The 114,476-nt window shown below is 74.1% G+C and carries 88 protein-coding genes and 1 riboswitch (2 of these 89 cut by a window edge); of the genes, 31 read left to right on the top strand and 57 right to left on the bottom strand.

All coding sequences use genetic code 11. The features are described 5' to 3' along the window. Together ACFPP6_RS01095 and ACFPP6_RS01090 are read right to left on the bottom strand one after the other, a co-directional pair. A protein-coding gene (locus ACFPP6_RS01095; RefSeq protein ID WP_382035894.1) for a lysine biosynthesis protein LysW crosses the window boundary here: on the bottom strand, nt 1-158 show its 5' portion. The gene continues 28 nt to the left of window position 1, outside the view; only the first 158 of its 186 coding nucleotides appear in the window; its start codon is at nt 156-158; its stop codon lies beyond the left edge, outside the window. An 81-nt stretch (nt 159-239) separates the two neighbouring features. After that, the gene (locus ACFPP6_RS01090; RefSeq protein WP_382035891.1) at nt 240-1,433 is read right to left on the bottom strand and encodes an isopropylmalate synthase; all 1,194 of its coding nucleotides are present in this window, start codon (nt 1,431-1,433) and stop codon (nt 240-242) included. A gap of 393 nt (nt 1,434-1,826) precedes the next feature. Between ACFPP6_RS01090 and ACFPP6_RS01085 the strand changes: the two genes are divergently transcribed. Next, a complete protein-coding gene (locus tag ACFPP6_RS01085) occupies nt 1,827-2,594 on the top strand; it encodes a maleate cis-trans isomerase family protein (protein WP_382035889.1) in 768 nt (255 codons plus the stop codon). A gap of 57 nt (nt 2,595-2,651) precedes the next feature. On the opposite strand, the gene ACFPP6_RS01080 is transcribed toward ACFPP6_RS01085, so the two are convergent. Then, nucleotides 2,652-3,371: a response regulator transcription factor gene (locus ACFPP6_RS01080; protein WP_382035886.1), complete on the bottom strand. Its 720-nt coding sequence runs from the start codon at nt 3,369-3,371 to the stop codon at nt 2,652-2,654. A gap of 326 nt (nt 3,372-3,697) precedes the next feature. Continuing rightward, on the bottom strand, nt 3,698-4,327 hold the full coding sequence (locus ACFPP6_RS01075) for a TetR family transcriptional regulator (RefSeq protein WP_382035885.1): 630 nt from the start codon (nt 4,325-4,327) through the stop codon (nt 3,698-3,700). A 265-nt stretch (nt 4,328-4,592) separates the two neighbouring features. Between ACFPP6_RS01075 and ACFPP6_RS01070 the strand changes: the two genes are divergently transcribed. Both ACFPP6_RS01070 and ACFPP6_RS01065 read left to right on the top strand, forming a co-directional pair. Further along, the gene (locus tag ACFPP6_RS01070) at nt 4,593-5,870 is read left to right on the top strand and encodes an IS701 family transposase (RefSeq protein ID WP_382035883.1); all 1,278 of its coding nucleotides are present in this window, start codon (nt 4,593-4,595) and stop codon (nt 5,868-5,870) included. Nucleotides 5,871-6,010: 140 nt separating this feature from the next. Further along, complete coding sequence (locus ACFPP6_RS01065) at nt 6,011-6,646, top strand: sigma-70 family RNA polymerase sigma factor (RefSeq protein WP_382035880.1); 636 nt, start codon at nt 6,011-6,013, stop codon at nt 6,644-6,646. Nucleotides 6,647-6,713: 67 nt separating this feature from the next. Here the strand turns inward: ACFPP6_RS01065 and ACFPP6_RS01060 are convergent, their stop codons facing one another. The 3 genes from ACFPP6_RS01060 to ACFPP6_RS01050 all read right to left on the bottom strand — a co-directional run bounded on the left by ACFPP6_RS01060 (nt 6,714) and on the right by ACFPP6_RS01050 (nt 9,275). Beyond that, nucleotides 6,714-7,487, bottom strand: coding sequence for an SDR family NAD(P)-dependent oxidoreductase (locus ACFPP6_RS01060; protein ID WP_382035877.1), 774 nt, complete (start codon nt 7,485-7,487; stop codon nt 6,714-6,716). Nucleotides 7,488-7,639: 152 nt separating this feature from the next. Beyond that, the gene (locus tag ACFPP6_RS01055) at nt 7,640-8,656 is read right to left on the bottom strand and encodes an NAD(P)H-binding protein (protein ID WP_382035874.1); all 1,017 of its coding nucleotides are present in this window, start codon (nt 8,654-8,656) and stop codon (nt 7,640-7,642) included. Next, nucleotides 8,616-9,275 carry a ScbR family autoregulator-binding transcription factor gene (locus ACFPP6_RS01050; protein WP_382035871.1) on the bottom strand — a complete coding sequence of 220 codons (660 nt, stop codon included), beginning with the start codon at nt 9,273-9,275 and terminating at the stop codon, nt 8,616-8,618. The genes ACFPP6_RS01055 and ACFPP6_RS01050 overlap by 41 nt, the downstream gene beginning before the upstream one ends. Nucleotides 9,276-9,418: 143 nt before the next feature. Between ACFPP6_RS01050 and ACFPP6_RS01045 the strand changes: the two genes are divergently transcribed. After that, the gene (locus tag ACFPP6_RS01045; protein ID WP_382035869.1) at nt 9,419-10,456 is read left to right on the top strand and encodes a ScbA/BarX family gamma-butyrolactone biosynthesis protein; all 1,038 of its coding nucleotides are present in this window, start codon (nt 9,419-9,421) and stop codon (nt 10,454-10,456) included. A 146-nt stretch (nt 10,457-10,602) separates the two neighbouring features. Beyond that, entirely contained in the window at nt 10,603-11,472 is an 870-nt protein-coding gene (locus ACFPP6_RS01040; protein WP_382035866.1) for a polysaccharide deacetylase family protein, read from the top strand. 60 nt (nt 11,473-11,532) lie between these two features. Here ACFPP6_RS01040 and ACFPP6_RS01035 read toward each other — a convergent pair whose 3' ends face one another. Beyond that, complete coding sequence (locus ACFPP6_RS01035; protein WP_382035864.1) at nt 11,533-11,913, bottom strand: MerR family transcriptional regulator; 381 nt, start codon at nt 11,911-11,913, stop codon at nt 11,533-11,535. Nucleotides 11,914-12,040: 127 nt separating this feature from the next. Continuing rightward, the gene (locus ACFPP6_RS01030) at nt 12,041-13,324 is read right to left on the bottom strand and encodes an MFS transporter (RefSeq protein ID WP_382035861.1); all 1,284 of its coding nucleotides are present in this window, start codon (nt 13,322-13,324) and stop codon (nt 12,041-12,043) included. A gap of 66 nt (nt 13,325-13,390) precedes the next feature. Here ACFPP6_RS01030 and ACFPP6_RS01025 point away from each other — a divergent pair, with 66 nt between their 5' ends. Continuing rightward, the gene (locus ACFPP6_RS01025; RefSeq protein ID WP_382035859.1) at nt 13,391-13,858 is read left to right on the top strand and encodes a MerR family transcriptional regulator; all 468 of its coding nucleotides are present in this window, start codon (nt 13,391-13,393) and stop codon (nt 13,856-13,858) included. A 34-nt stretch (nt 13,859-13,892) separates the two neighbouring features. Here ACFPP6_RS01025 and ACFPP6_RS01020 read toward each other — a convergent pair whose 3' ends face one another. Continuing rightward, nucleotides 13,893-14,783, bottom strand: a complete 891-nt coding sequence (locus tag ACFPP6_RS01020; protein ID WP_382035856.1) for a LysR family transcriptional regulator — start codon at nt 14,781-14,783, stop codon at nt 13,893-13,895. 118 nt (nt 14,784-14,901) lie between these two features. Between ACFPP6_RS01020 and ACFPP6_RS01015 the strand changes: the two genes are divergently transcribed. Together ACFPP6_RS01015 and ACFPP6_RS01010 are read left to right on the top strand one after the other, a co-directional pair. Beyond that, nucleotides 14,902-16,491, top strand: coding sequence for an AMP-binding protein (locus ACFPP6_RS01015; protein WP_382035853.1), 1,590 nt, complete (start codon nt 14,902-14,904; stop codon nt 16,489-16,491). Nucleotides 16,492-16,647: 156 nt separating this feature from the next. Further along, nucleotides 16,648-17,091, top strand: a complete 444-nt coding sequence (locus tag ACFPP6_RS01010; protein ID WP_382035850.1) for an RICIN domain-containing protein — start codon at nt 16,648-16,650, stop codon at nt 17,089-17,091. Nucleotides 17,092-17,152: 61 nt separating this feature from the next. On the opposite strand, the gene ACFPP6_RS01005 is transcribed toward ACFPP6_RS01010, so the two are convergent. The 4 genes from ACFPP6_RS01005 to ACFPP6_RS00990 all read right to left on the bottom strand — a co-directional run bounded on the left by ACFPP6_RS01005 (nt 17,153) and on the right by ACFPP6_RS00990 (nt 20,549). Continuing rightward, nucleotides 17,153-17,335: a hypothetical protein gene (locus ACFPP6_RS01005; RefSeq protein ID WP_382035847.1), complete on the bottom strand. Its 183-nt coding sequence runs from the start codon at nt 17,333-17,335 to the stop codon at nt 17,153-17,155. 21 nt (nt 17,336-17,356) lie between these two features. Further along, nucleotides 17,357-18,376 (bottom strand): questin oxidase family protein, encoded by a 1,020-nt coding sequence (locus tag ACFPP6_RS01000; protein ID WP_382035844.1) that lies wholly within the window; start codon nt 18,374-18,376, stop codon nt 17,357-17,359. Between the two features lie 153 nt (nt 18,377-18,529). Continuing rightward, nucleotides 18,530-19,180 (bottom strand): class I SAM-dependent DNA methyltransferase, encoded by a 651-nt coding sequence (locus ACFPP6_RS00995; protein ID WP_382035842.1) that lies wholly within the window; start codon nt 19,178-19,180, stop codon nt 18,530-18,532. 79 nt (nt 19,181-19,259) lie between these two features. Next, complete coding sequence (locus tag ACFPP6_RS00990) at nt 19,260-20,549, bottom strand: sulfite oxidase (protein WP_382035839.1); 1,290 nt, start codon at nt 20,547-20,549, stop codon at nt 19,260-19,262. Between the two features lie 388 nt (nt 20,550-20,937). On the opposite strand from ACFPP6_RS00990, the gene ACFPP6_RS00985 reads away from it, so the two are divergent. Next, entirely contained in the window at nt 20,938-24,318 is a 3,381-nt protein-coding gene (locus ACFPP6_RS00985) for a hypothetical protein (RefSeq protein ID WP_382035837.1), read from the top strand. 45 nt (nt 24,319-24,363) lie between these two features. Here ACFPP6_RS00985 and ACFPP6_RS00980 read toward each other — a convergent pair whose 3' ends face one another. From ACFPP6_RS00980 to ACFPP6_RS00970, 3 genes are all read right to left on the bottom strand, one after another. Continuing rightward, nucleotides 24,364-24,576: a hypothetical protein gene (locus ACFPP6_RS00980; protein WP_382035835.1), complete on the bottom strand. Its 213-nt coding sequence runs from the start codon at nt 24,574-24,576 to the stop codon at nt 24,364-24,366. Between the two features lie 169 nt (nt 24,577-24,745). Then, complete coding sequence (locus ACFPP6_RS00975; protein WP_382035834.1) at nt 24,746-25,030, bottom strand: hypothetical protein; 285 nt, start codon at nt 25,028-25,030, stop codon at nt 24,746-24,748. An 88-nt stretch (nt 25,031-25,118) separates the two neighbouring features. Further along, a complete protein-coding gene (locus tag ACFPP6_RS00970; protein ID WP_382035832.1) occupies nt 25,119-25,469 on the bottom strand; it encodes a hypothetical protein in 351 nt (116 codons plus the stop codon). 213 nt (nt 25,470-25,682) lie between these two features. On the opposite strand from ACFPP6_RS00970, the gene ACFPP6_RS00965 reads away from it, so the two are divergent. Both ACFPP6_RS00965 and metE read left to right on the top strand, forming a co-directional pair. Next, nucleotides 25,683-26,075 (top strand): hypothetical protein, encoded by a 393-nt coding sequence (locus ACFPP6_RS00965; protein WP_382035830.1) that lies wholly within the window; start codon nt 25,683-25,685, stop codon nt 26,073-26,075. Between the two features lie 80 nt (nt 26,076-26,155). Further along, nucleotides 26,156-26,366, top strand: a riboswitch (cobalamin riboswitch). 177 nt (nt 26,367-26,543) lie between these two features. Continuing rightward, the gene (metE, locus tag ACFPP6_RS00960) at nt 26,544-28,868 is read left to right on the top strand and encodes a 5-methyltetrahydropteroyltriglutamate--homocysteine S-methyltransferase (protein ID WP_382035829.1); all 2,325 of its coding nucleotides are present in this window, start codon (nt 26,544-26,546) and stop codon (nt 28,866-28,868) included. A 63-nt stretch (nt 28,869-28,931) separates the two neighbouring features. On the opposite strand, the gene ACFPP6_RS00955 is transcribed toward metE, so the two are convergent. Further along, nucleotides 28,932-29,690 (bottom strand): TetR/AcrR family transcriptional regulator, encoded by a 759-nt coding sequence (locus ACFPP6_RS00955; protein ID WP_382035827.1) that lies wholly within the window; start codon nt 29,688-29,690, stop codon nt 28,932-28,934. Between the two features lie 107 nt (nt 29,691-29,797). Between ACFPP6_RS00955 and ACFPP6_RS00950 the strand changes: the two genes are divergently transcribed. Continuing rightward, the gene (locus ACFPP6_RS00950) at nt 29,798-30,043 is read left to right on the top strand and encodes a hypothetical protein (RefSeq protein WP_382035824.1); all 246 of its coding nucleotides are present in this window, start codon (nt 29,798-29,800) and stop codon (nt 30,041-30,043) included. A 144-nt stretch (nt 30,044-30,187) separates the two neighbouring features. Further along, on the top strand, nt 30,188-31,834 hold the full coding sequence (gene qcrB / locus ACFPP6_RS00945; RefSeq protein ID WP_382035822.1) for a cytochrome bc1 complex cytochrome b subunit: 1,647 nt from the start codon (nt 30,188-30,190) through the stop codon (nt 31,832-31,834). Nucleotides 31,835-31,852: 18 nt separating this feature from the next. Here the strand turns inward: qcrB and ACFPP6_RS00940 are convergent, their stop codons facing one another. After that, nucleotides 31,853-32,410: a TetR/AcrR family transcriptional regulator gene (locus tag ACFPP6_RS00940; RefSeq protein ID WP_382035819.1), complete on the bottom strand. Its 558-nt coding sequence runs from the start codon at nt 32,408-32,410 to the stop codon at nt 31,853-31,855. 125 nt (nt 32,411-32,535) lie between these two features. Between ACFPP6_RS00940 and ACFPP6_RS00935 the strand changes: the two genes are divergently transcribed. Both ACFPP6_RS00935 and ACFPP6_RS00930 read left to right on the top strand, forming a co-directional pair. Next, on the top strand, nt 32,536-33,474 hold the full coding sequence (locus tag ACFPP6_RS00935; RefSeq protein ID WP_382035816.1) for a hypothetical protein: 939 nt from the start codon (nt 32,536-32,538) through the stop codon (nt 33,472-33,474). Nucleotides 33,475-33,934: 460 nt separating this feature from the next. Further along, nucleotides 33,935-35,041 carry a phosphoenolpyruvate carboxykinase (ATP) gene (locus ACFPP6_RS00930; RefSeq protein WP_382035813.1) on the top strand — a complete coding sequence of 369 codons (1,107 nt, stop codon included), beginning with the start codon at nt 33,935-33,937 and terminating at the stop codon, nt 35,039-35,041. A gap of 61 nt (nt 35,042-35,102) precedes the next feature. Here ACFPP6_RS00930 and ctaF read toward each other — a convergent pair whose 3' ends face one another. The 10 genes from ctaF to gvpO all read right to left on the bottom strand — a co-directional run bounded on the left by ctaF (nt 35,103) and on the right by gvpO (nt 40,745). Beyond that, nucleotides 35,103-35,492 (bottom strand): aa3-type cytochrome oxidase subunit IV, encoded by a 390-nt coding sequence (gene ctaF / locus ACFPP6_RS00925; protein ID WP_382035810.1) that lies wholly within the window; start codon nt 35,490-35,492, stop codon nt 35,103-35,105. After that, nucleotides 35,489-37,171: an aa3-type cytochrome oxidase subunit I gene (gene ctaD, locus ACFPP6_RS00920; protein ID WP_382035808.1), complete on the bottom strand. Its 1,683-nt coding sequence runs from the start codon at nt 37,169-37,171 to the stop codon at nt 35,489-35,491. Before ctaD ends, ctaF begins: the two co-directional genes overlap by 4 nt. A 105-nt stretch (nt 37,172-37,276) precedes the next feature. Continuing rightward, a complete protein-coding gene (locus ACFPP6_RS00915) occupies nt 37,277-37,555 on the bottom strand; it encodes a gas vesicle protein K (protein WP_168091859.1) in 279 nt (92 codons plus the stop codon). Continuing rightward, a complete protein-coding gene (gvpJ, locus tag ACFPP6_RS00910) occupies nt 37,552-37,737 on the bottom strand; it encodes a gas vesicle protein GvpJ (RefSeq protein ID WP_382035803.1) in 186 nt (61 codons plus the stop codon). The genes ACFPP6_RS00915 and gvpJ overlap by 4 nt, the downstream gene beginning before the upstream one ends. Then, nucleotides 37,734-38,600, bottom strand: coding sequence for a GvpL/GvpF family gas vesicle protein (locus ACFPP6_RS00905; protein ID WP_382035801.1), 867 nt, complete (start codon nt 38,598-38,600; stop codon nt 37,734-37,736). The genes gvpJ and ACFPP6_RS00905 overlap by 4 nt, the downstream gene beginning before the upstream one ends. Continuing rightward, nucleotides 38,590-38,979 (bottom strand): gas vesicle protein, encoded by a 390-nt coding sequence (locus ACFPP6_RS00900; RefSeq protein WP_382035798.1) that lies wholly within the window; start codon nt 38,977-38,979, stop codon nt 38,590-38,592. Before ACFPP6_RS00900 ends, ACFPP6_RS00905 begins: the two co-directional genes overlap by 11 nt. After that, on the bottom strand, nt 38,976-39,188 hold the full coding sequence (locus ACFPP6_RS00895; RefSeq protein WP_382035795.1) for a gas vesicle protein GvpG: 213 nt from the start codon (nt 39,186-39,188) through the stop codon (nt 38,976-38,978). The genes ACFPP6_RS00900 and ACFPP6_RS00895 overlap by 4 nt, the downstream gene beginning before the upstream one ends. Further along, the gene (locus ACFPP6_RS00890) at nt 39,185-39,901 is read right to left on the bottom strand and encodes a GvpL/GvpF family gas vesicle protein (protein WP_382035792.1); all 717 of its coding nucleotides are present in this window, start codon (nt 39,899-39,901) and stop codon (nt 39,185-39,187) included. The genes ACFPP6_RS00895 and ACFPP6_RS00890 overlap by 4 nt, the downstream gene beginning before the upstream one ends. Next, on the bottom strand, nt 39,898-40,317 hold the full coding sequence (locus tag ACFPP6_RS00885) for a gas vesicle structural protein GvpA (RefSeq protein WP_058041723.1): 420 nt from the start codon (nt 40,315-40,317) through the stop codon (nt 39,898-39,900). Before ACFPP6_RS00885 ends, ACFPP6_RS00890 begins: the two co-directional genes overlap by 4 nt. 107 nt (nt 40,318-40,424) lie before the next feature. After that, nucleotides 40,425-40,745: a gas vesicle protein GvpO gene (gene gvpO / locus ACFPP6_RS00880; RefSeq protein WP_382035789.1), complete on the bottom strand. Its 321-nt coding sequence runs from the start codon at nt 40,743-40,745 to the stop codon at nt 40,425-40,427. Nucleotides 40,746-40,918: 173 nt separating this feature from the next. Here gvpO and ACFPP6_RS00875 point away from each other — a divergent pair, with 173 nt between their 5' ends. Then, entirely contained in the window at nt 40,919-42,310 is a 1,392-nt protein-coding gene (locus tag ACFPP6_RS00875) for a glutamine synthetase family protein (protein ID WP_382035786.1), read from the top strand. 65 nt (nt 42,311-42,375) lie between these two features. After that, nucleotides 42,376-43,521, top strand: coding sequence for an amidohydrolase family protein (locus ACFPP6_RS00870; RefSeq protein WP_382035783.1), 1,146 nt, complete (start codon nt 42,376-42,378; stop codon nt 43,519-43,521). Between the two features lie 102 nt (nt 43,522-43,623). On the opposite strand, the gene ACFPP6_RS00865 is transcribed toward ACFPP6_RS00870, so the two are convergent. The 3 genes from ACFPP6_RS00865 to ACFPP6_RS00855 all read right to left on the bottom strand — a co-directional run bounded on the left by ACFPP6_RS00865 (nt 43,624) and on the right by ACFPP6_RS00855 (nt 47,052). After that, nucleotides 43,624-44,895 carry a hypothetical protein gene (locus tag ACFPP6_RS00865; protein WP_382035780.1) on the bottom strand — a complete coding sequence of 424 codons (1,272 nt, stop codon included), beginning with the start codon at nt 44,893-44,895 and terminating at the stop codon, nt 43,624-43,626. A gap of 128 nt (nt 44,896-45,023) precedes the next feature. Next, nucleotides 45,024-46,292, bottom strand: a complete 1,269-nt coding sequence (locus tag ACFPP6_RS00860) for a cytochrome P450 (protein WP_382035776.1) — start codon at nt 46,290-46,292, stop codon at nt 45,024-45,026. 97 nt (nt 46,293-46,389) lie between these two features. Further along, nucleotides 46,390-47,052, bottom strand: a complete 663-nt coding sequence (locus ACFPP6_RS00855; protein WP_382035774.1) for a DUF4360 domain-containing protein — start codon at nt 47,050-47,052, stop codon at nt 46,390-46,392. Between the two features lie 177 nt (nt 47,053-47,229). Here ACFPP6_RS00855 and ACFPP6_RS00850 point away from each other — a divergent pair, with 177 nt between their 5' ends. Then, entirely contained in the window at nt 47,230-48,192 is a 963-nt protein-coding gene (locus tag ACFPP6_RS00850; RefSeq protein ID WP_382035771.1) for an FAD-dependent oxidoreductase, read from the top strand. A 46-nt stretch (nt 48,193-48,238) separates the two neighbouring features. Here the strand turns inward: ACFPP6_RS00850 and ACFPP6_RS00845 are convergent, their stop codons facing one another. Continuing rightward, entirely contained in the window at nt 48,239-48,895 is a 657-nt protein-coding gene (locus ACFPP6_RS00845) for an NADPH-dependent FMN reductase (RefSeq protein WP_382035769.1), read from the bottom strand. A gap of 63 nt (nt 48,896-48,958) precedes the next feature. Further along, the gene (locus ACFPP6_RS00840) at nt 48,959-50,722 is read right to left on the bottom strand and encodes a glycosyltransferase family 2 protein (protein ID WP_382035767.1); all 1,764 of its coding nucleotides are present in this window, start codon (nt 50,720-50,722) and stop codon (nt 48,959-48,961) included. 439 nt (nt 50,723-51,161) lie between these two features. Here ACFPP6_RS00840 and ACFPP6_RS00835 point away from each other — a divergent pair, with 439 nt between their 5' ends. Next, nucleotides 51,162-52,016, top strand: a complete 855-nt coding sequence (locus ACFPP6_RS00835) for an ATP nucleotide 3'-pyrophosphokinase (protein ID WP_382035764.1) — start codon at nt 51,162-51,164, stop codon at nt 52,014-52,016. 262 nt (nt 52,017-52,278) lie between these two features. Then, complete coding sequence (locus tag ACFPP6_RS00830) at nt 52,279-52,608, top strand: putative quinol monooxygenase (RefSeq protein ID WP_058041714.1); 330 nt, start codon at nt 52,279-52,281, stop codon at nt 52,606-52,608. Between the two features lie 176 nt (nt 52,609-52,784). Here the strand turns inward: ACFPP6_RS00830 and ACFPP6_RS00825 are convergent, their stop codons facing one another. Continuing rightward, entirely contained in the window at nt 52,785-53,678 is an 894-nt protein-coding gene (locus ACFPP6_RS00825; RefSeq protein WP_382035761.1) for a DMT family transporter, read from the bottom strand. 261 nt (nt 53,679-53,939) lie between these two features. Between ACFPP6_RS00825 and ACFPP6_RS00820 the strand changes: the two genes are divergently transcribed. From ACFPP6_RS00820 to ACFPP6_RS00795, 6 genes are all read left to right on the top strand, one after another. Then, nucleotides 53,940-54,458 (top strand): hypothetical protein, encoded by a 519-nt coding sequence (locus tag ACFPP6_RS00820; RefSeq protein WP_382035758.1) that lies wholly within the window; start codon nt 53,940-53,942, stop codon nt 54,456-54,458. 116 nt (nt 54,459-54,574) lie between these two features. Next, nucleotides 54,575-55,288: a L,D-transpeptidase gene (locus ACFPP6_RS00815; protein WP_382035755.1), complete on the top strand. Its 714-nt coding sequence runs from the start codon at nt 54,575-54,577 to the stop codon at nt 55,286-55,288. A gap of 203 nt (nt 55,289-55,491) precedes the next feature. Next, nucleotides 55,492-56,001, top strand: a complete 510-nt coding sequence (locus ACFPP6_RS00810) for a hypothetical protein (RefSeq protein WP_382035753.1) — start codon at nt 55,492-55,494, stop codon at nt 55,999-56,001. Further along, nucleotides 55,998-57,227 carry a GMC family oxidoreductase N-terminal domain-containing protein gene (locus tag ACFPP6_RS00805; protein ID WP_382035751.1) on the top strand — a complete coding sequence of 410 codons (1,230 nt, stop codon included), beginning with the start codon at nt 55,998-56,000 and terminating at the stop codon, nt 57,225-57,227. The genes ACFPP6_RS00810 and ACFPP6_RS00805 overlap by 4 nt, the downstream gene beginning before the upstream one ends. 48 nt (nt 57,228-57,275) lie before the next feature. Next, the gene (locus tag ACFPP6_RS00800) at nt 57,276-57,923 is read left to right on the top strand and encodes a GMC oxidoreductase (RefSeq protein WP_382035748.1); all 648 of its coding nucleotides are present in this window, start codon (nt 57,276-57,278) and stop codon (nt 57,921-57,923) included. Next, nucleotides 57,920-59,113, top strand: coding sequence for a ferritin-like domain-containing protein (locus ACFPP6_RS00795; RefSeq protein ID WP_382035745.1), 1,194 nt, complete (start codon nt 57,920-57,922; stop codon nt 59,111-59,113). Before ACFPP6_RS00800 ends, ACFPP6_RS00795 begins: the two co-directional genes overlap by 4 nt. A gap of 54 nt (nt 59,114-59,167) precedes the next feature. Here the strand turns inward: ACFPP6_RS00795 and ACFPP6_RS00790 are convergent, their stop codons facing one another. The 12 genes from ACFPP6_RS00790 to ACFPP6_RS00735 all read right to left on the bottom strand — a co-directional run bounded on the left by ACFPP6_RS00790 (nt 59,168) and on the right by ACFPP6_RS00735 (nt 72,759). Next, the gene (locus ACFPP6_RS00790; RefSeq protein ID WP_382035742.1) at nt 59,168-59,929 is read right to left on the bottom strand and encodes an SDR family NAD(P)-dependent oxidoreductase; all 762 of its coding nucleotides are present in this window, start codon (nt 59,927-59,929) and stop codon (nt 59,168-59,170) included. Nucleotides 59,930-60,003: 74 nt separating this feature from the next. Next, complete coding sequence (locus ACFPP6_RS00785; protein WP_382035740.1) at nt 60,004-61,692, bottom strand: FAD-binding oxidoreductase; 1,689 nt, start codon at nt 61,690-61,692, stop codon at nt 60,004-60,006. Nucleotides 61,693-61,726: 34 nt separating this feature from the next. Further along, a complete protein-coding gene (locus ACFPP6_RS00780) occupies nt 61,727-62,245 on the bottom strand; it encodes a cupin domain-containing protein (RefSeq protein WP_382035737.1) in 519 nt (172 codons plus the stop codon). Between the two features lie 223 nt (nt 62,246-62,468). Then, nucleotides 62,469-63,539 (bottom strand): hypothetical protein, encoded by a 1,071-nt coding sequence (locus ACFPP6_RS00775; RefSeq protein WP_382035734.1) that lies wholly within the window; start codon nt 63,537-63,539, stop codon nt 62,469-62,471. 51 nt (nt 63,540-63,590) lie between these two features. After that, on the bottom strand, nt 63,591-65,198 hold the full coding sequence (locus ACFPP6_RS00770; RefSeq protein ID WP_382035731.1) for a M48 family metalloprotease: 1,608 nt from the start codon (nt 65,196-65,198) through the stop codon (nt 63,591-63,593). A gap of 156 nt (nt 65,199-65,354) precedes the next feature. Next, entirely contained in the window at nt 65,355-65,771 is a 417-nt protein-coding gene (locus tag ACFPP6_RS00765) for a hypothetical protein (protein ID WP_336006243.1), read from the bottom strand. A 117-nt stretch (nt 65,772-65,888) separates the two neighbouring features. Continuing rightward, nucleotides 65,889-67,073 (bottom strand): MFS transporter, encoded by a 1,185-nt coding sequence (locus ACFPP6_RS00760; protein ID WP_382036763.1) that lies wholly within the window; start codon nt 67,071-67,073, stop codon nt 65,889-65,891. A 59-nt stretch (nt 67,074-67,132) separates the two neighbouring features. After that, nucleotides 67,133-68,623, bottom strand: a complete 1,491-nt coding sequence (locus ACFPP6_RS00755; protein ID WP_382035728.1) for an FAD-dependent oxidoreductase — start codon at nt 68,621-68,623, stop codon at nt 67,133-67,135. Then, on the bottom strand, nt 68,620-68,988 hold the full coding sequence (locus ACFPP6_RS00750) for a hypothetical protein (protein WP_382035725.1): 369 nt from the start codon (nt 68,986-68,988) through the stop codon (nt 68,620-68,622). Before ACFPP6_RS00750 ends, ACFPP6_RS00755 begins: the two co-directional genes overlap by 4 nt. Then, complete coding sequence (locus tag ACFPP6_RS00745) at nt 68,985-70,400, bottom strand: aspartate aminotransferase family protein (RefSeq protein ID WP_382035722.1); 1,416 nt, start codon at nt 70,398-70,400, stop codon at nt 68,985-68,987. The genes ACFPP6_RS00750 and ACFPP6_RS00745 overlap by 4 nt, the downstream gene beginning before the upstream one ends. Before the next feature lie 14 nt (nt 70,401-70,414). After that, nucleotides 70,415-71,788, bottom strand: coding sequence for an NAD(P)/FAD-dependent oxidoreductase (locus tag ACFPP6_RS00740; RefSeq protein WP_382035719.1), 1,374 nt, complete (start codon nt 71,786-71,788; stop codon nt 70,415-70,417). Next, nucleotides 71,788-72,759 carry a glycosyltransferase family 2 protein gene (locus ACFPP6_RS00735; protein ID WP_382035716.1) on the bottom strand — a complete coding sequence of 324 codons (972 nt, stop codon included), beginning with the start codon at nt 72,757-72,759 and terminating at the stop codon, nt 71,788-71,790. Before ACFPP6_RS00735 ends, ACFPP6_RS00740 begins: the two co-directional genes overlap by 1 nt. A gap of 260 nt (nt 72,760-73,019) precedes the next feature. Here ACFPP6_RS00735 and ACFPP6_RS00730 point away from each other — a divergent pair, with 260 nt between their 5' ends. Then, nucleotides 73,020-74,024 (top strand): hypothetical protein, encoded by a 1,005-nt coding sequence (locus ACFPP6_RS00730; protein WP_382035713.1) that lies wholly within the window; start codon nt 73,020-73,022, stop codon nt 74,022-74,024. A 26-nt stretch (nt 74,025-74,050) separates the two neighbouring features. Continuing rightward, nucleotides 74,051-74,365, top strand: coding sequence for a putative quinol monooxygenase (locus tag ACFPP6_RS00725; protein ID WP_382035710.1), 315 nt, complete (start codon nt 74,051-74,053; stop codon nt 74,363-74,365). Nucleotides 74,366-74,383: 18 nt separating this feature from the next. On the opposite strand, the gene ACFPP6_RS00720 is transcribed toward ACFPP6_RS00725, so the two are convergent. Next, on the bottom strand, nt 74,384-75,730 hold the full coding sequence (locus tag ACFPP6_RS00720) for an LCP family protein (RefSeq protein ID WP_382035708.1): 1,347 nt from the start codon (nt 75,728-75,730) through the stop codon (nt 74,384-74,386). Beyond that, the gene (locus ACFPP6_RS00715) at nt 75,723-76,139 is read right to left on the bottom strand and encodes a DUF6542 domain-containing protein (RefSeq protein ID WP_382035705.1); all 417 of its coding nucleotides are present in this window, start codon (nt 76,137-76,139) and stop codon (nt 75,723-75,725) included. The genes ACFPP6_RS00720 and ACFPP6_RS00715 overlap by 8 nt, the downstream gene beginning before the upstream one ends. A gap of 274 nt (nt 76,140-76,413) precedes the next feature. Between ACFPP6_RS00715 and ACFPP6_RS00710 the strand changes: the two genes are divergently transcribed. Further along, the gene (locus tag ACFPP6_RS00710; protein WP_382035702.1) at nt 76,414-76,833 is read left to right on the top strand and encodes a hypothetical protein; all 420 of its coding nucleotides are present in this window, start codon (nt 76,414-76,416) and stop codon (nt 76,831-76,833) included. A gap of 12 nt (nt 76,834-76,845) precedes the next feature. Here the strand turns inward: ACFPP6_RS00710 and ACFPP6_RS00705 are convergent, their stop codons facing one another. The 4 genes from ACFPP6_RS00705 to ACFPP6_RS00690 form a co-directional block, all read right to left on the bottom strand. Further along, nucleotides 76,846-77,490: a response regulator gene (locus tag ACFPP6_RS00705; protein WP_058041692.1), complete on the bottom strand. Its 645-nt coding sequence runs from the start codon at nt 77,488-77,490 to the stop codon at nt 76,846-76,848. Next, nucleotides 77,454-78,773 (bottom strand): sensor histidine kinase, encoded by a 1,320-nt coding sequence (locus tag ACFPP6_RS00700; RefSeq protein ID WP_382035699.1) that lies wholly within the window; start codon nt 78,771-78,773, stop codon nt 77,454-77,456. The genes ACFPP6_RS00705 and ACFPP6_RS00700 overlap by 37 nt, the downstream gene beginning before the upstream one ends. A 164-nt stretch (nt 78,774-78,937) precedes the next feature. Continuing rightward, on the bottom strand, nt 78,938-81,457 hold the full coding sequence (locus ACFPP6_RS00695) for an FtsX-like permease family protein (RefSeq protein ID WP_382035697.1): 2,520 nt from the start codon (nt 81,455-81,457) through the stop codon (nt 78,938-78,940). Then, on the bottom strand, nt 81,457-82,257 hold the full coding sequence (locus ACFPP6_RS00690; RefSeq protein ID WP_382035694.1) for an ABC transporter ATP-binding protein: 801 nt from the start codon (nt 82,255-82,257) through the stop codon (nt 81,457-81,459). Before ACFPP6_RS00690 ends, ACFPP6_RS00695 begins: the two co-directional genes overlap by 1 nt. Nucleotides 82,258-82,527: 270 nt before the next feature. Between ACFPP6_RS00690 and ACFPP6_RS00685 the strand changes: the two genes are divergently transcribed. Further along, nucleotides 82,528-82,872 carry a PqqD family protein gene (locus ACFPP6_RS00685; protein WP_382035691.1) on the top strand — a complete coding sequence of 115 codons (345 nt, stop codon included), beginning with the start codon at nt 82,528-82,530 and terminating at the stop codon, nt 82,870-82,872. Between the two features lie 76 nt (nt 82,873-82,948). Here the strand turns inward: ACFPP6_RS00685 and ACFPP6_RS00680 are convergent, their stop codons facing one another. The 4 genes from ACFPP6_RS00680 to ACFPP6_RS00665 all read right to left on the bottom strand — a co-directional run bounded on the left by ACFPP6_RS00680 (nt 82,949) and on the right by ACFPP6_RS00665 (nt 112,569). Beyond that, nucleotides 82,949-86,839, bottom strand: a complete 3,891-nt coding sequence (locus ACFPP6_RS00680) for a type I polyketide synthase (RefSeq protein ID WP_382035688.1) — start codon at nt 86,837-86,839, stop codon at nt 82,949-82,951. A gap of 14 nt (nt 86,840-86,853) precedes the next feature. Continuing rightward, nucleotides 86,854-102,327: an SDR family NAD(P)-dependent oxidoreductase gene (locus ACFPP6_RS00675; RefSeq protein ID WP_382035685.1), complete on the bottom strand. Its 15,474-nt coding sequence runs from the start codon at nt 102,325-102,327 to the stop codon at nt 86,854-86,856. A 67-nt stretch (nt 102,328-102,394) separates the two neighbouring features. Further along, entirely contained in the window at nt 102,395-107,128 is a 4,734-nt protein-coding gene (locus tag ACFPP6_RS00670; protein ID WP_465269358.1) for a type I polyketide synthase, read from the bottom strand. Beyond that, the gene (locus ACFPP6_RS00665; protein WP_382035680.1) at nt 107,125-112,569 is read right to left on the bottom strand and encodes a type I polyketide synthase; all 5,445 of its coding nucleotides are present in this window, start codon (nt 112,567-112,569) and stop codon (nt 107,125-107,127) included. The genes ACFPP6_RS00670 and ACFPP6_RS00665 overlap by 4 nt, the downstream gene beginning before the upstream one ends. A gap of 517 nt (nt 112,570-113,086) precedes the next feature. Here ACFPP6_RS00665 and ACFPP6_RS00660 point away from each other — a divergent pair. Beyond that, on the top strand, nt 113,087-114,476 hold the 5' portion of the coding sequence (locus ACFPP6_RS00660) for an ATP-binding protein (RefSeq protein WP_382035677.1). The gene runs 1,388 nt beyond the window's last position; only the first 1,390 of its 2,778 coding nucleotides appear in the window; the start codon lies at nt 113,087-113,089; its stop codon lies off the right edge, out of view.

The raw sequence follows: 114,476 nt of genomic DNA, 5'->3' as shown, positions 1-114,476 counted from the left end.
TCGACCATCTGCAGGGAGAGCTTGTCGTCCCGGACGTCGTCGACGCGGAGCGTGAGCATGCACTCGGGGCACGACAGCGTCTCGCCCTGGATCATGGGCGGGGTGGTCAGGTCGGTCTCGCACTCGGGGCAGGCGCCGGTGAGGGTGGCAGTGGACATGAGGGGTTCTCCTCGGTGTGGGATGGATGCGGTGCGTGATGAACGGCGCTGGGCCGGGGTGCCGGCCGGGGCCGGCCGGCCTCAGCGGGACTGGAACTCCACGGCGGACTTGCGGATCGCGTCGCGGTCGAGCAGGGGGCGTCCCTGCTGCTCCTGGCGCGCCGTCAGCCATGCGGTGAAGGCCGCGACGTCGAGGTCCGCCTCGACGCCGGAGTCGGTGAGCGCCCACGTCACCAGGGCGGTGGTCAGGCGGGTCCGCACGCGCAGCTCGCGGGAGTTGCCGACCGTCTCCGCGGGGAGCGTCTCGTACGCGGCGGGGTTGCTGAGCTGGCCGGGCAGTTCGTAGGCGAAGGCGTGGGGGGTGGTGGGCCCGGACTGGAAGGCCTCGCCGAGGCCCGATCCCTTGAGGGCGGCGGCCGACAGGGCGGTCAGGTGGGAGAGGTCGAAGCGGGTGTCGCCGTGGACGACGCGCAGCGAGGTCAGCAGCTCGGCCAGCGGTGCGTTGCCGCCGCGCTCGCCGATCCCGCCCACCGTGGCCGAGATCCAGTCCGCGCCGGCCCGGTGGGCGGCGAGCGAGTTGGCCACCGCCATGCCGAGCATGTTGTGGGAGTGGATCTCGATCTCGGATCCGTCGATCGCGGTGAGCTCCCCGATCACGTCCTCCATCTGCCAGGGCGACAGGCAGGCCACCGTCTCCGCGAGGCGGAACCGGTCGGCTCCGGCGGCGAAGCCCGCGGTGACGTAGGGGACGAGCCGCTCCTTGGGGGTGCGGGCGCCGTCCTCGCCGCTGAAGGTGACGTGGAGACCGCGCTCCTTCGCCGCCTCGATGGCCGCCCGGGCGACCGAGATCAGGTACTTCGTGCTCGTCGAGGCCAGCTTGAGGCCCGCGTGCTCGTAGGAGGTGGGAATCGAGAACATCACCGACCGCACGCCCAGGCGCACGGCTTCGTCGAGGGCCTTCTCCACCTGCTTGCGGTCCCGGACCACGACCAGGGTCAGGCTGCGCTCGGGGCCCACCGTCTCGTGCGTGGCCAGGATGAGGTCGGCGTCGGCCGGTGCGGGGCCGGAGATCATCCCCACCTCGACCAGCTCCACGCCGGTCCGCACCAGCAGGTCGGAGATCAGTGCCGCGTCCTTGGGGCCGAACTCCACTCCGGCCATGTGGGCGGAGTCCCGCAGGGTCGCGTCCGAGATGTGCGGCAGCTTCACCGGGGGTCCGGCGCCGTCCGCCAGGGGGGCTCCGGGGCCCCCGTCGTGCACGTCCATTACTGCCATCGCAAATCACTCCTTCTTCCAGGGCTTGCGGCAGGGCCGGCCTGTCTGCGGATTTCGGCGGGGATACACCGTGAAGGCCTTTGCGCCGAACCGTGTACGGGGAATTGCTGGCTGCACATCCGGGAGAGTGGATACCGCGGACTGTGCCGTCATCAGCTGGTGCGGTGGAAGCTGTAAATAGCTTGTCCGGCCCGGCGGAGAGCGTCAACCCCCGGCAACTCCGTTCCCGGTCAGGCTCGGTCAGGTAAATGTCAGGCCGGGAAAGGCAGGTAAGCGCACTGTCAGAGAACTACGGATCCGTCTGCATCGGCTGCGGCGGGCGGGAGTTCTGGATTAGGGTTACCGGAACAAGCCTCTCCCTTTCTCTTCCCAGATGGAACGGGTGACGTCACCATGGACATACGCTCTGCACCCCGGCTCGGGCTCGTCGTCCCGCCGGAGAATCCCACCGCCGAGCCCGAATTCAGCCGGTTCCTCGGTTCCGGAATGCATTTCCACACGACCCGCTTCCCGGTCCTTCCGGGCAAGGGCCTGCGGGAAATGCTCGATACGTACAACGAGGTCCTGCCCGGGGTTCTCGCGGGCTTCGGCATGCTGCCGCTGGATGCCGCCGTCGTCGCCTGCAGCGCCTCCCACTACCTGCTCTCCCCCGACGGCGACCGGGCGTTCTGCGCCGGACTCTCCGAGCGCGCGGGCTTCCCCGTGCTCTCCTCCTCGCTCGCGACGCTCGCCGCGTGCGAGGCCCTCGGGGTGACGCGGCTGACCCTCGTCAGCCCGTACGAGCCGTGGCTGACCGGGCTCTCCCGCGACTACTGGGAGAAGGCCGGGCTCACCGTCGACGGGGTCGTGCCCGTCCCGGCCGGTGACCGGTACGACCCCTACCGGGTGACCACCCGCACGCTCCTGGACCGGATCCGCCGGCACGACGTCCCCGAGGACACGACGCTCCTCTTCACCGGCACGGGGATGTTCACGCTCGCCGCGCTCGACGAGCTCGGCGGCCGGCACCCGGACCGGGTGATGCTGACCTCGAACCTCGCGAGCGCCTGGTGGGCCCTGCGGACGGCGGGCGCTGCGCAGGACGGCGGGCCCGGTGGTCATCCGCAGCTGAAGCGGCTGGCGGGCGCGGCGGCCGCGCGGGAGGAACACGCGCACGCGTAGCGGCGGAGCGGCCGGCCGGTGTGCGTGCACACCGGCCGGCCGGTACCGCCCCGCGCGTCAGAGGCCGGTGAACTGCAGGCCGACGCCGCGGACGGTGGTGATCCAGTCGCCGCCCCCCAGCTTCTTGCGCAGACTGCTCACGTGGGTGTCGATGGTCCGGCGGGACCAGGAGTCGCCCCAGACCTGCTGCATGATCCGGTGCCGCGGAATGACCGTCCCCGGATGCGACGCGAGGAGGTGGAGCAGGTCGAACTCCTTGCGGGTCACCTCCACGCGTCTGCCGCGGATGCGCACTTCGCGCGAGGACGCGTCGATCTGCAGCGGCCCGTGCGAGACGGTCCGCCGCGCGGGCTCCTGGAGCCGCATCCGGCGCATGACGGCCTCGATGCGGGCCATCAGCTCACGGAATCCGTAGGGCTTCACCAGATAGTCGTCGGCTCCGGCCTGGAGCCCGAGGACGCGGTCGAGTTCGCTCCCCCGGGCGGTCACGGCGATCACGGGGATGTCGCAGGCCGACCGCACCTCGCGGCAGACCTCCAGGCCGTCCAGGTCCGGGAGTTCGAGATCGAGCAGCATCAGGTCGGCATTCCTGTAGCTCTGCAGCGCGGCGTATCCCGTCTCCGCCCTGTCGACCGTGTGCCCGTGCCGGGTCAGTCCGCGGATCAGCGATTCGGCGTCACCGGTGTCGTTCTCCACGACGAGCAGGCGCCACGCGGCGTCCGTCCTGGCCGGCCCGGCCGAATTCGGTGGTACCTGCCGAAGGCTTGTATCAAGCATGCGCTGTCTCCCCTGAATAGCTGCCGATGAGGGGTCCGCACCTTCGGTGCGTGCGTCTGCGATCGCAGAAATCCCCCGTGCTCTGCTGAAGCCCCTGATCTCGCTGAAGCCCCGTGATCCCGCCGGATTCCCGTACATCGTTTCCCGGCGTCGCCGGGGCCGGGAAAGGGCGAAGGGCGGGGCGGCGGAGGGCACTCGGGCGAGCCGCCCGGCGCGGCCGGAGAACCGTTTTTCTCCGGCCGGATCCGGCTTCCTCGCCCTGCAATCTTGCGCCGGATGCGCCGGGCGGGACATACGGACTTCAATAAGTCACCGGCAGCATGCGATCACGGGCCGGCGGGAGACACCCCGTAGAGGACGAGGTCCCAGACGCGGGCGAGCTGCTCGACGGGACCCGGGTCCCCGCCGCCGGCCGGCTCCTGCGACGCCCGCGCCTCCGGCGCCCCCGCCCGGGCCCGGCGCTGCAGGTGCGCGTCGACGCCCGCGACGAGGTAGGCGGCCAGCAGGGTCACCGTCTTCGGGTCGGCCGCCGCGCGCAACTGCCCCTCGGCGTAGGCCTGGTGCAGCAGGCCGCGCAGTTCCGGCAGCCAGGTCTGCGCCCAGTCGGCGCCACCGGGAAGCTCCCGGGAGAGGCGGGCGGCGGCGCGTACGGCGGTCTCCTTCTCCAGGAGCCGGGCGATCGCGAGGACCAGGGCCCGGGCCCTGCGGAGGGGGGAGGCCGGCACCGCCACGGTCCGCTCGGTCTCGGCGCGGGTCAGCTCGCGCCCCAGCTCCTCCACGGCACGGGCGATCTTGTCCTTCGTCGGGAAGTGGAAGGTCAGGGCGCCGGTGGAGATGCCGGCCGCCCGGCAGATGCGCTGCAGCGACGTGCCGTCGTATCCGCCGCGGTCGAACTCGGCGGCGGCCGCCTGCACCACGGTGCGCCTGGTGCAGGCGGCGCGTTCCTGCTTCACCATCGCAACTCCCCGGTGGTGGCGGTCGCGTGCCGTCGACGGCCCTCGCGCCATCGGGTGCCCTTCAAGGTCCCACACCTCTCGGCCGTTTCGGTCTGTGGGTCCGACACTCCCCCGGCCGCCCACCGGCGGCAACGCCGACTTGGCCAAGTAGGCGCGGGTCGCCTCCTTCCCCGTGAAAGAATAAAAAACGTTCGCTATCTTTTAAGGGTCGGCACCGCCACCGGCGCCGGCGACCGGCCACCGATGCTCCGAGGGGGGACCCACCATGGCCGCTCAGCACCCCGCAGTCCTGCCGCAGGCGCCGCAGGACCCCAGCAGCCTCGTGCCCGACTTCGTGTCCGACTTCGCGGAGGACGTGTTCGGCTACCTGCCGCGCGTCGACCAGCGCCGCTGGGCGGACGCCTACCTGCGCGGACTGCTCACGGTGCGGGGCAAGAAGACCATCCGTCAGATGGCCCGGGCCGTCTCCCCCTCCTCCGGTGCGCCGCAGGCCCTGCAGCAGTTCATCAGCGCCAGCCCCTGGGACTGGGCGGCCGCCCGCGAGGCCCTGGCCCGCAAGGCCGCCGCCCGGCTGCCCTCCCACGCCTGGACGATCGGCATGACCCTGGCGGAGAAGCGCGGCGAGCACTCCGTCGGGGTCCACCGGCGCTTCGTGCCCGACGCGGGCCGCACCCTCAACTGCCAGGTCGGCATCGGCCTCTTCCTCACCTCAGGCTCCGAGAGCATCCCCGTCGACTGGCGCCTGCTGATGGACGAGAGCTGGTGCGGCGACGAGCAGCGCCGCAGGCGCGCCCGCGTCCCCGGCACCCTGCGGGCCCAGCCCGTCTGGGAACACGTGCTGGACCTCACGGACCGCCTCGCCGCCCTCAGGGTCTCCGGCCCGGCACCCCTGGTCGTCGACCGCTGCTGCGCCGCCGACGCCGCCCACCTGGCCGCCCAGCTCAACCTGCGCGAACGGGAGTTCGCCATCGAGATCCGGCCCGACCAGCCCGTGCTGCCCGCCCTGCACGCCGGTCCCGGCGCGGGGCCGCGGCCGTCGGCCGTCCGGCCCATGAGCGCGCTGCAGTTCATGCGCGACGGCGGGTTCCGCCACCCGTACGTGGTCGGCGTCGAGGACCACGGGCACGGCCCCGCGAACGGCAACGGGAACGGAACCGGGAACGTGAACGGGCACGGACAGGACCGGGGCCGCCAGGTGCGGCACCTGAACGTCCACTCCTCCCTCGTCCGCCTCCCGGGCCGCTCCGGCGCCCCCAGCACCCACCGCGTCTACCGGCTGCTGGCCGAACAGGCCCCCGCCCACCGGCGGCCGGCCCGCTTCTGGATCACGACCCTCGTGGACCGGCGGATGGACGAGGTCCTCTCCCTCATCCGGCGCCCCGCGCTCACCCACGCCGCCGTGCAACGGCTCGAGGACGACTTCGGGATGCTCGACTTCGAGGGACGCTCCTTCCCCGGCTGGCACCACCACATGACGATGGCCTCCGCCGCCTACGTCTACAGCCGCCTGCAGCACGGCGCCCGGCAGCTCGCGACCGTCTGACAGCAGCCGCCCGGACCAGCCGCCCCAAGCCCCGGGCGATCCGCCCCGTGCACCCGCCCGGCACCACGCACCGCACCACGCACTCCGTACGAACCGACACGGCACCGTGCAGCACGGCGCCACACGGCAAAGGACGAACGATGGCCGCGCCCCCGACCACCACCGCAGCAGCGGAGACCGACGAAGAGCGCGCGAGGCGCTTCGAACGCGACGCGCTGGCCTACCGCCGCCGGATGCACACGGCGGCGCTGCGCCTGACCCGCAACCCCGAGGACGCGGAGGACCTGGTCCAGGAGACGTACGCCAGGGCCTACAAGTCCTTCCACCAGTTCCGCGCGGGCACCAACCTGTGGGGCTGGCTCCACCGCATCATGACGAACACCTTCATCAACTCGTACCGCAAGAAGCGCGCCGAGCCGCAGTACTCCTACGCGGGCCGGATCGAGGACTGGCAGCTGGCCCACACCTCCGGCCACACCTCCGCCGGCCTGCCGTCCGCCGAGAAGCAGGTCCTCGACCACATCCCCGACCCCGAGGTGCTCGACGCGCTGCAGGCGACGCCCGAGGAGTTCGTCAAGGTGGTCTACCTGGCCGATGTCGAGGGTCTGCACTACCGGGAGATAGCGCAGCTCCTCGGCATTCCCGCGGGGACCGTCACCTCCCGCCTCCACCGCGGGCGCAGGCGGCTGCGGACCCTGCTCGCGGATCACGGCCGGCGCGCCGGCCTCCCCGCTGCCGCAGCGCCCGCCCCGGCGCCGGCGCCGGTCGAGGCCTGACCGGGAGCGGAGCGCGCCCCGGCAGGAGCCCGGGCGGCCGGGAGGCGCTCCCGGCCGCCCGGCGCGGTCAGGCCGCGGTCCAGCCGCCGTCCACCTGCATCGCGGCACCGGTGACGAAGGAGGCCCGGTTGCTGCACAGCCAGGCGGCGGCCTGCGCGATCTCCGTCGGGTCGGCCATGCGCTTCTGGACGGAGCGCTCGACGAAGCTCTTCTCCAGGGCCGGGGTCCCTTCCAGGACCTCTTCCATCAGCTCGGTGCGGGTGCTGCCCACCACCAGGGCGTTGACCCGGACGCCGAGCTCGCCGTACTCGGCGGCGGCCGCCTTGGTCAGGCCGAGGACGGCGTGCTTGGCCGCCACGTACGCGGCCGAGGCGCCGGTGGCCTGGTGGCCGGCGACGCTGGAGGTGTTCACCACCGCCCCGTCCCGGCCGGTGGCGAGGATGGCGGGGATCTGGTGCCGCAGGCAGTTCCACACTCCCCTGAGGTTCACGTCGATGATCCTGTCGAAGACGGCGTTGTCCGTCTCGTGCAGGGGGACGCCCGCCACCGCCCAGCCGGCGTTGTTGAACGCGGCGTCCAGCCGGCCGAAGTCCTCGACCGTCGCCGCGACGGCCCGCTCGACGTCCCGTTCGTCCGCCACGTCCCCGGTCACCATCGCGGCCCGCCCGCCCGCCAGGGAGATCTCGTCGACCAGGTCGCTGAGCCGCTCCTTGCGGCGCGCCAGCAGCATCACGGCGGCTCCCTCGGCGGCGAACAGCCGCGCCGCGGCCGCGCCGATCCCGCTGGAAGCCCCCGTGATCAGTATCGTTCTGCCGTCCAGCATCCGCTGTCCGTCGCTCATGACTCCCCCTAGCAAGCCTCAGGCTCCCGCCTGACAACGTGGTCTTCTGCGGCGACTGCAGCCGCGGAGGGCGACCGGGGCCCATGGCCGGACCCGGTCGCCGTCGGGGGTGCAGTCCTCCCTGCGTGCGGGGTGGGGACGGTGCGGAGGGTTCAGGGGATCGGCGCGGCGCGGAAGGCCGCGGCGTGCCGCGCGGCCCAGGCCCCGTAGGTTCCCGGCGTACGGCCGGTCACCCGTGCGACTCCGTCCGTGAGGCCGGCCTTCGCGCCCTCGTGCTGCCGCCGGGCACTGGCCAGGAGTGCCTGTGCCAGCGGTTCGGGGTGGCGGGCCCGCCATGCGTCGAGCGCCTGCTGCTCGGTGAGTTCCTCGAGGCCGACGGGCTCGTCCAGGAGCGCCGCCAGCTGCCGGGTCTGGTCCCGCGCCGAGAGGGCCTGCGGGCCGGTCAGGGCGTGGACGCGGCCTGCGTGGCCGCCGGGCCGGGACAGGACGCGCGCCGCGGTCCCGGCGACGTCCTGCGGGTCGATGCAGGCGTTGCGGGCGTCGCCGTACAGCGCCCGCACCGTTCCCCGGCTGCGCACCGACGAAGCCCAGGAGAGCGTGTTGGACATGAACGCGCGCGGGCGCAGGAGGGTCCAGTCCAGGCCCGAGGCCCGTACGAGCTCTTCGCCGTCACGCTGCCAGCGCGTGATCAGGTCCTGGGCACCGGTGTCGGTCACCGCGAGCGCGGACAGCTTGACGACGTGCCGGACGCCGCCCGCGCGCGCCGCGGCGAGGAGGTTCGCGTCGTGCGCGGGCCGCAGCGGGTCGAAGGTGACCATCAGGACGGCATCCGCGCCGGTCAATTCCTTTGTCAGCGCCGGGCGGTCGGAGAGGTCCGCCCCGGCGATCCGGCCTGCCAGGCCTGCGCGGGCCGCCCGCGCCGGATCCCTCGTCAGCGAGGTCACCTCGCAGCCGGCCGCCACGAGCAGGCGTGCCACCCGGCTGCCGACCGTGCCGGTCGCTCCCGTGATGACGATCCGCCGCGGCCTGCCACCGGCGGGCCGGGCGGCCGCGTCCGGTCCGGTCCGGGCGGCCGGTGCGAGCGGTGCGCCGTGGGCGCCCTCCGCACCGGCCGTGGCCGGACCGCCGTCAGCCGCCCGTTCCCCCGTCGGCCACTCCCCCGTCGTCATGCCTCTTCCCCCGTTCCCCGTCCAGCTCGATACGGTCCGCCACGTCCGGCACGGCGATGCCCGGCAGCAGCAGTTCCCACATGTGCACCGTACGCTCGGTGAGGTCCTTGCGGCCGTTGAGCAGCTGGGCGTACAGCTGCACGCCCGTGCACGCCCCGACCACGAAGGCGGCCACCCGGTCCGGGTCCGCCTCCGGCCTCAACTCGCCCTTGCGGGCGGCCTCGTGCAGACACTCTCCCATGATCGTGCGCCAGCCCTGGTAGGAGGAGGCGTCCTGCAGGCCGAAGCTGCCCTGCTCCACCGCGAGCCGCACGCCCGCGCGCAGCACCGGATCCACCTGCAACTGCCGTGCCCACACCAGCGTGATGTCCACCAGCCGTTGCAGGCCCTCCGAGCCGATGAGCGGCTCAATCGCCCCCGACTGCGCGTTCATCACCGCACTGGCCAGGCCCTGCTTGGACTGGAAGTGGAAGTACAGCGCTCCCGCCGTGACCCCCGCCCGGTCCACGATCTTGGTGATGGAGGCCCCGGCATATCCCTTCTCGTCGAACTCCTCCGCCGCCGCCTTCAGGATCAACTCTCGGGTCCGCACAGCCCGTTCCTGCGTCGGTCGCGACATCGCGGCTCCCCAAAAGGCACTTGAACTAAAAAAAGAACGACCTCTATTTTATTCCCCGACGGCCTCACCGTCCAGCACCTTCAACAGCGCCACCAGCACACGCACCTGCATCACGGACAACGCCCCCACCGGAGGAGTTCCCCATGCACAGCACCGCTGGCCGCACCACCGCCACGGCATCCCCCGCCTTCGTCCCCGCCGAGCTCGTCCACAAGGCGAACCCCGACGGAGTCCTTCTGACGGGCTGGCACCGCACCGGCGAGGACACCTTCACCGTCGCCGCCCACTGGCCCTACACCCACCGCTTCTACACGACCGGCCCCGGCCGGCTCGACCTCGTCCTGCTCAACGAGACCGTCCGGCAGACCTTCCCGCTGCTCTCCCACGCCGCCTACGACGTGCCCTTCGGGCACCCCCTGCTGTGGGAGCGCTACCGCTACCGGATCACCCCCCACGCCCTGCGGGCCGTCGACCTCTCCGGACCGGTCGAACTCCGCGTCACCTGCACGGAGTCGGTGCGCCGCGGTCCGCGCGTCACCGCCCTCGCCCTGCGGATCGACGTCGTACGGGCGGGGCTGCGCCTGGCGACGGCCGACACCCGCTTCACCATCCAGACGCCGGCGGTCTACCGGCGCCTGCGCGCCGGGCAGTCCGGCACGGAGTCCGGCTCCGGCACCGCGCAGGGGGCGCCCGGCCTGCGCGTCACCGAGCCCGCCCCGCCCGTGCCCCGGCCGTACCCCGGCCGCGGCGCCCTCGACAACCTGGCCCTCACCCCGACCGGGACACCCCACACCTGGCGGCTGCGGGCCGACACCACCCACCCCGTCTTCTTCGACCACGCCGTCGACCACATCCCCGGGCAACTGCTCCTCGAAGCCGCCCGGCAGGCGGCCCGGTCCACCGCCCACGGGCGCGCCGCCGTGGTGGCGGTGGACAGCACGTTCACCCGGTTCGTCGAACTCGGCAGTCCGTGCCGGATCGAGACCCGCCCCCTCCCCCACGACCCGGCCGGGCACGCCCGCGTGGCCGTCACCATGGAGCAGGACGGCGCCGAGACCTTCTCCGCCGCCGTCACCCTGCAGCAGAGCGAGCCCCGCTGCGCGCCAGGGGCGCGCAGACCGGCCGGGGTCCGGGACGTCCGGGCCCTCCGGAACTCCACAACGCGCCTGTGCCGCCCGTGAGTTGAGCATGTCCCGCGTGTGATGTTCCTCATGCCGTGCCGCATTGACCTTCTCATTAATGTGAAGGTCCGAGCATGCACAGCATGCGGAACACACACCACCAGCTGCGCCGCCCGCGCCCGGCACGAACCGCAAGGTGAGGGACGATGGACCACCAGCTCTTCGACTACAGCCCGATCGTCGAACGCGAGCCGATCCACTGGCCCGGCGGCGCCCGCGTGGCCTGTTACGTCGCGGTCAACGTCGAGCACTACCGCATCGACCGGCCCTCGACCAGCATCTTCGCGGGAACCGCAGGCCTCGCGCCGGACCCGCTGAACTACGGCTGGCGCGACTACGGGCCCCGTGTCGGCATCTGGCGGCTCATCGAGAGCCTCGACCGGCACGGGATCCGCGCCAGCGCGATGCTCAACTCCGCCGTCTGCCACCACTATCCCCAAATCGTCCGGGCGGGCAGGGAGCGGGACTGGGCCTGGATCGCCCACGGCAAGGACAACTCCACCTTCCACACCGGCATGACGGCCGAGGAGGAGCGCGCCTACCTCGAGGACGTCGTCGAGACCATCGGGACGGCCACCGGCCGGCGCCCCCGCGGCTGGCTCGGCCCGGCCCTCACCGAAACCTTCCGCACGCCCGCGCTCCTCGCCGAGCTCGGCCTGGACTACGTCCTCGACTGGTGCAACGACGACCAGCCCTACCGGCTGAACGTCCCCGGCATGCTGAGCATGCCGTACTCCATCGAGGTCAACGACGTCACCCTCTTCCTCGGCCGGAACCTCAGCGGGCCGGACTTCGTCCGGATCGTCGAGGACCAGCTCGACCAGCTCCACGCCGACGCCCGCACCGGCGGACGGGTCATGGCGCTGGTCCTGCACCCCTTCATCAGCAGCCAGCCCTTCCGCCACAAGTACGTGGACCAGGCGCTGCGCCACCTCGCCGGCCACCCCGGGGTCTGGCTCGCCACCAGCGACGAGATCGCCGCGCACTACGCGCGCACGACCGCCGGGAGCCCGTGACCGCACGCGCCGGCGACAGCCGAGCCCGCCTCCGGACGTCCGGAGGCGGGCTTTCGGCGGTCAGACGCCCGGGGCGGCGGCGCAGGACGGGACCGCCGCCGCGATGAGCGAGTCCAGCACGTCGCGCGCGGCCAGCAGATCGGCCACGGCGTCGCCGATCCGCCGGCGCTCCCGGCGCAGCCGGTCGAGCACGCCCGGGCCGGCCGGCACCGCCGCCGTCCGGCCGGGGCCGGGCAGCAGGGGGATCAGGCCGGCCACCGTCCGCGTGCTCAGCCCGGCCGCCAGCAGGACCCTGATGAAGCGGACCCTGTGCACGTCCTCCTCGCCGTACTCGCGATAGCCGCTGGACCGCCGGCGGGGCCGGAGCAGGCCCTGCTCCTCGTAGTACCGCAGCAGCCGTTTGCTGACGCCGGTCCGCCGGGACATCGCGGAGATCAGCATCTCCCGCTCACCTCCCCGGCCCGCACTCGCACGTGCGCCCGCGCTTGCCTTCGTGTCCGCAAACGGGGGACGGCCCCGCGAGGACCCGGTCGGGTCTTCGCAGGGCCGCGATGTGCCGCGTGGGCGTTCACGAGTTCGCACTCGCGCGCTTGGCGGGGAAGCCGTGCGCCCGGGCGGCGAGCACGACGGCCAGGACCGGCACCAGCAGCACCAGCACGCTCCAGGGGAAGGAGGAGGTGCCCCACAGGCCGAGGAGGACGCCGCCGACGACCCCGCCGCCGGCCATGGCCACGTTCCACAGGGTGACGAGCATGGCCTGCGCCGCGTCGGCCTGCTCGCCGCCCGCGTCGCCCACGGCGGTCTGCAGGAGCGTCGGAGCGCCGCCCCAGCCCAGGCCCCACAGCGCCGCCGCCACGTAGACCAGCGCGGGGCTGTCGGACAGCACGGCCAGGATGGCCGCCGCGGCGGCGACCAGCAGCGTGCTGAGGACCGTCAGCGAGCGCAGCCGGCGGTGGATCTGTGCGCCGACGATCCAGATGCTGAGCAGGGACGCGACGCCGAAGACCAGCAGCACCAGGTCCGTCGAGCCGCCCATGTCGAGCCGGTCGAGGAAGGTGGCGATGTAGGTGTAGAGGATGGTGTGGGCCAGCACGAAGACGGTCACGACGAAGAGGACGGGCGCCACGCCGGGCACCTTCAGGGCCCCCAGGATCGGCTCGCGCTCACCGCGCTTCTGCCCCGGGTAGTCGGGCACCATCGCCACGATCCACGCGATGACGACGAGCGTGAGACCCGTCATGACCAGGAACGCCACCTGCCAGCTCAGCGCCTTGCCCAGGAACGTGCCCGCGGGCACGCCCAGCGAGAGGGCGACCGGGATGCCGGTCATCACGATCGCGATCGCCTTGCCCTGCAGCGGGACCGGCGCCATGCGGCGCGCGTAGCCGGCCAGCAGCGCCCAGGCCAGACCCGCGGCCACACCGGCCACGAAGCGGGCCACCATGGTCAGGGGGTAGTTCGTCGAGACCGCGGTGACCGTGTTGGCGACGGCGAAGGCGCCCATCGCCGTCAGCAGCAGGCCCTTGCGCCGCCACCCGGCGGTGGCCGCGGTCAGCGGGATCGCCGTGAGGGCCGTGCCGATCGCATAGATCGTGACCGTCTGGCCGGCGGCGGACTCGCTCACCCCCAGGTCACCGCTCATCGCGGGCAGCACGCCCGCGGGCAGCGTCTCCGTCAGGCTCGTGATGAACACGGCCGTGGCCAGCGCCAGCAGCGCCAGCAGCGGGAGCTTCTCCTCCTTGCGCTCCCCCTTGTGCTCCCCGGCTCCTCTCCGGGACTCCTTCCTCTCCTGCTTCTCCTGAACGACACCGGCTACGGGATCAACGGACGGCTCCGTTTTGCTTATTGACATGATGTGAATCCTGGAACCCTCACACATATGTGAAGGTCAAGCCGACAAGAATGTGAGGCCCGTCACATGAGGATCGGAGAGCTGTCGGACCGTACCGGCACGCCTCGCCGGCTACTGCGCTACTACGAGGAGCAGCAACTCATCACCTCGGACCGCACGCCCAACGGCTACCGCGACTACGACGACCACCTCGTCGACCGCGTCCTGCAGATCAGGGCGCTCCTCAACACCGGGCTGCCCACCCGCCTCATCAGGCAGATCCTCCCGCGCTTACCCCAGGCGCACGCCATTCACCCGGTCCACCCCACGCCCGAGCTGATCGCCACCCTGGAGCACGAGCACCGCCAGATCACGAGGCGCATCCAGCACCTCACCGACAACGCGAACGCCATGGCCCACTACCTGGACGCGATCCGCAACTCCCCCACGGCTTCCACCAACCCCATGGCCCCCATAGCCCCTATGGCCCCCACGACCCCCGAGGCGTCCGGCCCTCCGGCTGCGCCCCCGTCCGGCTACGCGGCGCAGGCCTGACCGGTTCAGCGCCTTTCAGCCCTTTCAGCACCTTTCAGCGCCTGCGGGGTGCCGCCGCGAAGTGTCCGACGGCGAAGTCGCCGAAGCGGCGGGCCGCGGCGGTCACATAGGCGTCCTCGTGCCGGGCGAGCCACAGCACCCGGTGGCAGTCGGGCGCGGCGAGCCGCGCCCAGGCGACCGTCCCGCGGCCGCCGGTGTCGCGTGCCATGGCCGGGAGCAGGGCGACCCCCAGCCCCGCGCCGACGAGGTCCAGGATCGCGCCCGGCTCGTTCCCTTCGCAGACGATCGCGGGGCGGACCCCCTCCCGGGCGAACAGCCGGTCGGCGAGGATGCGTTGCCAGTGTCCCGGGCTGGGCGTGATGAACGGCTCCCCGTCCAGCGCGGCGAGGTCGACGCCTTCCTTCCCGGCCAGCCGGTGCCCGGCGGGCACGGCGAGCAGCACGTCCTCCCGGAGGAGTTCGACGGAGGTCAGCGCCGGGCCCGTGAGCGGCTGGGAGACCAGGCCGAAGTCCACTTCGCGCGTGCGGAGCCGTTCCGCCATCGCGCCCGCGGTCGCCTGGTACAGCCGGACGTCCACGCCCGGGTGGGCCGCCCGGAAGCCTGCGAGCAGCCCGGCGAGGGTCAGCAGCGTTTCGGCGGCGACCGTGACGGTGCCGCCTTCGCCTCCGGCGGCGTCGGCCAGTTCGCGGCGCCCGTCCTCGAGTTCGCGGAGCGCCCGGTCGACGCGGCGCAGGAAGGCGGCGCCGTGCTGGTTGAGCCGGATGCGGCGGCCGCGGCGGTCGAAGAGCGGGACGCCCAGCTCCGCTTCCAGCCGTGCGATGGTCCGGCTCACCGAGGGCTGGGCGACGTGCAGCTCCGCGGCGGCCCGGCTGATGTGCTCGTGGCGCGCGACGACCTGGAAGCAGCGCAGCGACAGCAGGTCCATCCGTTCCCCCCCTTATAACTCCCCAGGCATCTTTACATGCCTGTTTTGGTCTTGGACTGCATAAGTCCCGCGCCCGTAGCCTCCGGACATCCCCCTCGCCCCGAAGGAGACACGACCCATGACCGACAACCCGCCCCTCCCGTACGAGAGTTACGCCCTGACCATCCTGAACGTGCTCTCGCGCTCCCCCGGGCAACCCGCGCTGATCACGGCGGAGGGCCGTACCGTCCCGGCCGGGGAGCTGTGCGACGACGTCCGCCGGGCGGCCGCGGAGCTGGCGGCGCGCGGCATCGGCCGCGGCAGCACCGTCGCGCTCCTCACCGGCAACCAGCCCGGGGCACTCCTCGCCCGCTACGCGGCGAACCTCCTGGGCGCCCGCGTGGTCCACCTCACCGAGGGCACGGCCCCGGAGACGCAGGCGCAGATCGTGCACAGCGTCGGGCCCTCGATGCTGCTCGCCGCCCCCACCGCGCGGGAGGCCGCCGAGGCGCTGCTCGCCCGGGCCCCGGTCCCCGCCGTGCTCACCCTCGGCCCCGCCTCCTTCGGCGAGGACCTCCTGGCCCGCGCGTCCCTCCGGGAGCCACGGCCGGTGGCGGGTGCGGCGCGCGCCGGGGACGACTGGTGCATCCGTTTCACCGGAGGCACCACGGGCGTCCCCAAGGGCGTCCGGATGGCCCACGGCCCGTACGGGCGGATGCTGGCCCTGTACGCCGGCAGGATCCCGTCCGGGTCGCGGCCCCGCCTCCTCGCCTGCACCCCGCTCGCACACATGGCCGGGGTCGTCGCCGACATCACGCTCCTCGCAGGCGGCACGGTGGTCCTGCAGCCCGCCTTCGACGCGGGGGCCGTGCTGGCCGCCCTCGCGCGCGAGCGCATCACCGACGTGTGGCTGCTGCCGCCCCTGCTGTACGAACTGCTGGACCACCCGGACCTGCCGGACACCGACGTGTCCGCACTGCGCCGCGTCTTCTACGGCGGAACCGCCGTCTCGGCCCGGCGGCTGCGCAGCGCGGCCGAGGCGTTCGGGCCGGTCCTCCACGGCTGGTACGGGCAGACGGAGGCGGGCAACATCACCGAGGTGCTGCCCCACGAGCACACGGTGACGGGACGCGGCGGCCGGGCCACGGCCGGACGCGCGGCCCCGGGCGCCGAGATCGCGATACGCGACGCGGACGGCAGGCCCGTGGCCCCCGGGGAGGCCGGGGAGGTCCACGTCCGGACCCCGATGATGATGAGCGGCTACTGGCAGCAGCCCGAGCTGACCGCGGAGGTGCTGCGCGACGGCTGGATCCGCACCGGCGACGTCGGCTACCTCGACGCCGGCGGATACCTCTATCTCGTCGACCGGCTCAAGGACATGGTCGTCGTGGTCGGCGGGCACGTCTACCCGGCGGAGCTGGAGGAACTCCTGCACGGACACCCCGCCGTCGCCCAGTGCGCGGCGTTCGGGGTGCGGCGCGCGGACGAGAGCGAGGAGGTCCACGTCGCGATCGTCCCTGCGGCCGGGCACGAGGCGGGGCACGGCGCGGAGGGCGGGGCGTGGCGCGAGCGGATCCGGGGCTTCGTGACGGAGCGCAAGGGGGCGATGTACGCGCCGAGCGCCGTGCACGTCGTGGACCGCATTCCGCTCACCGCCGTCGGGAAACCCGACAAGAAGCTGCTGCGCGCCACCTGGGCGCCAAATCCGCCTTTGGCCGCGGGCATATGAAATATTCAGCGATGTCCGAGAAATTCCCCGGACTTCTCCCGGCCGCCGCCGCACGCGTTGCGGCGGCCCGGCCCCGCATGGAAATACGATCTTGATCGTTGTAGGGTCGGTGGCGGCAACAAGCAGTTTCGATTCACCGCCAACAGGGGGAATTACATGGGGAAGCGCCTGATGGGCAGGCTCGCGGCGGCAGCGGTCATCGCGCCCGCTCTGCTCCTCGCCGGCTCGGGCGACGCCTTCGCCGACGGCAGCGTCACCTGGAAGAACAAGGGCACGAACAAGTGCCTGTCCCACATCGCCGGCATCGCCGCAGTGGGCGACTGCGGTTCCGGGTACACGAACTGGTGGGAGACCAAGAAGAGCGACGGCTCCTTCGTCCTGCGCGCCGGGGGCTACAACGGCGACTGCCTTCAGCATTACAAGGGCGAGCTCCGCACCGTTTCGTGCGACGGCAGCAATTACCAGAAGTGGTACGAGACGAAGTTCTCCAACGGCTGGCGGCTCACCAACAAGGCCACCGGCAAAACCCTGGGCACGAACAGCAGCAACGGCATTTACGCGGGAATCGATGCCGGTGGCAAGCTCCAGCGCTGGGGATAAGACCCCGGGGTTTTACACCCAGAGGTACTGAGAGGCGCCGGTCGGATTCCGCTCTCCTTTGTCATTCCTGGAGGACGATCCGGCCCAGCAGCGTCACCGTCAGGCCGAAGTGGTCGGCGTGCACGAGCCGCCGGCCACCGGGCGTCCACGGCCGCCGACCCGGGATCGTGCCGGTGGCCGTGGGCGGGTCGACGCCGCCCCGCGGCGGGGTCGGCAGGCCGCGCGCCAGGCCGTCCGGCCCCACCCGCCCTGCCGATCTCCGGCGTCAGGAGAGGGGGGCGCTCAGTTCGACGGCACGCAGCGCGGCGGCGAGCGCTTGTTCGTCACCGACGTCCAGTGCGGTGTCGGTGAGCTTGATGACGTGCTCGTCGCCGTGCGCCAGGGCGCGTTCGAGGACCTCTCCCGCGGAGACGGACCCGGGAGACACCGCGGCAACGGGCTGCTCCGGGGCGTACATCGCCGTCACTGCGGCCGACGCCTGCCATGCCGCGTGCAGGCTCGGCACCCACAGGCTGCGCGGGAGGGCGCGGAGGCTGCGCAGTACGGCGTTGGGGGCGGTGGCCGCGTGGACGAGCATGGTCGCCTCGCCGTGGCCGTGGGTGGCGTAGCGGTGGGTCGTGGCGCGCACCAGGTCGGCGAGCCGCTGCCGGGCCTCGTCGGGACCGGTCACGTCAGCGGACCAGACCGGCAGCCGGCCGACCAGGGCCAGCCGGGTCGGGAACCCTCCCTCACGGACGGGGATCGGGGGCACGGCCTCCAGGGCCTCGCCCGCGTCCGCGGCGCCGGGGAGCCACGTGACGCCGGAGAGGGGGTGGTGCCGGGCGGCCCAGTAGCCCAGGGCGTGCGCAAGCTCGGTCAGCCGGGGCTCGCTCTCCTCGTGGTCGAGGAGGGCGCGCACGGCGTGGCCGGTCCGGATGACGGGGTGGGTGGAGCCTCCGAACATCCCGGGCAGGAGGCGCGGCCACCACGTCGCGAGGAGGCTCCTCCAGTCCTGTGCGGAGAGGGCGCGGGTGAAGTAGGCGATCCAGTCGGCGGCCCGGCGCGGGTCCCCCAGCGCGGTGGCCCAGTCGGCGTCGGTGACGGGGGCCACGGGCGTGGGGAAGTCCTCCAGGTGCTCCTCGTAGCGGTCGAGCCAGCGGTGCACCGCGGCCGGCCGGCCGCGCGCCACGAGGGCCTCGGCCACCATCGGGGCGTGGTTGGTGAGCCGCCCGAGCCGCTCCGGGCCGGAGACGTGCAGGCGTTCCAGCGCTTCGTCGAGCACACCGCTCGTGTCGATGGCGTTCATACCGAGCACGGTATGCAGGCCCGCAGGACTCCGCATCGGGCTCGGGGACGGGAGTCCGCGCCGCGGGGCCTGGTTCCCGGGTTGCACGTCGTCAGCCGTAGAGGTTGGTCAGCGCGGCGCGCCCGCCCCGAGCGCCGGCCCCGGGCGGCGGCGTCAGGCAGGCTTCCGGGCCAGCAGGAAGGCCTGCGGGGTCCCTTCCACGCCTTCCTCGGGCTCGCGCACCAGCCGGGCGCGCACGGCCAGTCCGGCCCCGCCGAGCTGCTCGGCGATGCGGTCCGGCTGCCGCCTGTGGAAGTCGAGCGACACCTCGTGGCCGAAGGGCCGGTCGATGTGCAGGGGTTCGTCGCCCACCTGGAAGGCGACCAGCAGGGGGGCGCCCGGGGCCAGCACGCGCTGGAGCTCGGCGAAGACCTCCGGCAGCAGTTCCTGCGGGGTGTGGATGATCGAGTACCAGACCACGGCCCCGGCGAGCGCGCCGTCCGGTATGTCCAGAGACAGCATCGAGCCCACCTCGAACCGCAGCTCAGGGTGCGTCCGCCGGGCCGTGGCGATCATCTGCGGCGACAGGTCGATGCCGTACACGGGCAGGCCGAGGGCGTTCAGGTGTGCCGTCACGCGCCCCTCGCCGCACCCGATGTCGGCGACCGGTCCCTCGGCGGCGCCCCGCACGAGCTCGGCGAAGGCGCCGAGCATTCCCCGCTCCAGCGGCTGGTCGTCCAGTATGTCGCGGTAGCGGTCGGCGTATTCGGTGGCGATGGCGTCGTAGAACGCCCGGGTCGTGCTCAGGAAGCCTGGTTCGGTCATGATCAGGCACCCTACTCGGGCCTCACCACGGCGGGCCGCCGCGGTGAGGCCCGCCGCGGTGAGGCCGCCTGCGGCCGGGTCAGACGACCTCGACGGCGTGGCGGACCACGGCGTCGAAGAAGTAGCCCTGCTCGTTCGGGACCGAGCGGGCGGGCTGGGTGTTGCCCGCGGTGTCCGTGGCCCGGGCCAGCAGGTGGGCGGGGCCGGTGCCGCGCGGGTGCCAGGGCGTGCTCCAGCGCACCCAGCCCCCCGCGCGCGGGGCGTCGTGCAGCCGGGCCGGCCGCCAAGCACCGCCGCCGTCCGTACTCACCTCCACCCGGCGTATCCCTCCCTGCCCCGACCACGACCGGCCCGTCAGCCGGTGCCCGCGGCCCGCGGCGAACACCGCGCCGGGCGCCAGCTCGAAGGCGCTGCGGACCGGCTGGCGGGTCACCGGAGCGCTGCCCCCGGCCGGGTGCGCGGGGCCGAAGAGCCGGTAGAAGACGGTGTTCCACGGCGAGAACAGGGGGCGGTCGGACACCTCGATGTCCCCGACCCATTTCACGGACGCGATGCCCGCCCAGGAGGGCACCACCAGACGTACCGGACTGCCGTGGTCGGGGACGAGCGGGCGGCCGTTCATCTCGTACGCCAGCAGGACGTCGCCCAGGGCCTTCTCCACCGGCATCGGCCGGCGCACCCGCCCGTGGTCGGTCCCTTCGGTGACGAACGCCGCGTCCAGACCGCGCGGCATCACGTCCACCGCCCGCGGCGAGAGCCCCGCCAGGCGCAGGACGTCCGACAGCCGCGCGCCCCGCCAGCGTGCCGCTCCGACGGCGCCCATCGTCCACGGGGTACCGCTGACCGGGTCGCCCTGCTGGGTGGTGAAGTAGCTCCGGCCGTTGCCCGCGCACTCCAGGCACACGCTGGAGGTCACGGCGGGCAGCGCGCGCAGGTCCGCGTACGAGAACTCCACCGCGCGGCCCCGCAGTCCGCTGCCCCACACCGTCAGGCGCCACCGCGCGGGGTCCAGGAGGGGCGTCGCCGTGTGGTTGCGGACGAAGAACCGGTCGACCGGGGTGTGGTAGCCCGTGCCCCGCAGCGCCGCCCAGTTCGTCTCCGCGTTCGTGCCCCGGACCGTCAGCAGTCCGGCGGGCAACGGCTTGACGATCCCCGGAGCGCCCGGCGCCTCCGCGGCCGCCGCGGGCCCGGCGACGGCCGTTCCCGGGAGCGAAGCCACCGCCCCGGAAGCGCCCACCGCTCCCAGGAGGCGCAGCACGCCCCGGCGGGAGATTCCCTCCCCCACCGCCTCTCCCGAGAGGTACCGCCGCAGCCTGTCACGGTCGTACGCGCACTCGTACGCGCCGGATCCGCCTCTCGCCGTTCCCATCCGAGCTCCTCCCCGAAGAGCGGGCCGCAGCGCCCACCACACGCTAGGCGACGCCGGTCCCACAAGTCCCCACTGCAAATCAGCCACCACCGGCTGCGGCGGAGGGCGTGAAACTGCCGTGAGAATGACCTGAGTTGAGCTTTACGCCGACAGTTGCCTTCGCAGCCTCGGCGTTCACCCTCGGGCGGCCGCCACAGCGGAGGATCCACCGCCCGGCAAGGCACTCGTCGAGGTGCTCGTCGAGGTGACCGTCAGCAATTACCTGTACCTGCAGGGCAGCCCAACCGCGCCCAGGAAGCGCGACAGCGACGCCCGCCTCGTCCACCACCTCACCCGGAAGCGGTGCCCCGGCGCCTGACGGAGCAGGACCCTCCGCGAGAATCGCCCGGTGACCGAAACCTCCGCCCCCGCACGTGCCGACGAACTCCTCGCCGCTCTCGACCCCCTCCCCTTCCCGCGGCGCGTGCGCCACGTCGCGCGGTGGGCCCGGGAGCTGGGCGCCCGCGGGGAGCTGGGCGCGGTGGTGGCCGAACTGTCCGGGCGCGGGCGCTACGAGCTGGGTGTCGCCGGGCTGGCTGCGAGCGTCGGCCGTGACGTCGCCTGGCTGCGGACGCGGCTGACCGATCCCGACCCGGCGGTGCGGGTCCACGCCGTCGCGGCCGTGCGCCGGGGCCTCATACCCGACGCCGAGGTGGCGGCGGCGCTGGACGACGTCCCGGTGGCGACCCGCCGCCAACTCGTCCGCGCGGTCGTCGCCGGACGGCGCACCGCGCTCGCGGAGGCCCTCGTCCGGCCGGTCCGCGAGCGCTGGGGCGACGCCGAGGCGGCGAAGCTCCTGCCGGTCTGCGGGCCCGGGACCGTCGCGGAGCTGCTCCCCGTCCTCTTCCACACCACCGTCCCCTGGGCAAGGCTCGCCCGCCGCCACGCGACCGCGATCCTCGACGAGGCGGAACGCCGGCTCACCGCGCTGCCGGAGGACCACCGGCGCCGGTGGTGGCTGTCGTACGGGTCCGTCGTGGCGGCCACCGTGGACGTCGAGCCGCTGCGGGTGCTCGACCTGCTGCAGCGCCTGTGCCACGGGAGGCTGCCCGGGCAGGTGCACCGCCGGCTGGGCCGGCTGGCGGCCGCCGATCCGGCCGGCACGCTCCGGCTCCTCGTGGCGCCCGAGCGCGAGGACGCGGACCTCTCCGGCCTGGGCAGGCCCGTGCTGCGTACGCTCGTCCACCACCGGCCGCCGGGCTTCGACGACCTGGCCCGGGCGCTGGCCCGCCACGAGCCCGCGCTCGCGGGCCTGCTGCGTCTGATGCCGCCGTCGCAGCGCGCCGAGTGCTACGACGCCGCGATGCGCGGGCGGGACACCGGCCGTGCCGTGCTGCCGGACAGGATCCTGGAAGTGCTGCCGCGGGCACGGCGGGAGGCCGAGGCACGGCGCATGGCCGCGCAGGCCCGCGAGCGCGGGGCGGACTGGCGGACGGTCCTGTCGGCGCTGTCGTACCTGCCGGTGGCGGAGGTCCGCGAGGAGTTGCTGGCCGCCACCCGCCGCCCGGTGGCCGAGGACCGGGCGTACGCGTACGGGCTGCTGGTGCGCAACGCCGCCCTCGCCCGCGACCCCGCCGTCGTCACGGAACTCCTCGCCGGCCTGGGCCGGCTGCGCAACGACCAGGAGCCGGTGCGGTCCGCCGCCCTGACCGCGCTCGCCGCCGTCCACCCCTCGCTGTTCGCCCGCGAGGCCGCTCCCCACCTGGACCGCCTCGCCACGTACGCGATCGAGGCACGGGACTTCTCGCGGTCCGAGAAGACCGCCCTGCGCTCCCTGGCCGACGCGCTGCTGCGCGAGCACGGCGACGCCGGGGAGGGCGGCGAGGAGAGCGAGCCGGCCGCCTGGTCGCTGCGCACCCTGGCGCAGCTGCCCGGATCCGCCCGCACCCCCGGGCACCTGCGGCCCGGGCAGGAGCACCGGATCTTCGAGGCCCGCCGCCCGTCGCTCGAAGCAGCCGCCGACCGGGCGGACTTCGCCGGGACGCTCGAACTGGCGGGCTCGCTCGGCGAGCGCGCCCACGGGGTACCGGGGCTGCAGGCCCTGCTGCGGCGGGCGGTCGAGCACGGCGCCCCCGGCGACGCCCGCGGCGCCGCCTCGTACTGGCTCGGCGACCCGCGGACGCGCGAGGCCCGGGTCGCCGAGCTCCTCGCGCTGGACCCGTCGGCCGTCACGCTCCCCGCCGTGGCGGCGGTGCTGGTGCGCCGCCGCACGGACCTGCTGGACACCCTCCTCGGCGGCACCACCCCTCCCTACGGGCGCTTCCTCACCAAGGACAGCCACTGGCTGCCGCCGGTCCGCCGGGAGACCGCGTACTGGCTGCCGCGTCAGCAGGCCGCCGCCGCACGGCTGCTGGAACGTGCGGTCGAGGACGAGACGCTCACGACGCACCAGCGCGTGCACGCGCTCCGGCTGGCAGCGTGCATCCCGGAGTACGGCACCGAGCTGCTGCTGCGTTGGGCCGACGACAGCAGCGTGCCGCTCGCCGAAGCCGCCCTGGCCGCCCTCGCGTGGACGGACGCCCCGGGGAGGCACGTGGGACTCCTGCTCTCGCACGCCGGCGGGGACCGGGCCCGGGTCGCGGTCGCGGCGGCGTCCCGGGCGGCCCGGTTCGTCGCGCCGTCCGCCCTGGCCGGAATGCTGCGCGGGCTGCTGACCGCGCCCACCGGGGTGAAGGTGACCAGCCGGAAGGAGGCCGCACGGCTCGCCGCCACGGCGCTGCCCGCGCCCGGGGCGGTGGCCCTCCTCGCCGAGGCGTGCACGCTCCCGGGCCAGCACCACGACGTGCAGGCAACCTGCGTGGCATTCACGACGGACCTGCTCGCGTACGAGGAGGCCTGGGGACTGCTGGAGACCGCGGCGACCGGGCGGAGCGAGCTGCGCACGGCCGTGCTCTCGACCGTGCCCCGCAGGCTGCCCGCGCGGCACCGGCGCCGCTACGCGACGCTGGTCCGGGCCGTGTGCGACACCGACGACCCCGAGGTCGCGCGCCAGGCGTACGCGGCGCTCGGCCGGTGGTCGCCCTGGGCGCCCGGAGCAGCGGACGTCCTGGTGGCGGCCGTCACCGACCTGGAGAACCGGACGAGCTGGAGCCACGCCGCCGAGGCGCTGTGCGACGTCGTGGTGCTGGCGCCGTCCGGATCACCGGACCTCGCCCCGCTCGTGCGGGCGTTCACGGCTCTGGTGGACACCGACGCCCTGCCGGACGCGCCCGACGCGGAGCCCGGCCGCGACCGGCCCGCCCGCGCGCGCATCCGGCGCCTGGTCACCGGCCTGACCGGCAGGAGCCGGTGGCACACCCGGGCTCTCGGGGAAGCGGCGCCCGTGGTGGCCGAACTCCTCGCGGACTCGGGGGACCACGTCCCCGAGGCGGTCGAGCTGATGCTCCGGGTCCTCGACCCGGCCGCCTCACCGGACGCCCTGACGGCGCAGCTGGAGCGCCTCGCCCGGCTGCACGAGGGCCGGCCCGTGCTCGCGGCGCGGACGGCCGGTTCCCTCGCCGGGAGGTTCGGCAGCCGCGACGGCAGCGACGAGGCGCTCGCCCACGCGGCCCGCTCCCTCGCGGACGACGGGGGCCTGGCCACCGGGCTGTTCGCGCTTGCGCTCACCGTGCTCGGGGGCCGCCGCACCGGCTGGTCCGCCCCCTGGCGCGAGCAACTGCGGTCCCTGCGCCGGCACCCCCACCCGGACGTACGCGACGAGGCGCTGGCCCGGGTGACGGCCACGGAATAGGGGGCCACGGGGGGCTCAGGGGCCGTGCCCCCGAGCCCCCCGTACCTAGGAACGTCCTTCGACGACCCGCCGGGCCGCCTCGCTCTCGGCGGCGGCCGGCGACAGCTCGCTCAGCGTGTCGAGGTCGGTGTCCTCCCGCAGCTCCTTCTCCCAGGCGGCCGCCAGCTTCTCCTGCTGCTCGCGCGGCTGGTGCCGGACCTCCTCGCGGTGGGCCGGGCTCAGGGCCTCCAGGAATCGCGCGACATCGTCGGTCGGCATGGGTTCTCCCTCGTCAGCGTCGACGGGCATCCCTTTCCCGCCGCCGGGAGGCCACCGACGGGCCGGGACCGCCCCTTCACCTGAAAGGGGAACGGGCAGGCGCCGGCAGGCGGAAGCGCGGCCGCCCGCTCCCGGTGCCGGGAGCGGGCGGCCCGCCGGGCGGGCCCTGCTATTCCTGCCGCACGTACAGCAGCAGACGGGCGAAGAGGCCGGGCCGGGTCGGTGGCGCGCCGCGGGGGGCGGCCGGTTCGGCTTCCGCGACGGGGATGCTCGCGCCGGGGCCGGCAGGAGGCTTCTCCTCGGCCAGGGCGGCGGGGTCCGCACCGCGCGAAGGGCTCGTGGTGCCCGGAGGGTGCTCACCGTCGGTCGAGGCGGGCTTGGGGTCTGGACCGTGGGCGCGGTAGACCTGGGCACGCAGATACGCACTCAGGACACGCGCGGGATCGAGGGGCATGACGTCTCTCTGCTCTCGTGCCTGCCGGTGTGAAGGGAGTTCCGCATGTGCGTCCGCCCGGGACGGCCGGGGGCGGGCGCGGTCCTTCTCAGCAGCGCAGGACGTCGTGGCGCGCGGGGCCGGCGGAAGCCGCGGGGGCCTCGGGGGCGGCCGGGGCCGGCAGCGGGCAGGCCGGGGCGGCCCGCGAGACGGACGCCCGGAAGGGCGGGAGGCAGGAGCGCCTGGAGGGCGAGACCGAGGAGCGGGGCGAACGGGGGTCCGCGACGCAGTCGTCGGTGGCGGCGAACTCCACGGAGACGGAGCTCTCCTCCGGGCCGGGGCCCAGGGCGTAGACGGTGCCGCTCCCGCCGGAGAACAGCAGGAGGACGGAGACCAGCACGGCGACCGTGGCCCGCACGGCGGGCCGCCACGGCAGCGGCTCAGGACTCCACAGGTTCATGCACTAAGCGTAATCAGTCAATTACTTTCGGCGCATTCCACCGTTCGGGTGAGGCCGTTGAATCGGACCCTGCATCTTCGTGCGGGGGCCGGGTACCTGGCCCGGATGGTCGCACAGCCCGCGCCAGAGCACCCGGGCGCGCCGTACGGTCGAGGCAGGGCCTCCCGCTCGGCGGCGGAGCCCGGCCACGGCCAGGACGGCGAAGGAGGAGCAGTGACGGATGCCCGGGAGAGTGCGGACCACGTCAGCGTGCATCTGACGGACTGCGGCCACCAGGACGCGGGCGCCGTCTTCGGCGTCCTCGAGGCCGTCTTCCCCGAGGCCGGGCCGCCGCGCGGCGAGACCGGGCCCGGCGCCCCGGGCGCCGGGCCCATGATCTGGTGCATGAGCGTCGACACCCGGACGCGCACCGGCGGCGACGCGGTGCAGCCGGAGGGGACGCCCCTGTCGGGCGCGGTGACCGCCGACCTCTTCGGCGCGGCGGACCCCGTCCGCCAGGTCAAGGAGGAGCTCGAACGGGCCTTCGCCGTCGAGCACCGGGGGCACGTGTCCGGCGAGCACGAGATGGAGCTGCGCCTGCGCCTGGCCACGCGAACGGCCTCCTGAGGAACGTCCGTTCGTGCGTCGCGTGTCCCACACCACAGTCCGGTATCCGAACAGGTCTGTCCGTGGGCCCGCCCGGCACCATATGGTGACGGTGCAGCCGGTTCGCCCTGCTCGCCAGGCAGGCGCGTCGCAAGAGGGAACCCGGTGGGAATCCGGGACTGCCCCGCAGCGGTGAGCGGGAACGACCGCCGTCATACGCACTGGATCCGTACGGATCCGGGAAGCGACGGCCAGTAGGTGCCATGTGGCGTGCCCGCGAGTCCGAAGACCTGCCGACTGCCCGTGCGCTGCCGAGCGCACGGAGATCCCGGTGACCTCGAGGGCGGGTCGGCGCACACATCAGGCGGGCACGGACGGCGGCGCATACGCGACCGCACTCCGGCAGCACCGCCCGGTTCCGTCGTTCCTTCGCGCCTTCCGCCCGTCCCCGGGGTCATGGACGCACGCACGCTCGCGAAGGAGAGTTCCGTGACCAGCAAGTCCGCAGCCGCGGCAGCCCAGGCCACCGTGTACGGCTACCCCCGTCAGGGCCGCAACCGTGAACTGAAGAAGGCGATCGAGGGGTACTGGAAGGACCGCGTCACCGCCGGCGACCTCCGGGACACGGCCGCCGCACTGCGCCGCACCAACTGGCAGCAGCTGGCCGGCGCCGGCGTTCACGAGGTGCCCACGGGCGACTTCTCGCTCTACGACCACGTCCTGGACACCAGCGTCATGGTCGGCGCGATCCCCGCGCGGCACCGCGCGGCCGTCGAAGCCGACTCCCTCGACGGCTACTTCGCCATGGCCCGCGGCACCCAGGACGTGGCGCCGCTGGAGATGACCAAGTGGTTCGACACCAACTACCACTACCTGGTCCCCGAGCTCGGCCCCGACACGGCCTTCGCCGCGGACTCCACCAAGCAGGTCGCCGAGCTGAAGGAGGCCCTCGCCCTCGGCCTGACCCCCCGTCCGGTCCTCGTCGGGCCCGTCACCTACCTACTGCTGGCCAAGGCCGCACCCGGCGTCGCCGCCGACTTCGAACCGCTCACCCTCCTCGACCGGCTGCTGCCGGTGTACGCCGAGGTGCTCGCCGACCTGCGGGCCGCCGGGGCCGCCTGGGTGCAGCTCGACGAGCCCGCCCTGGTCCAGGACCGCACCCCCGCCGAGCTGAACGCCGCCGGCCGCGCCTACCGCGACCTGGGCGGCCTGACCGACCGGCCCCAGCTGCTCGTCGCCTCCTACTTCGACCGGCTCGGCGAGGCCCTGCCCGTCCTCGCCAAGGCCCCCGTCGAGGGCCTCGCCCTGGACTTCACCGGGCCCGCCGCCGCCAACCTCGACGACCTCGCGGCCGTCGGCGGACTGCCCGGCAAGCGCCTCCTGGCCGGCGTCGTCAACGGCCGCAACGTGTGGATCAACGACTTCGAGAAGTCCCTGTCCACGCTCGGCACCCTCCTCGGCCTCGCCGGCCGCGTCGACGTCTCCTCCTCCTGCTCCCTGCTGCACGTCCCGCTGGACGCCGCGGCCGAGCGGGACATCGACCCGCAGATCGTCCGCTGGCTGGCCTTCGCCCGCCAGAAGACCGCCGAGGTCGTCACCCTGGCCCGCGGCCTGGCGCAGGGCACCGACACCATCGCGGCCGAACTGGCCGCCAACCGCGCCGACCTGGCCTCCCGCGCCGGCTCGGCCATCACCCGCGACCCGGCCGTGCGCGCCCGCGCCGCGGCCGTCACCGACGCCGACGGCCGCCGCTCGCAGCCGTACGCCCAGCGGGCGGCCGCGCAGCGGGCCCACCTCGGCCTGCCGCTGCTGCCGACCACCACCATCGGCTCCTTCCCGCAGACGACGGAGCTGCGCACCGCCCGCGCCGACCTGCGCGCCGGGCGGATCGACGAGGCCGCGTACGAGCGGCGCATCGAGGCCGAGATCCGCGAGGTCATCTCCTTCCAGGAGAAGGCCGGCATCGACGTCCTGGTGCACGGCGAGCCCGAGCGCAACGACATGGTGCAGTACTTCGCCGAGCAGCTGACGGGCTATCTGGCCACGCAGCACGGCTGGGTCCAGTCGTACGGCACGCGCTACGTCCGCCCGCCGATCCTCGCCGGCGACATCTCCCGCCCCGAGCCGATGACCGTGCGCTGGACCCGCTTCGCCCAGTCGGTGGCGAGCCGCCCGGTCAAGGGCATGCTGACCGGCCCGGTCACCATGCTCGCCTGGTCGTTCGTCCGCGACGACCAGCCGCTCGGCGAGACCGCCCGCCAGGTGGCCCTCGCCCTGCGCGACGAGGTGAACGACCTGGAGGCCGCCGGGACGTCGGTGATCCAGGTGGACGAGCCCGCCCTGCGCGAGACGCTGCCCCTGCGCGCGGCCGGCCACGCCGGGTACCTGGCGTGGGCGACCGAGTCGTTCCGCCTGTCCACCAGCGGCGTCCGGCCGGACACCCAGATCCACACGCACATGTGCTACGCGGAGTTCGGCGACGTCCTCCAGGCCATCGACGACCTCGACGCCGACGTCATCAGCCTGGAGGCCGCCCGCTCGCACATGCAGGTCGCCGCGGAGCTGGCCGTCGCCGGCTACCCGCGCGAGGTCGGCCCGGGCGTCTACGACATCCACTCGCCGCGCATCCCGGGGGCGGACGAGGCGGCGGCGCTGCTGCGCAAGGGCCTGGAGGCGATCCCCGGCGAGCGCCTGTGGGTCAACCCCGACTGCGGTCTGAAGACCCGTGGCTGGACCGAGGTCCGGGCCTCCCTGGAGAACCTGGTCGCGGCGGCCCGCACGGTCCGGGCCGAGATCCCCGGCCAGGCCTCCTGACGGTCACCTGACGGGAGGGGGCGGCGCCGGACGACCCGGCGTCCGCCCCCTCCTGCCGCGGGGTCAGCGCGCGGGCAGGATCCGGTCGAGGTGGTAGTCCAGCGTCGTCCGGACGTCGGCGAGGGTGCGCCGGCCGTGGAGCACGTCCATGCCCAGCCCCGTCACGCCCGAAACCAGCAGGTCCGCCTCCCGCCCCGGGTCGGTGCCGGGCGCCGCCCCCGCCTGCGCGATCAGACCGGCGACGAGCTGCTCGACGGGCTGGGAGGCGTGCAGGAAGACCTCGGCCAGTGCCGGGTCGGTGAGGCTGCGCACGTAGTACGCGACGAAGACGCGCAAGGCGCTGCGGCGCTGCTCGTCCAGGGGCAGGAACTCGTTCAGGACGGCTCCCAGCACCGCCCGCAGGTCCGCCGGATCGGGCAGCACGGCCATGCGCGCCCGGGCCCGCCGGTCGTTCTCCTCGTGCAGCAGGTGCAGCGCCGAGACGAGGAGGCCGTGCTTGCTCCCGAAGTGGTACTGGACGACGCGCAGCGAGACCCCCGCCTCGGCCGCGACCTCGCGCATGCTGGCCGCCTCCAGGCCCCGCTGCGCCGCGATCCGCCAGACGGCCTCGGCGATCTGACGCCGCCGTCCCTCGCCCGCGCCGCCGGCGGCGGGCTCCCCGGCCGGGGTCACCGCCGCCTCCCGGCCGCCGCGCTCACCGGCCCGCCGCCGGTACGCCCTGGCCTGGCAGCTCCGCGAGCAGTAGAGGGGCGGGCGGCCCCGGGCCGCCACGGCGAGCGGCGCGGCGCAGACGCGGCACCGATCCCGAATTTCGTCACGCACGAATACAGTCTACCGCTCGCCAAAATGCGTGACGAAACCCGACATTCTCCCTCTTTTCGTTGATACAGTCGTATCAACGAAAAGGAACTCCGGCCACAGGAGGCGGAATGAACGAGGGCTGGTACAGGCTCCTGTCCATCGTGGTGCTCGTCGTGGGTGTCCACGAGGGCCCGCTGTCGGTCGTCCACCGGCTCGTCAGCAACGACGAGGGCACGGTCCTGCGAGCGGCGAACTACCTCCCCTCGCCCTGGTGCTACGTCGTGGCGACCGCGGCGGCGCTCCTCGCATTCGGCGCGCTGGCCGTGCTGGACACCGGACGCAAGAAGGCTCTGACCCGCGAGAACGCCGCGTAGCGGCCCCCACGGAACCCTCCCTCTCCCCGCGCGCTCCGGGTGACACCCGGCGATCATGCGGTTGAGCTCCGGGCGCGCCGGTTACCCATCAGCCGCGGTCCCGCGCACGGAAGCGGGTGCCGGAGCCGACAGGGAGCGTGACGGGTGAAAGAGAAGGTCCGGGAGGCGGCCCTGACCGGCTTCGTGGCGCTGGACCGGCGGCTGCCGGCCGCCGAGGCGGCCAAGGCCCTGCTGCGCAAGGCGTTCCCCGACCACTGGTCGTACCTGCTGGGGGAACTGGCCCTCTACAGCTTCGTCGTCCTCGTGCTCACCGGCTCCTACCTCACGCTCTTCTTCGATCCGGGCATGACGCAGAGCGTGTACGCCGGGCCCTACGAGCCGCTGCGGGGGCTGCGGATGTCGCAGGCCTACCTCTCGACGCTCGACCTGAGCTTCGAGGTGCGCGGCGGGCTGCTGATGCGGCAGGTCCACCACTGGGCCGCGCTGATCTTCGTGGCCGCGATCTCCGTGCACATGCTGCGCGTGTTCTTCACGGGCGCCTTCCGCAGGCCCCGGGAGGTCAACTGGATCGTGGGGCTGACGCTGTTCGTCCTCGCGCTCCTCGAAGGGTTCGCCGGCTACTCGCTGCCCGACGACCTGCTGTCCGGGACCGGGCTGCGGACGGCCCACACGATCGTGCTGTCGATCCCCGTCGTGGGCACGTACCTGAGCTCGTTCATCTGGCGCGGGCCGTTCCCGGGGCACGTGATCATGCCCCGGCTGTACGTCGTGCACGTGCTCTTCGTGCCCGGCGTGCTCATCGCCCTGATCACCGTGCACCTGCTCCTGGTGGTCTACCTCAAGCACACCCACTGGGCGGAGCGCGGCCGGACCAACCGCAACGCGGTCGGGACGCCCATGTTCCCGCAGTTCGCCACCAAGTCCTCGGGGCTGTTCCTGATGCTGTTCGGCCTGCTGACCGCGCTCGGCGCGCTCGCGCAGGTCAACCCCGTGTGGGCCTACGGCCCCTACCGCGCCGACCAGGTGGCGACGGACGCCCAGCCCGACTGGTACGTGGGGTTCCTGGAGGGGGCGCTGCGCGTCATGCCCCCCTGGGAGAACGTGCTGTGGGGGCACACCTTCATGTGGAACGTGCTCATCCCTGCGGTCATCCTGCCGGGCGTGCTGTTCACGGGCCTCTACCTGTACCCCTTCATCGAGAAGTGGGTGGCGGGCGACCGCACCGAGCACCACCTGAGCGACCGCCCCCGCAACCAGCCCGCCCGGACCGCCCTGGGAGTGGCCGGCATCGTCTTCTACGCCGTGCTGCTGGCCGCAGGCGGGAACGACGTGATCGCGTTCTCCTTCCGGGTCTCCGTCAACACCCTGACCTGGATCTTCCGCATCGCGGTGGTCGCCGGTCCGGTGCTGGCCTTCTGGGCCACCAGGCGGATCTGCCTGGCCCTGCAGGCCCACGACCGCACGCTGCTGGCCGAGGGCCAGGAGAGCGGGAACGTCGAGCAGGACGTCCAGGGCGGGCTCGGCGAGGGCCACGTGCCGCTGTCCGCCGCCCACGGCTACCGCCTGATGGTGCGTGAGGTCCCGCGGCCGCTCGCGGCCCCCGCGGGGGAGCTGCCCCGCAGGCAGCGGCTGCGGCTGGCCCTGAGCTCGTGGTACTACCGCGACCGCGTGGAGATCCCGGTGACGCCGGAGCAGCGGCGGGCGATCGAGGAGCGCACCACCGCGCCGGTCGAGCCCGGCGAGCCGCCCCCGCCCGCCGGACCGAGCGAGCCGGCCGAGCGGGGCACGTAGCAGGCCCGGCGTGCTGCCCTACTGCAGCAGCCGGCGCTGGATGAGCTCCATGACCTCGGCCGGGCTGCGCTCGCCGTGGTCGACGTCCAGGAGGCGGTTGCCGATCCACACCGTGAAGCACAGCGTGCAGCGGACCTCGACGTCGTCGGGATCGGTGCAGAATTCGCCGAACAGCTCGCGCATGTAGTCCATCCGCCGGTTGTCGACGCGCCGCAGCCGTTCCGCCACGGCCGGATCGCGCCGCGACCAGTCGCGTACCGCGAAGTCGGTGAAGATGTCGGTGAGCAGGCCGTCGCCGGAAGCAGCGACGGTGAACAGCCGCTGCAGCCTGGTCCGCGCGTCACCGCCGGCGGCCTCGACCTTCTCGATCACCGCCGTGGTCGCGTCCCCCTCCCACGCGTCGAGCATCTCCTCCAGCAGGGCCTGCCGGTCGGCGAAGTGCCAGTAGAAGCCGCCCCGGGTGACGCCGAGCGCCTGGGCCAGCAACTCGATCCGCACCGCCTCCACCCCGCCGGCGGTCAGAGCCTGAAGACCCGCGGCAATCCAACTGCCGCGCGGGGTACGCGCCACGGCCATGAGACAGGTCACCTCTCCACCATCTATACAGCACTGTATGGATCATCCTATCTTCTTCCGTACAGTGCTGTATGGATTTGGCACTTGGTGAGTACGGCTGATTCCCCGATGGCGGGAGGTACGGCATGAGCACCTCGACGAAAATCATGACGCCGGACACGAGCGCGGCGGCGGTCATGGCACGGCCGTGGGCCCTGTGGGCCGCCGTTGCCGTGGCGACGGTCACCGCGGCGCTGCACACGTTCGCGCAGGCCGCACCGGCCCTTGACGCGCTGATGGCCGGCGACGCCGCCGCCGAGGCCCGGCAGGGGCTCCGGATGATGTGGCACGGCATGTCGGCGATCGCCTGGACCTACCCGGTCGTCCTGGTGCTCCTGCGGCACCGGCCGGCCGCTGTTGCCAGGCCAGCACTCGGCTGCGTCGCACTGCTGAACGGCTCACAGGCGGTGATGTACGTGGCGACCGGGCTGGGGGGCCACGGCATGTCCGGGCTCCTGTCGCTGCCGGAGTGGGCCCTGCACGCTCTCGTGGCGGTCCTCGCCTGGCACGCCCGCCCGGCCCGGCCCCCGGGCGGGCCGGCGCCACAGGCCGGGCCCCGCCGCAGCCGCGGACGGCTGGTGCTGCTGTGGATCGCGCTCGCCTTCTCCGCCTTCATGGCGGTCTTCCACACCGTCAGCGGCACCTTCGATTCATGGCCGGCCGACCTGCTGGACAGCGACACCGCTCTCGACCCGAAACTGACCCTGTACGCGATGTGGCTCTTCAGCTGCGTGCTGTTCTGGACGGTCCCGCTGACCGTGGTGTGGTCCCTGCGGGCACGCACAGAAGCGGGCCGGTTCCTCCTCGCCTACGTCGCCGTCCTCGTAACGGCCCTGGCAGTCTCGTGGACCATCACGAAGGCACTCGGAATCGCCCCCGGCCTGCCGCCGTTCGGGCCGGTGTCCCTCGGCCTCATCGCCACCCTCACCGCCCTGAGCGCACGGCCGCGACCGCGGCCGGACGGACGGAACAGGGTCTGCCGATCGAGCACGATGCACAGTCTCCGCCGCGACCACCGCCGTTAAGGAACTCTGGACACCCCTTGCCGGCCTGGCCCCATTCGGGGCAGGCCGGCAAGGGGTCACACGTTCGCGTCATCACGCGGTTTACGAGCCGCCGAACTCGTTCGTGGGCCCACCGGCCGGGTGAGTAGTGGGCCGCCCAGGAGTCGATGGCCATGGCCGCTGGGTCATCCAGCCGACGGGGTGCACGAGCTGGGAGGTGGCGGCGAACAGCGCGGCTGCCCTCCGCGCCGGCCCGGGCCTGGACGACCGCGTGGTGGCGCTGTCCGTCAACCACGAGGGCGGCCGGTGGAGGGGAATTCCGTTGCGCTCCACCGCCGGAGCCCCCGAGCCTGTGCCTGCCCCGGCTCGATGCCGCCGAGGCCCGGCAGCTGGGCGCCGCGGACGCCAAGCTCCCCGACATCTACCAGCCACTGGCCCGCCTGCACGTCCCCGCACGTCCCTCACGGCAGGAGAAACCGCAGTGACCAGGACCGCTACCCGCATCGCCGCGGCCACCCGGGCCACGACCGTCACCAGCAACAGCACGGTGGTCACCGATTGGGCCCTTCGCTACTTCGGCCCCTGGTGGAACGCCACCGGCACCACCACCGCCGACGACGGCCCGCAGGTGATCGCCGACGTCAACCCGGACCAGGTCACCGAGATCGCCCAGCGCGTGGCCGAGGACTCCGGCGAAGAGACCGTCTACGCCGACTCGGCCATGCTCCTCGGCCGGGGCGGCGACGGCACCGTCTTCGCCTCGCAGCCCGAGGACGAGCTCGCCTACCGGGCCGAGCCCGGCGGCCCCCTGCACGTCTACGGCTGCGAGGACATCCCCGTCGCCCTGGCCGCCGCCCGGCTCGCCCGTGAGGTCGTCCGCGGACAGCTGCTGGCCGACGGCTGGTCGATCCTGCACGCCTCCGCCGTCGTCCGCGACGGGCGGACCGTACTGACGCTGGGCGACAAAGGCGCCGGAAAGACCACCACCGCCCTGCTGCTGGCCCGCTCCGGCTGGCAGCTGCTGGCCAACGACCGCGTCTTCATCCGCCCCGACGGCGACCGGCTGCCGGTTCTGCCCTGGCCCTCGGCCGCCGCCATCGGCCTCGGCCTCCTCGACGCCCTCGGCTGGTACGACCGGGTCCGCGACCGCGTCCGGCACGGCGAACAGCTCCACCCCACCCAGCACCGGAAAGTCACCGATGCCCTCCACTCCGGCAGCCGCACACCCCTGTGGAAGGAATCCGGCAAGGAACTCAAGCCCCAGTTCTTCCCCGACCAGCTCGCGACCTGGCTCGGTCTGACCCTGGCCACCGAAGGACACGCCACCCGCATCCTCTTCCCCAAGATCCTCCCCGGAGCCGGCCCTGCCCTTCTCGACCAGGACCGCACCGTGAGGGCCGGCGACTTCTTCACCGCCGGCACCGAAGACCGCTACCCCGACGTCTTCGGCCTTCTCCCCTCCGGCACCCCTGACACCGAGCCCCTGCTCGAACTCCTCGGCCGGATGCCCGGGCAGGCCGTGATCCTCGGACACGGCGTGAAGGCGAACACCGAACTGCTGGCTCAGGTCACCGATTCAACCGCCTGACCCGATTCGACGGCTGGGGCAGGAGGGCCGGAGCGTGCGACCGCCGTCAACAGCCACCCCCCTAGTCGCGCTGGACGTACTGGAAGGACATTCCGCCCACGCCCGCGGCCAGGACGCCGAAGCCGATGAGGAACAGCCACAGGCCGAAGACGATGCCCAGGGCCGAGACGGCGGCGCCCAGGGCGGTCAGGGCGGGGTAGGCGCTGCGCGGCGGGAAGAAGTCCAGGGGGCCCGCCCGCTCGGCGATGTCGGCCTTCTTCCGGTCCTCCGGCCGGGCGCCCCGGCGGCGGTAGTTCATGGTGAAGAAGAACGCCATGAGCGACGCCATGACGAAGGAGACCGTCAGCGCCGCGGTCCCCGCGGGCTCGCGGCCGGAGAGCCAGACGTAGACGGCTCCGGTGGCGAGGAAGAAGCCGGCGACGCCGGCGAAGAGGACCGCCTCTGTCTTCACTTCTGGATGCTCCTCGTCGGTGCCGTCTCCAGGGCTTCGGGGTGGTGCAGGTCGAAGGCGGGGGAATCGGACCGCACCCGCGGCAGGGCGTGGAAGTTGTGGCGCGGCGGCGGGCAGCTGGTGGCCCACTCCAGGGACCGGCCGAAGCCCCAGGGGTCGTCCACGGTCACCTTCGGCGCGTGGCGGGCGGTGTGCCACACGTTGTAGAGGAACGGCAGGGTCGAGATGCCGAGCAGGAACGCCCCGATGGAGGAGACGGTGTTCATGAGGGTGAATCCGTCGGCGGCCAGGTAGTCGGCGTAGCGCCGGGGCATGCCCTCCTCGCCGAGCCAGTGCTGCACCAGGAAGGTGATCTGGAAGCCGGCGAAGAGGGTGGAGAAGTGGATCCTGCCGAGGCGCTCGTCGAGCATCCGTCCCGTCCACTTGGGCCACCAGAAGTAGAAGCCGCCGAACATGGCGAAGACGACCGTGCCGAAGAGGACGTAGTGCAGGTGCGCGACGACGAAGTACGAGTCGGTGACGTGGAAGTCGAGCGGCGGGGAGGCGATGAGGACGCCGCTGAGCCCGCCGAGGAGGAAGGTGACGAGGAAGCCGACCGCCCACAGCATGGGGGTCTCGAAGGAGATGCTGCCGCGCCACATGGTGCCGATCCAGTTGAAGAACTTCACTCCCGTGGGGACGGCGATCAGGAAGGACATCAGCGAGAAGAACGGCAGCAGGACGGCGCCGGTCGCGAACATGTGGTGGGCCCAGACGCTGGCCGAGAGCATGGTGATGGCGATGGTCGCGCCGACCATTCCGGCGTAGCCGAAGAGCGGCTTGCGGCTGAAGACCGGGATGATCTCGGTGATCACGCCGAAGAACGGCAGGGCGACGATGTAGACCTCGGGGTGGCCGAAGAACCAGAACAGGTGCTGCCACAGCACCGCGCCGCCGTTGGCCGCGTCGAAGACGTGCGTCCCGAACTTCCGGTCCGCCTCCAGGGCCAGCAGGGCCGCGGTCAGCACCGGGAAGGCGAGCAGCGCCAGGATCGAGGTGAAGAGGATGTTCCAGGTGAAGACCGGCATGCGGAACATCGTGAGGCCGGGCGCGCGCAGGCAGACGATGGTGGCGATGAAGTTCACCGAGCCCAGGGTGGTGCTCAGGCCCGCGACCACCAGGCCCATCGCCCACAGGTCGCCGCCGGCGCCGGGCGAGAAGACGGCGCTGTTGAGCGGGGCGTAGGCGAACCACCCGAAGGGCGCGGCCCCGCCGGGCACGACGAATCCGGAGACGACGATCAGGCCGCCGAGGAGGAACAGCCAGAAGGTCATTGCGTTGAGGCGGGGGAAGGCCACGTCCGGGGAGCCGATCTGCAGGGGCATCACGGCGTTGGCGAAGCCGGCGAACATGGGCGTGGCGAACAGCAGCATCATGACGGTTCCGTGCATGGTGACCAGCTGGTTGTACTGCGCGCTGCTGACGATCTGCAGCCCCGGCCGGGCCAGCTCCGCCCGCATCACCATCGCCATCAGCCCGGCGAACAGGAAGAAGCAGAAGGCGGTCACCAGATACATGTTTCCGATCACCTTGTGATCGGTGGTGGTGAGGTAGGTGAGCATTCTGCTGCCCAGCCGGAGGTGCGGACTGTCGGCGGTCTCCGCCGTCCCCTCGGGTCTCTCCTGCTCCAGCTGCGGCATCGCCCCTCCGTGGGCCAGTGCCCGTTGCGGCGGGCGCCACGTGTGTAGCCGTGGCCGCCGTCGCACAAACCAGGGATGGGCCATTCGGACGGGTGGGCCGCCGGCTCACTCGCGCGGCAGCAGGGAGCCCAGCGGGCCGAGGTCGAGGTTCAGGTCGCGCGGCTCCAGGCCGTAGTGCGCGCACAGCTCCCGCATGCGCCGCTCCAGCAGCATCAGCGTGAGGCCGAGGCGCTCCTCCTGCTCCTCGCTCAGCCCGCCCAGCTCCACCCGGCGCAGCGCCTGCGCCTCCATCAGCCGGCGCAGGAGTTCCACCACGGTCAGCACGATCGTGACGAGGTCGCGCTCGACGGCCTCCTCGTCGAGCTCCAGGCGGCGCGTGGTCATGGGTGCTCCTCCCCTTCGACCGAGCTGATGAGGGCGCGCAGGTCGACGCGGACGAGGTCGACGTCGGCGATGCTCAGGGTGAGGTCCCCGGCCAGCACGACGCCGCCCGCGAGCAGCCGGTCGAGGAGGTCGAGCAGCGACAGGCGCCGCTCGGCGAAGGGGCCGCCGCCGGCGCCGGTCACGGCGTGCCCGCGTCGTGGGCGGGTTCCCGCGAGGGCTCGCCGGTCACGAAGGAGTACGGCGCCCACGGGCCGGTCAGCTCCACGCGCAGCCCGTCCCGGGGCGCACGGCCGGCCAGCCCGGCGACGGCGGCGGTGAAGGCGGGGCCTCGCTCGCGGGGCACGAGGTAGGCGGCGTTGAGGACGTTGCGGCCCGGGTGCCCGGTGAGGCGGGGGTTCTGCGGAGGGTAGAGCCGGGTCTCCTCCGCGAGGGTGGCGAGGGCGGCGTGGATGCCGCGCGCGGCCTCGTCCACGTGCCGCCACTTCTCCTCGCGCGCCTGCCGTTCCGCAGCGCGCTGCCGGAGGTAGTCGCGGCCGGACGTGGCGGCGCGCGGCGCTCGTGGGCGGGCCCGGGAAGGCGGGCCCGGGGGCGGGGCGGCCGGCGGCCCGCCGGCGCCCTCCGCCACCGTGTGGATCTTGACTCCCCATTCGGCGCGGCCCTCCAGCCGGTCGAGGGCGGCGCCGAACGCGGCCTGCCGGGACGTCAGCATGCGGCGCACGCCGGCCTCGTCGCGGTAGACGGTCGCGAGCCGCAGCGGCAGCACGCACGGGGCGCCGGCCGACGCCGCGTCGACCACCCGCTGGTGGCCGCGCGCGACGTGCTCCAGCCACGCGAGGTCCTCCAGCCGCTCGCGCAGCCCCTCCTCGTCGAACTCGGCCGCGGGGACGGGCCCCACCAGGACCACGAGACCGCCTTCGCGCACCGCGCGCACCGGCTCGCCGGCCACGCCGGTGACCGTCTCCAGCCGGCTCCCGGCGGCACCGGTGTCCCGCAGGACGGCATAGGCGTACAGCAGTTCCGTACGGTCACGACGGTCACGGTTCACCGGAACTCCTCCTTTCGGGTCCTTCGAGCTCGTCGAGCCCGTCCTGTGCTGCGAGCCCGTCGCGTGCTTCGAGCCCGTCGCGTGCTTCGAGTTCGGCGATGCGGGACCGCAGCCGTGCGTTCTCCGCGTCCATGGCGCGCCGGCGGGCCCCCGAGGACAGGGAGGGGTCGCTCTCCCACCAGTCGATGCCCATCTCCCTGGCCTTGTCGACGGAGGCGACGACCAGGCGCAGCTTGATGGTGAGGAGCTCGATGTCGAGGAGGTCGACGCGGATGTCGCCGGCGATGACGATGCCCTTGTCGAGCACGCGCTCCAGGATGTCGGCGAGGTTCGCCGAAGTGCCGCCGCCGGAGAGCGTCGTCTCGGACCGGCCGGTCATGCCGCACCCCCTCCGGGCTGCTGCCGGACCGCTTCCATGCGGTCCAGCAGGGCGTCCTCGCGCCGGTCGAACTCCTCCTCGTCGATGGCACCGCTCACCAGCTGCTCCTCGAGCACCTCGAGTTCGCGCCGGACGGCCGCCGGGTCGTGGTGGAGGCGCTCGGCCTCGGCGACGACCCGGCGCAGCACCCAGCTCACGAAGGTGATCACGTCGCGAAGCTGTACGGCGGGAGCGGACCGTTGACCTTGATGTCCAGCTGCGGGTGGCGCTCGCCGAGCCGGCCTGCCGCCTCCAGCAGCCGCCCGGCCGCCCGCTCCTCGACGAGGAAGGAGACGTTCAGGAACCAGCCCGCGCTCTCCGGGCCGTCGCAGTGGTCCTCGGCCAGGGGCACCAGCGCGTCGCGCACCAGCCCGGCGTCCAGGACCTCGCGCTCGCGCATGCTGTTCGCGACCATCTCGCCGAAGCGCAGGCGCTGTTCGTAGGAGCCCCCGCCGGCGGCCTTGTTGGCCTCGGCCAGGGCCCGCAGCTCGGCGCTCCCGGCGAGGACGAGGTGCAGGGCGGCGTCCTCCCGGTGCAGAACCTTGACGTTGTACTCGACGCGGCCGGCGAGCCGGTCGAGCTGTTCCTCGTAGCGGCCGGAGTGCTCGGACAGCACCTCGGCCACCTTGTCGTCGCTGTCGGAGACGCTGCCGAAGCGCATCGGCAGCACGGGGGCGCGGCGGCCGGCCGCCGCCAGCACCTGCTGGTGGGCCAGCAGGTCCCGGCGCTTGGGGCGCAGCTGCTCGGGGCAGTCGCTGACGACCGCGGCCAGGCCGTCCCGGCTCACCACCCGTACGGGGCGTGGCGGGTCCCCGATGCCGGTGAGGCCGTCGGGCAGGTCGGTGCTGCCGGCGCGCGCGATGCCGTAGACGTAGGTGGTCACTCGGTGTCCTCCTTCTTGCGGGAGGTGGAGCGGCGGCTGCGGCTCGTCTCCTCGCCGCGGTCGCGCACCTGGTGCAGGGCGTCGGAGACGGTCTGCGCGGCGCCGGACAGGGCGCCCTTGGTCTTGCCGTGGGCGCCGCTCTCGGTCACCTCGCCCACGAGTTCGGGCAGGCCGGCGCTCTTGTGGGGGCCGGATTCCAGGTCGAGGCGGTTACAGGCCTCGGCGAAGCGCAGGTAGGTGTCGACACTGGCGACGACGACGCGTACGTCGATCTTCAGGATCTCGATGCCGACCAGCGAGACGCGTACGAACGCGTCGATGACCAGCCCGCGGTCCAGCACCAGTTCGATCACGTCGTACAGACCGCTGGTGCCGCCGGCGGAGCCGGTGCCCGGTTGCGCAGGGACAACGCTCATCTCGGGCGGTTTCCTCTCGTCTTGTTCTCTCGTCGCGACGCGACCGGCGCACGGCGGCCCGGACTGCCCGGGATCGTGCTGCGCGGATCGCCCGCCGCGGGGGGGGCTCAGCGGGCGTCGGACCTGCCGCGCTCGTAGCGCCGGACGCGGCGGTAGCCGGTGAGCAGGCCGTCGGGGCCGAGGGTGAGTTCGTAGAGCGCCATCACGCTCATCGTCTCGGGGATCCGGGCGACCTCGACCGCCTCGGCCTCCAGCGTCCAGCCGTCCTCGGTCCGCTCGAACCGGGAGACGCCTTCGGGCTGCAGCCCGGTCAGTTCGGCGAACTGCTCGCGGGCCGCGCGGAGTACCTGGGCTGCGGTGAGGTCCGGCCGTGTTCCCGCTTCCGGGCCCGTGCCGGTCTCGTCGGGTATCTCTGCCTCATCAGTCATGGAGTGCCTCGCCCTGCGGATACCGCGTCCCGGCGGGCCCAAACACCCGATCACGGCGCGACCGCCCCGGCCGGCGCCTCCCGCCGGGGCGTCCTTTGCCCGCCGGGCCCGCCACCGTACGGTGTAATGGCCCGCACAGGGCGGTTGAGGGCACCGGCACCCGGGAGCGAGCGTTGGAGACACCACCGCACGAGGCCGCGGCCTCGGCAGCGCGCCAGGAGGCGGCGCGCCTGACGGCCAAGGACATTCACGGCGTCGCACTGACCTGGGTCGACAACGCGGGCATCACGCGCGTCAAGGCCGTCCCCACCGCCCGGCTCGCCCACGCGGCGCAGTGGGGCGTCGGCATGTCCCCCGTCTTCGACGTGTACCTCAGTGACGACTCCGCCGTCACCAGCGCCCACATCGGCGGGCCCGACGGGGACCTGCGCCTCTTCCCCGACCTCGACCGGCTGACCGTCCTCGCCGCCCAGCCGGGCTGGGCCTGGGCCCCGGCCGACCGCTTCGAACAGGACGGCGCCCCCTACGCGGCCTGCCAGCGCGGGTTCGCGCGGCGCATGGCCGGGCGGGCCGCGCGGTCCGGGCTCGAACTGCGCATGGGCTACGAGACCGAATGGGTCGTCACGCACGCGACGGGAGCGGACGGCGAGGCGGACGGGCCGGAGGCGTCCGGCCGCTCCCGGCGCTACGCCGGCCCGGGCCCGGCCTACGGCATGACCCGGATCACCGGGCTCTCCGGCTACGTGCGCGACGTCCTGCAGGCCCTGGCCGCCCAGGGCATCGACGTGCTGCAGATCCATCCGGAGTACTCCCCCGGCCAGTTCGAGGTCTCCACCGCCCCGTCCGGCCCGGTGGCCGCCGCCGACGACGCGGTGCTCGTACGGGAGACGATCCGCGCCGTGTCCGCGCGCCACGGCCTGCACGCCACGTTCGCCCCCGTGGTCGAGCACGGGGCCGTGGGCAACGGCGCGCACCTCCACCTCAGCCTCTGGAAGGACGGCGTCAATCTGTGCCGCGGCGGCGACGGCCCGCTGGGGATGACGCGGACGGGCGAGGCGTTCCTCGCCGGAGTCCTCCGCGCGCTCCCCGAGCTGCTGGCCGTCACCTCCCCGCACCCCGCCGGCTACCTGCGGCTCGCACCGTCCATGTGGGCGGGGGTCTTCCAGTGCTGGGGGCCCGAGAACCGGGAGGCCGCCCTCCGCTTCATTCCCGGTCCGGCGAAGGACCTCCAGGGCGCCAACGCCGAGATCAAGTGCATCGACGCGACGGCCAACCCGTACCTGGTGGCCGGCGCGGTGATCGCCGCCGGACTCGACGGCATCGACCGGAAGTGCACCCTGCCGGCTCCCGTCAGCGGCGATCCGGCGGTCACGCACGCCGGGGTTCCCCGTCTGCCGGCCGCCCTGCCGGAGGCGCTCGGCCACTTCCGCGGCTCGGCCCTCCTGCGCGAGGCCCTCGGAGAGCCCCTCTACGAGGCCTTCCTCGCCGTCCGCGAAGGCGAGCACGCCCGCCTGCAGCACCACACCCCGGAAGCGGTCGTCGCGGACCTCCGGCACCGCTACTGACCCGATGGTGCCCGCCCCGAAGTCACAGACCCGACCGACCCGACGTCGTGAAGAAGGCGGCAGCCATGGCGAACCGGACAGCGACCGCACCGCCCGCCGAACAGCCCTCCGGCGGCGGGCTGGTGGACCACCACTGCCACGGCGTGGCCCGGGGCCCGCTCACCGGGTCGCGCTTCACGGCGTACCTGACGGAGTCCGACGCACCGGCAGCCGACGGCACCACGTTCTTCGACAGCCAGCTGGGCTTCGCCGTGCGCCGCTGGTGCCCGCCCCTCCTCGGCCTCCCGGCCCACTGCCCGCCCGGCGACTACCTGGCCCGGCGCACCGAGCTGGGCGCGGACGAGGTGAACCGGCGGCTGCTCGGCGCCACCGGAATCACCGACTACGTCGTCGACACCGGCCTGGCCGACGCCCTCACCACCCACCACGAGCTCGCCCGCGCGGGCGGAGGGCGCGCCCACGAGATCGTGCGGCTGGAGACCCTCGCCGAGCGCACGGCGGACAAGGCAGGCACCGGCCGGGAGTTCCTCGACGGCCTGCAGGAGGCGGTGCACGCGGCGGCCCGCACCGCCGTGGGCTTCAAGTCGGTGGCCGCCTACCGCCACGGACTCGACTTCGACCCGGCACCGCCGGGCCCCGGGGAGCTGCGGGCCGCCACGGACGGCTGGCTGGCCGCACGCGAGCCCGGCGGCCGCCTCCACGACCCCGTCCTCCTGCGCCACCTGCTGTGGACGGCGGCCGCGACCGCGCTGCCCCTGCAGATCCACACCGGTTTCGGCGACCCCGACCTGCGCCTCCACCGCAGCGACCCGGCGCTCCTCACCGACTTCATCAAGGCGGTGCGGCCGACGGGCTGCCCGCTGGTCCTGCTGCACGCCTACCCGTACCACCGCAACGCGGCCTACCTGGCCCAGGTGTTCCCGCACGTCTACGCCGACGTCGGGCTGACCCTCTCGTACACCGGGGCGCGCGCCACGGCCGTCCTCGCGGAGGTGCTGGAGCTCGCCCCGTTCGGGAAGGTCATGTTCTCCACCGACGCCTACGGGCTGCCGGAGCTGTACGTCGTCGGCGCCCGCCTGTTCACCCGGGCGCTGGGGCAGTTGACGGAGTCGTGGGCCGGTGAGGGCGCGTGGTCCGCGGCCGAGGTGCCGCGGATCACCGGGCTGATCGGATCGGGGACCGCACGGCGCCTCTACGGGCTCCCGGCTTGAGCCCCCGGCACGAGACCCCGGCGGCGTGAGGCCGTGCACGGGCGCGGGCCCCTCGCCGTCGTACCGCAGGCCCACCCGGCCTGACGGGGCATCAGTGGGGCATCAGCGAGCCACCCCGGGCCAGGACTCCTCCGCTTCCTGCAGGCGCGCCCGGATGTGCTCGGCCGCGCCCTCGCCCCCGGGAATGCGCTCCCACAGCGCGAGCAGGGCGGGGGCGAGGCGGATCGCCCCGTCGCCGCTGTGCTGCCAGCAGTAGTGCGCCCGCTTCACCGCGGCCAGCGCCTCCTCGTCCGCCGGCCCGCTGCGGCCCAGGCGTGCGCCTGCGGCCGCCATCCACAGCTCGGCGGCCCGTGCGTGGTCGCCCGCCATGCGCGCGAGGTCCGCACGGACCTCGACCCACAGACCCGCCTCGGGGCTGTCCGGGCCGTGGCGGCGCAGGGCCTGCTGCTCGCCTGCGGCGGCCATGGCCGCCGCCTCGTTGTGCCGCCCGGCGTGGGCGGCGGCCAGGATGACCGGCAGCAGGTCCTCCCGGGGCGGGGCCTGCTCTCCGGCGGGGGCGGGTGCTGGGGCGGGGGCGGGCGCTACGGACACCGCGGGCGCCTCGGGCCGCTGCACCGGCGCAGGGTGCGGCAGCACGGGGGCCGGAGAGGGTGCCGCCGCGTGCCGGGGCCGGGGGTGGGGACGGGCGCCCGCGGCGACGTTGGCCAGGACCGGTCCCGGCGCGCCCCACTGCAGGGGCAGCGTCTCCGCGCCCAGGCCCGCCCCGAGCAGGGCCCGTTGGTGCAGGGCGGACGCGTCGAGCACGGCGCCGCCCCGGTAATCGCCGGTCTGCAGCGCTTCGAGGAGCGCCCGCGTGTACGGGCCCGCCTCGCGCGCGGCGACCGGCGGGACGGGGTGGACGACGCCGAACAGCGGGACGCCCTGCGAGAGTTCCCCGGACTGCGCGCCGCTCTCCACGTGCGGCCGGGCGGCCGGGTCGGCCTCCAGGTCGGCCAGCACCAGCACCGGGCCCGCGTGGGCCTGCAGGGTGCGCAGCAGCCAGGCCCAGGGCAGGCCGGTGTAGCGGACGGTGGCCGGGGTGCTGCCGGGCAGGGCCAGGTGGAGCTCGCCGCCGCGACGGGCCGGGATCATCAGCCGTCCGGTCACCCAGACCAGGAGCGGGCCGGGCACGGCCGCGGCGTGCTGCAGATAGGCCAGGGCGCTCTGCGGCCCCTCCACCGCGGGCAGTTGCACGACGTCGACGGCGTCCGCGGCGAGGAAGCGGCGGGGATTGGCGCCCGCAATGGCATGTGCGGTCGGATTCGGCAGGACGCCTCGTCGCCGGTCAGGCGTACCGTCCAGTAACAGCACACAACCCCGGGCCGTGTCGACCACTACGCACTTCCTCCCTGGCAGCACACAAAGGCACAGGCCACTGTAGAGCCCATGGGCACGGGCAGGGGAAGAACGTCCCTCCCGCCACCCCGGACGGTGGGCCGGCCCACGTCAACCCGGGGGCGGAATCAGCCGGTTCGCGTGCGGCCGGGCGGTGTCGCGCGGACGGGAAGGTGCCGCGGGCCGCGGACCAGGAGGCCGGGGCGGTAGGGCAGCAGGGCGGGGTCGGTCGCGAGGGAGAACTCCGGCATCCGGGAGCCCTCGCCGAACAGCATCGGAAGGGCGATCTCCGCTTCCAGCCGGGCCAGCCGCGAGCCCAGGCAGAAGTGCGGGCCGTGGCCGAAGGCGGCGTGGGGCGCGGCCCTTTCGCCGGCTGCGGCGTAGCGGGCGGGCCGGAAGGCGTCCGGTTCGGCGAAGGCCTCCGGATCGCGGTTGGCGGCGGCGAGCACCACGAGGACCGAGGCGTCGGCCGGCAGGACCACGCCCTCGCCCAGGTCGACCTCCTCGGTCGTGCGCCGCCACGTCGTCCCCTCCAGGGGGCTCGCGTGCCGCAGGGCCTCCTCGGCCACGGCCGCCCAGGCTCCGGGGCCGCCCTGCCGGGCGGCGGCCAGCTCCCGGGGGTGGGTGAGCAGCAGGAGCGAGGCGGACGCCAGCAGGTTCATGGTCGTCTCGTAGCCGGCGAAGAGCAGCAGGAACGCCATCGCGAGCAGCTCGCCGTCGTCCGGGCCGCCTTCGCCCGCATCGTGGATCAGGGCGCTGAAGAGGTCGTCCCCGGGTATCCGGCGCTTGTGCGCGATGAGGGCGGTGAAGTAGGCGTGGAGGGACGTCCAGGCCTCGTCGACGGCTCCGGCGGGCAGGGCGTCGGCGGGCGATCCGACCCGGTACGTCCAGGTGCGCAGGTCCGCCCGGTCCGCGGCGGGCACGCCGAGCACCTCGCCGATGACCAGGACCGGCAGGGGGAAGGCGAAGGCGTCGACGAGGTCGGCGGTGCCCTCGCGGGCCAGCCCCGCGGCCACGTCCGCCACCAGCTCCGCCGTGAGCTCCTCGATGCGGGGGCGCAGGGCGTCGACCCGGCGCGGGGTGAACGCGGCCGTGGTCAGCCGGCGCAGCCGGGTGTGGTCCGGGGCGTCGGTGTTGAGCATGTGGCGGGCGAGGCAGCCGCGGGCGCGCTGTGCCGGCGAGTCGGGTTTGGGGCGGCCCGCGGCGCGCGGGGGCACGTTCGAAAAGCGCGGGTCGGCGAGCACTTCCCGGGCCTGCCGGTAGCCGGTGACCAGCCAGGCCTCCGTGCCGTTGGCCAGCGCCACCCGCGCCGCGGGGCCCGTCGTGCGCAGCCGTGCGTAGTAGGGGTACGGGTCGCGTGCGAAGTCGGGGTCCGCCGGATCGAGGGTATCGAGCACCCGTTCATCCTCGTCCGTCCCACGCGTTTCAGGACAGCGGGGCCGGCTCCAGTCCCGGCGGGGGGTACCTGTGCGGTTCCCACAACCCCGGGGTCGGCTACCGCTTCGGCGGGCACTCCTTCCAGGCGAGGCGGTAGAGGGTGTTGATGGCGGAGTCCGTGGAGTCCATGGCCATGAAGCTGGTGGTCTTCGTGGGGTCGGAGGTGCCGGCGTTGACGGTCAGCTCGGTGTTGATGTTGAAGTTGCGCCGCTCCCCGCACGGCGACCACACGTACTGGGCGATTTCGTTGACGTCGGTCGCCTGCCAGTTGTCGTCGAGCGCGCCCTTGAACTGATGGGACTTGGCGGTGGTCTGCGACTGCCCCTGGAAGTAGTAGGAGGCTTTCTGTTCGCCCGTGGCGCCGGGTGCGAGCTGGGCATATCCACGGTAGTCGACGCTGGCGACGGCATACGTGAATCCGTGCGGCACGTGGACGATCAGATTCAGCTGACAGTTCTTGCGGAAGTCCGTCGGTTTCGCCCCCGGGCCCACCTGGGCGAGGTACTTGCTGTAGGTGACGGTGAAGGCCGTGTTGTCGAGGGAGACGCCCACGGCGGCGGAGTTGGCGGGACATCCCGAACCGTTGACCGTGGCGACCTCGATCACGATTTTATCGGGCGGCACGGTGATCCCGGGGGACGCCGCGTGTGCGGGCAGCACCGGGCCGCATAACGCCGCTATTGCCGCGCCGCAGAGGAAGAGAACTCTGGATCTGGACATGGCGCTCCTGTGGCTGGGGACAGGGGACTGGGGACGGGGACCGAGAGGAATCTGAGGAATCCGGGGAATGGCAAAAGGCCGGATCCGGGTGGGGAATCAATTCCACAGGGCGGCGGAGAAGTCAACAGCACCGATACCCGGGGAAAGAGGTTCCGGACACGGGGGTACGGTGTGGTCATGGCGGGCGATGCGATCGTCGTGGGGTCGGGGGTCATCGGGCTGACCGCTGCCGTGGTGCTGGCGGAGACCGGGCGGCGGGTCGAGGTGTGGAGCCGCGAGCGGGCCGCGGACACCACGTCCGCGGTGGCCGGCGGCCTCTGGTGGCCTTACCGGATCGAGCCCGAGGAGGCGGTCGCCGCCTGGTCGCTGGAGTCCTTCCGGGTGCTGTCCGGCCTCGCCGCGCGGCCCGGCGAGACGGGCGTCCGGCTGGTCGACGGCACCCATGCGAGCACGGCACCGGAAGAGCAGGGGCCGTGGACGGCCGGCGTCCCCGGACTCCGTCCGGCCGGGCCCGGCGAGCTGCCCCCGGGCTACGGCCACGGTCTCCGGGCCCGCACCCCTCTGGTGGACATGACGGTATATCTCGGTCATCTCCAGCGCCGGCTCGCGGCCGCGGGCGGCACGGTCACCGGCCGGGACGTGCCGGACCTGGCCGAAGCCGGGCGCGCGGCGCCCCTCGTCGTGAACTGCACCGGCCTCGGCGCCCGCGACCTGGTGCCCGACCCGCTGGTGCACCCCGTGCAGGGGCAGGTCGTCGTCGTGGAGAACCCCGGCGTGGACGAGTGGCTGGCCGCGGAGGACCACGGGACGGGGGAGATCCTCTACGTCCTGCCGCAGCCGTACGGGGTGGTCCTCGGGGGCACCGCGCGGGAGCACGTCTGGGACAGCACCCCCTCGCCCGGCACGGCGCGGTCGATCGTCAGCCGCTGCATCCGTGCGCATCCCCGTCTGGCCGGGGCGCGCGTCCTCGCCCACCGGGTCGGGCTGCGTCCGGCCCGCTCGCCCGCGCGGCTGGAAACCGACCGGCTGCCGAACGGCGCGAGGCTGATTCACAACTACGGGCACGGCGGCGCGGGCGTCACGGTGTCGTGGGGCTGCGCGCTCGCGGTCGCGGAGCTCGCCGACGCGGCGGGCGGCTGAACCCCGGCCGCCGATCCCGCCCTGCCTGTCGGTCCCGCCCCGCCCGTCAGTCCTGGGCGCGCTGGGTGACCGGTGCGTCGGTGCAGTCGCCGAGGAACTCGTACCAGCGCCGGCGCAGGCAGACGTAGCGCGTGTCCGCCTCGACCAGCCGCAGGAACGACGTCACCGACTCCACCAGCCGCTCGTGGAGCCCGCTCTCGGCGAGGTCGCCGTCGGCGGTGAAGCCCTCGTGCGCCTTGGCGAGGCTGAACATGTCGGGGTAGACGCGCGCCCCCAGGTGTTCGAGCGGAATCCGCAGCGCCCACAGCCCGCGGTTCCCGCCGACCATGGAGGGTGACGCCGAGACCAGCAGGGCCTGCTTGTCCTTGAACGGCTGGGGGCGGACGCGCGAGACCCAGTCGATGGCGTTCTTCAGCCCGCCGGGCAGCGAGGCGTTGTACTCGGGCGAGGAGATCACCAGGGCGTCGCAGGCGGCCAGGCGGTCGCGCAGCGCGAGCGCTCCGGGAGGCACGCCCTCGGCGATCTCGGCGTCGCCGTTGTAGAGCGGCATCGAGAACTCGTCCATGTGGGCGTGGTCGACCTCCGCCCCCGCCTCGTCGCGGACCAGGCGGGCCACGAGTGCGGCCAGCCGGGCGTTGAGCGAATCGCCGCGCAGCGACGCGCCGAGCACGAGTACGCGCATGGGTGCGGTGCCGGTGGCCATGGTCCTGCCTCCTTCGGTCCTGCCTGCCGGGCGCCTCCCGGGGAGGCGCCCGGCAGGCCCGGGTCAGACGGTGCTGTGCTGGGCGCGGGGCCGGGAGATGGTCGGGCCCCCGCCGCCGGTGTCGCGCCCGCTCGGCCAGCGCCCCCGGGCACGGCCCGCCAGCCACATCCCCACCGGGCCCAGCGCCGTCAGCAGCGCCAGGCAGGCCCACACCCGCATGGCCGCCGACGAGTGCCCCAGCACGACCGACGCCATCAGGCACGCCCCGAACACGCCCGCCCACCACAGGTGCGTGCGGAACGTCGCCGCGCAGTCCCCGGACACCGACGCGCCCTTCGGCGTCACCACGAACCCCGACCGGCGCCGCAGCAGCGCCTGCGTCAGCGCCCGCGCGTACAGCGGCGCCGACACCGCCGACATCACCATCCCCGCCACGCCCGAGGAGCCCTCCGGCTCGTGCGGGCTGACGTTGTGGCGGCGGTTGATGACGTACAGGCAGATCTGCAGCACGGCCGCGTCGCCGTAGAGCATCAGCCACACCTGCGAGGGCACGTTGATCCCCGAGGCCCCGAGGCCGAGGAAGAGGACGCAGGAGACTCCGCCGAGGACCCAGGTCATCGCGGCCGTCGGGTAGTAGGCGACCAGCATGCAGTAGTTCCACAGCCGGCCCGGGGACAGGGACCACATGGCTCGCCCGAACTGCCGCAGGAGGGTCTCGAACGTGCCCCGCGACCAGCGCAGCTGCTGCGAGAAGAAGTCCGTCCACGACGACGGGCCCTCCCCCACCGCCAGGACGTCGGGGGTGTAGACCGAGCGCCAGCGGCGGCCCGTCGCCGGGTTCTTGCGCCGGTGGATCTCCAGGCCCGTGGCCATGTCCTCCGTGATCGAGTCGTAGAAGCCGCCGATCTGCTGCAGCACGCTCACCCGCAGGCAGTTGGACGTCCCCACGAACATCGGCGATCCGTACCGGTTCCCCGCCCGCTGCACCAGCGCGTGGAACAGGAACTGCTGGCTCTCCGCCGCCTTCGTCACCCGGGCCGAGTAGTTCCCGTACACCTGCGGCCCCACCACGAACGCCACGTCCGGGTCACGGAAGTACCCGAGCATCCGCTCCAGGAAGTTCGGCAGCGGCACGTGGTCCGTGTCCACGCACGCCACGAAGTCGTAGCCGTCGCCGTGCGCGTCCAGCCAGGCGTTGTAGTTGCCGTGCTTCGTCCGGGCCCGGAACTTCCCCGACGGCCGGTTGTACCGCGCCACGCCCTTCCGGGAGAAGTGCCGCACCCCCAGTCGTGCGCACAGCGCCCGCGCCCCCGGGTCGTCGCCCTCGTCGAGCAGCCACACGTCGACCAGGCCGTCGTAGCAGACCCGCACCGCCCCCTCCAGCGTCGCCGACACCATGGCGAGGGGTTCCTTCCCCGGCACGAACGTCGTGCAGAAGGCCACCCGGGCACCCGGCTGCGCCCGCACCGGCACCGGATCGCGGGCCGCGCAGGAGGCGTGGGCCACCGAGATCACGTTCACCACGCGGAACACCTCGACCAGCCCCATCGACGCCAGCATCGCCCCGTCCCCCACCCCCAGCCATCCGCCCCGCACCACCCAGTGCCCCGGCCACATCAACCACACCAGCACCCCTGCTGCCATCAGGGGCGCCAGCGCCACCAGGAGTCCCACCCATACGCTCACCGCCCCCTCCCGGCCCGGCATCCGCCGGAACCCCACCCGGTACGTCCCCAGCGGCGGCGGCTCCTCCAGCGCTCCCGCCAGCCGGCTGAACCCGTCGTAGTCGTAGGTGCCGGCCGTACCCGGGTCCACGGGAGGAGACACGACACCCCGTTCCCCCGCCGGCCCCGGCACGGCGCTCGCGCCACCGGCACCCTCGTCGGCGACCACATCGCGCCCCGACACCCGTACTCCACCCACCACCACAACCACCACCCGCTCCCCCGCCGCCGGAACCACCACCAAAGGGGTTATTAGTCGGCAAAACGTAACAACGCACCGGAGCGATCATCCGACGATTGGGCCCAACACACCCCCCCGATCACCCACACAGCCCATACAGCCGTACGACAGGCATATGAACCGATGGATCGCGGCGGGCGATCGCCCCTGGTCACCGGCGCCCGGGCCCGATCCCGCCCCGCAACCACGCCATCCGGCCAAAAGCGGCCGCGCAGCGGCGGGTCCAGTGACCAGGGCGGTGCCGCGCCGGTTGTATGAGTCGCCGGATGACACCTCACGTGCCGAAGGACGAATCACACGGATGACCAACAACCGCATCGCCCACCGATTCGCGGCCGCGGCGGCGCTGGCCGCCGCACTGAGCGTCGGGGCCGTGCCCAGTGCCCTGGCCGACGGCGGGACGGCCCGGCCCGGGGCGCCGTCGCACCACGCCTACGCCGACAAGGTGGCCAAGGCGGAACTGCCGCCCGGCGACGAGGGCGGGTGGCGGGGTGACGGCCTCTCCCTGAACGCCGCGGACAACAAGAAGGTCGACGCGTTCCTCGCCCGCGCCCGGTCCGCGGAGCGGACGGTCAGCCCCGAGATGCAGGCCGTGGCCCGCATCAGCCACGCGAACCTGATCGGCTTCGACCACCGGCTGAAGTCGCCGGACTCGCTCAAGCGCAAGGTCGCCTCCGCCATGAAGGAGGCGCCCGGGCAGACCGTGGACGCCGCCCTGTCCAGGATCAGCGACTCCGTCCGCTACACCTTCCAGTGGCCGGACGGCAGCTACAGCCGGGGCGTGGCCATCGCCTCCTCCGCCCTGGCCCTCTGGGGCAACGACAGCGTCAAGTGGTCCAACACGTGGGGCCGGAAGCACGGCTACAAGGGCATCAACTCGGCCTGGCGCGACCCGCGCTCCGGGCACGTCTTCGAGGTGCAGTTCCACACCCCGTCGAGCAAGTGGGCCCAGGAGGCGACGCACAAGCTGTACGAGGAGCAGCGGCTGCCCAGCACCTCCCCCGAGCGGGCCCGCGAGCTCCAGGAGCAGCAGGACGCGATCTTCGCCTCCGTACCCGTCCCGGAGGGCGCGGAGCAGCTCGGCGCCCCGGCGCAGACCCGGCCGACGGACGCGCAGACCCTGCCGGCACCCGTGGACCGTCCCGCCGCCGCGTAGCACACCCTGCCGTACGGGCTCGTGATCCGCACGCCGGAACGGCCGGCCGGGCGGGGGCCCGCCCCCGTCCGACTGGCCGTTCCGGCGCCGCCGGGGTGCAATTTTCCGGGAGGGCCGGAATCACCGTCGTCCCCGTTTCGCCGGGTGCCCCTGCCTCCGCCACGGTGGGCACCGGCGCGGGCGCTCCGGCCCGCCGCCTCGGCGTGACCGGCCCGGCGCCGGTGCCTCCGACACGACGCCCGCGATACGAGCAGGAGCCTCCATGATCTTCATCGTCGTCAAGATGACCGTCCGCCCCGAGTACACCGACAAGTGGCTGGAGCTCGTCGGCGACTTCACCCGGGCCACCCGTGACGAGCCGGGCAACCTCTTCTTCGAGTGGTCCCGGAGCGTCGACAACCCGAGCCAGTTCGTCCTGGTGGAGGGCTTCGCCTCCCGCGAGGCCGGGGACGCGCACGTGAACTCCGTGCACTTCAAGACCGCCATGGACACGATGGCGGAGGCCATCGCCACCACGCCGCAGATCATCAGCACCGAGGCCCCCGGCAACGGCTGGTCCGCGATGGCGGAGCTCACGCCGCGCAACCGCTGAGCGGCGGCCCGGCCGGCGGCGGCCGGATCACCCGGACGGCGGAAGGGGTGGCGCCTACGCTGTCCGTGGTCGTAGCGGGCCTGCCGGCGGGTGTGCCGGCGGTCGGCAATCCGGCGCGGGTCGTCCGGGTGCTGGAGCCCTCCGCCGGCTGACGGCCGGGGCCGGCGCCCCGCGGCTCAGGGCCGGGCGGGCTCCCCCGGGCGGTCCGGCGCCACCAGGTCCCGCGCGAGGGCGACGCGGGAGAGCGTGACCGCCCCGTACAGCACCAGGGCCGCTCCGAGCGCTTCGGGCAGGATCCACCAGCCGCCGCGGACGTGCTCCTCGTACAGGGTGATGCCCAGCGCGAGGCTCACCAGGGCGTCGCCGAGGGTGAGGGCGGGCTGAGAGGCCGTCAGGGGCCCGGACTGCATGGCGTTCTCCAGCAGGAACAGGGCCGTCACGCCCACGACGGCGAATCCGTACGTCTGCCAGGAGAGGAAGAAGGCGGTGATGCCGCCGTCCTGCCAGGCGTGCGTGGCGTCCTTCATCAGGGCGGCGGTGAGGGCGTAGCCGACGGCGGCCGCGGTGCCGAAGCACAGGGCCCGCGGGCCTCCTTCGGGGTGGCGCAGCGCCGTCGCGGCCAGCGCCGCGATGACGGCGAGGCAGCAGACGAGGGCGATCACCCAGCGGTCCGCCGGCGGCCGCCCGGTGCCGGGCGAGGGTGCCGCGGCCGCGAGCGCCAGCCCCAGCCCGGCGGCGATGCAGACGGCTCCGCGCCACGCCGGGCGGGTGACCTTGCGGCCCAGCAGGAGACCGCCCAGGAGCAGGGCGAACGGCAGCTCCAGGACGAAGACGGGCTGGACGACGGCCATGGCGCCCTGCGAGAGCGCGAGGGCCTGGAGGCAGGCCGCGACGATGACGGCGGCCATTCCGCCGAGCCAGGCCTTGCGCCGCAGCAGTTGGGCGAAGAGGGAGAGGCGCAGGCCCGGGGTGAGGGGGACGGTCCGCGCGGCCCGGCGCTGCAGGACGATCGCCAGGGCGTTGCCGGCCGCCGCGAGCAGGGCGAAGAGGAGGGCGGGAAAACTCCGCACGCCGTCACTCCTTTCGTGCCGCACTGCGGAATCGGGTATTCCTGGGGGCTGGATCCGGAATGCCCTTTCCATCTTCTGCCGGTCGCGGGCGGATGGGGCCCAGGCGCACCGGTGGCGGAGAATCGCTGGCCGTCCGCACCGATATTCGAGCGGACATTGACAAGCGGGCACGGCGCCGTAAGGGTTGGCCGGCAGGCAAAAGGCACGGCATTCCTGGCGAGTTGAGCTCTTCCCCCACTTCCGTTCACGGTTGGAGGAAATATGTCCAGACGCTCGTGGTTCGCTGCCCTGGCCCTCGTGGCCGCCTCCGTTTCCGGCCTCGCCGCGGCGCCCGCGGCCCAGGCGGCCGCCGACACCACGTCAGAAACGGCGGCCGGAAACGCCGTCGCGCGCGATTCCGGCGCACAGCTCCGCGGCAGGCACCCCGAACTCAACGGCGCCCGGCTGAAAGGGGTGAACAGCCCCGCCGTCTATCTGATCCTGGACGGAAAACGGCGCTGGATCCCCAACCCGGCCACGTACAACAACCTGTTCCGGAACTGGAACGGAATTCAGACCGTCGTCGACATCGCGAGCATCGACGACGGCGGCCAGCTGTCCGACGGCGCCATTCTCGCGAAATCGCCCGACGGTCCCGCGGTGTATCTGGTGAGCAACGGCGTCAAGCGGTGGATCACCAGCCCGGCCGCGATGGACAAGTACTACTTCGACTGGAACAAGATCGTCAGCATTTCCCCGGTGGCCCTGAACGCGATCCCCACGGGCGCGGCCATCTCCTAGCGCCCGCTGCTCCGTTCGAGGGACCGCCGTCCGGGACGGCGGCGGGCCCTCTTCGACCCCCCGGACCCTTCGGTCCCGGCTGCAACCACCGGCCGGTGCTATCAGTCTTACGTCATATGGGAACACTTAGCAGAAGGAAGACGGCGCGCCCGGCAGCGGCACGCCGGCTCGGGGTGCTGCTGGGCGCCCTCGGGCTGGCGGCGCCGCTGACGCTGGCGATGGGCGGGTCCGCCGAGGCGGCCCCCTCCTGCACGACGAGGACCGGGCCCTATCAGAAGGAGGCCGAGAAGTTCCTGGGCAGACCGGTCGACGGACGGCAGTCGCCCGCCGACTGCAAGGCGATCCAGGACTTCCAGACCAGTCGCCGCATCACCCCGAACATCGGCTTCGCGGGGCCGATCACCTGGGGGGTGATGCAGGAGGAGATCACCCGCCGGGACCCCAACGCCGCGGGGAAGTGCCCGGTGGACCGGGGCCGGATAGCCTGCGTCGACCTCAGCCGCCAGATCAGCTGGATACAGGACGGCAAGGCCCTCAAGTTCGGCCCGGTTCCGGTGCGCACCGGCCGTGACGGCTACGAGACGCGGACCGGCGCCAAGAAGATCTACTGGCGCTCGGCCGACCACTGGTCGACGATCTACAAGGTGCGGATGCCCTACGCGCAGTTCTTCGACGGCGGGCAGGCCTTCCACGCCATCGACGGCAGCGTCTGGTCTCCGCCCGGCTCGCACGGCTGCGTGAACATGCGCACCGCCGACGCCAAGACGTACTGGTCCATGCTGGGCAACGGGGACGACGTCTTCGTCTACGGCCGCAAGCCCGGCACCTGAGCGGACCCGGAGAACCCCTCCGCTCCGCGGTCCCACGGCCCCCGCACCCCGAGCGCGGGGGCCGTTCCGCCGCCGCCTGCGGCACCCCGCCGCGACACCGGCCCCGCCGAACACTCATACGAGTGAAGGGGGTTTGTTTCCTCTTCACTCACCGTGGAGTCTCCGATAGACATGCGTCAGGTCCCACGGATGGGTGGTCACGGATGACACCGAAGACGAGCACGTCCGCACGTTCCCTCGACGACTTCCTCACCGCCTCGGCCGCCCTGACCGGCTTCGGCGCCTTCGAGCTCCACGGCACCGGCATGGCCGAGCTGTACCACGAGACCGCACGCGAGCAGGTCGGGGAGCCGGCCCTCGGCCGCTTCCTCGGCGCCCTCGCCGCCGCCGGCGGCGACCCCGACGGCATCGCCGACGAGACCTCGCGCGACATCGCCCGCGCCCTCGCCCACACCTGGTACCTGGGCGTGTGGCCGCAGCTCGCCGCGTCCGTCCACGCCGCCCTCGGCCGGGAGCGGGCCAACACCGCCTTCACCGTCTCCCCCGAGGCCCATACGGAGGGCCTGGTGTGGCGCACGTTCCACGGGCACCCCGCCGGGGCCAAGCCCCCCGGCTTCGGCACCTGGGCCGATCCGCCGCCCGGCGCTCCGGCCGTCGCCCGGGCGGGCGACCGCTTCCGCGGCGTGCCCGGCCCGCGCGGAGGCGGCGCATGAGCCCGGCACCGCGCCACGGCCGCGGCCGGTACGACGTCATCGTGGTCGGCGCCGGCCTGTCCGGCTCGCTCGTCGCCAAGGAGCTCGGGGACAAGGGCTGGCGCGTCCTCGTCCTGGAGGCCGGCACCGGCACCCTGGACTCCTGGCCCGGCCACCTCGACGCCCTCGACACCTTCCACGGCGCCCTGGCCAAGGTGCCCAACTCCCCCTACCGGCCCAACGCCGCGGCCCCCTCCCCCGACGTCCTCGACCTCACCGGCCTCCCCTCCGGCGGCTACCGGGCCCACGGCTACTTCGTCCAGCAGGGCCCTCTGCCCTACGCCACCGACTACCTGCGCGCCCGCGGCGGCACCGTCCTGCACTGGCTCGGGCTGACCCCGCGCATGCACCCCGAGGACTTCAGGACCCGCCGGACCTACGGCTACGGCCGCGACTGGCCCCTCGGCTACGACGACCTGGAGCCCCACTACCGCGCGGCCGAACGGGCCCTCGGCGTCGCGGGCAACGCCGCCGAGCAGGCCGCCGCGATCGGCCTCCCCTTCCCCGACGGCTACGTCTACCCGATGCACGAGATCCCCCGGAGCTACGTCGACGACGTCTTCGCCGCCCGCCTCGACGGGGCCACGGTCCGGGAGGCCCCCGGCGCCCCGGACACCACGCTGCGCGTCGTCGGCACCCCCCACGCCCGCAACAGCACCCCCGACCGGCGCTACGACGCAGGACGGGGCTACCGCCCGGCCGGCGCGGCGGGCCTGCCCAACTACGGGGAGCGCTGCGTGGGCAACGCCTCCTGCGTGCCGATCTGCCCGGTGCAGGCCAAGTACACCCCGCTCAAGACCCAGGCCGCGTGGGACCGCCGGCGGGTCCGGCTCCTCACCCACGCCGTCGTCAGCCGCGTCCTGGCCGACGGGAACGGCCGCGCCCTCGGCGTCGAGTACCAGGAGTACGAGGACCCGGCGGCCCCCGTCGCCACCACCCGTACGGCCGAGGCCGACGTCGTCGTCCTGGCCGCGCACGCCGTCGAGAACGCCAGGCTGCTCCTCGTCTCCCGGCTCGCCGGCCGCAGCGACCAGGTCGGGCGGAACCTGATGGACCACCCGGTCCTCCTCGGCTGGGGCCTGGCGGGCCACCCGGTCGGACCATTCCGCGGGCCCGCGTCCACCGCGGGTCTGGAGAGCTTCCGCACCGGCCCCGCCCGGCGCGAGCGGGCGCCCTTCCGCATCTAGATCAGCAACTGGGGATGGGGCTGGCCCACGGGATCCCCGGGCAGCGACGTGGCCCGGCTGCTGGGCATCGGGGCCGACTCCGCGCAGCCGCGCGGCAAGGGCGTCTTCGGGGCCCGGCTGCGCGCCGCGCTGGGCGAGCAGATCGGCCGCCAGGTCTCCGTGCAGTTCCTGATGGAGCAGGAGGCCGAGGAGCGCAACAGGATCACCGTCGACCCGCGCCACCGCGACCGGCTCGGCAATCCGCGCCCGGTCATCACCTACGACCTCTCCGACCGGGTCAAGCGCGGCATGGCCGCGGCGAGCACCGTATCCGGGGAGATCTTCCGCCTGCTGGGTGCCGAGGACCGCACCGCGTACGCACCCGGCCCCCTCTCCCCCGGCCACTTCCGTTTCGAGGGCCGCGGCTTCACCTTCAACGGCGCCGGGCACGGCGGCGGTACGCACGTCATGGGCGCCTCCCGCGGCACCTCCGTGGTCGATGCGTGGCAGCGCTGCTGGGACCACCCCAACCTCTACGCCGTGGGGTGCGGCAGCATGCCCTCGATGGGCACGTCCAACCCCTCGCTGACCATGGCCGCCCTCGCCCTGCGCAGCAGCGAGCGCATCCACCGCGACCTGACGGAGTCTCACCGGCCCGCCGCCGTACGGCCGCCCGCCGCGCCCGCTCCGCACGGCCGGAAGGAGGGCCGGGCATGAGCACCCTTCCCCCGCCCGCGGCCCTCGCCGGCCTCTCGGCCGAGCCGTCCCGGGTCGAGGAGCCGCCGTTCCGGATCCCGCGCGACCGCGCCGACCTGCACGTCTTCCTGCAGGCCGCGCTGACGCTGGAACACCTCACCATCCCGCCCTACCTGACGGCGATGTACACCCTCCGCCCCGGCACCAACCGGACGGCCTTCTACGCGATCCGGGCCGTCGTGCTCGAAGAGATGCTGCACATGACGCTGGTCGCCAACCTCCTCAACGCCGTCGGCGGCAAGCCCCTGGTCGCCCACTCCCGGTTCGTCACCGGCTATCCGGCCCTGCTCCCCTACAGCCGGGACAAGGTCCCCATCGCCCTGCGCCACTTCGGGACCGCGGCGCTGGACACCTTCCTGTACATCGAGCGGCCGGAGTACGTGGCGGATCCGCCCGGCCACCCCTCCGTGGCCGGCGACACCGGCTGGACGTCGATCGGCCAGTTCTACAACACCATCCGCACGGGCCTGCTCCGGCTGACGGAGGAGCTGGGCGAGGCCGAGCTGTTCCGGGGCGACCCCCGGCGCCAGGTGGGCCCGGAGGACTTCTACAACTCCGGCGGCGAGGTCTTCCCCGTGACCGGTCCGGCCTCCGCCCTCAAGGCCCTGCGCGTGATCACCGAGCAGGGCGAGGGCGTGAGCCGCACCATCCACAACACCGACGACCTGCTCTTCGGCGAGGCCCGCGAGCCCGCGCACTACTTCCGGTTCGACGAGATCCGCCGGCGGCGGCGCTACGGCCCGCACGACACCCCGGCCTCCGGGCCCACCGGCCCGGCCCTCGACGTCAGCTGGGAGGACGCCTACCCCATCGACCCCGAGGCCAAGGTCGCCCACTATCCGCCGGGCAGCGCCGTGCGGCAGGCCGCCGAGCGCTTCAACGAGACCTACGCCCGGCTGCTGTGCGTGCTGGAGGCGGCGTTCACCCGGGATCCGGCGGTGATGCAGGCCGCCGTCCCGACCATGCTGCAGCTGCGCGACCTGTCGGTGCAGCTGTACCGCAATCCGCACCCCGACCCGGCCCGGCGCGCCCGCGGGCTGTACGCCTCCGCGACGTACGAGATCACCGAGGAACTCCTCGGCGAGGCCCGCCGCAGCCTGCCCGGCAGCGTTCCCGGCGGCACCGCGCTGCCGGGAGGCCCGAGGTGGTGAGACGGGCAGTGCCCCGGGGCGCGGGGTGGGCACTCGCACCCCGGGGAGGGAGGGTCAGGCGGTCATGCCGCCGTCGGCCACCAGGTCGTGGCCGACCACGAAGCTCGCCGCGTCCGAGGCGAGCCACTGCACCGCGGCGACGATCTCCTCCGTCTCCGCCACGCGCCCGATCGGCACCGTCCCGGCCACCCGCGCGTTGCGGTCGGCCTCGGTCTCGCCGGGGCGGAAGGACATGGCGGTGTTGGAGGCGCCGGGGCTGACGGCGTTGATGCGGATGCCGTCCTTGATGTGGTCCAGCGCGGCCACGCGCGTCAGCGCGCTGACGCCCGCCTTGGAGGCGACGTAGGCGGCCATGCCGGGGCGGCGGCCGTGGAAGCCGATGTTGGACGAGGCGTTGACGATCACACCGCCGCCGTGCTCGCGCATGTGGGCGATCTCGTACTTCATCGACAGCATCACGCCGGTGAGGTTGACGCCCAGGAGCCGGTGCCAGGAGGCGAGGTCGGTGTCGGCCAGGGGGGTCGGCCGGGCGAAGAGACCGGCGTTGTTGTGCGCGATGTGCAGGCCGCCGTGGCGCGAGACCGCCGTGGCGACCATCGCCTCGACGTCCTGGGCGCTGGTGACGTCGGCGGCGACGGCGCTGGCCTTGCCGCCCTCCTCCTCGATGAGCCGTACGGTCTCCGCGGCGGGCTCCAGCGCGACGTCGACGGCGACGACGGTGGCGCCCCGGCGTGCGAAGGCCAGGGCACTGGCCCGGCCTATGCCGGAGCCCGCCCCGGTGACGAGGGCGACCTTGCCTTCGAACTGTGCGGTCATCTGGTTCTCCTCCAACTGGGGTTCTCCCCCGCCCGGCCGGGTGTTCCGCCGGCCGGGCCGGGGCTCGGACGGGGTCAGGACTTGGGCAGGGCGATCGACTGCGAGTGCCGGAAGACGTTCCGCGGGTCGTAGGCGGCCTTCACCCGCTGCAGGCGCGGGTAGTTGTCCTTGTAGTAGAGCGTGTACCAGGGCACGCCCGACTTGTTCTGCTGCGGGTCGGCGATGTCGCTGTCGGGGTAGTTGATGTAGCAGCCGTCGGTGGCCGGTCCGGGGACCGGGTAGCCGCCGGTGGAGGCGAAGACCTCGGTGTAGATCTCCCGGGTCCAGGCCAGGTTCTGGGGGTCCTGCTTCTTGTCGGGCCAGAAGCTCTGGAAGAGGCCCTTGAAGATGGAGTCGCGCTGGGCGGAGGCCGTGTCACCGGGGCGCACGGTGTTGATCTTCCCGCCGTAGGAGAGCAGGACCACCATGGAGTTGGGGTTCTGCAGGTCGGTGCGGGTCAGGTGCTTGTACATCGACGCGATCTGGGCGTCGTTGAAGCCCTTGCGCAGGTACGCGGACTTGTGGATGCCGCGCAGGGTGGGGTTGGTGAGCGTGGGGTTGTTGGTGCCCAGGAAACGGACGGAGGCCAGCCAGGGCACCCGCTGGGGGGTGAAGAAGTCGGGCATCGGGCCCTGCTCGCCGACGGCGGAGTTCAGCGGTTCCGGCTTGATGCCGAGGGCGGAGGTGATGGAGGCGACGTAGGCGGTGATGAGCTTCTCGGCGTCGGGGACGCCGGCGTCCATCTGGGTGAGCAGCCCGATGCTGTTGTTCGCCTTGTGATTGATCATCAGGAAGCTGCACAGCGACGCGTAGGGCGAGTCGGGGCCGGCGTTCTTCTCGTGCCAGGTCCCGAAGTTCTTCACCAGCGTGGTGAAGCGCGCCTTGTCGAGCTTGCTCCACGGCAGTGAGACGGCACTGACGAAGACGTCCTTCGGCGGGTGCATCAGCTGCTCGGCGGGGTCGCTGCCGGTCGCGCCCGGGGAGCGGAACCAGTAGCGGGTGATCACGCCGAAGTTGCCGCCGCCCCCGCCGGTGTGCGCCCACCACAGGTCGCGGTGGGGGTCGTCGGCCTCGCGGGTCGCCACCACGGCCCGCGCGGTGCCGTCTGCGTTCACGACGACGACCTCGATGGCGTAGAGGTGATCGATGGTGAGGCCCTGCTTGCGCGAGAGCATTCCGTAGCCACCGCCGCTGATGTGACCCCCGACGCCCACGGAATAGCACATGCCGCCGGGGAGGGCCACCCCCCAGCCCTTGTAGAGCGATTCGTAGACGTGCAGCAGCGTGGCGCCGGCTTCGACGCAGAAGGCCTTGCGCTGCTCGTCATAGGTGACCTGGTCCATCGTGGTCATGTCGATGACGATGCGTACGTCGGGGTGGTAGACGAAGTCCGCGTAGCAGTGGCCGCCGCCGCGTATGGACAGGCGCTTGCCGGCCTTGACCGCCTCCTGGACGGTCCGGACGACCTGTTCGGTGGTGTGGACGATGCGCACGGACTCGGGGCGGCCCACCCAGCGGGTGTTGTTGCCGACGACCAGGTCGGCGTAGCGCGGGTCGTCGGGCAGGACGGTGACCGCCGGAGGTGCACCCGCGCCGGCCTCCGCCCCGGCGCCGGTGCCCGCCGCGGCGGCCCGGGTGGGCGCGAGGCCCGTCTGTGTCACGGCGGCGCCCGCCACGGCGGCGGCGGTGCCGGTCAGCATGGTTCGTCTGTTCAGCATGCCCATGGTTCTCTCTGTGCGTTCCGAGTGGTTGCGCCGGTCAGGTGCCCCAGGTGATGCCGAGGCCGAGCTTCTCCGCGACCTCGTGGGTGCGCTCGACGGACCAGCGGTCGCCGACCGGTGCGTCGGCCCCCATGTGCACGGGGTATCCGCCCTCCAGGAAGAAGCGCTCGAATCCGCCGGGGCAGGTGAGCACGTAAAGGTCGGCCGTCTCGCTCTCCACCAGATACGAATGCGGAATTCCGCGCGGCAGGAAGAGCACGCTGCCGCCTTCGAGGAGTTCGGTGCGGTCGCCCACCGTGGCGCGCACGCCACCGCTCCCGATCATGAAGATCTCGTCCTCGAGCGTGTGGATGTGGCTCGGGGAGCGCTCGCCGAGCTTCGCCGCGAAATGCGTCATTCCCATGGCGCCCCGGGTCTGTTCGGCCGTGAGCTTCACGGTGACCAGGGAGCCTTTCCCCCAGAGCCGCTGCACTCCGTCGCCCGGTTTGAGAACGGCCGGCACGACGCCGTCCTGACCGAAGGGGAGTTCTTCCCGCCCGTACGGCGCTGTCGTCATTTCTCCTCCAGATCCGTCGCGGTGCGCTCCAGCGCCCGACCGGCTGGTTCCGAGCGTTGCCCAGTAAACCGGGCAGCGGCAAGACAACTGAGCCCAATCCGTCAAGTGGCCGACGGCAGCGAGGAGTTCACGCTGCGCAAGGCCGGAAACGGATTGGGCTCTGTTTCTTTATTCGGTTGTGCCGGGGCCTGAGGAGGATGTGCCCCGGTTGAACGGCGCGTGACTACCGGGCGCCCTGAACGGCTCGTTCGCGGTAATCGCAGTACAACTTCGCGGGGTCGCCGAAGTAGTCCCAGGGCAGCGCGCCGACGTACCCGTCGACCGCACGGAATTGTTCGAGGGCTTCCGCGTGGCGCTTCTGCTGCACCAGGAAGAAGGCGAGCAGGTGGCGGACCTCCGCGAGGCGCGGGTGGTCGGGCCGGACGGCGGGGAGGTCGGCGAGCACGGCGTCGGTCATGGCGGTGACTTCGGGGATGCCGTAGTGCTTGCTGTTGAGCGGCCGGTCCAGGTGCTCGAAGTGGGCGATCAGCCGCAGGGCGGGCAGCAGGGTGCCGGCGGGGGCGGCGGAGGCGGCCCTGTCCGCGAAGTCGCGGGCGAGCTCCGCCGAGCCGTGCCACTTCGCGCACCAGTACTGGAGGGCGGCGTAGTGCGCCTCGAAGTGGAACGGCGCCCGGGTGGTGATCTCCGTCCAGAGCTCGTCGACGTACGCGTGCGGGTAGCCGAGGCCGAGGCCGGCCCAGAGGTCGGAGACGTGCGGGGACGGGTCCTCGGCGTCGAGCTCCACGGCCTTGGCAATGTCCTCGCGGGCCCGCAGCAGGACGCGGTGGAAGCCCTCGAACTGCTCGGCGGTGGTCTCCTTCGCCGAGCTGCCGCCCCTGAGCTCCCAGGCGAGGAAGACGGAGGAGCGGGCGCGGACGGCGGCGGCGCCGGGGTCACCGGGGCACGCGGTCTCCCAGGCCGACAGCCAGGCGTCGTCCTCGGCCGCCACGCGCGCGAGGGCGATGACGAGCGCCGTGCGGCGCTCCCAGTCCGGGCCCACGGCGGCCAGGGCCCGGGCCGCGGGCTCCCACGCGCCGCGCTCCGCGGCCTCTTGTGCGCCGTCGATCTGCGGATCGCGCGTCAGCCGGCGGGTGTCCTGCCGGTCCTGCGGGAGGAACCCGAGCGCGGCAGCCTCCCCGGACAGGCCCGGCGCGGAGGAAGCGGCGGCCCCGGGCCGGACGGCGGCGTTCCTGCGGGACCTGTACCAGAAGAAGATACCGAGGGCTATGACGAGGAGGGGCAGCAGTCGTGCCACGGGGGTTCTGCTCGATTCATGAGAGGGGGGTGGGGGGTGACCGGCGGGGCGTCAGGCGGGTGAGGCCTGCGGCAGCAGCCGGCGCAGTGGTGCGGTGTCCGGGACGTCGGCGACGAGCGCCTCCACGGCCGGCTGCAGCCAGGTGTCGTAGCCGTCCGGCAGGCGCAGTCGCGCGCTCTCGGCCCAGGACAGCTCCCACCAGGCCATCCGGGCGTCGGCGAGCTCCAGCAGCACGAGGCTGGAGAGGGCGTCGAGCAGGGCGGGGCGCAGGAATTCGCGTGCGGCCCGGCCACTGGCCTGCTCGGCCGCCCGCGACTTGGGGAGGCCGTCGGCTATCTGCCACAGGGCGCCGCGGTCGGCCGCGTCCAGGAGGGCGTGGAGGCCGGTGTGACCGCCGGTGACCCGGGCGAGGGCGTGCCGCAGGGGCTCGGCGTCGGCTTCGTGGCGGGCGCGGATGCCCAGGTGGACGAGCTCGGGCCAGTCCGCGCGGCGCATGTGCAGGGCCTCCTCGGTGAGGGTGGCCGCTTCGAGCTCGGCGAGGACGCGCCCGGGGTCGTGCAGGAGGGCCAGGGCGGGCCCGGCGGGGTGTCCGCCGCGGCCGTCGTCGGGCAGGGCCTCGATGAGGCGGATCCGCTCGGCGGTCGGCGGGTGCGCGTCGTAGGGGGAGGGCTCCTCCACGGGGAGGTCGTGGCGCAGTTCGTCGAGCTCCGCCTGGCGGGCGGGTTCGGCGAGCAGCCGGGCCAGGCCGCCGTGGAACTGGCCGTACGGGGGCAGGAGGCCGGCGGGTATGCCGCAGGTGGCGTACCGGCGGAGGTAGAAGTCGTGGGCGGCGGCCAGGACCGCGGTCTCGCGGAGGGCGGAGGCGGTGGCGTCGCGGCCGGCGATCCGCACGGCGAGCCGGTCGGCGGCGAGCTCCTGGCGGCGGCCGTCGCTGCGGGTGGCCCGCAGGGCGAACAGGCCGTAGGCGGTGAAGAGCTTGACCATGCGGCGGTAGGTCCACCCGGCGCCGGCGGTGTCGATCTCCTTGGCCTTGCGGCCCTTGCGCACGGCCTTGGCGGCGGCCTTCTCCTGCCGCAGCCGTTCCTTCTCGGCCTGCTGCTCGGCCTTCTCCGTGAAGGCGTTCACGGTGCGGGCGATGGCGTGGCGGCCGCGGGCGGTGATGGCGGACAGGCGGGTGTCGGCATGGCCGTAGTGGCCGAACTCGTGGGCCAGGACGGCGCGCAGCTGTGCCTCGTCGAGGCCGGTCATCAGGGGTGTGCCGAGGTAGAGCCGGCGGCGGCCGGGCAGGAGGCCGAGCATGCGGGCGTTCTCGGTGACGGCGGCGTTGACGTCGCCGGTGAGGAGGATCTCGTCGGGCATACGGGTGCCGGCGGCGCCGGAGACCTCGCGGACGGCGGCCCACAGCCGCGGCTGCTGGGCCTCGCTGACGGGAAGTCCGTCCTCGCCGTCGTCCTTGGGCGTGCGCAGGAGCAGCATTCCCCGGACGACGGGGAACGCCAGCAGCGCGAGGACGACGGTGATTTTGAGGGCGAGGGGGTTCACACCCCGCCAATAAGCGGCGGCACCGATTCCGGCGAAGACGCCGAGCACGACGAAACACAGGAGATAGAAACCCGCGAGCAGAACGAGTGCACGCAGGGCACGCAGAAATACGCCCATGGGGCAGAGGCCCTCACACAGAAAGAAAAAGGGGGTGGTCGATGCGGTGGGGGGAGAATGATCAGTATGCCGCAAAGGGTTTCACATCGGCAAAAAGTTTTTAAAAGCGGCGACGGCGGCCCGCGGGGGCCGCCGTCGTCCGGAAATGCCGGTGGGTCAGGTCCACGCCTCCGGACGGGCGTCGTGGAGGGCCGGGTCCTCGGTGGCGGGCCGGGGGCGGAGTTCGGGCGGGGTGGCGCCGTTGGACGGGTAGAGGAGGCGGCCGATCGCGTAGGGCTCGGCGTAGGTGGTGACCAGGCGGCGGACCGTGGCGGGGTCGGCCGTCACCGGGAAGCGGCGCCGGTCGGCGTCCGCGTCATCCGCGCTGGGGTCGGGGTCGGTCAGGGTCGACCACATGTCCTCGGCGGCGCTGATGAGCTGGTCGAGTTCGTCGCGCACCCCCTGCCAGGCGCCTTCGCGCACCGCCTCGTCGATGCGGGAGAGGGTGCCGAGGACGCTGGCGTAGTCCTCGGCCAGCTGGTCCTCCTGGGGAGACGGGGCAAGGGTGTTGGCGACTGGCTCGGTGGTGTACACGGCACCTCCACGCAAGGGGGAAACGGTTCAAGGCCGGGGTGGATGCGTACGAAACCCCCGCCCCGGCATCGTCGCGCGCCGCGGGGCCGGCCGCGGCTCTACACCGTCACCGGTCGGCTATATATCACTCGCACGGGCGAGCGGAGCGTCCGGCCGCGGCCGGCGGGTGGCCCGGGCGAGCCCCAGCGCGGCCACTGCGCAGACCGCCGTCATGCCGCACAGCACCAGGGGCACCGCCCGCACGCCCGACAGCTCGATCGCCCTGCCCAGCGCGGGTCCCGCGGCGACGCCGCCCACCATCGACGCGGCGATCACATAGGCCGCGGCGCGGCGGGCGGTGGGGACGGTGCGGTTGAGCCACGGCAGGGCGGTGGGAAAGACCGGCGCGATGAACAGGCCCACGCCCGCGTAGGCGTAGGGGGCGAGGCCCGGCGCGGCGGCCGCCGCCGCGCAGACCGTCATGCCGGCGCAGCTGACGACGACGATCACCGGCTCGGACAGGCGGACGGCCAGGGGCACGACCAGGAACCGGCCGGCCGTGAGCATCAGCCAGTAGACGGAGGTCGCGGACGCGGCCGTGGCGGCGCCGTAGCCGACGGTTTCGAGGTGGGTGGGCTCCCAGCCGCCGACGCCCGCCTCGACGCCCACGTGCACCACGTACAGCAGGACGAACGCGCCCAGGAGCAGCACCGCCCGGCCGTTTCGCCCGGGTGCCCGCGGCGGGCCGCCGGGGGCGGTGGCCGCGCCGGCCGCGGCCGGGTCCTTGTCGCCGACGCCCTTCAGGAAGAGGACGAGGGCGGCGGCGAGGGCGGCGAAGGCGAGGAAGACCACCGGGTACCGGTCCGGCCCGAGCAGGCCGATCAGGGCGGGGCCGGCGACGGCGCCGATGCCGAAGTGGGCGTTGAGGACGTTGAGCATGGCGGTGCTGCGGTGGCCGAAGCCGACGGCGAACAGCTGGTTGAGTCCGTAGTCGATGCCGCCGAAGCCGAGGCCGGTGACGAGCGCGGCCACGAGGGCGACGGGCCAGACCGGGGCGAAGGCGAAGGCGGCGCTGCCGAGGGCCATGAGCGCGTAGGAGGAGCCGAGGAGCACGCGGTTGCCGGTGCGCCCGTGGATGCGGTTGAAGAGCAGGACTCCGGTCACGCCGCCGACGAAGTGGGCGCTGAGCGCCAGCCCCGCGGCGGAGGGCGTCAGGCCGAACTCCTCGCGCAGGGCGGGGATCGCGGGCCCGTACAGGGACTGGAGCGCGCCGATGAGGACGAAGCCGGCGCAGGAGGCGGCGACGGCGGCCGGGGTGAACATCGGGGCGGCGCTTCCGCCGCCGTGCTGTGCGGGGGCCGGTGCCCGCGTTGCCGGGTCGGTCACGGGCACCCCGCCCCGGCGTGCAGGAAGCGTTCGGCGATCTCGTGGGCGAACGCCATGACGGTGCCCTGCGGGCTGATGCCGGTGACGCCGGGCAGGACGCTCGCGTCGCACACCCGCAGCCGCCGGAAGCCGTGGGGGCGGCCGTGCCCGTCGCAGACGCCGCCGCGTTCCGGCAGGCCCATGCGGGCGGACGCCATGCCGTGCACGGACACCAGTTCCCAGTCGGCGGGGCGCACGCGGCGGCAGAACTCCGCGGCCTCCGCGGGGGTGTGCAGGGGGCGTGCTCCGGCCGCGGGCGGGATCAGCTCCCGCGCCCCCGCGGCGAAGAGCAGCTCGCCGGTGCGCCGGAACGCCTCGCGCAGCCGGCTGTGGTCGGCGGACGTCATGCCGTGCCGCAGGAGCAGCCCGCCCCGCGGCACGGCCCGCAGCCGGGCCTTGCCCTGCAGCCGGACCTGCGTGGTGTACGACCCGAGCAGGCCGAAGGCGGCGAGCAGGCGGTCGAGGAGCTGCGGGGGGCGGCTCGCAAGGGCGGCGGCGAGCGTGCCGGGGGTGACGTTCGACGGCATCATCAGCACTCCGTCGTCGGCGAAGTGGTGGACCTGCGCGGTGAAGATGGTGCCCCGGTCGGCGTGGACGGGCTCGTCGAAGCGGGCGACGGTCCGGAGGTTGACGTGCAGGGAGAGCTCGCGCCCGGCCGTCTCCCGGTGGATGCGGCTGCGCTGCATGAGCGCGGGCGTCTGCAGGGGACCCGCGGCGAGGAAGACCTCGCGGGCGCGGTGGACGAGCGTCCGGCCGCCGGGCCCCGCCGCGAGGACGCCGCGGACCTCGCCGTCCTCGTGCAGGATCCGCAGGACGCGGGTGCCGGGCACGATGCGCGCGCCGTGGGCCTCGGCCTCCGGGAGGTAGCTGACGGCCATGCTCTGCTTGGCGCCGCTGGGGCAGCCGGTGGTGCAGCGGTTGCGGTGGAGGCAGCCGCGGACGGCGCGGTGGGAGGGCTGCCAGCGCCAGCCGAGGCGCTCGGCGCCGGCCGCGAGCAGCCGGGAGTCGTGGTTGCCGTCCCCGTGCGGCTGGGCGGCGACGCCGAGGCGGCGCGCGACGGCCGCGAGGTGCCCGGCGAGGTCGGCGGCCCGGTACCCGCCGATGCCGCCTTCCGCGGCCCAGCGGTTGAGCAGGGCGGGCGGGGGGTCCCACAGCAGCCCGCCGTTGACGACGGTGGTGCCGCCGACGCAGCGGCCTTCGCCGTAGGCGAGGGTGGGCGTGCCGAAGACGGGGGTCAGGCCGCCCTGGCGGTAGAGGCGGCGCATGTTCTCGGCGGGGGTGGCGGCGGCGATGCGGTCGGTGCCGATGCGCGAGCCCTCTTCGAGGACGGTCACCTGCCGCCCCGCGGCCGCCAGCTCCCGCGCGACGACGCTGCCGCCGGCGCCGGACCCCACGACGAGGACGTCGCTGTCGCAGGTGTGCGCCCCGCGCGGGGACCGGAGGCTCACCGGCTCGCCTCCGCGGGTGCGGTCCGCCGCTGTGCGGGGCGGCCGTCGAGCGCGCCGAGCAGGGCGAGCGCGGTGCCGGAGCGCACGACGTCCGCGAAGCCCGGCAGGGCGGCCAGGCGCTGCATGCCGCGGCGGCCCTCGGCGGCGGAGGCGCTCCGCAGCCCGCGCCCGGCGACGACGAAGAAGGCGGCGGGCAGCAGGCGCAGGGCGAGGGCGTAGCCGGCCCGGTAGGGCAGCGGGAGGGTGCTCAGGGTCTCGGTCACGTGGGTCTCGGCGGCGGCGCGGGCCCGGGGGTCGCCCAGGCAGGCGTACTGCCGCAGCCAGTACGAGCGCAGGCCGCTCGCGCGCAGTGCGCCGCGCATCATCCGGTCACCTTCTCTTTGAGGAACGCGGCCAGCAGCCGGGTCGCGCCCTCGGCGAGCACGGCGTCCAGGGCCTGCAGGAAGGCGGTCGCCTCCTCCTCGCCCGCGACCAGGGGCGGTGAGACGACGAGGGCGATGTCGCGGTTGGAGCCGAAGAAGGTGAGGATCCCGTGGTCGCGGTAAAGGGCGGCGATCACGGCGGCGGTGAGCAGCTTGGGTACGGCCTGGGGGTCGCGGGCGGCCGCGGGGAGCACGGTGCGGATGCGGTCCGGGATGCCCGGTCCGGGGCGCAGGAAGACGCCGTGGAGGGCGCCGCGGCCGGTGGTGGAGGCCACGAGGCGGGGGTGGCGCTCGGCGATGCGGGCGAGGCCGGCGGACAGCAGCTGTCCGAGTTTTCGGGCGCGGCCGGGGAAGTCCTCCTCGACGGCCACGGAGACGGCTTCCAGCGCGGTGGCGGTCTCCTCGCCGAATCCGTAGTAGGTGGTGCTGTGCAAGGTGGCGTCGCCGAGGTTGTCGTAGGCCTTCCGGAAGACGGGTTCACGGGCCACGTATCCGGAGATGGAGGATTTCCCGCCGCCGAAGGACTTCGACATGGTGAGGACGTCGGGGACGAGGCCCGGGCAGCGCATGAAGTGGAAGAGCTCGCCGGTCTTGCCCCAGCCGGTGTACACCTCGTCGAAGACCAGGACGATGTCCTGTTCGGTGCACAGCCGCCGGACCTCGCGCAGGAATGCGGGCGGGCTCTCGCGGAGGGCGGAGGCGCTGAACGGTTCGAGGACGACGGCGTAGACGTCGCTGCGCCCCGTGGCGTCGCGGTGCCGTTCCAGGGCCAGTTCGAAGGAGGCGAGGTCGCCGAAGGCGAAGGAGTCGGTCCCGGGGATCCGCGGGAATTCGAAGTGGATCTCGGGCGAGGCGGTGAGGCTGCCGGCGCCGAGCAGTTTGCCGTGGAAGGCGATGTCGGTGTGCAGGACCGTGCCGCGCCGTCCGCCGTGGTATTTGTACGCGAGTTTCACGGCGCCTTCGACGGCTTCCGCACCGGAGTTGGGGAAGTAGCAGATGTCGAGGTCGCCGGGGAGCAGCGCGGCCAGGTTGTGGCTGAGGGCCGCGACGTAGGGCGAGAAGTAGTTCTTGTGGACCTCCATGCGGCGGCGCCGGCGGAAGCGGTCGCGTGCGGCGAGGATGCGCGGGTGGTTGTGGCCGTGGTTGAGGACGCCGATGCCGCCGGTGAAGTCGAGGATGCGCCGGCCGTCGCGGAGGGTGATCCAGGCCCCCTCGGCGCTGTCGACGAGGTCGCGGCCGAAGCCGAAGGAGCCGATGAGCGAGACCTGGCTGCGGCTGACGTACTTCTCGTAGAGGGCGTGGACCTGGTCGATGCCGAGGTGTTCGGCCTGGTCGAGCGAGATGAGTTCAGGCATGGGCGTCCTCGTGCTCAGGCATGGGTGTCCTCGGGGAAGGTGTGCCGGTCGCCGGGTTCGGTGCGCAGCCGGTCGGCGATGAGGCGCCCGGCGCGGCGGCCGTCCCGGACGGCGTAGTTGGTGCCGCGGTCCTCGGGGAAGACCTGTGCCATTCCGGCGAGGTAGAGGCCGGTCACACGGCTCTGCACCGGGGGCATGACGCGGGTGTAGCCGGGGGTGATGACGGGCTGGGCGTGGTCGGCGCGCCAGACGTGGTGGGCGTCGACCCAGCTCCGGTCGAAGCCGGGGAACATCCGCCGCAGGTACGGCAGGCTGTGCTCGAACACCTGCTCGTCGTCCATCCGGTACAGCTCGGCGTCGGCCGGGAGGTACTTGGAGAGGTAGACGATGTGCCGGCCGCCGTAGCGGGCCGGGTCGTCCATGTTGGTGTGCTCGATCACCCCGACGTAGGGGAAGGACGGGTCGTTGACGTTGAGCCAGTAGGTGTCGGAGAGGGGGCGGTTGTTCTCCAGGACCAGGCAGATGTTGGCCAGGTAGCGGATCCTGCGGAGCTGCCGGAGGAGGGGTGGCACGGAGGGGTGGGTGTCGCTCTGCTCCTCCAGCATCCCGGCGGCGAGCTCCGGGGCGACGGTGAGCAGGACCCTGCGGGCGGGGAGGAACTCCCCGCCCCCGGTGCGCACGCCGGTGACCCGGCGCCCGTCGGTGACGACGCCCCGCACCGCGGTGTCGGTGCGGATGTCGACGCCGTGGTCGGCGAGGCGTTTGCGCAGGGCGGTGAGCAGGACGTCGCTGCCGCCGCGCAGGTAGTAGAGGGTCTCGCTGCCGGAGCGCGTGCGGCTGCCGCCGCGCAGGTGCAGCTTGGTCCACATCCAGGTGGCGCCGACCTCCGCCGCGTGGTCGCCGAACTTCCCCTCCAGCAGGGGCCGCCAGACGACGTCGTAGACCCGGCGGCCGCCGAGGGAGACCAGCCACTCCTCGGCGGTGCGGTGCTCCAGCAGGCGCCAGTCCCGCACGCGCTGGGCTCGCACGGTCAGCAGGCCGAGCCGGAGCCGGTCGACGAGGGGCAGGGGGGCGAAGCGCAGCAGGTCGAGGGGTTTGGACAGGCGGTAGACGGAGTTGGCGTAATACATGCCGGTGCGCGTCAGGTGGGGTTCCATCAGGTCGGATATGCCGAGCCGGGCGCAGAGCCGGAGCATTTCCTCGTCGGAGGCGAACCAGTGGTGGTAGAAGCGTTCGAGGCGGCGCTCGCCGACCGTGAAGGTCCCCGCGAGGCCGCCGATGTCGGGGTCGCGTTCGAGGAGCTGCACGGAGTGGCCGAGCTCCGCGAGCTCCAGGGCGGCGGACAGGCCGGTGAATCCGGCGCCGACGACGATGACGTCCGTGTGCATCACGCGACCTCCTCGACCGAGGCGAGGACGGCCCCGGGAATCGTGCTCCGTATCCGTTCACTGATCACGTAGGCGGGGCGGCCCTGCCCCTGCCGCAGGACCGCGTGCAGGTACTCCCCCACGACGCCCACCGCCAGCGACTGCGCGCCGAACAGGGCGAGGGGAAGGGCCTTGGGCCGGCCCCGGCGGGTCAGCGCCATGACGAGCGCGCCCGCGAGCGAGGCCGAGCCCGTGCAGAGGGGAATCCGCAGCGGGAGGGCGGATCCGCCGGTGAGGAAGGCGCTGCGGGCGAGGGCGAGCATTTTCGGCAGGGTGTATTTGGAGGCGCCGGCGGCCCGCGGCTCCCGCTGGTATTCGATCGCGGTCTCGGGAAAGCCCGCCCAGCTGACGGCGCCGCGCAGGAAGAGCTCCCGGTCCGTCAGCCCGGTGAGCAGGTCGACGACTTCCCGGTCGAGGAGCCGGAAGTCCCCGGTGTCGAATGCCACGGGGTGGTCGGAGAGCCGGTCCAGGAGCCGGTAGAAGGCGAAGGCCGATAAGTTCTTGAAGGCGGTCTCGCCGTGTCTCGCGGTGCGCCGTGCGGACACCACGCGCCAGCCCTGGCGCCAGCGGGCCACCATTTCCGGGATGATTTCGGGAGGGTCCTGCAGATCGGCGTCGAGGAGGACGACCGCGTCCCCCCGGGCCTCCTTCAGACCGCCGAGGCAGGCCGCCTGGTGGCCGAAATTCCGGCTGAACCGGACCGCGCGCACCATCGGGGACTCGCGGGTGAACGTGCGGATGAGATTCCAGGTGGAGTCGGCGCTGCCGTCGTCCACGTAGATGACCTCGTAGCGGACGCCTTCCGCGGGGCGCAGGGCGCGGGCGATGCGGTCGTGGGTACGGCCGAGGACCGCTTCTTCGTTGTAACAGGGAAGAACGACGCTGATCAGCTGTGTCGTGGAGGAGGGAGTGCTGGTCTGGCTGGCGGGCATAGACCTCTCCTGTGCCGGGAGCCGGTTATCGCCATGCTGTTTTCCTGCCGCACATTCAGATACTTTCCCCTTGCACCAATCGACGGTAGCCGACGGCGGAGCGGGCGGGCAAGATCCCCGTGACCCGGCTCCGGGGCCGGTAAATCGTGCCTGCCGGAGCGTATTTCCCGGGTGGCGCAGTGCCGGATGCGGCGCCCGCGGCCGGGCCCGAGACTTGAGGCCAGGCCCTGGCCGGACGCAGCCCGGAGGAGGAACGGCGCATGCCCTGCGACCCGCGCCCCGCAGCCGCCACGAACCCCGTGGGGATGGGCCGCCGGGCCGTCCTCGCGGGAGCCGCGGGGCTCACCCTCGGCGTGTCCGGGTGCGGCACCGCGCCCCCGCGCAACACCATGGGCAGCAGCCCGCCGTCACCGGCCGCCGGGCTCCCCCGCCCCGTGGCCTGGCGCCCCGCCCCCTCGGACATCAGGCCCGACGTGAAGCTGCGCGCCGTCCGGCTGGTCGAGGCCCTGGGCACCTGGGGGCGCGGCGCCGGGGGTGCGGAGAAGGCGCGGCAGCGGGTGGCGGCGCTCGGGCTGCCGCCCGGGCTCGCCGGGCAGGCCGGCCCGCTGCTCTCCGGAGCGGACGAGGCCGTCGTGCACGTGACCGACGCCCAGTACGGCGGCATCCTGGCCGACTCCGCGAGCATTCTGGTGCTGTGCCGGCAATGGACGCGCAAGGGCGGCGGGCCCGTGGTGTCGGGCGGGACGACCGTGGACGTACGCCTCGCGCAGGGTGCGACGGCCGGGGCTCCCTGGTCGGTGGGCGGGCTGCACCCCGCCGATCCGGGCCCCGCCGCCCGTTCGCTGCCGGAGGCGGCGCGCCGGGTGCTGGCCGAGCGCCGGATCCGGCTGCCCGCGGCCGCCGAGGCCGACATCCGCAACGGGGGCGTGCACGACGGCGTGCTCCGGTCGATGCTGAAGCTGGCGGAGCGCTACCGCTTCGACGTCAGCGTCGTGCGCTCCGGCCACCCCATGAACGTCTTCGGCACGGACCGGCCCAGCGACCACCCGCCGGGCCGGGCGTTCGACGTGTGGCGGATCGACGACCGGGCGGTGGTCGACCGGGCGACGCCGCGCGCGCTGATCGAGGCGTTCATGCGCGACGCCGTCGCCACCGGCTCGTACAACGTCGGGGGCCCGGTCCTGCCGGCCGGCGGGAGCCCGGGGCGGCCGTTCTTCTCCGACGACACCCACCACGACCACGTGCACGTCGGCTTCGGCAGCTGACGCAGGGCGCGGCAAGAGGAGGCCCCGTGACCGTCGAGTACATCCGCTACCGCATCGGCGATCCCGAGCGGCGCGCCGCCTTCGAGAAGGCGTACGCGGCCGCCGCCGAGCACCTGTACGCGGCCCCGCAGTGCCTGGGCTACGAGCTCGCGCACGGGGTGGAGGAGCCGGAGCGGTTCGTCCTGCGGATCGAGTGGACGTCCGTGCAGGACCACGAACACGGGTTCCGGGAAGGGCCGCACTTCCGGCCCTTCTTCGCCGAGATCCGCCCGTTCGTGGAGGACATCGAGGAGATGAAGCACTACGAGCGGATCCTCGTCGTCACCAAGGGGAGGGCGTAGGCGCGCTCCCCGGGGCGGTCAGTCGACGCAGGGGACGCCGCCCATCTTCACCGGCGGGCCCTGGAAGGAGTCGGAGGAGACGGGGGCCGAGCCGCCGCCCTTGGCGTCGTCGCCCCCCGATCCCTTCGAGCCGCCCGAGCCGCCGCCCTGGTGCTGCGGACCGGCGACCTGCGCGCCGTCGCCCTGCCCCGCCTTCTGTCCCGCCTTCTGCCCGGTCATCGCCCGGACCAGGGACCTGACCTTCTCCGGGTCGACGAGGTTGACCGCCTCTCCCTTGCGGGTGGCGAACCCCTCGATGGGCAGCGTGTGGAACTCGGCGTTGCCGCCGGTGAGGTTGGGTGCCTGGCGGGCGAAGTCGAGGATGTTCCAGCGGTTGTCGATGACGACGTCCTTCTTGATCACGTCGAACAGCCCCTGCAGCCTGCCGAAGTCGCTCCACACGCCCTGTTCCTTGAGCTTGTGCGTGACCGACGACAGGAACGCCTGCTGGCGGTGGGTGCGGTCGAGGTCGCCGCCGGGCAGGCCGTGCCGCTGCCGCACGAAGGACAGCGCCTGGCGGGCGTCGAGCTCCTGCGGCCCGGCGGGGAAGTCCGCGCCGGAGTACCGGTCGCGCACGGGGTGCTTGAGGCAGACCTGGACGGGCTGGACCACCTTGGCGATGTCGTAGAAGCCGAGCAGGTTGACCTCGGCGAAGTGGTCGATGGGCACGCCGAGGAAGCGCTGGACCGTGGCCAGGGTGGCCTCGCGGCCCGCTTCGCGGCCGCGGTGCTCCAGCTCGGCGCCCTTGACGCCCTGGGCGGACAGCTTCTCCTCGGCCTCGGCCTTGGCGATCCCGTACGCCTCCTTGATCTTGTGCTCCCCGCGCCCGCCCGCGATCTCGACGTAGTCGTCGCGCGGTATCGAGAACGCCGTCACCTTGCCGCCGCCGGCCGGGATGTGCATGAGGATCAGGGTGTTGGTGTTGTAGCCGCCGATGTCGCTGGAGCCGGCGTGCAGTTCGTCCTGGACGAACTCCTTGGGCAGGTCGTTGCCGTTCATGTCCTTGCGGCTGTCGAGGCCGATCAGGAGCAGGTTCACCGCGTCGCCGCGGCCCCGCGGCGCGCCGTCGCGCAGGGCGTCCAGGGCGCTGGAGGTGTTCACCCCTCGGTCCAGCCAGTGGTACGCGCACCAGCCGACGCCGCTGGTCAGCATGACGGCCGCCGAGGTGAGGCAGATCGCGATGCGGACCGCGCGGCCGGGCCGCAGGGGGCGGCCGGAGCGGCGCCTGCGGGGTGCCGGGCGGACGGCCGGGCGGCCGCGGCCTGCGCCCGGGGAGCGGGTCCGGCCGTCGGGCCGGTAGGGGTCGCGGCGGTACGGCTCACGCATGGCAGGCCCTCCTTCCCCGGCCGGGGCGGAAGGTGCGCACGGCCAGGACGAGGGCCGCCGCGGCCTCCGCCGCCGCCATGGCGGGGAACGTGTCGAGGGCCCAGTGCGCCGCCGCGGCGAGGGTGCCGCCGCCCGGGCCGGCCGGGGCCGCGACCAGCTGGGCGCCGACGGCCACCGCGGCGATCACCAGGGGCGGCGCGGCGAGCACCCACCACGCGTGGGCGCGGGCGCACAGCACCGCGGCGAGGGCGGCGGCGGCCGCGGCGGAGAGCGCGAAGATCCGGCCGAGGCCGGCTCCGGCCGCTTCGTCCACCACGGCGCCGGCCAGGAGCAGCGCTCCCGGGGCGAGCAGTGCCGTGCCGGCCCGCCGCGTCCGCTTCCCTGGCTTCTCGGTCCGCCTACGGCCCATACGTGCTCCCCATCGGTCCGGCCGCCGCGCCCGCGGCGACCTCGCAACTTTCACAGTTGCGCAATATAGCAAGTGTCATTTCCGGACTGCCGCACGGGTGCCGGGCGGGCGGCCGGAGAGGGGCGAAGTGTCCACGGCCGGCGCCTCCTGGGAACGTATCGTCTCATTCGCCCGGACCGTACCAATAACAGTGGTTCAAAGGGGAGTTGGCGCGGAAAATATGAATTCCCCGGAAAAATTCCATGTGAAGGACCGGATCGCAGAAGGGTGGGCCATGACACTCGACCCCAAGCGCCTCCTCCCCCGCGCCGCCGCGGCCGCGCTCCTCGGCGTCGCCACGCTCTCCCTCGCCGCGGACCCCGCGGCCGCCGAGGGGGCGATGGCGATCACCGCGCCCGGCCGTCCCGTCCGCGCCGGGCAGGCCCTGCGCATCAGCGGGGACGGCGACGACGACCGGGCGCGCTACCTGCGCGCCTGCGTCCAGGAACGAGCGCTCGGCGCGGCCGCCTGGCGCACGGCCGGCTGCGGCCGGACGGTGTCCTCGGGGTCCGGTGCGACGGTCGAGGCGAGGGTGCGGGCGCGGCACCGGGGCGCGCTGCAGCTCCGGGGAGTGCTCTACGGCCTGGACGCGCCCGGGGACCCGCATCCGGACGTGGTGCGCAGCTCACCGGTCCGGATGGTCCGCATCCACTGACGGCGCGGCCGGTCAGGCGTTGAGGTAGGCGAGAACGGCGAGGACGCGACGGTTGCTGTCGCTGTCCTGCGGCAGCATGAGCTTGGCGAAGATGTTGGAGATGTGCTTGGCCGCCGCGCCCTCGCTGATGGTCAGGCGCTGTGCGATGGCCATGTTGGAGCAGCCCTCGGCCATGAGTTCCAGGACGTGCCGCTCGCGCGCCGTGAGGGCACCGAGGGGTTCGTCGCGCGCGTGGCTGACCATCAGCTGGGCGACCACCGCGGGGTCCATGGCGGTGCCGCCGGCCGCCACCCGGCTGATGGCGTCGATGAACTGGTCGTTGTCGAAAATGCTGTCCTTCAGCAGATAGCCGATGCCGCCGGTGCCGTCGGCCAGCAGTTCCCTGGCGTACATCTGCTCGACGTTCTGGGAGAGCACGAGGATCGGCAGCCCCGGGATGTCGCGGCGGGCCTGCAGCGCGGCCTGGAGGCCCTCGGTGGTGAACGTCGGGGGCAACCGCACGTCCACGATCGCGATGTCGGGCCGGTGCTCGGCGAGGGCCGCCGACAGGTCCCGGCCGTTGTCCACGGCGGCAACGACCTCGAAGTCGTAGGCCTCCAGGAGCTGGATGAGCCCCTGCCTCAGGAGGAAGAGGTCTTCGGCGAGGACAACGCGCACGGTATCTCCATTTTCGTCACGGTCGGACCGCCCACGGGGCTGCTGATGTCCAGGGTTCCGTCAAAAGTCGCCAGGCGGCGGCGGATGCCGTGCAGCCCGGTGCCCCCGCCGACGTCGGCGCCGCCGCGGCCGTCGTCGGCGACGCGGGCGTACAGCACGTCCCCCTCGTGGCGGAGCGCGATCTCGACGCGGTCCGCCCCGGAGTGCTTCAGGGCGTTGGTCAGGAGCTCCGACACGGAGAAGTACACGGCGGACTCGACCGGCGCCGGCAGGGGGCCGGGGACGTCCGCCTCCACCACGACCTCCAGCGGGCTGTCGATGCCCAGGGCGCGCACGGCGTCGGCGAGGCCGCGCTCGGCGAGCACGGGCGGGTGGATGCCGCGGACGAGGTCGCGCAGCTCCCTGAGCGCCAGGACGGAGGACTCGCGCGCCTCGCGCAGCAGCCGCCGCGCCTCCTCCGGCTTGCGGTCCATGTTCCGCTCGACCGCCCCGAGGGTGAAGCCGAGGCCCACGAGCCTGGCCTGGGCGCCGTCGTGGAGGTCCCGTTCGATGCGGCGGAGCTCGGCCGCCTGCGTGTCCAGCGCGGTGCTCCGGGTCTCGGCCAGGTGCCGCACGCGGGAGGCGAGCACGGTGCGCTCGGCCGGGCCGAGGAGGAAGCGGGTGAAGTAGGCGTGCGCCTTGAGGGCCGGCCGGCTCACCCACAGCCAGGCGAACAGCAGGCCGCCCGCGGCCACCAGGGCCAGGAGGGCGCTCGGCCAGCTGTCGACGGTGATGAAGCAGTACCACCGGCCGCTGCCGTTCGCGTCGAGGATGGGCTGCCAGAGCCCGGCGCCCACGGCGAGCCCTTCGAGGGCGTAGTAGAGGACGGCGGCCGGCACGAGGCCGATCATTCCGGCCGCGGTGTTGAGCAGCAGCCACAGCAGGTCGCGCCAGGTGGCGGGGTCCATGAGGATCCACTTGCAGCGGCGCATCCACCCGACGATGTCCTTCTCGAACTCCTGGGGTTCCGGGTGGTAGGGGACGGCGACCGGGACGCCCACCCGGCCGGCGGCGCGGCGGTTGAGGTTGCACAGCCACCGGACGCCCTTGGTGACGATCGGCAGCGCGACGGCGCCGATGCCGATGACGAAGAGGATCACGAAGTAGGCGGTGACCAGAAAGAGGGACAAGGCCACCATCGATCCGGCCGCGATCGCCGCTCCGACCGCCATGTCGGCGCCCGCGCGGCGGGCCCGGGCGCGCCATGCGCCGAGAGCGTCGGTCAAGGTCCCGGTCGTCCTCATCAGGATAGGTGGTCTTGGTGTCCGCATGCTAGGGGAAGCCGTCCGGCGTCCACAATGCGCCTATGTGCGGCGCTCGTTGGAGACGGGTCTTTCCCGGGCGGCTACGGGGGCACCGCCCGGGAAAGACGTCCGTGGGGAACGGCGGCCGGGGGGCCGCCGTCCGGTCAGGCGGGCTTGGTCACCGTCTCGATGGGCGGGGTGCGCATCCCGCGCCAGGACGGCACCAGCGTCGCGCCGAAGATGAGGGCCAGGGCTCCCCCGATGATCGCCAGGTAGATGCCGATGGATCCCTCGGGCATCGGGGTGCCGTTCTTGACGAGGCTGTACGGGACGATGGTCGTGGCAGCGGCGACGGTGCCGAGCACGGTCCCGATGACGGCGACCAGGCCGCCTTCGACGCTCAGCATGCCGATCACCTGGCCGCGGGTGGCGCCGGTCAGCCGCTGGAGGCCGAACTCCCGGTTGCGCTGCCGGGTCACCGCCACCAGCGCGTTGATCACGGTGATCGCCGCATAGCCGACGATCATGGCGACGATGGTGTAGTTCGCCGAGACCAGGATCTGCTGGATCTGGTTGTTCTGGCTCGTCAGCGTGGCGCGTCCGGCCACCTCGGCGCCGGGCCGGCCGGCCGCGAGCCGGTCGAGCTTCTCCTGCAGGGCGCCGCGGTCGGCGTCGGCGACGGCGCGGACCAGGATCTGCTCGGGCAGACCGGCGGTCGTGTGCGGGGCCAGGACCGCGGAGGGCAGCAGGAGGTACTGCTGCTTGGGGTTGTCGGGGAAGAGCGCGACGACCTTCGGGTCGGTGCGGGTGCCGTCGCCGAGGCGCACCGGCAGCGTGTCCCCGACGCGGACGCCGAACTTCTGCGCCTGCTTGTCCGACAGGGCAACCGTGTTGCCCTGCAGTCCGTCGAGCGATCCGGCGACGGGGCCGACCGCGAGGGTCTTGTCCGCGTCGGCCCCGGAGACGCCGCGCAGGGCGATGTCGGAGCCGCCGTTCTTCTCGACCTTCCCGTCCGAGGAGACCAGTTCGGAGGCGCCGGCCACCCCGGGGACGCCGCGGACCTGTTCGACGAAGCCCGGGCCGAAGCCCCCGGCCGACGAGTCGACCACGTAGTCGGCGAGCACGTTCTTGGCGTAGCTGCGTGCGGAGACGCTGTCCTCCGTCGACTGCATGTACAGGGTGCCGGTGGCGATGCCGATCAGCAGGATGATCGGGGCGACGGCGCCCGCCATGCGGACGTTGCGCGTCGCCGCGTTGTGCAGGGCGAGTTCGCCGGAGAGCCCCGTCAGCAGCCGGACCGGCAGGCGCAGCACGGTCACGATCCCCTTGGTGATGCCGGGGGCCAGCAGGGCGAGGCCGATGGCGAAGAGGACGGACGCGGGGCCGGCGGTGCTCGCGAGGGACGGCCCGTCCTCCATCACCGTGGCCGTGACGATCGACAGGAGGATGCCGTTGGCGAAGAAGAACAGGGCGAGCAGCAGCCGGGGGACGGTGAACCAGCGGGTCTGCGTCGCGCTCTCGGCGAGCGCGGCGACGGGCTTGGTCCGCGCGGCGCGCCGCCCGGCGAAGAGCGTCGCGCCCAGGGCCGCGGCGACGGCGGCCACCGCGCCGACGGCGACCGGGATCCAGCCCTCGCGGAAGGCGACCGCGTCCGACACGACGCCGTGCCCGGTCAGCTGGCCGTAGAGCAGCTCGCCGAGGTACCGGCCGGGCAGGACCGCCAGGGCGGTGGCCAGTACGGACAGCACGGCGGTCTCGCCGAGGATCATCCGGCGCACCTGCCGGGAGGTGGTGCCGATGGCGCGGAGCAGGGCCATCTCGTGCTGGCGCTGCTGCAGCGACAGGCCCAGGGTGGAGGCCACGCCGAACATCACGATGAGGATCGCCCAGCTGCCGAAGATCGACGCCAGGATGGTGACCGTCTGCTGGCTGGCCAGGGTGCCGGGCAGTTCGGCGAGCCCCCGCCGCTCGCCGGTGAGGACGGTGACACCATCCCCCACCTCGGCTTCGACGGCCTTGCCGAGCGCGGCCGCGCTCGTGCCCGGTGCGGCCAGCACGCCGATGGAGTCGATCTTCCCGTCGGTCGCGGCCAGCCGCAGGGCCTCGGCTCCGGAGAAGAACACCGCCGGATCCGCGCTGCCGCCGGCCTTGCGGTCCACGATGCCGGTGACGACGTACTTCTGCGTGGTGCCGTGTGCGGCCAGCTCGACGTTCGAGCCGACGGAGGCTCCCGAGCGGGAGGCCAGGCCGGAGTCGAGGACGACCTCGCCGTTGCGGGCGGGGGCCGCGCCCTGCTTGAGGGCGTAGGGGGTCAGCTGGGCGCTGTCCCAGTTGTGCCCGGCGGAGCCGGAGCTGCCGGCGACCGGCTTCCCGCCCGTGAGGACGGTCGCGGGGAAGGACACGTCGGCGACGGCCTGCCGGACCCCGGGCACCGAGCGGACGGTGTCGACCAGGCCCGGGTCGATGCGGTTGCGCTCGCTGAGCGCGGTGCCGCCGTGCTTCTGCTGGCCCGTCACCACGACCGGTGCGGCGGCGAGCCGCTGCGGCGGTGCGGCCATCCGGATGCCGGTCTCCAGGAGACCCCCGCAGCCCATGACGATCGCGGCGCCGAGGAACATCGCGAGGAAGGTGGCGATGAATCCCGTCCTACGGAACTTCAGCGTGCGGAAGACCAGGGCCCACATCAGTGCAGGCCCCCAGCCACCGTCGCGGACGGCTCGTGGGTCTCGTCGTCCCAGGCGCCCAGGCGCGTCATCCGGGCGGCGACCGCCTCGGCGGTCGGCCGGTGCAGCTCGCCGACGAACCGGCCGTCCGCGAGGAAGACCACGCGGTCGGCGTAGGAGGCGGCCACGGGGTCGTGGGTGACCATCACCAGGGTCTGGCCGATGGAGGAGACCGACTCGCGCAGCAGGGCGAGCACCGCGGCGGCGGTCCGGGTGTCCAGGGCGCCGGTGGGCTCGTCGGCGAAGATGACGTCGGGCCGGGTGACCAGGGCGCGGGCGATGGCCACGCGCTGCTGCTGGCCGCCGGAGAGCTGGCCCGGCAGGTGGTTGATCCGCTCGGCCAGGCCGACCCGGTTGACCACCATGAGGATCTGGTTCTTGTTCGGGCGCTTACCGGCGAGCTTCAGCGGCAGCACGATGTTCTGCATCACGGTCAGCGCGGGCAGCAGGTTGAAGGACTGGAAGATGAAGCCGATGCGGTCGCGGCGCAGCTTGGTCAGCTGCACCTCGTCCAGCCCGGCGAGGTCCACGTCGCCGACCGTCACCGAACCCGAGGTGGGCTGGTCGAGGCCGGCGGCGCAGTGCAGGAAGGTGCTCTTCCCGGAGCCCGACGGGCCCATCACGGCGGTGAAGGTGCCGGTGCCGAAGGACATGCTCAGTTCCTTGAGCGCGGCCACCTCGTTGTCGCCCTTGCCGTAGATCTTCCGGACCGCTTGCAGCCGCACCGCGGTCGTTGGTCGCACGTCTTCTCGTGTGTGCACCGAGACTCCCCACCGGACTGTCACGCACCCCGCGTGACCTGGTGACAACGCTAGGAGCCGGGCGGGTCCGAAAGAATGACGCTGAAGGGTGTCTTGGGGGTAGAGGTTTCTCCACCTCCCGGCACCCGTTTCCTCCGTCTGCCGAGTTCAGTCAGCGTGGTTCCGCAGGGAGGCGACCCTCGGTAGCGTCGAGAGCGATGCGGGCCGCCGCACGGGCGGTGCGGACCCACGAGGGCGCCCGTCCAGGTTGCGTCCCAGCCGGGAGGATCCATGGTGTTGCATTCGATTCGCCGAACGGCCCGCCGCCTCGGCGGTGAACAGCCGCCGCAGAAGGCGGTGGTGGAGGGCTTACGGGCCGAGCCGGATCTGATGGCCAGGGTCCTGCCCGACGGCCGGCTCGACCTGTTCTCGCCGCGCACGGGCATCCGGCACCGGTGCGGACCGCTGGGCACGTCGATGTGGATCGCCCTGCAGCAGAACGACTGGGACCCCGGGCGTGCGGCGGCGGAGCTCGCCCCGCTCTGGGGCGGCGACGAGGAAGGGATCCGCGCCGAACTGAACGGGTGGGTGGGCGAGTTCCTCGCCGCGGGCCTGCTGACGTTGCAGCCGCACTGACGCGCACCGGCGCTGTCCGGCACCGCGGATCGCGGTACCGGACAGCGCCGGTGACGTTTCGTCAGCTGTGGAAGTGTCAGCCGCCGAGGGAAGGCAGCCAGGCGTCCACGGCCGCGGCGGTGGAGGCGGCCGCCTCCTCCAGGATCGTGAAGTGGTTGCCCGGCACCTCGCGGAGCACGTGCTCGCCCTCCCACACGGCGCGCCAGTCGTCCGTCCCCGCTCCGGTCGCGAACGACTCCGCCGGCCGGACGAAGAGGACGGGCGCGGACAGCGCACCGGGCATGCAGCCGGTGATGAGGTCGCTGTAGCGGCTCATCGCGGCGAGCCGGGCGGCGCTGAACCGGCCGAAGGAGGACTCCCGGTCCAGCATGCCCTGGAACATCTGACGCCAGAGCTCGTCCTTGCCGTCGCCGCCGGGCAGATAGGTGTCCAGCAGGACGACGGCCCGCGCCGGGGTGCCCGCCTTCTCCAGCACCTCGGCGGTCGCGTGGGCGAACTGCCCGCCGGAGGAGTAGCCGACCAGGACGAAGGGCTCGCCCGCGGCAGCGGTGCGCACCTCTTCGGCGAACACCTCGACGGCCGCGTCGACCGACAACGGCAGGGCGTCGCCCTCACCGAAGCCCGGCACGGCGGGTACGACGACCTCCCGGCGGCCCCGGAAGTGCGCCGCGAAGCGCGCGTACTGCTGGGCGCCGCCGAGGGCCATCGGCGAGGGGAAACAGATCAGCTTGGGGCCCTCGCCGCCCTGCGCGAGGCGTACGGGCCGCTCGAGCGCGCCCAGTTCGGCCGCGGAGGAGAAGCCGGGCAGGATCTCGGCGACGGCGTTGAGCAGGGCCATCCCCTTCATCATGTTCCCGCCGGCCGCCGCGCGGCGCAGCAGGCCGCTGACGGACTCGGACTCCGCGGCCTCCTCCGCGGCGGGTGCCCGGCCGCCGCCGGCGAGCCTGGTGCGCAGGTGGGCGGCGAGCGCGGCCGGGGTGCCGTGCTCGAAGACGGCTCCGGCCGGCAGCGTCAGCCCGGTCGCGCCGGCGAGCGCGTGCCGCAGCTCCGTGGCCGACACCGAGTCCATCCCGGCCTCCAGGAACCCGGTCTCCGGGTCGACCTCCTCGGGGCCTGCGTGGCCGAGCACGGCGGCCGTGCGGGCCCGTACGAGACCGGTCAGCAGCTCCTCCTGCCCGGCCGGGGAAACGGCTGCCGGCCGGTCCTGCAGAGGCTGCGCATCCGCGGACTCCTCCGTGGCCTCGGGCTCCTCCTGGGCGGTGAGCGCGCCGACGGTCAGGGGGACGTCCGCCGCGAGCCAGTACCGCCGGCGGCGGAAGGCGTACGAGGGCAGGGGCGCCGTCGCCGTGCCGGGGTACAGGGCCCGCCAGTCGGGCGCGAGGCCGTCCGCGTACAGCTGGGCCACGCCCTGCGCCAGCACCACCGGTTCCTCGCCCTGCCGCCTGCCCAGGGGGACGAAGGTCCCCTCCGGGACGCTCTCCCGGGCCATGCCGGTCAGGACGGCGTCCGGCCCCAGCTCCACGAAGCGCGTGGCGCCGGCGTCCGCAAGGGCCCGTACGCCCGCCGCGAAGCGGACCGGCTCGCGCACGTGGCGGACCCAGTAGGCGGGGTCGGACAGCAGGCCCTTCCCCGCCGGCCGCCCGGTCAGGTTCGACACGACGGGGATGCGCGGCTCGTGGTACGTCACGCTCTCGGCGACGGCGCGGAAGCCGTCGAGCATGCCGTCCATGAGCGGCGAGTGGAAGGCGTGCGAGACCTTGAGCCGCTTGGTCTTCCCGAAGCCCTGCGCGATCCGCATGACCTCGTCCTGCTCGCCGGAGATCACCACCGACCCGGGGCCGTTGACGGCCGCGAGGGCCACCCCGCCGGTGAGCAGCGGGAGGATCTCCTCCTCGCCCGCCCGGACCGCGACCATCGCCCCGCCTGCGGGCAGCGCCTGCATCAGGCGCCCGCGGGCCGCGACGAGGGTGCACGCGTCCTCCAGCGTGAGGACGCCCGCGACGTGCGCGGCGGCGAGCTCGCCGATCGAGTGCCCGGCGAGGAGGCCGGGGCGGATCCCCCACGACTCCAGCAGCCGGAAGAGGGCGACCTCGTAGGCGAAGAGGCCGGTCTGCGCGTGGAGGGTCAGGTCGACCCGGTCGGCGTCCGTGCCGAAGAGGACGGCGGACAGGCCGGTGCCGAGCGTCTCGTCCACCGCGTCGAAGGCCTCGGCGAACACCGGGTGGGCCGCCCGGAGCCCGGCGCCCATGCCGAGCCGCTGGGCGCCCTGCCCGGTGAAGAGGAACGCCGTGCGCCCGCCCTTGCGCGCGGTGCCCTGCACCACGGCGGGCGAGCTCTCGCCGGCGGCCAGGGCCTGCAGGCCGCGGAGCAGCTGGGCGCGGTCGGTGCCCACGACGGCGGCGCGGTCGCCGAAGACGGCCCGCCGGGTGCCCAGCGACCGGGCGACGGCGGCCGGTCCGAGCTCCGGCCGCGCCTCGGCGAACGCGTGGAGGCGCTCGGCCTGGGCGGGCAGGGCCTGCCGGCCGCGGGCGGACAGCGGCCAGATCAGGACGGGCGGCACGGGGCCGGCCTCCGGCTGTCCCGGCTGCCCCGGCTGCTCGGGTGCGGGCGCGGCCGGGGCTTCCTCGATGATGGTGTGGGCGTTGGTGCCGCTGATGCCGAACGAGGAGATGCCCGCCCGGCGCGGACGCCCGGCGGCCTGCGGCCACGCCCGCTCCTCCGTGAGCAGTTCGACGCTGCCCGCCGTCCAGTCGACCTGCCGCGAGGGCTCGCCCACGTGCAGGGTCCTGGGGAGTACGCCGTGGCGCATGGCCTGCACCATCTTGATCACACCCGCCACACCGGCGGCGGCCTGTGTGTGGCCGATGTTCGACTTGACGGAGCCCAGCCACAGCGGCCGGTCGGCCGACCGGTCCTGGCCGTACGTGGCGAGCAGTGCCTGGGCCTCGATCGGGTCGCCGAGCGTGGTGCCCGTACCGTGCGCCTCCACCACGTCCACATCGGCCGGCGTCAGCCCCGCGCTCTCCAGCGCCTGCCGGATCACCCGCTGCTGGGACGGGCCGTTGGGCGCCGTCAGACCGTTGGACGCACCGTCCTGATTCACGGCGCTGCCCCGTACGACGGCCAGCACCTCGTGCCCGTTGCGCCGCGCGTCCGACAGCCGCTCCACGACGAGGACGCCGACGCCCTCCGCGAATCCGGTGCCGTCCGCGCCGTCGGCGAAGGACTTGCACCGGCCGTCGGGCGAGAGCGCCCCCTGCCTGCTGAATTCGACGAACGTGCCGGGCGAGGCCATGACCGTGACCCCGCCGGCCAGCGCCAGGGTGCACTCGCCCTGGCGCAGGGCCTGGGCGGCGAGGTGGAGGGCGACGAGGGAGGACGAGCAGGCGGTGTCGATCGACAGCGTCGGGCCTTCCAGACCGAGGGTGTACGCCACCCGCCCCGAGACGATGCTCCCGGAGCCGAAGCTCCCGAAGTAGTCGTGGTACATCACCCCCGCGAACACACCGGTCCGGCTCCCCTTCAGCGAACCCGGATCGATACCCGCACTCTCCAGCGCCTCCCACGAACCCTCCAGCAACAACCGCTGCTGAGGATCCATCAACAACGCCTCACGCGGACTGATCCCGAAGAACCCCGCATCGAACTCCCCCGCATCGTGCAGGAAACCGCCTTCGGCGGTGCAGCTCCTGCCTTCGGCGCCGGGTGCCGGGTCGTGGAGGGCGGGGTCCCAGCCGCGGTCGGCGGGGAAGCCGGTGATGCCGTCCCCGCCCTCCGCGACCAGGTCCCACAGCTCCTCCGGCGAGCGCACGCCGCCGGGGTACCGGCACGCCATCCCCACGATCGCGATCGGCTCCCGCAGCGCGGCGGTCAGCTTGCGGTTCCGCTCCCGCAGCCGGTCGGCCTCCTTGAGCGAAGCGCGGAGCGCTTCGACCATCCTGGCGTCCGGTGTCTCGGGCTGAGCCACGTTCCCACTCCTTGTCACAGGGCGTCGTCGTCCCCGGCCGTACCTTCGAGAGCCAGGCTGATCAGGCTCTCCGCGTCCATGGCGTCGATCGACGCGCCGCTCCCGTCCTCCTGCTCCGCGCCGGGCCGCGGCCGGACCCCGGCCAGGTCGAGCAGTCCGTCGAGCAGGCCCGCGTCGCGCAGTGCGGCCAGGGGCAGCCCCGCGAGGGCGCGGCGGACGGCCGCCTCCTCGGCCCCGCCGGCCCCCTCGGCGCCGGCGGCGGACCGCTCGGCCGGGGCCAGTTCGGCGGCCAGGTGGTCCGCCAGCGCCTGCGGGCTCGGGTAGTCGAAGATCAGCGTGGCCGGGAGCCGCAGGCCGGTCGTCCCGTTGAGGCCGTTGCGGAACTCGACCGCGGTCAGCGAGTCGAAGCCCAGCTCGCCGAACGCGCGGTCCGGCTCGATCGCGGTGATCCCCAGCACTGCGGCGGCCTGTTCGCCGACCACCTCCAGGAGCAGCGGGGTGCGCTCCTCCGCGGGCAGCCCCGCCAGCCGGTTGCGGAGCGCGGCGGACGCCGTCGACGCGGCCCGGGCGACGGGCCGGGACGGCCGGACGAGGCCGCGCAGCAGCGGCGGGATCCGGCCGGAGCGGGCCATGGCGGCCGTGTCGAGCCGGGCGGGCACCAGCACGGTCTCCTCGTGGCCGGACGCCGCGTCGAACAGGGCCAGGGCCTCGTCCTCGCCGAGGCCGGCGACGCCCGCCTGGGCGAGGCGCCGGGTGTCGGCTTCGCCGAGGCGGTCGGCCATGCCCCCGCCGCCGGACCACGCGCCCCAGGCCAGGGAGGTGGCGGGCAGGCCGGCCGCCCTGCGGTGCACGGCCAGGGCGTCGAGGAAGGAGTTGGCCGCGGCGTAGCTCGCCTGTCCGGGGCTGCCGAGCAGGCCGGCGGCCGAGGAGAAGAGGACGAACGCCGACAGCGGCCGGTCCTTGGTGAGCTCGTGGAGGTGCCGGGCCGCGTCCGCCTTGGGGCGGAGCACGGTGTCGAGGCGCTCCGGCGTCAGGGAGTCGATCACGCCGTCGTCGAGGACGCCGGCGGCGTGCACGACTCCGGTCACCGGGTGCTCGGCCAGGAGCCGTTCCAGGGCATCCCGGTCGGCGGCGTCGCAGGCGGCGACGGTGACCTCGGCGCCCAGGGCGGCGAGCTCGGCGCGGAGCTCGGCCGCCCCGGGGGCGTCCGGGCCGCGCCTGCTGGTCAGCAGCAGCTTCGGCACGCCGTGCGCGGTGACCAGGTGGCGTGCCACGAGGCGGCCGAGGGCGCCGGTCCCGCCGGTGACGAGCACGGTCCCGTGCCAGTCGGCGGAGCGCGCGGCGGACTGCGCGGCCCGGGTGAGCCGCGGCGCGCTGAGGACGCCCGAGCGCAGGGCGAGCTGGGGTTCGCCGGTCGCGACGGCTGCGGGCAGCAGCCGGTACGCGTCGGGTCCGGCGTGCGCGTCGAGGTCGATCAGGACGATGCGGCCGGGGTGTTCGGACTGCGCGGACCGCAGCAGGCCCCAGGCCGCGGCCCCGGCCAGGTCGGTGACGTCCTCGCCGTCGGTGCTGACGGCCCCGCCGGTCACGACGGCCAGGGTCGAGGCCTCGAACCGCGGGTCGGCGAGCCAGGACCGGAGCCGGCCGAGCAGGGCGGCCGTGCCGGAGCGGAGGGCCTGCGGGCCGTCGCCGCCGGTGTACGGCAGGACGAGCACGTCGGCCGGGGCGGGCAGGTGTGCCGCGGCCTCGTCGAGGTCCGCGACCGCGTGAACGGACGCGACCTCCCCTTCGAGGGCGCCGGCGATCCCCTGCCCGTCGCCGAGCACGGCCCAGCGGCCGGTGACCGGGGCCATGTCGTCGCCGGGCGCCTTGACCCACTCCACGGCGAACAGCGTGTCGCTCCTGCCCGCGGCGGCGGAGGCGAGGCGGTCGGCGGATATCTCGCGCAGCGTCAGCGACCGCACGGAGAGCACCGGTACGCCCAGGCCGTCGGTGGCCTCGATCCGTACGGAACCGGGCCCGTCGCCGGTGATCCGTACGCGCAGGGCGGTCGCTCCCACGGCGTGCAGCTCGACGCCGGTCCAGGCGAACGGCAGCGTCATGCGCTCGGCGGCGCTCTCGCGCAGCCCGATCGCGTGCAGCGCGGCGTCGAACAGCGCCGGGTGCAGGGCGAACGCGTCGGACTCCACGGGAAGTTCGATCTCCGCGAAGACCTCGTTGCCGCGCCGCCAGGCGGCGCGCAGGCCCTGGAACCGCGGCCCGTAGGAGGCGCCGAGCGCGGCCAGCCGCTCGTACACGCCGTCCAGGTCGAGCGGTTCGGCGGCGGGCGGCCAGGCCTGCGGCTCGGCCGCGGCCGGGGCGGCCCCGGCCGTCAGGAGGCCGGTGGCGTGCGTGGTCCACGGGTCGCCCGCGGCGGCTGCGGACCAGACCCGGAAGGCCCGGGCTCCGGAGGCGTCCGGTTCGCTCACGGTGCACTGCAGGCGCACGGTGCCGTTCCCGGGCAGGACGAGGGGTTCGGCGATGGTCAGCTCCTCGACCGTGCCGCATCCGGCACGTGCCCCGGCGGCGAGTGCCATCTCCACGAACGCCGTGCCGGGGAGCAGCACCGTGCCGCCGACGGCGTGGTCGGCGAGCCAGGGGTGGCTCTGCAGGGAGAGGCTGCCGGTGAACAGCAGGCCGTCGGCGCCGGCCAGTTCCACGGCGGTGCCGAGCAGCGGGTGGTCGGCGGCGGCGCGGAGGCCGGGGGCGTCGCTCGCCATCCAGTAGCGGCGGCGCTGGAAGGCGTACGTGGGCAGGTCGACGCCGCGCCCGTCCGGCAGCAGCCGCGCCCAGTCCACCGTGCCGCCGTGGGCGTGGAGCGCGCCGAGTGCGGCGGCGACCGCGGCCGGCTCGTCCCTGCCCTTGCGCAGCAGGGGGATCAGGGCGGCGTCGCCGGTCAGGCACTCGGCGGCCAGCGCGGTCAGCACCCCGCCGGGACCGATCTCGGCGAAGCGCCGCGCCCCCGCGTCCTCGAGGACGCGCACGGCGTCGGCGAAGCGCACCGCCGAGCGGGCGTGGCGCACCCAGTACTCCGGCGAGCACAGCTCGTCCGCCGTGGCCTCGGCGCCGGTGAGGGCGGAGACGAAGGGGATGCGGGGCGGGTGGAAGGCGATGCCCTCGGCGGTCTCGCGGAAGGCGTCGAGCATCGGTTCCATGAGGGGCGAGTGGAAGGCGTGGCTCACGGCGAGTTCCCGGGTCCGCTCGAAGCGGCCCGCGATCGCGCGGACCTCCTCCGCCGGGCCCGAGAGCACGACCGAGTCCGGGCCGTTGACGGCGGCGATGCTCACGTCGCCGGTCAGCAGGGGCGTGATCTCGTCCTCGGCGGCCTTGACGGCGACCATGGTGCCGCCGGCGGGCAGGGCCTGCATGAGCCGGCCGCGGGCGGCGACCAGGGTCGCCGCGTCGGCCAGGGACCAGACGCCCGCGACGTGGGCGGCGGCGAACTCGCCGACGGAGTGGCCGGCCAGCAGGTGCGGCCGGACGCCCCAGGACTCCAGCAGCCGGAAGAGGGCGACCTCGACGGCGAACAGGGCGGGCTGGGTGTACTCGGTGCGCTCCAGCAGCTCCGCGGAGGGCAGGACGTCGCGCAGGGGCCGGTCCAGCAGCGGGTCGAGGTGGCCGCAGACCTCGTCGAGGGCGCGGTCGAAGGCCGGGAAGGCCGCGGCGAGTTCCAGGCCCATGCCGGCGAGCTGCGAGCCCTGGCCGGAGAAGAGGAAGGCGAGCCTGCCGTCCGTCGCCGTGCCGGTGACCACGGACGGCGAGGCGGTTCCGGCGGCCAGCGCCCGCAGGCCGCGCAGGAGTTCCTCGCGGTCGCCGCCGGTGACGGCCGCGCGGTGGGTGAGCGCGGTCCGCGCGCCGGCGAGCGCGCCGGCGACCCGGTGCGGGTCGAGGTCGTCCCGGTCCGCCAGGTGGGACAGCAGCCGTCCGGCCTGGGCGCGCAGTGCGTCCTGGTCGTGGCCGGACAGCAGCCACGGTACGGCCGGGAGCGGCGCGGTCCGCGGCTCCGGGGCGGGCCCGGCGTCCGCCGGGGCGGCTTCGAGGACCACGTGCGCGTTGGTGCCGCTGATGCCGAAGGAGGAGACGCCGGCGCGGCGCGGGCGTCCGTACTCCGGCCACTCCCGGGCCTCGGTCAGGAGCCGGACGGTGCCGTCCGACCAGTCGACGTGCCGGGAGGGTTCGTCGACGTGCAGGGTCCTGGGCAGGATCTCGTTGCGGAGGGCCTGCACCATCTTGATCACGCCGGCGACGCCGGCCGCGGCCTGGGTGTGCCCGAGGTTCGACTTGACCGAGCCCAGCCACAGCGGGCGGTCGCCGGTGTGCTCCTTGCCGTAGGTGGCGATCAGGGCCTGGGCCTCGATCGGGTCGCCGAGCGTGGTGCCGGTGCCGTGCGCCTCGACGACGTCGACGTCGGCGCCGGAGACGCCCGCGGCGGCCAGGGCCCGGCGGATGACGCGCTGCTGGGCGGGGCCGTTGGGGGCGGTGATGCCGTTGGAGGCGCCGTCCTGGTTGACCGCGGTGCCGCGGACGACCGCGAGGACGCGGTGCCCGTTGCGGCGCGCGTCGGAGAGCCGTTCGAGGAGGAGGACGCCCGCGCCCTCGCTGAAGCCCGTGCCGTTGGCGGCGTCGGCGAAGGGGCGGCAGCGGCCGTCGCGCGACAGGCCGCGCTGGCGGCTGAACTCGACGAAGGTCCCCGGGGTCGCCATCACCGTGACGCCTCCGGCCAGGGCGAGCGTGCACTCGCCCCGGCGGAGGGACTGCACCGCGAGGTGCAGGGCGACGAGCGACGAGGAGCAGGCGGTGTCCACCGAGAGGGTCGGCCCCTCCAGGCCGAGCGTGTAGGCGACGCGGCCCGAGACGACGCTGCCGGAGCCGAAGCTGCCGAAGTAGTCGTGGTACATGACGCCGGCGAACACGCCGGTCTGGCTTCCGCGCAGCCCGGCGGGGTCGATGGCGGCCCGTTCGAGGGCCTCCCACGACGTCTCCAGCAGCAGCCGCTGCTGGGGGTCGGTGACGAGGGCCTCCTCGGGGTCCATGCCGAAGAAGGCGGCGTCGAAGTCGCCCGCGTCGTGCAGGAACCCGCCGTGCCGGGCGTAGCTGGTGCCCTCGCGGTCGAGGGTCGGGTCGTAGAGCGCCTCCAGGTCCCAGCCGCGGTCGGCGGGGAACTCCCCGATGGCGTCGGACTCCCCGGCGATCAGCCGCCACAGGTCCTCGGGCGAGTTCACCCCGCCGGGGTAGCGGCAGCTCATCCCGATGATCGCGACGGGTTCGTCGTCGGCCGCCGCGGAGGCGGTCTGCTCGGGTGCCGCGTCGAGCCCGCCGACGAGCTCGGCGAGCAGGTGACGGGCGAGGCCGGCGGGGCTGGGGTGGTCGAAGACCACGGTCGCGGGCAGCCGCAGACCGGTGGCCGCGCTCAGCCCGTTGCGCAGCTCGACGGCGGCCAGCGAGTCGAAGCCCAGCTCCCGGAAGGCCTTGTCGCGCTCGACGGCGTCGCCCGACCGGTGGCCGAGCACGGCGGCGACGTGCGTGCGCACGAGGTCGACCAGGACGGGCTCGCGCTCGGCGTCCGGCAGGGCGGCGAGGCGGGCGCGCAGGGAGTCGGTGCCCGTGGCCGGGCCGCCGGACGCCGCCTGCCGGCGGCCGCGCACCAGGCCGCGGAAGAGCGGCGCGAGGCCGTCGCCCTGGGCGCGCAGCGCCGCGAGGTCCAGCTTCACGGGCAGCACGGCCGGGTCGTGCGCCTGCAGCGCCGCGTCGAAGAGGGCGAGGCCCTCGTCGTTCTCCAGGGCGGCCACGCCGCCCCGGGAGATGCGGGAGCGGTCGGTGTCGTCGAGGGTGCCGGTCATGCCGCCGGACTGCGCCCACAGGCCCCAGGCCATGGACTGCGCGGGGAGGCCGAGGCCGCGGCGGTGCGCGGCCAGTGCGTCGAGGAAGGCGTTGGCGGCCGCGTAGTTGGCCTGGCCGGGCGAGCCGAGGGTGGCGGCGGCCGAGGAGAACAGCACGAACGCCTGCAGGTCCAGTCCGGCGGTGAGCTCGTGCAGGTGCCAGGCGGCGTCCACCTTGGGGCGGAGCACCGTGTCGAGGTGTTCCGGCGTGAGCGAGGAGAGCACGCCGTCGGCGAGCACGCCGGCCGCGTGCACCACGGCGGTCAGCGGCCGCTCCGCCGGGATCCCGGCGAGCACGCCGGCGAGGCTGTCGCGGTCGGCGACGTCGCAGGCGGCCGTGGTGACCTCCGCACCGAGGCCGGTGAGCCCGGCGACGAGACCGGCGTCCGCGCCGCGGCGGCTGAGCAGCAGCAGGTGCCGCGCGCCCCGCTCGGTCACCAGGTGCCGGGCGATCAGGCCGCCCAGGGCGCCGGTCGCGCCGGTCACCAGGACGGTGCCGCCGCCCAGGTCCGCCGCGGGGGCGTCGTCGTCCGCCGCTTCGGCGCGGGCGAGCCGGGGGACGTGGACGGCGCCGTCGCGGAGGGCCACGTGCGGCTCCCCCGCGGCGAGCGCGGCGGCCAGTGCGCCGTCGTCCGGGACGTCCGTGCCGTCGGTCTCGACGAGCACGATCCGGCCGGGGTTCTCCGTCTGGGCCGAGCGCGTCAGTCCGGCGGCCGCGGCCCCGGCGAGGTCGGGCCCGGTGACGACGACCAGGAGTGCGTCCCCGGCGAGGCCGTCGCGCAGCCGGTCGAGGAGGCCGGCGACGCCCGCCCGCACCTCCTCGGCGCTCGTCCCGGCCGCGGCGTGCAGGACCTCGTGGTCCCCGGCGGGGCCGGCGTTCGTGGCCGGTGCGGGGATCCAGTCGACGCGGTAGAGCGACCCGGCGCGGGCCGACTTGGCGGCCGCGGCGAGCTGTTCGGCGGGGATCGGGCGCAGGGCGAGGGAACCGACGGTCGCCACGGGCGCCCCGGTGGCGTCGGCGAGCGTCAGGGAGACCGCCCCCTCGGCTCCTGCGGGCCGTACGCGGACGCGCAGGTCCGTCGCCCCGGTCGCGTGCAGCTGCACGTCGGACCAGGCGAACGGCAGGAGCGCGTCGTCACCGGCGACGGAGGTGAGGCCGACGGCGTGCAGGGCGGCGTCCGACAGGGCCGGGTGGAGGCCGTATCCGTCGGCCTGCTCCCCCAGGCTCACCTCCGCGTAGACGTCCTCGCCCAGGCGCCAGGCGGTGCGCAGGCCCTGGAAGGCCGGCCCGTAGGCCAGGCCCGCCTCGGCGAGCTGCTCGTAGACGCCGTCCAGGGGGACCGGTTCGGCTCCGGCGGGCGGCCACACGGCCAGTTCGGGCTCGGCGGGGGTGCCCGCCGGGGCCAGCAGGCCGTCGGCGTGGCGGGTCCACGGCAGTTCGTCCTCGGTGCTCTCGGCACGGGAGTAGACGGTCACCGGCCGCACCGACCCGTCCCCGGCCTCACCGACGACCACCTGCAGCTGCACGGCGCCGTGCTCCTGCAGCACCAGGGGGGCCTGCAGCGTGAGCTCGGTGACGCGCCCGCAGCCGACCTGGTCGCCGGCGCGCACGGCCAGTTCGAGGTAGCCGGTGCCGGGGAACAGCAGCTCCCCGCCGACCACATGGTCGGCCAGCCAGGGGTGGGTGCCCACCGACAGACGGCCGGTGAGGACCGCGCCGTCGGAGTCGGCACGCGTCATCGCCGCGCTCAGCAGGGGGTGGTCCGTCGGCGCGAGGCCGGCCGAGGTGACGTCGGCGCCGCCGGCCGCGCTGTCCAGCCAGAACCGCTCGTGCTCGAACGCGTACGTCGGCAGGTCCACGCGGCGCGGCCGCCCGCCGTCGAACAGGGCCTTCCAGTCGACCGGCACGCCGTGGGCGTGGGCCTCGGCGAGGGCGGCGGTGAACCGCTCCACGCCGCCCTCGTCGCGGCGCAGCGACCCGATGGCGGTCACGCCGTCGTCGGTCTCCTGGATGCCGAGGGTGAGGACGGGGTGCGGGCTGGACTCGACGAAGAGCCCGTGGCCCTTGCCGACGGCCGCCCGCGTGGCCTGCTCGAAGAGCACGGTCTGCCGCAGGTTGGTGTACCAGTACCCGGCGTCCAGCCCGGTGGTGTCGAGGAGCCCGCCGGTGACCGTGGAGTAGAAGGGCACGTCGGACGGGCGCGGCCGCACGCCGGCCAGGTCGGCGAGCAGCCGGTCGCGGATGGTCTCGACCTGCGCGGAGTGCGAGGCGTAGTCGACCGGCAGCCGCTTGACCCGGATCCCCTCGTCCTTGAGCCGTGTCTGCAGGAGGTCCAGGGCCTCGGTCTCGCCGGACACCACCACCGATCCGGAGCCGTTGACGGCCGCGACGGACAGCCGCCCGTCCCACGCGGACAGCCGCCGGGCGACCTCGTCGGCGGGCAGGGCGACGGACATCATGCCGCCGCCTCCGGAGAGGTCCTCGGCGATCGCCTTGCTGCGCAGGGTGACGATGCGGGCGCCGTCCTCCAGGGACAGGGCGCCGGCGGCGCAGGCCGCGGCGATCTCGCCCTGGGAGTGGCCGATCACGGCCGCGGGGCGCACCCCGTGGGCGCTCCAGGTCTTCGCGAGCGAGACCATGACCGCCCACAGCAGCGGCTGGACGACGTCCACGCGGTCCAGCGGGCCGCGCAGCTCGGCCGCGAAGTCCCAGTCGACGAAGGGGGCGCAGGCGGCGGCGCAGTCGTTCATGGCGGCGGCGAACACCGGGGACTCGTCGATGAGTCCGGTGGCCATGCCCTGCCACTGCGAGCCCTGGCCGGGGAAGACGAACACGGGCCGGGCGCCGCCGGCGGCGGTCCCCTCGACCAGGCCCGGCGCGGTGGCGCCTTCGGCCAGGGCGGCGAGGGAGTCCCTCAGGGCGGCGCGGTCCGTGCCGGTGACCGCCGCCCGGTGGGCGAAGTGGGCGCGGGTGGTGGCGAGGGAGAAGCCGATGTCGGAGGGGTCGAGGTCCGGGTGGGCGTCGAGGTGGGCCAGCAGCCGCCCGGCCTGGGCGGGCAGGGCCGCCCGGGTCTTCGCGGACAGCAGCCACGGTACGGAGGGGGCGGCTGCGGGCCGCTGCTCGGGGGCGGGCGCGGCCGGGGCTTCCTCGATGATGGTGTGGGCGTTGGTGCCGCTGATGCCGAACGAGGAGATGCCCGCCCGGCGCGGGCGCCCGTCGGTCTGCGGCCACTCGCGCGCCCGCGTCAGCAGCTCCACGCTGCCCGCCGCCCAGTCCACCTGGTCCGACGGCTCGTCGACGTGCAGGGTCCTGGGGAGCACGCCGTGGCGCATGGCCTGCACCATCTTGATGACCCCGGCGACACCGGCGGCGGCCTGCGTGTGACCGATGTTGGACTTCAGCGAGCCGAGCCACAGCGGCCGGTCCTCGGGGCGGTCCTGGCCGTAGGTGGCCAGCAGCGCCTGGGCCTCGATGGGGTCGCCGAGCGTGGTGCCGGTGCCGTGCGCCTCCACGGCGTCGACGTCGGCGGTGGCCAGACCGGCGTTCTCCAGCGCCTGGCGGATGACACGCTGCTGGGAGGGGCCGTTGGGCGCCGTCAGACCGTTGGACGCGCCGTCCTGGTTGACGGCACTGCCCCGTACGACGGCCAGCACGCGGTGGCCGTTGCGGCGGGCGTCGGAGAGCCGCTCCACGACGAGGACGCCGACGCCCTCGCCCCAGACGGTGCCGCCCGCGGAGGTGGCGAAGGCGCGGCAGGTGGCGTCGGCGGCGAGCGCTCCCTGGCGGCTGAACTCCACGAAGGTGTCGGGCGTGGCCATCACGGCGACGCCGCCCACCAGCGCGAGCGAGGACTCGCCCTGGCGCAGCGACTGGACGGCCAGGTGGAGGGCTACGAGGGAGGACGAGCAGGCGGTGTCGATCGACAGCGTCGGCCCCTCAAGACCGAGGGTGTACGCCACCCGCCCCGAAACAATGCTCCCGGAACCGAAACTCCCGAAATAGTCGTGGTACATCACCCCCGCGAACACACCCGTCCGGCTCCCCTTCAGCGAACCCGGATCGATCCCCGCACTCTCCAGCGCCTCCCACGAACCCTCCAGCAACAACCGCTGCTGAGGATCCATCAACAACGCCTCACGCGGACTGATCCCGAAGAATCCCGCATCGAACTCCCCCGCATCGTGCAGGAACCCTCCCCGCCGTACGTAGGTGGTGTCCGGGCGCTCGCCCGTGGGGTCGTAGATGCGGTCGGTGTCCCAGCCGCGGTCGACGGGGAAGTCGCTGATGGCGTCGGCCTCGTCGGCGACCAGCTGCCACAGCCCGTCCGGGGAGGTCACCCCGCCGGGGTAGCGGCAGGCCATGCCGACGATGGCGATGGGCTCGTCGGTGCGGGCGGCCGCGGTGGTGCGGGCGGCCTTGCGGGCTCCGGTGCGCTCGCCCGCGGCCTGCTCGGCGAGGTGGGCGGCGAGCGCCTGGGAGGAGGGGTAGTCGAAGACGAGGGTCGAGGGCAGGCGCTGTCCGGTCTCGGTTGAGAGGGCGTTGCGCAGTTCGATCGCGGCGAGCGAGTCGAAGCCCAGGTCCTGGAAGGCCCGTTCGGGGTCGACGGCCTCCGGGCTGCTGTGCCCGAGGACGGCGGCGACCTGGGTGCGCACGAGCTGCAGCAGGGCGTCCAGGCGCTCGGTCCCCCCGAGTCCGTCGAGCCGCTCGGCGAGGGAGAGGCCCGCGCCCTCGGTGACGGCGGCCTCGCGGCGCACGGTGCGGCCGGCGAGGGACCGGAAGACGGGGGCGAGCGCGGCGCCCTGGGCGCGCAGCGCCGGCAGGCTGAGCCGTACGGGCGCGACGGCCGCGTGGCCCGTGCGGCGGGCGAGGTCGAAGAGGGCCACGCCGTCCTGCTCGGAGAGTTCGGCCATGCCGCCGCGGGAGATCCTGGCCCGGTCGGCGCCGTCCAGGCCGCTGGTCATGCCGCCGGTGGGCGCCCACGGGCCCCAGGCGAGCGAGAGGGCGGGCAGGCCCCGGGCGTGCCGGTGGGCCGCGAGGCCGTCGAGGAAGGCGTTGGCGGCGGCGTAGTTGCCCTGTCCCGGGGCGCCGACGACGCCGGCGACGGAGGAGAAGAGCACGAAGGCCCGCAGGTCCGCTCCGGCGGTGAGCTCGTGCAGGTTGAGCGCGCCGTCGGCCTTGGGGCGCAGCACGGCGTCGAGGCGCCCGGGGGTCAGCGAGGCGACCACGCCGTCGTCGAGGACGCCCGCGGCGTGGACGACGGCGGTGAGCGGGTGGGCGGCGGGGATGTCCGCCAGGGTCGCGGCGAGGGCGGCGCGGTCGGCCACGTCGCAGGCGGCGACGGTGGCGTGGGCGCCGAGGGCGGCGAGTTCGGCCACGAGGTCGCCGGCGCCGCCGCTCCTGCTGAGCAGCAGGAGCCTGCGGGCACCGAGGGCGGTCACCAGGTGCCGGGCGAGGACGGGGCCGAGGCCGCCGGTCGCGCCGGTCAGGAGCACGGTGCCGTCGGGGTCGAGCCCGGGCGCGTCGCCGGGGCCGGGCGGGGCGGCGGTCAGCCGGGCCGCGTGGGCGACTCCGTCCCGTACGGCCACCTGCGGCTCGTCCGTGGCGAGCGCGAGCTGTACGGACGCGGCGGTGTCGGCGGCCGCGTCGAGGTCGAGCAGGACGAAGCGGCCGGGGTTCTCCGACTGCGCGGACCGCACGAGCCCCCAGACGGCCGCGCCGGCCAGGTCCGGCACGTCCTCGCCGGCGACGGAGACGGCTCCGCGGGTGAGGACGACGAGGGTGCGGGGGTCGTCGTCCTGGAGCGCTTCCAGGGCCGTGCGGGTGGCCGCGCGGACGGCGTCGGCGCCGGTGCCGGGGGTGGTCTCCAGGAGGCGGTGGCCGGTGTCGGACGCGGCGGCGCCCTGCTGGGGCACGGGGGTCCAGCCCAGGCGGAACAGGGCGTCCGCGTGGGGGTCCTGTGCCTGCTTCAGGTTCGTCAGCGGCCGCGAGGCGAGGGTGGTCACCGTCGCCACGGGCGCGCCGGTCGCGTCGGCGAGGTCCACGGCGAAGGCGTGGGCGCCGGCCGGGGTGAGCCGCACCCGGAGCACGGACGCGCCCGCGGCGTGCAGGGAGACGCCGGCGAACATGAAGGGCAGGCGTGCGGTCTCGTCGTCGGAGCCGTCGCCGATGAGGGCGAGGGCGTGCAGGGCGGCGTCGAAGGCCGCGGGGTGCAGGCCGAAGCGGCCCGCGTCGGCGGCGGGTTGCTCGGGCAGCCGCACCTCGGCGAACACCTCGCCGTCGCGCTGCCAGGCGGCCCGCAGGCCCTGGAAGACCGGGCCGTAGTGCAGGCCGGAGGCTGCGTGCCGCTCGTAGAGGCCGGTGGTGTCCAGCTCCTCGGCGCCGGCCGGGGGCCAGGCGGTGAGGGGCTCCCCGGGGGCCGCCGCGGCGGTGCCGAGCAGGCCGGTGGCGTGGCGGGTCCACGGCTGTCCGGCGGGGGCGTTCTCCGGGCGGGAGTAGATGCTCACGGTCCGGCTGCCGGCGGGGCCGGGGGCACCGGCCGTCACCTGCACGCGGACGCCGTCGCGCCCGGGCAGGACCAGCGGGGCTTCGAGGGTCAGTTCCTCCAGGTGGCCGCAGCCGACCTGGTCGCCCGCCCGGACGGCCAGCTCGACCATGCCGGTGCCGGGCAGCACCACGGCCTCCCCGACGACGTGGTCGGCGAGCCAGGGGTGCGTGCGGACCGAGAGGCGGCCGGTGAAGACGGCGCCGCCCTCGTCCGCGAGCATGGTGGTGGCGCCGAGCAGCGGGTGCTCGGCCGGGTCCAGGCCCGCGGAGGTGACGTCGCCGGCGGAGGCCGGGACGTCGGCCCAGAAGCGTTCGCGCTGGAAGGCCGTTGTGGGCAGCTCGACGCGCCGCGCGCCCTCGAAGAGCGCGGCCCAGTCCGGGGAGTGGCCGCCGATGTGCAGCTGCGCGACCGCCGTCAGCAGGGTCTCCGGCTCCGGGCGCCCGCGCCGGGTGGCGGAGGCGAGGACGGCGTCCGCGGACTTCCCCTCGCCGAGGCAGTCGCGCGCCATGGCGGTGAGGACCGCGTCCGGGCCCAGCTCCAGGAAGCGGGTGACGCCCGCCTCTTCGAGGGCGCGGACGCCGTCGTGGAAGCGGACGGCCTCGCGGACGTGGCGGACCCAGTACTCCGGTGAGGTCGGTTCGTCCGTGGCGAGGCGGCCGGTCACGTTCGAGACGACGGGCACGGAGGCCCTGGCGTACGAGACGCTCTCGGCGACCGCGCGGAACTCCGCCAGCATCGGCTCCATCAGCGGGGAGTGGAAGGCGTGGGAGACCGGGAGCCGCTTGGTCTTCCCGAAACGGGCGGCCAGCTCCGTGACGGCGTCCTCGTCACCGGAGACGACGACGGCCTCCGGGCCGTTGACGGCCGCGATGCCGACGCGGCCGGACAGCAGCGGGGTCACCTCGGCCTCGCCCGCCCGCACGGCGACCATCGCGCCGCCCGCGGGCAGGGCCTGCATCAGCCGGCCGCGGGCCGCGACGAGGGCGCAGGCGTCCGGGAGGGTGAGGACGCCCGCGGCGTGGGCGGCGGCCAGCTCGCCGATCGAGTGGCCCGCCAGGAAGTCCGGCCGCAGCCCCCAGGACTCGACCAGCCGGAACAGGGCGACCTCGACCGCGAAGAGGGCGGCCTGGGTGCGGGCCGTCCGGTTCAGGGGCCCGGGGTCGGTGCCGAAGACGGTCTCGCGCAACCCGGCGTCGAAGTGACCGCACACCTCGTCGAAGGCGCGGGCGAAGACGGGGAACTCCTCGTACAGCTCCTTGCCCATGCCCGGGCGCTGGGCGCCCTGGCCGGTGAAGAGGAAGGCGGTCAGCCCCTTGGCGGTCCGGCCGCGGAGGGCGCCCGCGGACTCCTCGGCCAGCGCGGTCAGGCCGCCGAGCAGCTCCTCGCGGGTGCGGCCGAGGACGACGGCGCGGTGCGGATGGGCGGTCCTGGTCGTCGCCAGGGAGAAGCCGACGTCCACGGGGTCCATCGGGCCGGCGACGGCCGCGAGGCGGGCCGCCTGGTCGCGCAGTGCCGCGGCCGTCCGGCCGGACACGATCCAGGGCACGATGCCGGAGGCCGCGGCGGGTGCCGTGGCGGCTGCCGTGGCACGCGGCGTGGCGGGCGCCGCCTGCGGCTCCTCCTCCGCCGGCTCCTCGGGCGGCGCCTGCTCGATGATGGTGTGGGCGTTGGTGCCGCTCGCGCCGAAGGAGGAGATGCCGGCGCGGCGCGGACGCCCGCCGGCCTCCGGCCACCGCCGGGTCTCGGTGAGCAGCCGGACGTCGCCCGCCGACCAGTCGACCTGGGCGGACGGCGCGTCCACGTGCAGGGTGCGCGGGAGGACGCCGTGCCGCATCGCCATGACCATCTTGATCACGCCGGCGACACCCGCGGCGGCCTGGGTGTGCCCGATGTTCGACTTGACCGAGCCCAGCCACAGCGGCTGTCCGTCGGGGCGGCCCTGGCCGTACGTCGCCAGGAGCGCCTGGGCCTCGATCGGGTCGCCGAGCGTGGTGCCCGTGCCGTGCGCCTCGACGGCGTCGACGTCGGACGCGGACAGCCGTGCGTTCGCCAGCGCCTGGCGGATGACGCGCTGCTGGGAGGGGCCGTTGGGAGCCGTCAGACCGTTGGACGCGCCGTCCTGGTTGACGGCGCTGCCCCGTACGACGGCCAGCACGCGGTGGCCGTTGCGGCGGGCGTCGGAGAGCCGCTCCAGGAGCAGCATGCCGGCGCCCTCGCCCCAGCCCGTGCCGTCGGCGGCGTCCGCGAAGGACTTGCACCGGCCGTCGGGGGCCAGGCCCCGCTGCCGGCTGAAGGCGACGAAGGAGCCGGGGGTGGACATGACGGTCGCGCCGCCGGCCAGGGCCAGCGAGCACTCCTTCTGCCGCAGGGCCTGCACCGCCAGGTGCAGGGCGACCAGGGCGGAGGAGCAGGCGGTGTCGATGGTGACCGAGGGGCCCTCGATGCCGAGGGTGTACGAGATGCGGCCGGAGATCACCGCGGCGAGGCTGCCGGTGCCCAGGGCCGCCTCGGTGTCCTGCGGCAGCTTCGCGAGCAGGTCGCGGTAGTCCTGGCCGTTGGTGCCGGCGAACACGCCGACCTGGGCGCCGCGCACCGAGTCCGGTGCGATGCCCGCCCGCTCCAGCGCCTCCCACGAGACCTCCAGCAGCAGGCGCTGCTGGGGGTCCATGGCGACGGCCTCGCGGGGCGAGATGCCGAAGAAGCCGGGCTCGAAGTCGCCCGCGTCGTGCAGGAAGCCGCCCCGGCGCACGTAGCTCTTGCCGGCGGCGTCGGGGTCCGGGTCGTAGAGGGAGTCGACGTCCCAGCCGCGGTCCTCCGGGAAGCCGGTGATGGCGTCGGTGCCGTCGTGGACGAGCTGCCAGAGCTCCTCCGGCGTGCTGACGCCGCCGGGGAAGCGGCAGCTCATCCCGACGATGGCGACCGGTTCCTCGTCCCCGCTCTCCACGTCCCGCAGCCGCTGCCGTGTCTGGTGCAGATCCGCGGTGACCCTCTTGAGGTAGTCGAGCAGCTTGTCATCGTTGGTCATCGGGTGTCGCCACTTCTGTGCGGAAAGATTCGGCTGCAGGCGTGCGGGACGGGGGGAACGGCTCGGGTCACGTCGTGCCGAGCTCGTTGTCGATGAAGGCGAATACGTCGTCGGCGGAGGCGTCCTCCAGCCGTCCGGCGACCGACGGGGCGTCACCGCCGGCCAGCGTCCCGGTCAGCCCGTTGAGCACGGACTGCAGGCGCGCGGTGATCCGCGCCTGTTCGAGGTCCTCGGCGCTCAGCTCGCGGAGCCCGGCCTCCAGCCGGTCCAGCTCGGCGAGGACGGAGTCGGCGGAGGCCGTCGCCCCGCCGAGCTCCCCGCCCAGGTGCGCGGCCAGGGCGGCGGGGGTCGCGTAGTCGAAGATCAGGGTGGCGGGGAGGGTCACTCCCGCGGCCGTGCTGATCCGGTTGCGCAGGTCGACGGAGGTCAGCGAGTCGAAGCCGAGGTCGCGGAAGGCCGTCGTCGGCTCGACCGCGCCGGCTCCGGAGTAGCCGAGGACCAGCGCGGCCTGGCCGCAGACGAGGTCCACCAGGGCGCGTTCGCGCTCGCCCGCGGTCATCGCGGCGAGCTTCCGGGCGAAGTCGTCGGGCACGGGGGCCTCGGCGACGGCGGGCTTCAGGTCCCGGACCTCCGGCAGGTCGGCGAGCAGCGGGCTGCTGCGCACGGAGGTGAACGCCGGTACGAACCGGGTCCAGTCCACGTCGGCCACGGTCAGCGTGGTCTCGTCGCCCTCCAGGGCGCGGCGCAGCGCGGTCAGGGCGCGGCCGGGGTCCAGGGCCGCGATGCCGAGGGCGCTTCCGGCGCCGCGCACGTGGTCGCTGTCGGCCATGCCCGCGCCGCCCCAGGGTCCCCAGGCCACCGAGGTGGCCGGGAGCCCGTGGGCGCGCCGGAATTCGGCGAGCCCGTCGAGGAAGGCGTTGGCGGCGGCGTAGTTGGCCTGGCCGGCGCCGCCGACGGTGGCGGTGAGGGAGGAGAAGAGCACGAAGGCGGAGAGGTCCAGGTCCGCGGTCAGCTCGTGGAGGTGCCAGGCCGCGTCGGCCTTGGGGGCGAGCACGGCGTCGAATCGGCCGGGGGTGAGGGCGTCGAGGACGCCGTCGTCCAGGACGCCGGCCAGGTGCATGACGGCGGTCAGCGGCTGGTCCGCGGGCACCGTGCGCAGCAGCGCGGCGAGGCTGTCGCGGTCGGCGGCGTCGCACGCGGCCAGGGTGACCTTGGTGCCCGTCGCGGCCAGCTCCTGCACCAGTTCGGCGGCGCCCGGCGCGCGTTCGCCGCGGCGGCTGGTGAGCAGCAGGTGCTCCGCGCCCTCGGCGGCGAGCCACTTGGCGACCTCGGCGCCGACGGCTCCGGTGGCGCCGGTCACCAGCACGGTGCCGGTGGGCCGCCAGGGCGCTCCCGTGCGCGCGGGTGCGTGCTCCAGGCGGCGGGCGTACGCCCCGGAGGCGCGGACGGCGATCTGGTCCTCGTCGCCGGCGCCGGTGAGCAGGGCCGCGAACCGTGCGACGACGTGCGGTTCGAGCGTCTCCGGCAGGTCGGCGAGGCCGCCCCACAGGTCTGGGTGCTCCAGTGCAGCCACGCGCCCGAGCCCCCAGACGGCCGCCTGGCGGAAGCCTTCGGGGCGCGCCTCGTGCGCGACGGCCTCCCGGGTGACGGTCCACAGCCGGGCACCGGTCCCGGCGTCGGCGAGTGCCTGGACGAGGGCGGCGGTGGCGGTGGGCGGGGCGGCGGGGGCGAGCAGGTTGAGCACCCCGTCCACGCCGGTGCGGCCGGTGAGCAGCGCGGTCAGCCCGGCGCGGTCCTGTGCGGCGGCGGGCACCGGGAGGACGTCGATGCCGAGGCCGCCGTCGGCGAGCGCGGCGAGCAGGGCTCCGGTCCAGGGGTCGCGGTCGGCGTCCTCGGGGACGACGGCGAGCCACTGCCCGGCGACGGCCGGGACCTGCACGGCGGACAGCATGCGCCAGGCCGTGCGGTAACGCCAGCCGTCCACGGTGGCGTTGGCCTGCCGGTCGCCGTGCCACGCGGCGAGCGCGGGCACGAGGGCGGCGACGGGGGACGCGTCCGCGACGCCGAGGGTGGCCGCGAGCGCGGGCACGTCCCCGTCCCGTACGAGCTGCCAGAACTCGGCGTTCTCGTCGACGGGCCGGCCGGCGGTGACCGAGGGGGCGTTCTCCCAGTGGCGGTCGCGCAGGAAGGGGTAGGTGGGCAGGGCGACGCGGCGGGCGCCGGCGAACAGCGCGGACCAGTCGGGGCTCAGCCCGCCGGTGTGCAGCCTGCACACCGCGTCGACGAGGGCCTCGGCCTCGCCCCGGTCGCGGCGCTGGGTGGCGACGACCTGGTCCACGGCGTCCTGGGCCATGCCGGTGAGCACGGCGTCGGGGCCGACCTCCAGGAAGCGGGTGGCGCCCTGGGCGGCGAGGGTGCGCACGCCGTCGTCGAAGCGGACCGCTTCGCGCACGTGCCGGACCCAGTACGCGGGCGAGGTCAGTTCCGTGGCCGGCTGCCCGGTGACGTTGGAGACGACGGGCAGCCGGGGCTCGTGGAAGTCCAGCCCCTCGATCGCCTTGCGGAAGGGCTCCAGCATGGCGTCCATGCGGTGCGAGTGGAATGCGTGCGACACGCGCAGCCGGGTGGTCCTGTCGAACCGGTCCGCGACGGCCAGCACCGCGTCCTCGTCGCCGGAGACGACGACGGCGCGCGGCCCGTTGACGGCGGCGAGGCCGGCGCCCTCGGTGAGCAGCGGGGCGACGTCGGCCTCGGCGGCCCGGACCGCGACCATCGCGCCGCCGGCCGGGAGCTCCTGCATCAGGCGGCCGCGCGCGGCGACCAGCGTGACGGCGTCCGGCAGGGACAGCACGCCGGCGACGTGCGCGGCGACGACCTCGCCGATGGAGTGCCCGCCGAGCAGGTCGGGGCGGATCCCCCACGACTCCAGCAGGCGGAAGAGCGCGACCTCGAAGGCGAAGAGGCCGGCCTGGGTGAACTGCGTCCGGTGCAGCAGCTCGGAGCCGGGATCGAGGACGACGTCCCGCAGCGGCCGGTCGAGGTGCTTGCCGAACTCGGCGCACAGCTCGTCGAAGGCCTGCGCGAAGACGGGGAAGGCCGCGTACAGCTCGCGGCCCATGCCGGGGCGCTGGGAGCCCTGGCCGGAGAAGAGGACGGCGAGGCGTCCCGGCCCCGCCGCCGTCACCGGCTGCTCCCGGCCGTCGGCCAGCGCGCGCAGGCCCTCCAGCAGCTCGTCGCGGTCGCGGCCGGTGACGGCCGCCCGGTGGGTGAACAGGGAGCGGGTCGTGGCCAGGGAGAAGCCGGTGTCGAAGGGGTCGTTGCCGCCCCCGGCCTCGGCCTCGATCAGCCGGCCGGCCTGGGCGCGGACCGCGTCGGCGGTGCGGGCGGACAGCACCCAGGGCACGACGGGCAGGGCGGCGCGCGGCCGGTCCCCGGGCGCTTCGGCGGCCGGGGCCTGTTCGAGGATGGTGTGGGCGTTGGTGCCGCTGATCCCGAACGAGGACACCCCGGCGCGGCGCGGCGCGCCCTCGGTCCGCCACTCGCGGGCCTGCGTCAGCAGCTCGACGTCACCGGCCGACCAGTCGACGGCGGTGGTGGGGTTCTCGGCGTGCAGGGTCGGGGGCAGGACGCCGTGGCGCATGGCCATGACCATCTTGATGATCGCCGCGACGCCGGCGGCGGCCTGGGGGTGGCCCATGTTGGACTTGATCGAGCCGAGCCACATGGGCCGGCCCTCCGGCCGGTCCTGCCCGTAGGCGGCGATGACGGCCTGCGCCTCGATGGGGTCGCCGAGCGTGGTGCCGGTGCCGTGCGCCTCGACGACGTCGACCTGCTGGGGGGCCAGCTGGGCGTCGGCGAGGGCCTGCTCGATGACGCGGATCTGGGCGGGGCCGCTGGGCGCGGTCATGCCGTTGGAGGCGCCGTCCTGGTTGACGGCGCTGCCGCGCACCACGGCGAGGACCTCGTGCCCGTTGCGCAGCGCGTCCGACAGCCGCTCGACCAGCAGGACGCCCGCGCCCTCGGCCCACGCGGCGCCGGCGGCGTCCTCGGAGAAGGACCGGCAGCGGCCGTCGGGCGACAGGGCGCGCCGCTCGCTGAACTCGATGAACATCTCGGGGCTCGCCATCACGGCGGCGCCGCCGGCGAGGGCGAGCGAGCACTCACCCTTGCGCAGCGCCTGGATGGCCGTGTGCAGGGCGACCAGCGACGAGGAGCACGCGGTGTCCATGGTGACCGCGGGCCCTTCGAGGCCGAGGGTGTAGGCGATCCGCCCGGAGACGATGCTGCCGGATATGGTGCCGCCCACGTAGTCGTGGTGCATCAGGCCGACGAAGACGCCGGTGCGCGTGCCCTTGACGGAGGCCGGGTCGATCCCGGCCCGCTCGAAGGCCTCCCAGGAGGTCTCCAGCAGCAGCCGCTGCTGGGGGTCGGTGCCCGCCGCGTCCTTCGGGCTGATGCCGAAGAAGGCGGGGTCGGACTCGGCGGCGTCGTGCAGGAACCCGCCGTGCCGCACGTAGCTCTTGCCGGGGCGGCCGGGCTCGGGGTCGTAGAGGCTGTCGATGTCCCAGCCGCGGTCCACGGGGAAGCCGGACACCACGTCGACGCCGTCGGCGACGATCCGCCACAGGTCCTCGGGCGTCCGGACGCCCCCGGGGTAGCGGCAGCCCATGCCGATGATCGCGATCGGTTCGCGCTCCCGCTCCTCCAGCTCGCGCACGCGGCGTCGGGTCCGCTCCAGCTCTGTCGTCGCCCGCTTGAGGTAGTCGCGGAGCTTGTCGGCGGTGCCCGGCTCTTCCATCACTGGACTCCCAGTTCGTTGTCGATCCTCGCGAAAAGCTCTTCGTCGCTGGCGCCGCCGATGTCCTCGGGCGCCGCGGGGCCGCCCGGCCCGCCGTGCGTGTCGTGCCACGTCCGCAGGAGGGCTTCGAGCCGCGCGGTGACGCGCGCGTGCGAGCCGTCCGCGTCGGGCAGTGCGGCCAGGGCGGCCTCCAGCCGGTCCACTTCGGCGACCATCGCCCGGGCCGCGTCGGCGGGCCCGGGGACGAGCCCGGCCCTGAGGTACGCGGCCAGGGCCTGCGGTGTCGGCTGGTCGAACGCCAGCGTGGCCGGCAGGGCCAGGCCGGTGGCGGCGCCCAGCAGATTGCGCAGCTCGACCGCGGCGAGCGAGTCGAAGCCCATCTCCTGGAAGGCCCGCCCGGGGGCCAGCGCATCGGCCGACGCGTGTCCGAGCACGGCGGCGACGTGGGTCAGCACCAGCTCCGTCAGCAGCCGGTCCCGCTCCGGGTCCGGCAGGGGCGCCAGCCGTTCCCGCCAGGAGGCCGTGCCCGCTCCGGCGCCCGCCGCGGCGGCCCGCCGGGGCGCGCCCCGGACGAGGCCGCGCAGCAGCGCGGGCACCCCGTCGGCGCGGGCCCGCACGGCGGCGGGGTCCAGCCTCGTCGCCACCACGAGCGCGTCCCCGGTGTCCAGGGCCGCGTCGAACAGTTCCAGGCCCTGGGCGGTGGACAGGGGCGGCAGGCCGGCCCGGTGCATGCGCTCCAGGTCGGACGCCTCCATCTGTTCGGCGAGCCCGCCGGTCCCGGACCACAGGCCCCAGGCCATCGACACGGCGGGCAGCCCGGCGGCGCGGCGGTGGGCGGCGAGCGCGTCCAGGAAGGTGTTGGCTGCGGCGTAGTTGGCCTGGCCTCCGCCGACGAGGAGCCCGGCGGTCGAGGAGAACAGCACGAAGGCCGTGAGCTCCCGGTCCGCGGTGAGCTCGTGCAGGTTCCAGGCCGCGTCGACCTTGGGGCGCAGCACCCGCTCCACCTGTTCGGGGCCGAGCGCGGCGAGCATGCCGTTGTCGACGACGCCGGCCGCGTGCACGACCCCGTGGATCTCGTGCCGGGCGAGGAGGGCGGCGAGCTGGTCGCGGTCGGCCGCGTCGCAGCGGGCCACGGTCACCTCGGCGCCCAGCTCCTCCAGTCCGGCGCGCAGTCCGGCCGTGCCGGGGGCGTCCTCGCCGCGCCGGCTCGTCAGCAGCAGCCGGCGGACGCCGTGCGCGGTGACGAGGTGGCGTGCCAGCAGACTGCCGAGGCCGCCGGTACCGCCGGTGATCAGTACGGTGGACCCGGGCTGCCACTGCGGCCGGCCGCCCGGCTCGGCCCTGGTGAGCCGCGGCGCCTGCAGCGCCCCGTCCCGTACGGCCACTTCGGGCTCCCCGCACGTCAGGGCGGCGGCCAGGCCGTCGCTCCCGTCGGTGTCGACCAGCAGGAACCGGCCGGGGTTCTCCGCCTCGGCGGCGCGCACCAGTCCGGCGAGCGGCGCGTGCGTGAGGTCGCCGGCCCGGGTCACCACGGCGAGCCGCGACCGGTCGAAGCGGCTGTCGGCGAGCCAGTCCTTCAGGGCGGCCAGGACGGGGGCGAGCGTCGCGCGGACGGCCGTGGGCACGTCGTCACCCGTCGCGGAGGGGGCCACGGGCAGCACGACGACGTCCGGCACCGGTCCGTCGAGCGAGGCGAGGCCGGGGTGGAGGGGCGCCGCCAGGCCGAGGTCGTCCGTGCCGAGCACGGCCAGGCCGGCGGCGGGCGGCTCTGCGGGGGCCGGCACGGGGACGTGGCCGACGCGGAACAGCGACTCCCCCGGCCCGCCCGCCAGTTGCCCGGGCGAGACCGGGCGGGCGACGAGCGTGCGCACGGAGGCGACCGGTGCGCCGGTGCCGTCCGCGACCTCCAGCGACACGGCGTCCTCGCCGGCCTTGGCGATGCGGATCCGCAGCTCGGGCGCCCCGGCGGCGTGCAGGGTGACGCCGCTCCAGCTGAAGGGGAGGACGGCCTGGCCCGGGCCGAGGCCGAGGAGGTTGGCGTGGAGGGCGGCGTCGAGCAGCGCCGGGTGTATGCCGTACGCGCCGGCCGTCGCCCGTGCGCTCTCCGGGAGGGCGGCCTCGGCGAACAGGTCGTCGCCGCGCCGCCACACCGCGCGCAGGCCCTGGAAGACCTCTCCGTAGCCGTAGCCGGCCGCGGCCAGCGCCGGGTAGAGCTCGCCCAGTTCCACCTCTTCGGCGCCCTCCGGCGGCCAGGCGGCCGGGTCCGCGGGCGGGGCGGCGTCGCCGACGGTGCCCAGCACTCCGGTGGCGTTGCCGGTCCACGGCGCGTCGGGGGCGTCCGCGGGCCGGGAGTACACGGCCAGCGAGCGCCGGCCGCCGTCCTCCGGGCCGACGGCCACCTGCACCGCCACGGCGCCCTGCTCGGGCAGGACGAGCGGCGCCTGGAGGGTGAGCTCCTCCACCACGCCGCAGCCGGCCTTGTCGCCCGCCTGGACGGCGAGTTCGACGAGGGCGGTGCCGGGCAGCAGGACGGTGCCGTGCACGGCGTGGTGCGCGAGCCAGGGCTGCGCGGACAGCGAGAGGCGGCCGGTGAGGACGACGCCGCCCGAGTCGGGCAGCTCCGTGACCGCACCCAGCAGGGGGTGGCCGGCGGACAGCTGGCCGAGGCCGCTCGCGTCCCCGCCGCTGCCGGCCGATTCCAGCCAGAAGCGGCTGCGGTCGAACGCGTAGGTGGGGAGGTCGACGCGGTGTGCGCCGCGGCCGGCGAACAGCGCGGCCCAGTCGACGGGGACGCCGGCGGTGTGCAACCGGCCGAGGGCGGCGACCAGTTCGCGCTCCTCCCCGTGGTCGCGCCGCATCGTCGCGACGGTCACCGGTTCGCCGTCGGCCACGCAGTCCTGCGCCATCGCGGTCAGCACCGCGTCGGGGCCCAGCTCCAGATACGTCCCCACGCCCAGATCGTGCAGCGTGAGCACCGCCGAGGCGAACCGCACGGGCCGGCGGACGTGGTCCACCCAGTAGTCCGGGGAGCACAGCTCCTCGGCCGTGGCCGGGGCGCCGGTCAGCGTCGAGACGACCGGGATCCTCGGGGCGTCGTAGGTCTGCGCCTTGGCGACCCGGGCGAAGTCGGCCAGCATGGGCTCCATCAGCGGCGAGTGGAAGGCGTGCGACACCTTGAGCCTGCTGCTCCTGGCGAACCGCGCGGCGATCTCCGCCACGTCGTCCTCGGCGCCGGAGATCACCACGGACTGCGGTCCGTTGACGGCCGCGAGGCCGACCGTGCCGGAGAGCAGCGGCTGCACGTCGGCCTCGGCCGCCGCGATCGCCGCCATCGCGCCGCCGGGCGGCAGCTGCCGCATCAGGCCGCCGCGGGCGAGGACCATCGCGACGGCGCCCTCCAGGGAGAGCACGCCGGACACGTGCGCGGCGGCCAGTTCGCCGACGGAGTGCCCCACGAGGAAATCCGGGCGGACGCCCAGGGACGCAAGGAGCCGGTGGAGCGCCACCTCGACGGCGAAGATCGCGGCCTGCGCGTAGTCGGTGCGGCGCAGGGCCTCGGCGTCCGTCCCGATCACCTCGGCCAGCGGCGCCTCCAGCTCCGCGTCCATGAGCGCGGCCACCTCGTCGAAGGCGGCGGCGAACACGGGGAAGGCCCGGTACAGCTCGCGGCCCATGCCGAGGCGCTGCGAGCCCTGCCCGGTGAAGAGGAACGCCAGCTTTCCGCCGGTGCGGAAGCCCTCGCTGCGGGAGCCCACGCCGCGGGGGCCGGCGGTGACCCGGGCCAGGCCGGCGAGCAACTCCTCGGTGTCCTCGCCGACGACGACCGCGCGGTGTTCCCACCGGGAGCGGGTGGTGGCCAGCGAGTAGCCGATGTCGGCGGGGTCGGCGCCGGGCCGGGCGGCGACCCACTCGTGCAGCCGGCGGCTCTGCCCGGCGAGGGCCTCCGGCGTCCGCGCCGAGAGGATCCAGGGGACGGCCGTGAGCCGCGGAGCGTGCGCAGGCGTCCCGTCCGGGGCCCCGGAGGGCGCCGCTGCGTCCGGGGCGGGCGCGGAGGCATCCGCGGGAGCCTCTTCGAGCACCACGTGCGCGTTGGTCCCGCTGATGCCGAACGACGAGACGGCCGACCGGCGGGGCCGCCCGGTCTCCGGCCAGGCGCGGTGCTCGGTGAGCAGCTCCACCGCCCCGGAGTCCCAGTCGACCTGCGGCGAGGGCTCGTCGACGTGCAGGGTCTTCGGCAGTGCGCCGTGGCGCATCGCCATGACCATCTTGATCACGCCGGCGACGCCCGCGGCGGCCTGCGTGTGGCCGAGGTTCGACTTGACCGATCCGAGCCACAACGGCTGTCCGCCGGTCCGCTCCCGGCCGTACGTCGCCAGCAGGGCCTGGGCCTCGATGGGGTCGCCCAGCGTGGTGCCGGTGCCGTGGGCCTCGACCGTGTCGACGTCCGCCGGGGACAGGCCCGCATCGGCCAGCGCCCGGCGGATCACCCGTTGCTGGGAGGGGCCGTTCGGGGCCGTGAGGCGGCTGCTGGCGCCGTCGGAGTTGATCGCGCTGCCCTTGACGACGGCGAGGACGCGGTGGCCGTTGCGGCGGGCGTCGGAGAGCCGCTCCAGGAGCAGCATGCCGGCGCCCTCGCCCCAGCCCGTGCCGTCGGCGCCCGCGGCGAACGCCTTGCAGCGGCCGTCGGGGGACAGTCCCCGCTGCCGGCTGAAGTCGACGAACGTCTCGGGCGTCGACATCACCGTGACGCCCCCGGCCAGGGCCAGAGTGCACTCGCCGGACTGCAGCGCACGGACCGCCCAGTGCAGGGCGACGAGCGAGGACGAGCAGGCGGTGTCGACGGTGACGGCCGGCCCTTCGAGGCCGAAGGTGTAGGCCACCCGGCCCGAGGCGATGCTGGCGGCGCTGCCGTTGGCGAGGTAGCCGTCGAGGTCCTCGGGAACGGAGCGGATCCGGGTCGCGTAGTCGTTGTACATGACGCCGGCGAAGACTCCGGTGCGGCTGCCGCGCAGGACCGACGGCACGATGCCGGCGTCCTCGAACGCCTCGTGGCAGGTCTCCAGGAGCAGCCGCTGCTGGGGGTCGGTGGCCAGCGCCTCGCGCGGGCTGATCCCGAAGAAGTCGTGGTCGAACTCCGCGGCGTCGTGCAGGAATCCGCCCGTGCGGGCGTAGGTCCGGCCGGGGCGCCCGGGTTCGGGGTCGTACAGGGCGTCGGTGTCCCAGCCGCGGTCGGCGGGGAAGGCGGACACGGCGTCGGTGCCCGCGGCCACCAGGTCCCACAGTTCCGCGGGGGTGGTGACGCCGCCGGGGTAGCGGCACGCCATGCCCACGATCGCGACGGGTTCGTGCGCGCGTTGCTCGGACTCGCGCAGCCTGCGCCGCGTCTCGCGCAGATCCGACGTCGTCCGTCGGAGGTAGTCGAGCAGTCGGTCCTCGTTGTTCACCAGCGCAGCCGTCCGATCGGAATCGACAGAAGCCTTCGGAAAACGCGGGGCTCCCGGGCTCCTCGGTCCGCGCCCCCGCCAATCGGAGGCTAAGGAGCGGCGGACGGCCCGGCCAACCCCTATCCCCCCCAGCCCGGGCAGGGGGGCAGGGGGTGCTGAAGGGGCACGGAGGACGCCGGGCGGACTTTGCCTTCCGTGAGGCAACCCGGGGCGGTGGAGCGACCTTCCATACTCTTGGAGGGCCGGAACTTGGAGGACCGGCCCAACCGTTGACACCCATGTGACACGCTACGTAAGTTTCGTGTCCATATTTCGCTGATGTCCTAGAACGATAGGGTTCGCTGGACGCGTGATCCGTTTTGGTGACGAAACGTTTACGCAGGATCTATCGGTTTCGGCTAGACCATGCGGTGGACTGCATGGGCCGGGCCCCGTGCACGGGGGCCGGTAAGGGGTTGCAGTTCCGCAGTGCTGTTCGGTGAACCCGGATTCTCGGAATACTGACCGCGGGGGCGATATGCATCTGTTCGACCGCCATAAAGAACTGGAAGCCTTGAGCGAGGCGTTCGCCGACTGCGTCGGCGGATCGGGGCAGCTCGTGATCATCAGTGGAGGTCCGGGCTCGGGGAAGACCGAACTCCTCCACGAGTTCGCCGACACGGTGGCCGCGGCGGGGGCCCGGCTCCTGATCGCCACCGCTTCCGCCACCGAGCGGGACCGACCGCTGGGCACCGTGGGGGACCTGCTGCTCAGCGGCGAGGTCGCCGCGGACGTGCTGGACCGGATACCCCGCCGCACCTCCGGCGAGACCGCTCCCCCGCCGCCCGGGCCGGAGCGGGAGACGTGCGTCGCGCGCGCCGTCCAGGACGTCTCGCGGGCCGTGGTGGAACTCGCCGGCGACCGGCCCGTGGTGATCGGCATCGACGACTGCCACTACATGGACGGCGCTTCGCTCCAGGCCGTCCTCGCACTGCTGCAGCGGATCCGCACCAAGCGGGTCCTGGTGGTGTGCACCGGCTGGGAGCAGTACGGGCCCGCCCACCCGCTCGTCCGCGCCGAGCTCCTCCGCCGGCCGCACCGCAGGGTCCGTCTCGCGCCGCTCTCCGAGGAGGGCGTCGGCCTCATGCTCGCCGCGCAGTCGGACCGGCCGTTACCGCCCGGTGCCCGCTCCCGCTACCACCGCATGACCGCCGGCAACCCCATGCTGGTGCGCGCCCTCCTGGACGACACCACGCGCTTCGGCGCCGACGTCGGCGAGCCGGTCGCGAGCGTCGCCTACCGGCAGGCGGTGCTCGCCTGCCTGGCGCGCACCGAGCCCGGCCACGCGCGGATCGCCGCGGTGCTCGCCGCCCTGGGCGACGCCGCCTCGGCCCGCAGCGCTGCGGCCGTGACGGGTCTGTCCCCGGACGAGGTGCAGCAAGTGGCCGAGCTGCTCTCCCAGACGGGGCTGCTCGACGGATACCGCTTCCGGCACGCGGTCGCGGCGAGCGCGGTGCTCAGCAGCCTCGCCGCGAGCGAGCGCTCGCGCCTGCACGGCGACGTCGCGCAGCTGCGCTACGAGGTGGGCGACCCCCTCGCCGAGGTGGCGCGCCACCTCCTGGCCGCCGGCCGGGCCCCCGAGCCCTGGGGGCCCGCGGTGCTGCGGCGCGCGGCCGAACAGGCCCTGGCCGCGGACGACGTCGAGGAGGCCGCGAGCTTCCTCGGGCTCGCCCTGCGGGAGTGCAAGGACCAGCGGGAACGCCACGCGCTCTCCGCGACCCTGGCCCGGGCGGTGTGGCGGGTCAACCCGGCGGCCGCAGGTCCGCACCTCGCGCCGCTGTACCCCGCGGCCCGCAGCGGCACCCTGGACACCCGCGACACGGCCACCGTCCTGCGCCACATGCTCTGGCAGGGCGACACCGATCTCG

This window comes from Streptomyces aureoversilis (assembly GCF_042657885.1).
Lineage (GTDB): Bacteria > Actinomycetota > Actinomycetes > Streptomycetales > Streptomycetaceae > Streptomyces > Streptomyces aureoversilis.
Note: the sequence above shows the minus strand (reverse complement) of the source record. Positions and strands in the feature narration are given on the sequence as shown.

What these genes read in the sequence shown, in the direction of transcription:
- ACFPP6_RS01090 (WP_382035891.1), bottom strand. Translation starts at nt 1,433, where the DNA reads ATGGCAGTAATGGACGTGCACGACGGGGGCCCCGGAGCCCCCCTGGCG.
- ACFPP6_RS01085 (WP_382035889.1), top strand. Translation starts at nt 1,827, where the DNA reads ATGGACATACGCTCTGCACCCCGGCTCGGGCTCGTCGTCCCGCCGGAG.
- ACFPP6_RS01080 (WP_382035886.1), bottom strand. Translation starts at nt 3,371, where the DNA reads ATGCTTGATACAAGCCTTCGGCAGGTACCACCGAATTCGGCCGGGCCG.
- ACFPP6_RS01075 (WP_382035885.1), bottom strand. Translation starts at nt 4,327, where the DNA reads ATGGTGAAGCAGGAACGCGCCGCCTGCACCAGGCGCACCGTGGTGCAG.
- ACFPP6_RS01070 (WP_382035883.1), top strand. Translation starts at nt 4,593, where the DNA reads ATGGCCGCTCAGCACCCCGCAGTCCTGCCGCAGGCGCCGCAGGACCCC.
- ACFPP6_RS01065 (WP_382035880.1), top strand. Translation starts at nt 6,011, where the DNA reads ATGGCCGCGCCCCCGACCACCACCGCAGCAGCGGAGACCGACGAAGAG.
- ACFPP6_RS01060 (WP_382035877.1), bottom strand. Translation starts at nt 7,487, where the DNA reads ATGAGCGACGGACAGCGGATGCTGGACGGCAGAACGATACTGATCACG.
- ACFPP6_RS01055 (WP_382035874.1), bottom strand. Translation starts at nt 8,656, where the DNA reads ATGACGACGGGGGAGTGGCCGACGGGGGAACGGGCGGCTGACGGCGGT.
- ACFPP6_RS01050 (WP_382035871.1), bottom strand. Translation starts at nt 9,275, where the DNA reads ATGTCGCGACCGACGCAGGAACGGGCTGTGCGGACCCGAGAGTTGATC.
- ACFPP6_RS01045 (WP_382035869.1), top strand. Translation starts at nt 9,419, where the DNA reads ATGCACAGCACCGCTGGCCGCACCACCGCCACGGCATCCCCCGCCTTC.
- ACFPP6_RS01040 (WP_382035866.1), top strand. Translation starts at nt 10,603, where the DNA reads ATGGACCACCAGCTCTTCGACTACAGCCCGATCGTCGAACGCGAGCCG.
- ACFPP6_RS01035 (WP_382035864.1), bottom strand. Translation starts at nt 11,913, where the DNA reads ATGCTGATCTCCGCGATGTCCCGGCGGACCGGCGTCAGCAAACGGCTG.
- ACFPP6_RS01030 (WP_382035861.1), bottom strand. Translation starts at nt 13,324, where the DNA reads ATGTCAATAAGCAAAACGGAGCCGTCCGTTGATCCCGTAGCCGGTGTC.
- ACFPP6_RS01025 (WP_382035859.1), top strand. Translation starts at nt 13,391, where the DNA reads ATGAGGATCGGAGAGCTGTCGGACCGTACCGGCACGCCTCGCCGGCTA.
- ACFPP6_RS01020 (WP_382035856.1), bottom strand. Translation starts at nt 14,783, where the DNA reads ATGGACCTGCTGTCGCTGCGCTGCTTCCAGGTCGTCGCGCGCCACGAG.
- ACFPP6_RS01015 (WP_382035853.1), top strand. Translation starts at nt 14,902, where the DNA reads ATGACCGACAACCCGCCCCTCCCGTACGAGAGTTACGCCCTGACCATC.
- ACFPP6_RS01010 (WP_382035850.1), top strand. Translation starts at nt 16,648, where the DNA reads ATGGGGAAGCGCCTGATGGGCAGGCTCGCGGCGGCAGCGGTCATCGCG.
- ACFPP6_RS01000 (WP_382035844.1), bottom strand. Translation starts at nt 18,376, where the DNA reads ATGAACGCCATCGACACGAGCGGTGTGCTCGACGAAGCGCTGGAACGC.
- ACFPP6_RS00995 (WP_382035842.1), bottom strand. Translation starts at nt 19,180, where the DNA reads ATGACCGAACCAGGCTTCCTGAGCACGACCCGGGCGTTCTACGACGCC.
- ACFPP6_RS00990 (WP_382035839.1), bottom strand. Translation starts at nt 20,549, where the DNA reads ATGGGAACGGCGAGAGGCGGATCCGGCGCGTACGAGTGCGCGTACGAC.
- ACFPP6_RS00980 (WP_382035835.1), bottom strand. Translation starts at nt 24,576, where the DNA reads ATGCCGACCGACGATGTCGCGCGATTCCTGGAGGCCCTGAGCCCGGCC.
- ACFPP6_RS00975 (WP_382035834.1), bottom strand. Translation starts at nt 25,030, where the DNA reads ATGCCCCTCGATCCCGCGCGTGTCCTGAGTGCGTATCTGCGTGCCCAG.
- ACFPP6_RS00970 (WP_382035832.1), bottom strand. Translation starts at nt 25,469, where the DNA reads ATGAACCTGTGGAGTCCTGAGCCGCTGCCGTGGCGGCCCGCCGTGCGG.
- ACFPP6_RS00950 (WP_382035824.1), top strand. Translation starts at nt 29,798, where the DNA reads ATGAACGAGGGCTGGTACAGGCTCCTGTCCATCGTGGTGCTCGTCGTG.
- ACFPP6_RS00940 (WP_382035819.1), bottom strand. Translation starts at nt 32,410, where the DNA reads ATGGCCGTGGCGCGTACCCCGCGCGGCAGTTGGATTGCCGCGGGTCTT.
- ACFPP6_RS00935 (WP_382035816.1), top strand. Translation starts at nt 32,536, where the DNA reads ATGAGCACCTCGACGAAAATCATGACGCCGGACACGAGCGCGGCGGCG.
- ctaD (WP_382035808.1), bottom strand. Translation starts at nt 37,171, where the DNA reads ATGCCGCAGCTGGAGCAGGAGAGACCCGAGGGGACGGCGGAGACCGCC.
- ACFPP6_RS00915 (WP_168091859.1), bottom strand. Translation starts at nt 37,555, where the DNA reads ATGACCACGCGCCGCCTGGAGCTCGACGAGGAGGCCGTCGAGCGCGAC.
- ACFPP6_RS00900 (WP_382035798.1), bottom strand. Translation starts at nt 38,979, where the DNA reads ATGACCGGCCGGTCCGAGACGACGCTCTCCGGCGGCGGCACTTCGGCG.
- ACFPP6_RS00885 (WP_058041723.1), bottom strand. Translation starts at nt 40,317, where the DNA reads ATGAGCGTTGTCCCTGCGCAACCGGGCACCGGCTCCGCCGGCGGCACC.
- gvpO (WP_382035789.1), bottom strand. Translation starts at nt 40,745, where the DNA reads ATGACTGATGAGGCAGAGATACCCGACGAGACCGGCACGGGCCCGGAA.
- ACFPP6_RS00870 (WP_382035783.1), top strand. Translation starts at nt 42,376, where the DNA reads ATGGCGAACCGGACAGCGACCGCACCGCCCGCCGAACAGCCCTCCGGC.
- ACFPP6_RS00855 (WP_382035774.1), bottom strand. Translation starts at nt 47,052, where the DNA reads ATGTCCAGATCCAGAGTTCTCTTCCTCTGCGGCGCGGCAATAGCGGCG.
- ACFPP6_RS00850 (WP_382035771.1), top strand. Translation starts at nt 47,230, where the DNA reads ATGGCGGGCGATGCGATCGTCGTGGGGTCGGGGGTCATCGGGCTGACC.
- ACFPP6_RS00845 (WP_382035769.1), bottom strand. Translation starts at nt 48,895, where the DNA reads ATGGCCACCGGCACCGCACCCATGCGCGTACTCGTGCTCGGCGCGTCG.
- ACFPP6_RS00835 (WP_382035764.1), top strand. Translation starts at nt 51,162, where the DNA reads ATGACCAACAACCGCATCGCCCACCGATTCGCGGCCGCGGCGGCGCTG.
- ACFPP6_RS00830 (WP_058041714.1), top strand. Translation starts at nt 52,279, where the DNA reads ATGATCTTCATCGTCGTCAAGATGACCGTCCGCCCCGAGTACACCGAC.
- ACFPP6_RS00820 (WP_382035758.1), top strand. Translation starts at nt 53,940, where the DNA reads ATGTCCAGACGCTCGTGGTTCGCTGCCCTGGCCCTCGTGGCCGCCTCC.
- ACFPP6_RS00815 (WP_382035755.1), top strand. Translation starts at nt 54,575, where the DNA reads ATGGGAACACTTAGCAGAAGGAAGACGGCGCGCCCGGCAGCGGCACGC.
- ACFPP6_RS00810 (WP_382035753.1), top strand. Translation starts at nt 55,492, where the DNA reads ATGACACCGAAGACGAGCACGTCCGCACGTTCCCTCGACGACTTCCTC.
- ACFPP6_RS00805 (WP_382035751.1), top strand. Translation starts at nt 55,998, where the DNA reads ATGAGCCCGGCACCGCGCCACGGCCGCGGCCGGTACGACGTCATCGTG.
- ACFPP6_RS00795 (WP_382035745.1), top strand. Translation starts at nt 57,920, where the DNA reads ATGAGCACCCTTCCCCCGCCCGCGGCCCTCGCCGGCCTCTCGGCCGAG.
- ACFPP6_RS00790 (WP_382035742.1), bottom strand. Translation starts at nt 59,929, where the DNA reads ATGACCGCACAGTTCGAAGGCAAGGTCGCCCTCGTCACCGGGGCGGGC.
- ACFPP6_RS00785 (WP_382035740.1), bottom strand. Translation starts at nt 61,692, where the DNA reads ATGGGCATGCTGAACAGACGAACCATGCTGACCGGCACCGCCGCCGCC.
- ACFPP6_RS00780 (WP_382035737.1), bottom strand. Translation starts at nt 62,245, where the DNA reads ATGACGACAGCGCCGTACGGGCGGGAAGAACTCCCCTTCGGTCAGGAC.
- ACFPP6_RS00770 (WP_382035731.1), bottom strand. Translation starts at nt 65,198, where the DNA reads ATGGGCGTATTTCTGCGTGCCCTGCGTGCACTCGTTCTGCTCGCGGGT.
- ACFPP6_RS00760 (WP_382036763.1), bottom strand. Translation starts at nt 67,073, where the DNA reads ATGTTCACCCCGGCCGCCGTCGCCGCCTCCTGCGCCGGCTTCGTCCTC.
- ACFPP6_RS00750 (WP_382035725.1), bottom strand. Translation starts at nt 68,988, where the DNA reads ATGATGCGCGGCGCACTGCGCGCGAGCGGCCTGCGCTCGTACTGGCTG.
- ACFPP6_RS00745 (WP_382035722.1), bottom strand. Translation starts at nt 70,400, where the DNA reads ATGCCTGAACTCATCTCGCTCGACCAGGCCGAACACCTCGGCATCGAC.
- ACFPP6_RS00740 (WP_382035719.1), bottom strand. Translation starts at nt 71,788, where the DNA reads ATGCACACGGACGTCATCGTCGTCGGCGCCGGATTCACCGGCCTGTCC.
- ACFPP6_RS00735 (WP_382035716.1), bottom strand. Translation starts at nt 72,759, where the DNA reads ATGCCCGCCAGCCAGACCAGCACTCCCTCCTCCACGACACAGCTGATC.
- ACFPP6_RS00730 (WP_382035713.1), top strand. Translation starts at nt 73,020, where the DNA reads ATGCCCTGCGACCCGCGCCCCGCAGCCGCCACGAACCCCGTGGGGATG.
- ACFPP6_RS00720 (WP_382035708.1), bottom strand. Translation starts at nt 75,730, where the DNA reads ATGCGTGAGCCGTACCGCCGCGACCCCTACCGGCCCGACGGCCGGACC.
- ACFPP6_RS00715 (WP_382035705.1), bottom strand. Translation starts at nt 76,139, where the DNA reads ATGGGCCGTAGGCGGACCGAGAAGCCAGGGAAGCGGACGCGGCGGGCC.
- ACFPP6_RS00710 (WP_382035702.1), top strand. Translation starts at nt 76,414, where the DNA reads ATGACACTCGACCCCAAGCGCCTCCTCCCCCGCGCCGCCGCGGCCGCG.
- ACFPP6_RS00700 (WP_382035699.1), bottom strand. Translation starts at nt 78,773, where the DNA reads ATGAGGACGACCGGGACCTTGACCGACGCTCTCGGCGCATGGCGCGCC.
- ACFPP6_RS00695 (WP_382035697.1), bottom strand. Translation starts at nt 81,457, where the DNA reads ATGTGGGCCCTGGTCTTCCGCACGCTGAAGTTCCGTAGGACGGGATTC.
- ACFPP6_RS00685 (WP_382035691.1), top strand. Translation starts at nt 82,528, where the DNA reads ATGGTGTTGCATTCGATTCGCCGAACGGCCCGCCGCCTCGGCGGTGAA.
- ACFPP6_RS00675 (WP_382035685.1), bottom strand. Translation starts at nt 102,327, where the DNA reads ATGACCAACGATGACAAGCTGCTCGACTACCTCAAGAGGGTCACCGCG.